General features: G+C 66.0%; 111 protein-coding genes and 1 riboswitch (2 of these 112 only partly in view). Of the genes, 43 read left to right on the top strand and 68 right to left on the bottom strand.

Annotated elements, in window-relative coordinates; all coding sequences use genetic code 11:
* The 3 genes from ACFPK0_RS11340 to ACFPK0_RS11330 form a co-directional block, all read left to right on the top strand.
* A protein-coding gene (locus ACFPK0_RS11340; RefSeq protein ID WP_056077471.1) for a thymidylate synthase crosses the window boundary here: on the top strand, nt 1-759 show its 3' portion. It extends 36 nt beyond the left edge of the window; only the last 759 of its 795 coding nucleotides appear in the window; the start codon falls outside the window, past its left edge; its stop codon occupies nt 757-759.
* A 122-nt stretch (nt 760-881) separates the two neighbouring features.
* A complete protein-coding gene (locus tag ACFPK0_RS11335) occupies nt 882-1,367 on the top strand; it encodes a dihydrofolate reductase (protein ID WP_056077476.1) in 486 nt (161 codons plus the stop codon).
* Between the two features lie 14 nt (nt 1,368-1,381).
* A complete protein-coding gene (locus tag ACFPK0_RS11330) occupies nt 1,382-2,320 on the top strand; it encodes a Nudix family hydrolase (protein WP_377340867.1) in 939 nt (312 codons plus the stop codon).
* A gap of 63 nt (nt 2,321-2,383) precedes the next feature.
* Here ACFPK0_RS11330 and yjgA read toward each other — a convergent pair whose 3' ends face one another.
* Together yjgA and ACFPK0_RS11320 are read right to left on the bottom strand one after the other, a co-directional pair.
* On the bottom strand, nt 2,384-2,950 hold the full coding sequence (gene yjgA, locus ACFPK0_RS11325; RefSeq protein WP_377340865.1) for a ribosome biogenesis factor YjgA: 567 nt from the start codon (nt 2,948-2,950) through the stop codon (nt 2,384-2,386).
* Nucleotides 2,951-2,969: 19 nt separating this feature from the next.
* Nucleotides 2,970-3,188, bottom strand: a complete 219-nt coding sequence (locus tag ACFPK0_RS11320; protein ID WP_377340862.1) for a DUF1653 domain-containing protein — start codon at nt 3,186-3,188, stop codon at nt 2,970-2,972.
* A gap of 116 nt (nt 3,189-3,304) precedes the next feature.
* On the opposite strand from ACFPK0_RS11320, the gene pmbA reads away from it, so the two are divergent.
* Together pmbA and ACFPK0_RS11310 are read left to right on the top strand one after the other, a co-directional pair.
* Complete coding sequence (gene pmbA / locus ACFPK0_RS11315; protein ID WP_377340860.1) at nt 3,305-4,684, top strand: metalloprotease PmbA; 1,380 nt, start codon at nt 3,305-3,307, stop codon at nt 4,682-4,684.
* A gap of 111 nt (nt 4,685-4,795) precedes the next feature.
* Nucleotides 4,796-5,218, top strand: a complete 423-nt coding sequence (locus tag ACFPK0_RS11310; protein WP_056077485.1) for a DUF4870 domain-containing protein — start codon at nt 4,796-4,798, stop codon at nt 5,216-5,218.
* A gap of 101 nt (nt 5,219-5,319) precedes the next feature.
* On the opposite strand, the gene ACFPK0_RS11305 is transcribed toward ACFPK0_RS11310, so the two are convergent.
* From ACFPK0_RS11305 to ACFPK0_RS11285, 5 genes are all read right to left on the bottom strand, one after another.
* Nucleotides 5,320-6,225: a polyprenyl synthetase family protein gene (locus ACFPK0_RS11305; protein WP_056077489.1), complete on the bottom strand. Its 906-nt coding sequence runs from the start codon at nt 6,223-6,225 to the stop codon at nt 5,320-5,322.
* Nucleotides 6,185-6,439 (bottom strand): exodeoxyribonuclease VII small subunit, encoded by a 255-nt coding sequence (locus ACFPK0_RS11300; protein ID WP_056077494.1) that lies wholly within the window; start codon nt 6,437-6,439, stop codon nt 6,185-6,187. The genes ACFPK0_RS11305 and ACFPK0_RS11300 overlap by 41 nt, the downstream gene beginning before the upstream one ends.
* Before the next feature lie 73 nt (nt 6,440-6,512).
* Nucleotides 6,513-7,814, bottom strand: a complete 1,302-nt coding sequence (gene tilS, locus ACFPK0_RS11295; RefSeq protein ID WP_056077497.1) for a tRNA lysidine(34) synthetase TilS — start codon at nt 7,812-7,814, stop codon at nt 6,513-6,515.
* Nucleotides 7,811-8,551, bottom strand: a complete 741-nt coding sequence (locus ACFPK0_RS11290; RefSeq protein WP_056077500.1) for an NYN domain-containing protein — start codon at nt 8,549-8,551, stop codon at nt 7,811-7,813. Before ACFPK0_RS11290 ends, tilS begins: the two co-directional genes overlap by 4 nt.
* Before the next feature lie 89 nt (nt 8,552-8,640).
* Complete coding sequence (locus ACFPK0_RS11285) at nt 8,641-9,597, bottom strand: acetyl-CoA carboxylase carboxyltransferase subunit alpha (protein WP_056077504.1); 957 nt, start codon at nt 9,595-9,597, stop codon at nt 8,641-8,643.
* Between the two features lie 163 nt (nt 9,598-9,760).
* Here ACFPK0_RS11285 and ACFPK0_RS11280 point away from each other — a divergent pair, with 163 nt between their 5' ends.
* On the top strand, nt 9,761-10,126 hold the full coding sequence (locus ACFPK0_RS11280) for a YajD family HNH nuclease (protein WP_056077507.1): 366 nt from the start codon (nt 9,761-9,763) through the stop codon (nt 10,124-10,126).
* Between the two features lie 142 nt (nt 10,127-10,268).
* On the opposite strand, the gene dnaE is transcribed toward ACFPK0_RS11280, so the two are convergent.
* The 15 genes from dnaE to rpsB all read right to left on the bottom strand — a co-directional run bounded on the left by dnaE (nt 10,269) and on the right by rpsB (nt 28,436).
* Complete coding sequence (gene dnaE / locus ACFPK0_RS11275) at nt 10,269-13,808, bottom strand: DNA polymerase III subunit alpha (RefSeq protein WP_377340855.1); 3,540 nt, start codon at nt 13,806-13,808, stop codon at nt 10,269-10,271.
* Between the two features lie 106 nt (nt 13,809-13,914).
* Nucleotides 13,915-14,574 carry a ribonuclease HII gene (gene rnhB / locus ACFPK0_RS11270; protein WP_156458301.1) on the bottom strand — a complete coding sequence of 220 codons (660 nt, stop codon included), beginning with the start codon at nt 14,572-14,574 and terminating at the stop codon, nt 13,915-13,917.
* Nucleotides 14,561-15,769: a lipid-A-disaccharide synthase gene (gene lpxB, locus ACFPK0_RS11265; RefSeq protein ID WP_377340853.1), complete on the bottom strand. Its 1,209-nt coding sequence runs from the start codon at nt 15,767-15,769 to the stop codon at nt 14,561-14,563. The genes rnhB and lpxB overlap by 14 nt, the downstream gene beginning before the upstream one ends.
* A 60-nt stretch (nt 15,770-15,829) precedes the next feature.
* Complete coding sequence (lpxA, locus tag ACFPK0_RS11260; protein WP_056077516.1) at nt 15,830-16,618, bottom strand: acyl-ACP--UDP-N-acetylglucosamine O-acyltransferase; 789 nt, start codon at nt 16,616-16,618, stop codon at nt 15,830-15,832.
* Nucleotides 16,615-17,088 carry a 3-hydroxyacyl-ACP dehydratase FabZ gene (gene fabZ / locus ACFPK0_RS11255; protein ID WP_056077519.1) on the bottom strand — a complete coding sequence of 158 codons (474 nt, stop codon included), beginning with the start codon at nt 17,086-17,088 and terminating at the stop codon, nt 16,615-16,617. The genes lpxA and fabZ overlap by 4 nt, the downstream gene beginning before the upstream one ends.
* On the bottom strand, nt 17,081-18,133 hold the full coding sequence (gene lpxD / locus ACFPK0_RS11250) for a UDP-3-O-(3-hydroxymyristoyl)glucosamine N-acyltransferase (protein WP_056602472.1): 1,053 nt from the start codon (nt 18,131-18,133) through the stop codon (nt 17,081-17,083). The genes fabZ and lpxD overlap by 8 nt, the downstream gene beginning before the upstream one ends.
* 79 nt (nt 18,134-18,212) lie before the next feature.
* Nucleotides 18,213-20,636, bottom strand: a complete 2,424-nt coding sequence (bamA, locus tag ACFPK0_RS11245; RefSeq protein ID WP_056602474.1) for an outer membrane protein assembly factor BamA — start codon at nt 20,634-20,636, stop codon at nt 18,213-18,215.
* 186 nt (nt 20,637-20,822) lie between these two features.
* Nucleotides 20,823-22,169, bottom strand: a complete 1,347-nt coding sequence (gene rseP / locus ACFPK0_RS11240) for an RIP metalloprotease RseP (protein WP_056077527.1) — start codon at nt 22,167-22,169, stop codon at nt 20,823-20,825.
* A gap of 39 nt (nt 22,170-22,208) precedes the next feature.
* Nucleotides 22,209-23,384, bottom strand: coding sequence for a 1-deoxy-D-xylulose-5-phosphate reductoisomerase (locus tag ACFPK0_RS11235; protein ID WP_377340849.1), 1,176 nt, complete (start codon nt 23,382-23,384; stop codon nt 22,209-22,211).
* A gap of 18 nt (nt 23,385-23,402) precedes the next feature.
* Entirely contained in the window at nt 23,403-24,218 is an 816-nt protein-coding gene (locus ACFPK0_RS11230) for a phosphatidate cytidylyltransferase (protein WP_377340847.1), read from the bottom strand.
* Nucleotides 24,218-24,970, bottom strand: a complete 753-nt coding sequence (gene uppS / locus ACFPK0_RS11225; RefSeq protein WP_377340845.1) for a polyprenyl diphosphate synthase — start codon at nt 24,968-24,970, stop codon at nt 24,218-24,220. Before uppS ends, ACFPK0_RS11230 begins: the two co-directional genes overlap by 1 nt.
* Before the next feature lie 52 nt (nt 24,971-25,022).
* Nucleotides 25,023-25,580, bottom strand: coding sequence for a ribosome recycling factor (gene frr, locus ACFPK0_RS11220; RefSeq protein WP_056077540.1), 558 nt, complete (start codon nt 25,578-25,580; stop codon nt 25,023-25,025).
* Between the two features lie 76 nt (nt 25,581-25,656).
* Nucleotides 25,657-26,379 (bottom strand): UMP kinase, encoded by a 723-nt coding sequence (pyrH, locus tag ACFPK0_RS11215; protein ID WP_377340843.1) that lies wholly within the window; start codon nt 26,377-26,379, stop codon nt 25,657-25,659.
* Nucleotides 26,380-26,605: 226 nt separating this feature from the next.
* Nucleotides 26,606-27,487, bottom strand: coding sequence for a translation elongation factor Ts (tsf, locus tag ACFPK0_RS11210; RefSeq protein WP_377340841.1), 882 nt, complete (start codon nt 27,485-27,487; stop codon nt 26,606-26,608).
* Nucleotides 27,488-27,587: 100 nt separating this feature from the next.
* The gene (gene rpsB / locus ACFPK0_RS11205) at nt 27,588-28,436 is read right to left on the bottom strand and encodes a 30S ribosomal protein S2 (protein WP_056077545.1); all 849 of its coding nucleotides are present in this window, start codon (nt 28,434-28,436) and stop codon (nt 27,588-27,590) included.
* Between the two features lie 316 nt (nt 28,437-28,752).
* Between rpsB and map the strand changes: the two genes are divergently transcribed.
* The 6 genes from map (at nt 28,753) to dapE (ending at nt 36,012) form a co-directional block, all read left to right on the top strand.
* Nucleotides 28,753-29,517, top strand: a complete 765-nt coding sequence (gene map, locus ACFPK0_RS11200) for a type I methionyl aminopeptidase (protein WP_056080717.1) — start codon at nt 28,753-28,755, stop codon at nt 29,515-29,517.
* A 76-nt stretch (nt 29,518-29,593) separates the two neighbouring features.
* Nucleotides 29,594-32,242, top strand: coding sequence for a [protein-PII] uridylyltransferase (glnD, locus tag ACFPK0_RS11195; RefSeq protein WP_377340837.1), 2,649 nt, complete (start codon nt 29,594-29,596; stop codon nt 32,240-32,242).
* 85 nt (nt 32,243-32,327) lie between these two features.
* Nucleotides 32,328-33,155, top strand: a complete 828-nt coding sequence (gene dapD / locus ACFPK0_RS11190; protein ID WP_056602487.1) for a 2,3,4,5-tetrahydropyridine-2,6-dicarboxylate N-succinyltransferase — start codon at nt 32,328-32,330, stop codon at nt 33,153-33,155.
* A 73-nt stretch (nt 33,156-33,228) separates the two neighbouring features.
* Nucleotides 33,229-33,588 carry an arsenate reductase gene (locus ACFPK0_RS11185; protein WP_377340834.1) on the top strand — a complete coding sequence of 120 codons (360 nt, stop codon included), beginning with the start codon at nt 33,229-33,231 and terminating at the stop codon, nt 33,586-33,588.
* 162 nt (nt 33,589-33,750) lie between these two features.
* Entirely contained in the window at nt 33,751-34,815 is a 1,065-nt protein-coding gene (locus ACFPK0_RS11180; protein ID WP_377340832.1) for a VIT1/CCC1 transporter family protein, read from the top strand.
* Between the two features lie 66 nt (nt 34,816-34,881).
* Nucleotides 34,882-36,012: a succinyl-diaminopimelate desuccinylase gene (gene dapE, locus ACFPK0_RS11175; protein WP_377340830.1), complete on the top strand. Its 1,131-nt coding sequence runs from the start codon at nt 34,882-34,884 to the stop codon at nt 36,010-36,012.
* Nucleotides 36,013-36,032: 20 nt separating this feature from the next.
* Here dapE and tatA read toward each other — a convergent pair whose 3' ends face one another.
* The 11 genes from tatA to ACFPK0_RS11120 form a co-directional block, all read right to left on the bottom strand.
* Nucleotides 36,033-36,224, bottom strand: coding sequence for a twin-arginine translocase TatA/TatE family subunit (tatA, locus tag ACFPK0_RS11170; RefSeq protein ID WP_377340828.1), 192 nt, complete (start codon nt 36,222-36,224; stop codon nt 36,033-36,035).
* 15 nt (nt 36,225-36,239) lie between these two features.
* Nucleotides 36,240-36,881, bottom strand: coding sequence for a nitrous oxide reductase accessory protein NosL (locus ACFPK0_RS11165; protein ID WP_377340826.1), 642 nt, complete (start codon nt 36,879-36,881; stop codon nt 36,240-36,242).
* Between the two features lie 12 nt (nt 36,882-36,893).
* Nucleotides 36,894-37,727, bottom strand: a complete 834-nt coding sequence (locus ACFPK0_RS11160; RefSeq protein WP_377340824.1) for an ABC transporter permease — start codon at nt 37,725-37,727, stop codon at nt 36,894-36,896.
* Entirely contained in the window at nt 37,724-38,653 is a 930-nt protein-coding gene (locus ACFPK0_RS11155) for an ABC transporter ATP-binding protein (RefSeq protein WP_377340822.1), read from the bottom strand. Before ACFPK0_RS11155 ends, ACFPK0_RS11160 begins: the two co-directional genes overlap by 4 nt.
* Complete coding sequence (locus ACFPK0_RS11150; RefSeq protein ID WP_377340819.1) at nt 38,650-39,915, bottom strand: nitrous oxide reductase family maturation protein NosD; 1,266 nt, start codon at nt 39,913-39,915, stop codon at nt 38,650-38,652. The genes ACFPK0_RS11155 and ACFPK0_RS11150 overlap by 4 nt, the downstream gene beginning before the upstream one ends.
* Nucleotides 39,916-39,969: 54 nt before the next feature.
* Nucleotides 39,970-41,913, bottom strand: coding sequence for a TAT-dependent nitrous-oxide reductase (gene nosZ, locus ACFPK0_RS11145; RefSeq protein WP_377340817.1), 1,944 nt, complete (start codon nt 41,911-41,913; stop codon nt 39,970-39,972).
* A 34-nt stretch (nt 41,914-41,947) separates the two neighbouring features.
* Nucleotides 41,948-44,137: a 4Fe-4S binding protein gene (locus tag ACFPK0_RS11140; RefSeq protein WP_377340815.1), complete on the bottom strand. Its 2,190-nt coding sequence runs from the start codon at nt 44,135-44,137 to the stop codon at nt 41,948-41,950.
* On the bottom strand, nt 44,137-45,204 hold the full coding sequence (locus tag ACFPK0_RS11135; protein ID WP_377340813.1) for an FAD:protein FMN transferase: 1,068 nt from the start codon (nt 45,202-45,204) through the stop codon (nt 44,137-44,139). Before ACFPK0_RS11135 ends, ACFPK0_RS11140 begins: the two co-directional genes overlap by 1 nt.
* A 46-nt stretch (nt 45,205-45,250) precedes the next feature.
* A complete protein-coding gene (locus ACFPK0_RS11130) occupies nt 45,251-46,327 on the bottom strand; it encodes an NAD(P)/FAD-dependent oxidoreductase (RefSeq protein WP_056080719.1) in 1,077 nt (358 codons plus the stop codon).
* A 151-nt stretch (nt 46,328-46,478) separates the two neighbouring features.
* Nucleotides 46,479-48,884 carry a penicillin acylase family protein gene (locus ACFPK0_RS11125; protein WP_377340810.1) on the bottom strand — a complete coding sequence of 802 codons (2,406 nt, stop codon included), beginning with the start codon at nt 48,882-48,884 and terminating at the stop codon, nt 46,479-46,481.
* A complete protein-coding gene (locus tag ACFPK0_RS11120; protein ID WP_056602511.1) occupies nt 48,884-49,672 on the bottom strand; it encodes a phosphodiester glycosidase family protein in 789 nt (262 codons plus the stop codon). The genes ACFPK0_RS11125 and ACFPK0_RS11120 overlap by 1 nt, the downstream gene beginning before the upstream one ends.
* A 155-nt stretch (nt 49,673-49,827) precedes the next feature.
* Here ACFPK0_RS11120 and ACFPK0_RS11115 point away from each other — a divergent pair, with 155 nt between their 5' ends.
* Together ACFPK0_RS11115 and ACFPK0_RS11110 are read left to right on the top strand one after the other, a co-directional pair.
* Nucleotides 49,828-50,328 carry an NUDIX hydrolase gene (locus ACFPK0_RS11115; RefSeq protein WP_056077590.1) on the top strand — a complete coding sequence of 167 codons (501 nt, stop codon included), beginning with the start codon at nt 49,828-49,830 and terminating at the stop codon, nt 50,326-50,328.
* Nucleotides 50,325-50,717 carry an NUDIX hydrolase gene (locus ACFPK0_RS11110; RefSeq protein WP_056077592.1) on the top strand — a complete coding sequence of 131 codons (393 nt, stop codon included), beginning with the start codon at nt 50,325-50,327 and terminating at the stop codon, nt 50,715-50,717. Before ACFPK0_RS11115 ends, ACFPK0_RS11110 begins: the two co-directional genes overlap by 4 nt.
* Nucleotides 50,718-50,800: 83 nt before the next feature.
* Here ACFPK0_RS11110 and ACFPK0_RS11105 read toward each other — a convergent pair whose 3' ends face one another.
* From ACFPK0_RS11105 to ACFPK0_RS11090, 4 genes are all read right to left on the bottom strand, one after another.
* Nucleotides 50,801-51,577 carry a lipoate--protein ligase family protein gene (locus tag ACFPK0_RS11105; protein ID WP_056077596.1) on the bottom strand — a complete coding sequence of 259 codons (777 nt, stop codon included), beginning with the start codon at nt 51,575-51,577 and terminating at the stop codon, nt 50,801-50,803.
* Nucleotides 51,574-51,846 (bottom strand): biotin--protein ligase, encoded by a 273-nt coding sequence (locus tag ACFPK0_RS11100; RefSeq protein WP_377340806.1) that lies wholly within the window; start codon nt 51,844-51,846, stop codon nt 51,574-51,576. The genes ACFPK0_RS11105 and ACFPK0_RS11100 overlap by 4 nt, the downstream gene beginning before the upstream one ends.
* Nucleotides 51,847-52,122: 276 nt before the next feature.
* Nucleotides 52,123-53,052: an NAD(P)/FAD-dependent oxidoreductase gene (locus ACFPK0_RS11095; protein WP_426698194.1), complete on the bottom strand. Its 930-nt coding sequence runs from the start codon at nt 53,050-53,052 to the stop codon at nt 52,123-52,125.
* The gene (locus ACFPK0_RS11090; RefSeq protein WP_377340803.1) at nt 53,015-53,467 is read right to left on the bottom strand and encodes an Rrf2 family transcriptional regulator; all 453 of its coding nucleotides are present in this window, start codon (nt 53,465-53,467) and stop codon (nt 53,015-53,017) included. The genes ACFPK0_RS11095 and ACFPK0_RS11090 overlap by 38 nt, the downstream gene beginning before the upstream one ends.
* 50 nt (nt 53,468-53,517) lie before the next feature.
* Here ACFPK0_RS11090 and ACFPK0_RS11085 point away from each other — a divergent pair, with 50 nt between their 5' ends.
* Complete coding sequence (locus ACFPK0_RS11085) at nt 53,518-54,195, top strand: class I SAM-dependent methyltransferase (RefSeq protein ID WP_377340801.1); 678 nt, start codon at nt 53,518-53,520, stop codon at nt 54,193-54,195.
* 18 nt (nt 54,196-54,213) lie between these two features.
* Here ACFPK0_RS11085 and ACFPK0_RS11080 read toward each other — a convergent pair whose 3' ends face one another.
* Together ACFPK0_RS11080 and ACFPK0_RS11075 are read right to left on the bottom strand one after the other, a co-directional pair.
* Complete coding sequence (locus ACFPK0_RS11080; protein ID WP_377340799.1) at nt 54,214-55,377, bottom strand: epoxide hydrolase family protein; 1,164 nt, start codon at nt 55,375-55,377, stop codon at nt 54,214-54,216.
* Nucleotides 55,378-55,768: 391 nt separating this feature from the next.
* Complete coding sequence (locus ACFPK0_RS11075; RefSeq protein WP_377340797.1) at nt 55,769-56,509, bottom strand: SDR family oxidoreductase; 741 nt, start codon at nt 56,507-56,509, stop codon at nt 55,769-55,771.
* Nucleotides 56,510-56,620: 111 nt separating this feature from the next.
* Here ACFPK0_RS11075 and ACFPK0_RS11070 point away from each other — a divergent pair, with 111 nt between their 5' ends.
* The gene (locus ACFPK0_RS11070) at nt 56,621-57,520 is read left to right on the top strand and encodes a LysR family transcriptional regulator (RefSeq protein ID WP_377340795.1); all 900 of its coding nucleotides are present in this window, start codon (nt 56,621-56,623) and stop codon (nt 57,518-57,520) included.
* 411 nt (nt 57,521-57,931) lie between these two features.
* Here the strand turns inward: ACFPK0_RS11070 and ACFPK0_RS11065 are convergent, their stop codons facing one another.
* Nucleotides 57,932-58,666, bottom strand: coding sequence for an SDR family NAD(P)-dependent oxidoreductase (locus ACFPK0_RS11065; RefSeq protein WP_377340792.1), 735 nt, complete (start codon nt 58,664-58,666; stop codon nt 57,932-57,934).
* 270 nt (nt 58,667-58,936) lie between these two features.
* On the opposite strand from ACFPK0_RS11065, the gene ACFPK0_RS11060 reads away from it, so the two are divergent.
* Complete coding sequence (locus ACFPK0_RS11060; protein ID WP_377340790.1) at nt 58,937-59,914, top strand: LysR family transcriptional regulator; 978 nt, start codon at nt 58,937-58,939, stop codon at nt 59,912-59,914.
* 246 nt (nt 59,915-60,160) lie between these two features.
* Here the strand turns inward: ACFPK0_RS11060 and ACFPK0_RS11055 are convergent, their stop codons facing one another.
* Nucleotides 60,161-60,877 carry an NADPH-dependent F420 reductase gene (locus tag ACFPK0_RS11055; protein ID WP_377340788.1) on the bottom strand — a complete coding sequence of 239 codons (717 nt, stop codon included), beginning with the start codon at nt 60,875-60,877 and terminating at the stop codon, nt 60,161-60,163.
* A gap of 18 nt (nt 60,878-60,895) precedes the next feature.
* On the opposite strand from ACFPK0_RS11055, the gene ACFPK0_RS11050 reads away from it, so the two are divergent.
* Nucleotides 60,896-61,786 (top strand): LysR family transcriptional regulator, encoded by an 891-nt coding sequence (locus tag ACFPK0_RS11050; protein ID WP_377340785.1) that lies wholly within the window; start codon nt 60,896-60,898, stop codon nt 61,784-61,786.
* Between the two features lie 127 nt (nt 61,787-61,913).
* Here the strand turns inward: ACFPK0_RS11050 and ACFPK0_RS11045 are convergent, their stop codons facing one another.
* From ACFPK0_RS11045 to ACFPK0_RS11025, 5 genes are read right to left on the bottom strand one after another with little or no spacing between them, the layout of a single operon-like run.
* Nucleotides 61,914-64,010 (bottom strand): ATP-binding protein, encoded by a 2,097-nt coding sequence (locus tag ACFPK0_RS11045; protein WP_377340783.1) that lies wholly within the window; start codon nt 64,008-64,010, stop codon nt 61,914-61,916.
* Complete coding sequence (locus tag ACFPK0_RS11040; protein WP_377340781.1) at nt 63,983-64,876, bottom strand: hypothetical protein; 894 nt, start codon at nt 64,874-64,876, stop codon at nt 63,983-63,985. Before ACFPK0_RS11040 ends, ACFPK0_RS11045 begins: the two co-directional genes overlap by 28 nt.
* 52 nt (nt 64,877-64,928) lie before the next feature.
* On the bottom strand, nt 64,929-65,285 hold the full coding sequence (locus ACFPK0_RS11035) for a hypothetical protein (protein ID WP_377340779.1): 357 nt from the start codon (nt 65,283-65,285) through the stop codon (nt 64,929-64,931).
* Entirely contained in the window at nt 65,282-65,725 is a 444-nt protein-coding gene (locus tag ACFPK0_RS11030) for a hypothetical protein (protein WP_377340777.1), read from the bottom strand. The genes ACFPK0_RS11035 and ACFPK0_RS11030 overlap by 4 nt, the downstream gene beginning before the upstream one ends.
* Nucleotides 65,726-65,749: 24 nt before the next feature.
* On the bottom strand, nt 65,750-66,019 hold the full coding sequence (locus ACFPK0_RS11025) for a hypothetical protein (RefSeq protein ID WP_377340775.1): 270 nt from the start codon (nt 66,017-66,019) through the stop codon (nt 65,750-65,752).
* Between the two features lie 242 nt (nt 66,020-66,261).
* Here ACFPK0_RS11025 and ACFPK0_RS11020 point away from each other — a divergent pair, with 242 nt between their 5' ends.
* Both ACFPK0_RS11020 and ACFPK0_RS11015 read left to right on the top strand, forming a co-directional pair.
* Nucleotides 66,262-66,531 (top strand): helix-turn-helix domain-containing transcriptional regulator, encoded by a 270-nt coding sequence (locus ACFPK0_RS11020; protein WP_377340773.1) that lies wholly within the window; start codon nt 66,262-66,264, stop codon nt 66,529-66,531.
* 200 nt (nt 66,532-66,731) lie between these two features.
* Entirely contained in the window at nt 66,732-67,709 is a 978-nt protein-coding gene (locus ACFPK0_RS11015; RefSeq protein ID WP_377340771.1) for an alpha/beta fold hydrolase, read from the top strand.
* 149 nt (nt 67,710-67,858) lie between these two features.
* Here ACFPK0_RS11015 and ACFPK0_RS11010 read toward each other — a convergent pair whose 3' ends face one another.
* Nucleotides 67,859-68,698 carry an AraC family transcriptional regulator gene (locus tag ACFPK0_RS11010; RefSeq protein WP_377340768.1) on the bottom strand — a complete coding sequence of 280 codons (840 nt, stop codon included), beginning with the start codon at nt 68,696-68,698 and terminating at the stop codon, nt 67,859-67,861.
* 119 nt (nt 68,699-68,817) lie between these two features.
* Between ACFPK0_RS11010 and ACFPK0_RS11005 the strand changes: the two genes are divergently transcribed.
* From ACFPK0_RS11005 to ACFPK0_RS10990, 4 genes are all read left to right on the top strand, one after another.
* Nucleotides 68,818-69,246 carry an organic hydroperoxide resistance protein gene (locus ACFPK0_RS11005; RefSeq protein ID WP_377340766.1) on the top strand — a complete coding sequence of 143 codons (429 nt, stop codon included), beginning with the start codon at nt 68,818-68,820 and terminating at the stop codon, nt 69,244-69,246.
* Between the two features lie 61 nt (nt 69,247-69,307).
* On the top strand, nt 69,308-70,120 hold the full coding sequence (locus ACFPK0_RS11000; protein WP_082520077.1) for an alpha/beta fold hydrolase: 813 nt from the start codon (nt 69,308-69,310) through the stop codon (nt 70,118-70,120).
* Nucleotides 70,121-70,388: 268 nt separating this feature from the next.
* Nucleotides 70,389-70,682: a DUF1330 domain-containing protein gene (locus ACFPK0_RS10995; protein WP_056077638.1), complete on the top strand. Its 294-nt coding sequence runs from the start codon at nt 70,389-70,391 to the stop codon at nt 70,680-70,682.
* Nucleotides 70,683-70,983: 301 nt separating this feature from the next.
* Nucleotides 70,984-72,924 (top strand): FTR1 family protein, encoded by a 1,941-nt coding sequence (locus ACFPK0_RS10990; protein ID WP_377340762.1) that lies wholly within the window; start codon nt 70,984-70,986, stop codon nt 72,922-72,924.
* A gap of 54 nt (nt 72,925-72,978) precedes the next feature.
* Here the strand turns inward: ACFPK0_RS10990 and ACFPK0_RS10985 are convergent, their stop codons facing one another.
* The 7 genes from ACFPK0_RS10985 to crcB all read right to left on the bottom strand — a co-directional run bounded on the left by ACFPK0_RS10985 (nt 72,979) and on the right by crcB (nt 79,873).
* Nucleotides 72,979-73,791, bottom strand: coding sequence for a hypothetical protein (locus tag ACFPK0_RS10985; protein ID WP_377340760.1), 813 nt, complete (start codon nt 73,789-73,791; stop codon nt 72,979-72,981).
* Between the two features lie 165 nt (nt 73,792-73,956).
* Entirely contained in the window at nt 73,957-74,406 is a 450-nt protein-coding gene (locus ACFPK0_RS10980) for a hypothetical protein (RefSeq protein ID WP_377340757.1), read from the bottom strand.
* Between the two features lie 201 nt (nt 74,407-74,607).
* On the bottom strand, nt 74,608-76,848 hold the full coding sequence (gene parC, locus ACFPK0_RS10975) for a DNA topoisomerase IV subunit A (protein ID WP_377340752.1): 2,241 nt from the start codon (nt 76,846-76,848) through the stop codon (nt 74,608-74,610).
* Between the two features lie 142 nt (nt 76,849-76,990).
* A complete protein-coding gene (locus ACFPK0_RS10970) occupies nt 76,991-77,863 on the bottom strand; it encodes a TraB/GumN family protein (RefSeq protein WP_377340749.1) in 873 nt (290 codons plus the stop codon).
* A 49-nt stretch (nt 77,864-77,912) separates the two neighbouring features.
* On the bottom strand, nt 77,913-79,031 hold the full coding sequence (gene cfa / locus ACFPK0_RS10965; protein WP_377340747.1) for a cyclopropane fatty acyl phospholipid synthase: 1,119 nt from the start codon (nt 79,029-79,031) through the stop codon (nt 77,913-77,915).
* Nucleotides 79,032-79,119: 88 nt separating this feature from the next.
* Nucleotides 79,120-79,473, bottom strand: a complete 354-nt coding sequence (locus ACFPK0_RS10960; RefSeq protein ID WP_056077659.1) for a DUF190 domain-containing protein — start codon at nt 79,471-79,473, stop codon at nt 79,120-79,122.
* Nucleotides 79,474-79,486: 13 nt separating this feature from the next.
* Nucleotides 79,487-79,873 (bottom strand): fluoride efflux transporter CrcB, encoded by a 387-nt coding sequence (crcB, locus tag ACFPK0_RS10955; protein ID WP_056077662.1) that lies wholly within the window; start codon nt 79,871-79,873, stop codon nt 79,487-79,489.
* 70 nt (nt 79,874-79,943) lie between these two features.
* A riboswitch (Fluoride riboswitch) is annotated at nt 79,944-80,042 on the bottom strand.
* 120 nt (nt 80,043-80,162) lie between these two features.
* Here crcB and ACFPK0_RS10950 point away from each other — a divergent pair.
* The 3 genes from ACFPK0_RS10950 to chaB all read left to right on the top strand — a co-directional run bounded on the left by ACFPK0_RS10950 (nt 80,163) and on the right by chaB (nt 82,286).
* The gene (locus tag ACFPK0_RS10950) at nt 80,163-81,422 is read left to right on the top strand and encodes a multidrug effflux MFS transporter (RefSeq protein WP_377340743.1); all 1,260 of its coding nucleotides are present in this window, start codon (nt 80,163-80,165) and stop codon (nt 81,420-81,422) included.
* Nucleotides 81,423-81,476: 54 nt separating this feature from the next.
* On the top strand, nt 81,477-81,938 hold the full coding sequence (locus tag ACFPK0_RS10945) for a carboxymuconolactone decarboxylase family protein (protein ID WP_377340740.1): 462 nt from the start codon (nt 81,477-81,479) through the stop codon (nt 81,936-81,938).
* A 120-nt stretch (nt 81,939-82,058) separates the two neighbouring features.
* Entirely contained in the window at nt 82,059-82,286 is a 228-nt protein-coding gene (gene chaB, locus ACFPK0_RS10940) for a putative cation transport regulator ChaB (RefSeq protein ID WP_007079892.1), read from the top strand.
* 34 nt (nt 82,287-82,320) lie between these two features.
* Here the strand turns inward: chaB and ACFPK0_RS10935 are convergent, their stop codons facing one another.
* From ACFPK0_RS10935 to ACFPK0_RS10915, 5 genes are all read right to left on the bottom strand, one after another.
* Nucleotides 82,321-82,809: a hypothetical protein gene (locus ACFPK0_RS10935; protein ID WP_377340737.1), complete on the bottom strand. Its 489-nt coding sequence runs from the start codon at nt 82,807-82,809 to the stop codon at nt 82,321-82,323.
* A 66-nt stretch (nt 82,810-82,875) separates the two neighbouring features.
* Nucleotides 82,876-83,166: a cell division topological specificity factor MinE gene (minE, locus tag ACFPK0_RS10930; RefSeq protein ID WP_377340735.1), complete on the bottom strand. Its 291-nt coding sequence runs from the start codon at nt 83,164-83,166 to the stop codon at nt 82,876-82,878.
* A gap of 5 nt (nt 83,167-83,171) precedes the next feature.
* The gene (minD, locus tag ACFPK0_RS10925) at nt 83,172-83,987 is read right to left on the bottom strand and encodes a septum site-determining protein MinD (protein WP_056077673.1); all 816 of its coding nucleotides are present in this window, start codon (nt 83,985-83,987) and stop codon (nt 83,172-83,174) included.
* A gap of 34 nt (nt 83,988-84,021) precedes the next feature.
* Complete coding sequence (gene minC, locus ACFPK0_RS10920) at nt 84,022-84,780, bottom strand: septum site-determining protein MinC (RefSeq protein ID WP_056077676.1); 759 nt, start codon at nt 84,778-84,780, stop codon at nt 84,022-84,024.
* Nucleotides 84,777-85,397, bottom strand: coding sequence for a GNAT family N-acetyltransferase (locus ACFPK0_RS10915; RefSeq protein ID WP_056077679.1), 621 nt, complete (start codon nt 85,395-85,397; stop codon nt 84,777-84,779). Before ACFPK0_RS10915 ends, minC begins: the two co-directional genes overlap by 4 nt.
* Before the next feature lie 189 nt (nt 85,398-85,586).
* On the opposite strand from ACFPK0_RS10915, the gene ACFPK0_RS10910 reads away from it, so the two are divergent.
* The 7 genes from ACFPK0_RS10910 to ACFPK0_RS10880 all read left to right on the top strand — a co-directional run bounded on the left by ACFPK0_RS10910 (nt 85,587) and on the right by ACFPK0_RS10880 (nt 93,928).
* The gene (locus ACFPK0_RS10910; RefSeq protein ID WP_056080736.1) at nt 85,587-86,813 is read left to right on the top strand and encodes a sensor histidine kinase; all 1,227 of its coding nucleotides are present in this window, start codon (nt 85,587-85,589) and stop codon (nt 86,811-86,813) included.
* Between the two features lie 140 nt (nt 86,814-86,953).
* Nucleotides 86,954-87,595 (top strand): response regulator, encoded by a 642-nt coding sequence (locus tag ACFPK0_RS10905; protein ID WP_007079885.1) that lies wholly within the window; start codon nt 86,954-86,956, stop codon nt 87,593-87,595.
* A gap of 247 nt (nt 87,596-87,842) precedes the next feature.
* Nucleotides 87,843-89,207 (top strand): SRPBCC family protein, encoded by a 1,365-nt coding sequence (locus ACFPK0_RS10900; RefSeq protein ID WP_056077680.1) that lies wholly within the window; start codon nt 87,843-87,845, stop codon nt 89,205-89,207.
* A gap of 162 nt (nt 89,208-89,369) precedes the next feature.
* The gene (locus ACFPK0_RS10895; RefSeq protein WP_377340729.1) at nt 89,370-90,302 is read left to right on the top strand and encodes an ATP-binding cassette domain-containing protein; all 933 of its coding nucleotides are present in this window, start codon (nt 89,370-89,372) and stop codon (nt 90,300-90,302) included.
* Nucleotides 90,299-91,033 (top strand): ABC transporter permease subunit, encoded by a 735-nt coding sequence (locus ACFPK0_RS10890; RefSeq protein WP_056077685.1) that lies wholly within the window; start codon nt 90,299-90,301, stop codon nt 91,031-91,033. Before ACFPK0_RS10895 ends, ACFPK0_RS10890 begins: the two co-directional genes overlap by 4 nt.
* A gap of 3 nt (nt 91,034-91,036) precedes the next feature.
* On the top strand, nt 91,037-92,953 hold the full coding sequence (locus ACFPK0_RS10885; RefSeq protein ID WP_056077687.1) for a GldG family protein: 1,917 nt from the start codon (nt 91,037-91,039) through the stop codon (nt 92,951-92,953).
* 114 nt (nt 92,954-93,067) lie between these two features.
* On the top strand, nt 93,068-93,928 hold the full coding sequence (locus ACFPK0_RS10880; RefSeq protein WP_377340725.1) for a cytochrome c oxidase assembly protein: 861 nt from the start codon (nt 93,068-93,070) through the stop codon (nt 93,926-93,928).
* 14 nt (nt 93,929-93,942) lie between these two features.
* Here the strand turns inward: ACFPK0_RS10880 and ACFPK0_RS10875 are convergent, their stop codons facing one another.
* Together ACFPK0_RS10875 and ACFPK0_RS10870 are read right to left on the bottom strand one after the other, a co-directional pair.
* Nucleotides 93,943-94,410 (bottom strand): copper chaperone PCu(A)C, encoded by a 468-nt coding sequence (locus ACFPK0_RS10875; protein WP_377340722.1) that lies wholly within the window; start codon nt 94,408-94,410, stop codon nt 93,943-93,945.
* Nucleotides 94,407-95,018: an SCO family protein gene (locus ACFPK0_RS10870; protein ID WP_377340719.1), complete on the bottom strand. Its 612-nt coding sequence runs from the start codon at nt 95,016-95,018 to the stop codon at nt 94,407-94,409. Before ACFPK0_RS10870 ends, ACFPK0_RS10875 begins: the two co-directional genes overlap by 4 nt.
* A gap of 79 nt (nt 95,019-95,097) precedes the next feature.
* Between ACFPK0_RS10870 and ACFPK0_RS10865 the strand changes: the two genes are divergently transcribed.
* From ACFPK0_RS10865 to ACFPK0_RS10850, 4 genes are all read left to right on the top strand, one after another.
* Nucleotides 95,098-95,478, top strand: a complete 381-nt coding sequence (locus ACFPK0_RS10865) for a DUF423 domain-containing protein (protein WP_377340716.1) — start codon at nt 95,098-95,100, stop codon at nt 95,476-95,478.
* A 148-nt stretch (nt 95,479-95,626) separates the two neighbouring features.
* Nucleotides 95,627-95,836: a hypothetical protein gene (locus tag ACFPK0_RS10860; RefSeq protein WP_377340713.1), complete on the top strand. Its 210-nt coding sequence runs from the start codon at nt 95,627-95,629 to the stop codon at nt 95,834-95,836.
* A 187-nt stretch (nt 95,837-96,023) separates the two neighbouring features.
* Nucleotides 96,024-97,205 carry a formate-dependent phosphoribosylglycinamide formyltransferase gene (gene purT / locus ACFPK0_RS10855; protein WP_056077702.1) on the top strand — a complete coding sequence of 394 codons (1,182 nt, stop codon included), beginning with the start codon at nt 96,024-96,026 and terminating at the stop codon, nt 97,203-97,205.
* A 36-nt stretch (nt 97,206-97,241) separates the two neighbouring features.
* Complete coding sequence (locus tag ACFPK0_RS10850; RefSeq protein ID WP_377340711.1) at nt 97,242-98,756, top strand: FMN-binding glutamate synthase family protein; 1,515 nt, start codon at nt 97,242-97,244, stop codon at nt 98,754-98,756.
* Nucleotides 98,757-98,834: 78 nt separating this feature from the next.
* Here ACFPK0_RS10850 and ACFPK0_RS10845 read toward each other — a convergent pair whose 3' ends face one another.
* From ACFPK0_RS10845 to ACFPK0_RS10830, 4 genes are all read right to left on the bottom strand, one after another.
* A complete protein-coding gene (locus ACFPK0_RS10845) occupies nt 98,835-99,539 on the bottom strand; it encodes an arginyltransferase (RefSeq protein WP_377340709.1) in 705 nt (234 codons plus the stop codon).
* A 99-nt stretch (nt 99,540-99,638) separates the two neighbouring features.
* The gene (locus tag ACFPK0_RS10840) at nt 99,639-100,031 is read right to left on the bottom strand and encodes a hypothetical protein (protein ID WP_377340707.1); all 393 of its coding nucleotides are present in this window, start codon (nt 100,029-100,031) and stop codon (nt 99,639-99,641) included.
* A gap of 56 nt (nt 100,032-100,087) precedes the next feature.
* Nucleotides 100,088-100,954, bottom strand: coding sequence for an acyl-CoA thioesterase (locus tag ACFPK0_RS10835; protein WP_056077716.1), 867 nt, complete (start codon nt 100,952-100,954; stop codon nt 100,088-100,090).
* Between the two features lie 84 nt (nt 100,955-101,038).
* Nucleotides 101,039-101,596, bottom strand: a complete 558-nt coding sequence (locus ACFPK0_RS10830) for an N-acetylmuramoyl-L-alanine amidase (RefSeq protein ID WP_377340705.1) — start codon at nt 101,594-101,596, stop codon at nt 101,039-101,041.
* An 81-nt stretch (nt 101,597-101,677) separates the two neighbouring features.
* Between ACFPK0_RS10830 and ACFPK0_RS10825 the strand changes: the two genes are divergently transcribed.
* The 5 genes from ACFPK0_RS10825 to egtD all read left to right on the top strand — a co-directional run bounded on the left by ACFPK0_RS10825 (nt 101,678) and on the right by egtD (nt 107,380).
* A complete protein-coding gene (locus tag ACFPK0_RS10825) occupies nt 101,678-102,205 on the top strand; it encodes an alpha/beta hydrolase (protein ID WP_056080739.1) in 528 nt (175 codons plus the stop codon).
* Entirely contained in the window at nt 102,202-104,388 is a 2,187-nt protein-coding gene (gene rlmKL, locus ACFPK0_RS10820; protein WP_377340702.1) for a bifunctional 23S rRNA (guanine(2069)-N(7))-methyltransferase RlmK/23S rRNA (guanine(2445)-N(2))-methyltransferase RlmL, read from the top strand. Before ACFPK0_RS10825 ends, rlmKL begins: the two co-directional genes overlap by 4 nt.
* 62 nt (nt 104,389-104,450) lie before the next feature.
* A complete protein-coding gene (locus ACFPK0_RS10815; protein ID WP_377340699.1) occupies nt 104,451-104,882 on the top strand; it encodes a hypothetical protein in 432 nt (143 codons plus the stop codon).
* A 297-nt stretch (nt 104,883-105,179) separates the two neighbouring features.
* Nucleotides 105,180-106,394: an ergothioneine biosynthesis protein EgtB gene (gene egtB / locus ACFPK0_RS10810; protein ID WP_377341207.1), complete on the top strand. Its 1,215-nt coding sequence runs from the start codon at nt 105,180-105,182 to the stop codon at nt 106,392-106,394.
* Nucleotides 106,391-107,380: an L-histidine N(alpha)-methyltransferase gene (gene egtD, locus ACFPK0_RS10805; protein ID WP_377340697.1), complete on the top strand. Its 990-nt coding sequence runs from the start codon at nt 106,391-106,393 to the stop codon at nt 107,378-107,380. The genes egtB and egtD overlap by 4 nt, the downstream gene beginning before the upstream one ends.
* A 34-nt stretch (nt 107,381-107,414) precedes the next feature.
* On the opposite strand, the gene ACFPK0_RS10800 is transcribed toward egtD, so the two are convergent.
* From ACFPK0_RS10800 to ACFPK0_RS10790, 3 genes are all read right to left on the bottom strand, one after another.
* Complete coding sequence (locus ACFPK0_RS10800; protein ID WP_377340695.1) at nt 107,415-107,747, bottom strand: YkgJ family cysteine cluster protein; 333 nt, start codon at nt 107,745-107,747, stop codon at nt 107,415-107,417.
* Between the two features lie 90 nt (nt 107,748-107,837).
* On the bottom strand, nt 107,838-108,599 hold the full coding sequence (locus tag ACFPK0_RS10795) for an SH3 domain-containing protein (protein WP_377340693.1): 762 nt from the start codon (nt 108,597-108,599) through the stop codon (nt 107,838-107,840).
* Between the two features lie 293 nt (nt 108,600-108,892).
* Nucleotides 108,893-109,236, bottom strand: partial view of an NADPH-dependent FMN reductase gene (locus ACFPK0_RS10790; RefSeq protein WP_377340690.1) — the 3' portion only. The gene runs 274 nt beyond the window's last position; the window shows 344 of its 618 coding nt (coding positions 275-618); its start codon lies off the right edge, out of view — the gene reads right to left on this strand; it ends in the stop codon at nt 108,893-108,895.

Below are 109,236 nucleotides of genomic sequence, written 5' to 3'. Positions count from 1 at the left end.
GACCATGGCACCGAAAAAAGTGATCGCACCGGCACCGGCACGCGCAGCGTGTTCGGCTGGCAGATGCGCTTCAACCTGGCGGAAGGTTTTCCGCTGGTCACCACCAAGAAACTGCACCTGAAATCGATCGTGCACGAGCTGATCTGGTTCCTGCGCGGCGACACCAATATCGGCTACCTGAAAGAACACGGCGTGCGCATCTGGGATGAGTGGGCCGATGCCGAGGGCAATCTGGGGCCGGTCTACGGCCGGCAGTGGCGGGCGTGGCCTACCGCTGACGGCGAGGCGGTGGACCAGATCCGCTGGGTGGTCGACGAGATCCGCCGCAATCCCTATTCTCGCCGCCTGATCGTCAGCGCCTGGAACGTGGGCGAACTGCCGAAAATGGCCTTGATGCCCTGCCACACGCTGTTCCAGTTCTATGTGGCCGACGGCAAACTCAGCTGCCAGCTGTACCAGCGCTCGGGCGACATCTTCCTGGGCGTGCCGTTCAACATCGCCAGCTACGCCTTGCTCACCCACATGGTGGCGCAGGTGTGCGGCCTGCAGGTGGGCGACTTCATCCATACGCTGGGCGACGCGCACCTGTACAACAACCACCTCGAACAGGCGCGCCTGCAGCTGACGCGCGAGCCGCTGGCGCTGCCGCGGCTGGCGTTGAACCCGGCCGTGCGCGAGCTGGGCGACTTCCGTTACGAGGACATCGTCATTGAGGATTACGTATCGCATCCGGCGATCAAGGCGCCGGTGGCGGTATAGCGATTCGAGCCGGCGCGCGGCGTCACCGGGGTCGTGTTCATCGCTAGAATGGTGATGCCACGCACCGTGCCCGCCGCAGGCTCCTGCCCGATCATCAAACTTTTGCATCCTGGAGTTTCTTCATGGCCATATCGCTGATTGCGGCACTCGACGAGAACTTTGCCATTGGCCGCAACGGCCAGTTGCCGTGGCACCTGCCGGACGACCTGCGCTGGTTCAAGCAGCTGACCGTGGGCAAGCATGTGTTGATGGGTTACAACACCGCCGTATCGATCGGCCGTGCGCTGCCGGACCGTACCAACCTGGTGTTGTCGCGCAAGCACGAGGCACCGTTTCCGGGCCAGATCACCGTGCGCTCGGTGGAAGAGGCGCAGGCGCTTTGCGGCACCGGGTTGATGGTGATCGGCGGCGGCCAGGTCTTTTCCGAGGCGATGCCCAAGGCCCGCCGCATGTACCTCACCTGGGTCGGCGCGGCGATCGATGGTGCCGACACGTTTTTCCCCGGCGTGCATTTCAGCGAGTGGACCGAGGTGTCGCGCGTGCACCACGCGGCGGATGCGGAGCACGCCTACGCCTTCGACATGGTCGAATACCTGCGCAACAGCTGAGCTGGGCCGCCGCCGTGCACGTGGTCGCGGCCGCGCTGATCGATGCCGATGGCCGGCTGCTGCTGGCCCAGCGCCCGCCGGGCAAGCACCTGGCCGGCGCTTGGGAATTCCCCGGTGGCAAGCTGGAAGCGGGCGAGACGCCGCTGGCGGCGCTGGCGCGCGAACTCGACGAGGAACTGGGCGTGGCCGTGGAACAGGCCACGCCGCTCATCCGCATTCCCTGGCGCTACAACCACCACGAGCTGTTGCTCGATGCCTGGTGTGTCACCCGCTGGCGCGGCGAGCCGCGATCACTGGAAGGCCAGGCGCTGCGCTGGCAATTGCCCATCGACGTCGACCAGGCGCTACTTGCACCGGCCGATCGCCCGCTGTTGCAGGCGTTGCGGTTGCCCAAGAGTTATCCCATCACGCCGGCCGATGCGCCGCTGGTGCAGCGCGACCATTGGCGCGAACAGCTGGCCGCCGCCATCGTGCACGGCGAACGCCTGCTGCAACTTCGCCTGCCGCTGTGGCCACGCGATGCGGTGCGGGAATTGGCAGCGGACTTGTTGCCGCTGGCCGAACGGTACGGCGCCCAACTGTTGTTGAACGAGGATATCGACGGCGCGCGTGCGCTGGGTGTCGGTGTGCACCTGAAAAAGGCGCAACTGGTTACCTTGGCGGAGCGCCCATTGCCGTGGCGGCAGCTGATCGCGGCCAGTTGTCATGATGCGGAAGAGTTGGCCCACGCCGTGGCACTGGGGGCGGATTTCGCCACCTTGTCCCCGGTCGCCACGACCGCCAGCCACCCGGGTGCCACACCGTTGGGTTGGCCCGCGTTTCACGCGCTGGCTGAAGCGGCGGCGTTGCCGGTTTATGCGCTGGGTGGCATGGGTCCGTCGATGTCGCGGGAAGCGTGCGCGGCGGGGGCGCAGGGCGTGGCGGGTATCGGCGGCTTCTGGCCTGATTCGTAGGAGCGCACCCTGTGCGCGATGGCTCTTCCCTCGCGCAAAAAGCATCGCGCACAGGGTGCGCTCCTACATGGCCTCGTCGGGCACAGAATCGCCATCGCTGTCCGCCGTCAATTCCTTCAGCAACTGGAAAATCTCGCGGTAGGCGCGTGGTGGCTTGTTGGTGTCGCGCTCGCTGCGGGCCTGACGGATCAGCGAACGCAGGTGCTGCCGGTCCAGCCCGGGATGCTCCGTGATCAGCGCCGACAGGGCGCCCTCATCCTCGCCCAGCAACTGCTCGCGCAGCGCTTCCAGCCGGTGCATGGCGGCTTTTTCCTGGCGTTGGCGATCACGGTTTTCGCCCAGTTCGGCGCGCACCGAATCGAATGCCTCATCGCCATGCCGACGCATGATCTTGGCCAGGTAGGCCAGTTGCCGCTTGTGCGCGATGTGGGCGGTGATGCGGCGCGTGGTGGCCACTTCGTCGCGCACGTCGTCGGGCAGCTGCAGCTTGGCCAGCCGGCTGGGCGGCAGCTCTACCAACTGCCTGGCCAGGGTCAGCGTGGCCAGCGCCTCGCGGCGTTGCTGGGTGCGGCTGGGGCCGTAGTCCTCGTCGGACAGTTCGGTCTGGTTGCGGCTGCGGCTGGGGCTCACGGTGTCATCCTGTAGTGGGTCAGGCGTCGGCCTGTTCGAGGGCGAAGCGCGCCACCGGCGCGCCGTTCACCTCGATGATTTCGCTGAACATCGCGGCCGGTCGTACCCACAGGCCGCGCTCGCCGTAGAGCGCCTGGTAGACGACCAGCGGCTCCATCGTCTCGCTGTGGCGGGCGGTGCCCAGCACGCGATACGGCTGGCCCTTGTAGTGGCGGTAGACGCCGGCGACTACAGTCATGGCGGTGTCCTGCTTTCGGCTGGCGCGCTTTTCATTTGACCGCGTCGACCCCATGTCGGGCTGTCGAGCGGTTGCGAACCGTGCATTCTACCCTCTTCAAATTGCAGGAAACCGATGTGAGCGAAGTTACCAGCCAGGATCGCAGCACCCGCGACAGCAGCCAGCAGGATCTGGACCGCCTGGCCGAACTGGCCGAGGACGTGATCCGCCGCGCCCGTGCCGCCGGCGCCAGCCAGGCCGAGGTGGCCGCCAGCATCGATTCCGGCCTGAGCGTGAACGTGCGCCTGGGCGAGGTGGAAACGGTGGAGCACACGCGCGACCGCGGCTTCGGGCTCACCGTGTATTTCGGCCAGCGCAAGGGCTCGGCCAGCACCGCCGACCTGCATCCCGATTCGCTGCAGGCCACGCTGGACCAGGCCTGCGCCATCGCCCGCTATACCGAGGAAGATCCCGCCGCCGGCCTGGCCGATCCCGCGCGCATGGCCGATGCCTTTCCCGACCTGGACACGTGGCATCCGTGGGACATCGACACCGCGCAGGCGATCGAGCTGGGCATCGCGATCGAGGAAGCCGGTCGCGCCCACGCCGGCATCACCAACTCCGACGGCGCCTGCGTGCAGGCCGGGCAGGGGCTTTCGGTGTACGCCAACTCGCATGGTTTCGTGGGACGCGAGCGCGGCACCCGGCATTCGCTGTCGCTGTCGCTGATTGCCGGCGACGACGATGGCATGCAGCGCGATTACTGGTACGACAGCGTGCGCGCGGCCGGCGATTTCATCAGCGCCAGGGCCCTTGGCGACAAGGCCGCCCAACGCACGTTGGCGCGGGTGGGTGCGCGCAGCCTGTCGACGCGGCAGTGCCCGGTGCTGTTCGCGCCGGAGCTGGCGCGCGGGCTGATCGGTCATCTGCTGAGCGCGGTGAGCGGCGGTGCGTTGTATCGCCAGGCCAGCTTCCTGCTCGATCACGTGGGCAAGCCGGTGATGCCGGCCTGGCTCGATATCAACGAGCGGCCGCGGCTGCCGCGTGGCCAGGGTTCGGCCAATTTCGATGCCGAGGGAGTGGCCACGTGCGACAGCGCGCTGGTCGAAGGCGGCGTGCTGGCGCGCTACGTGCTGGGCAGCTATTCGGCGCGCAAGCTGGGGCTGGCATCGACCGGCAATGCCGGTGGCATCCACAACCTGGTGGTGGAGCCGGGCAGTGTCGATCAGTCGCGCCACGATTTCGCGGGCATGCTTCAGCGCCTGGGCACCGGTCTGCTGGTGACCGAGGTGATGGGCCAGGGCGTGTCCACGATCACCGGTGATTATTCGCGCGGCGCGGCCGGCTTCTGGGTCGAGAACGGGGTGATCGCCTACCCGGTGGAGGAGATCACCATCGCCGCGAACCTGCGCGACATGTTCGCCGGCATCGTGGCGGTGGGCACGGATGTGGACCCGCGCTCGCACATCCTCACCGGCTCGATCCTGCTGGAGCGGATGACGGTGGCGGGGGAATAGGCCGAATGGTTTGCGTGGCGCGTCGCGACATGTCTGCACAGCCCCTCAAGGCTTGCTAGCATTCAAGGCACCGGCAATTGGCCGGCGCTGTCGACGCCAAGGAGATGCGCAATGAGCGTTCCACCCGAGTCCGTCATACCCCCGCCGCCCGACAACCCGCCGCCGTCCGGTGAGCCACCGCTGGGCGGTGCACCATCGGCCGAGCAGCGCCAATGGGCGATGTTCGGGCATCTTTCCGCGTTGCTGGGTTTGGTCACTGCGGGCTGGTTGTGTTTCCTTGGCCCGTTGGTGATCTGGCTGGTGAAGAAAGACACCATGCCGTTCGCTGCGGATCAGGCGAAGGAGGCGTTGAATTTCAACATCACCGTGATGATTGCCGCGGCTATATCGTGGATATTGATGTTCGTACTGATAGGTATTTTGCTGTTGGGGGTGCTGGCTGTCGCGTGGCTGGTGTTCACCATCATCGCCGCGATCAAGGCGAACGAAGGCGTGGCCTATCGTTACCCGTTCACGCTGCGCCTGATCAAGTGATCTGCCGGTGTTGATCGACTGGTACTGATCGACTTGCGGTGACCAAAAAAGGCAGCCATCCGGCTGCCTTTTTTCTTGCCGGAACGATGGCGTTGCGGTGGTCAGTTGGCGCGCTCGGCGGCGTAACGGGCCAGCTCTTCCAGCAACGCCCCGCGTTCGCCCAGCGGCGCGATGGCATGCAGTGCGACGTCGGTCAGCTCGGCCAGCCGTGCGCGCGAGGCGTCGAGGCCGATGATCGAGGGGAAGGTGGGTTTGCCGGCGGCCGCGTCCTTGCCGGCGGTCTTGCCGATCACGGTGGATTCGCCTTCAACGTCCAGGATGTCGTCGCGCACCTGGAACGCCAGGCCCACGGCGCTGGCGTATTCATCCAGTGCCAGCAGCTCGTCGGCATCGCCGCCCGCGGCCAGCGCACCCAGTTGCACTGAGGCGCGGATCAGCGCGCCGGTCTTGCAGGCATGCATGTGCTCCAGCTGGGCCAGCGTCAGCGGCTGGCCCACGGCGGCAAGGTCCAGCGCCTGGCCGCCGGCCATGCCTTCGGCACCGCAGGCGCGGCCCAGCGTGCGCAGCATGGCCATGCCGGTCTCGGGGCTGGTCTGGCGGGTGGTGTCCTCGGCCAGAATTTCGAACGCCAGCGCCTGCAGCGCATCGCCAGCCAGGATGGCCATCGCCTCGCCGAACACGATGTGGCAGGTGGGGCGGCCGCGGCGCAGCGCGTCGTCGTCCATCGCGGGAAGGTCGTCGTGCACCAGCGAATAGGCGTGGATCAGTTCGACCGCGCAGGCGGCCGCATCGAGTTGCGGGCCGTCTTCGCCCAGTGCCTGCGCGGCGGCGTACACCAGCAGCGGGCGCAGCCGTTTGCCGCCACCGAGCACGGCGTAGCGCATCGCGCGGTGCAGGTCGGCGGGGGATTGGTCGGCGGGTGGAAGGCGGTGATCCAGCGCCTGTTCGGCGCGCAGGATCAGCGCTTCAAGATTCGGGTTCAAACGGCTGGGCGTTGTCGGGGGCATCGGGATCAAGCAGCAGGCGCACGCGCAACTCGGCTTGCTCCAGCGACTGCTGGCAGTGGCGGTACAGGCCGATGCCGCGCTCGAAGGAGGTGAGTGATTCGTCCAGACTCAGTTCGCCACCTTCCATCCGTGCCACCAGTTGCTCCAGCTCGTCCAGCGAATGCTCGAAGTCGGCGGCGGGCGGTGTTTCGGGTGCGGGAGCGGTCTTGGCCATGGCCCGCAACGCTAACGCAGTGACTGCAGGGAATCAATCGGCGTGAGGTTGTGCCGCAGGCGCGTGTGGGCTTTCAGCGGCCGGGTCGCCACTGCGGCCGGCCACCGGCTTGCTGGAAAAGTGCCGCGCCGCGGGCGCTGGCCCAGCGGTCGGCGACGGCCACCAGTTCGTCGCCGGCATACAGCAGCGGACAGGCCGGGCGTCGCCAAGGCGGCATCATGTCCTGCTGGAACAGGTCGCGCAGCTCGCGTGTGTGCGCATCGCCCGCCGGTTTGATCCGTTCGCCACCGCGACGCAGGCGTACGGTGATCGGCGGGTCGAGCTGCGCACCTTGTAGCAGGAGCAGCTCACCGCCGTCGGGCAGGTGCAGGGGCTCGCCGCGCCACTCGGTTTGCCATTGCGGGTCGATGGCTGTGGCTGGCGGCACGCTCCAGAGACGTCCCCGCCAGATATGCAGCTCCGTGCCGGGCCAGCGGATGCAGGGCAGTTTTCCGGGGCGCGATTCGCGCAATTGCCGTTCGATCTGCTGGCGCTGGGCGGTGGTGGGCGCGGTCAGGCCGCGTGCATGCAGCCAGTGATCGAGCAGCGGATCGCGCAGCGCCGGTACGAGCGCCAGCCAGGCCTGGCCGTCGAGGCTGTCGGTGGCCGGATCGCGCAGGCGTTCCAGTGCCCCCAGCCATTGCGAGCGCAAGGCATCGGCGGCGGCGCGGCTCAGGGCGGCGCTGTGCAGGATCGAATCGGCTGCCTGCGGCCAATGACCTTGCAGTCGCGGCAGGATCTCGTGGCGCAGGTAGTTGCGCGCCAGCTGGATGTCGGCGTTGCTGGGGTCCTCGATGAACGCCAGCCTGTGCGCCTCGACGTAAGTGCGCAGCGACGCCCGCGGCACGTCCAGCATCGGCCGCCACAATTGGGCATGACCCAGCGGCCGCAACGTGCGCATCGCGCCCAGCCCGTCCGGGCCGGCGCCGCGCAGGAGTTTCAGCAATACGGTTTCCACCTGGTCGTCGCGATGGTGGGCCAGCACCAGCCGTTCACCCTCGCGCAGGTGCGCGTCGAACGCCTGGTGACGGGCGCGTCGGGCCGCCGCTTCCAACCCGTCACCACGTCCGTCCTCGACCTGCACGCGCACCACCTCGCAAGGCACGCCCCATGCCTCGCCGAACCGCTGGCAATGCGCGGCCCAGGCCTCGCTGTCGTGCTGCAAACCGTGGTTGACGTGCAAGGCCCGCAGGCCGTTCGCACGCGCCTGTGGCAGTTGTGCCAGCGCGTGCAGCAGGGCGGTGGAATCGGCACCGCCACTGAAGCCCACGCACAGCGGCACCGGTTCGGTCGCCGCCAGGCTGGCGGCGAGATGTTGCTGCAGGGGGTCGCTCATTTCCTGGCGTGCGACCGCACGTAGATGTGCTTGCCGTTGCCGACCTGCCGCTCCTCGGCGTCGAACAGGCCGATGGCGCCGATCAGCCCGCTCAGCTTGGCGTAGCCGTAGTTGCGCGAGTCGAACTCCGGCGATTGCTTGTTGATGTTCTGGCCGACACGCGAAAGTTGCGCCCAGCCCGTGTCGTCGTCGGAGGTGGCTTCGATGGCATTGCGCAGCAGGTTCACCAGGCGCGTATCGCCGCGCAATTCCTTGGACGAGCGCTGCTTCGGCGCTGCCTCGGTTTCGGTGGAAGCGCTGCTGGCCAGCACGTCGGTGTAGATGAACTTGTCGCAGGCGGCCACGAACGGCGTCGGCGTCTTGCGTTCGCCGAAGCCGTAGACGAACAGGCCCGATTCCCTGATGCGCCCGGCCAACCGGGTGAAATCGCTGTCGCTGGAGACGATGCAGAAGCCGTCGAAGCGGTTGGTGTAGAGCAGGTCCATCGCATCGATGATCATCGCCGAGTCGGTGGCGTTCTTGCCGCTGGTGTATCCGAATTGCTGAATCGGCTGGATCGACTGGGTCAGCAACTGGTCCTTCCAGCCACGCAATTGCGGGCTGGTCCAGTCGCCGTAGGCGCGCTTGACGTGGGCGGTGCCGTACTTGGCCACCTCCGCCAGCAGCCCTTCCGCCAGCGATGGCTGGGCGTTGTCGGCGTCGATCAGTACGGCAAGTTTGGCGGCGTCGTGGGCCATGACGTTCTCCGTCGAAGGATGCGCCGATGGTAACGCCGCCCAGTACTGCTCGTGGGAGTTAATCCGTGAGCAACGCTTTCCCGGAACGGCTATTCCTGATACGCGCCGTAACCGCGCAGGCGCTTGTAGCGCTGTTCCAACAGGTCGGTCGTCGGCATCGCCTGCAGCTGGTCGAGCTGGTTCAGCAGTACGGCCTTGAGCCGGATCGCCATCGAGCGAGGATTGCGATGGGCGCCGCCCAGCGGTTCACGCACCACCTTGTCGACCAGGCCCAGTTCCAGCAGGCGCGGGGCGGTCATGCCCAGTGCCTCGGCGGCATCCTTGATTTTATCGGGGCTCTTCCAAAGAATCGAAGCGCAACCCTCCGGGGTGATCACCGAATAGGTCGAGTACTGCAACATCAGCGTGCGGTCGCCGACGCCGATGGCCAGCGCGCCGCCGGAACCGCCTTCGCCAATCACCGTGCAGATGATCGGCACCTTCAGCTCGGCCATTTCCAGCAGATTGCGGGCAATCGCCTCGCTTTGCCCGCGCTCCTCGGCACCGATGCCGGGATAGGCGCCCATGGTGTCGATGAAGGTAAACAGCGGAAGCTGGAAGCGCTCGGCCATCTTCATCAGGCGTAGCGCCTTGCGATAGCCCTCTGGCCTCGGCATGCCGAAGTTGCGCTTGATCTTGCCCTTGGTGTCGCGGGCTTTCTGGTGGCCGATGATCATTACCGGCCGGCCGTCGATGCGGCCCAGGCCGCCCACGATGGCGCCGTCGTCGGCATACATGCGGTCGCCGGCCAGCTCGTGGAATTCCTCGCAGATCACGCCGATGTAGTCGAGCGTGTACGGCCGCGCCGGGTGGCGCGACAGCTGGGTGGTCTGCCAGGAGTTGAGGTTGCGGAAAATCTCCGCCGTCTTGATCTTCAGCTTCTCGCGCAGACGGCCGACTTCCTCGTCGATATTGAACGCCTGGCCATCGCTGGCGTGGCGCAGCTCCTCAATTTTCGCGTCCAGTTCGGCGATGGGTTGTTCGAAGTCGAGGAAGTTGGGATTCATCCGTTTTCATTCATGAACGATAGCCTCGCAGTATACCGCCATGGCCGCTTTTCACGGGAACGCGACCGTATGGCGTCGTTCATCGTCCAACCCCCGGCAACATGCTGGCACGGCCCGGTTTTGCGCTATCGTCGGAGCCCCCGATTTTCGCCCCGGAATCCTTATGGCCATCGACAACGCCAAGCTCGACCGCATCGTGGCCGAGGCCCGCCGCAACGCCGAACAGCGCGAACTGGGCTATCGCGAGCGGGCGCTGAAAATGTACCCCTGGGTGTGCGGCCGCTGCGCCCGCGAATTCACCCGTGCCAACCTGCAGGAACTGACCGTCCACCACCGCAACCACGACCACGATTTCAACCCGCCCGATGGCAGCAACTGGGAGTTGCTGTGCGTGTACTGCCACGACAACGAGCATTCGAGGCACATCGACCACGTGCGCGGCGGGGTGATGGCGGTCGATGAGGCGCCTGCGGCCACGGGGAATCCGTTTGCCGATCTGAAGGCGATGATGGAGCGCGGCAAGAAGTGATGTATCGGTTCCTCCCCTGCGAAGCAGGGGAGGTCAGGAGGGGTGCTCGGCTTTCAGATCAAGAGCGAACCCCTCCTCATCCCCTGCAAGCAGGGGAGGGAGTGAAGCGTCGCTGCAAAACACGGGATCGGGTGCTTGCCGCTCAGTCCTGCTGCTTGACGATGCGCAGGCGGACGGCTTCGATGCCGGGCATGGCGCGTACGGCGCGCAGCAGGTCGGGGACGGCGTCCACGCGCCACTCGTCGCCGAGTTCCAGGTCGGCCTGGGCAGCGCCGTTGCGGTAGTTGTGCAGGATCACGGTGGCACGGCCGCCGCGGTAGCCGGTGAGCACGCGCTGCAACTGGGCGGGGAAATCGGGGCTGATGCCGTCGAGCTTCAGGCGCAGCAGGCGGGCGTGTTTGTGGCAGGCCTCGGCCAGCGAAAGCGCGCTGCGGGCGCGCAACTGGAAGCCGCCGCCAGAGAAGTCGTCGATGCGCAAACCACCTTCCACGATCAGGATCTGGTCGCGGGTGAGCAGCGGTGCGATCTGCTGGTACAGCTCGCCGAAGAAACTCACCTCGATGCTGCCGCTGCCGTCCTCGATGCGCACGAACGCATCGCTGTCGCCGCGCTTGCGCACGGCGGCGACCATGCCGGCGATCGTCCATGGGGTGTCCGGGCCACGGCGGAAACGGTTGCCGTCGCCATCGTCGTTGCGGCGCGGCTTGGGCGGCTGGTAGCGGTCCACGATCTCGCCCAGCGGGCAGGTGGAGAGCTGCGCCAGCTCATCCTTCCAGGGGTCGGTGGGATGGCCCGAGAGATAATGCCCCAGGGTGTCGCGCTCGCCCTGCAGCTTCTGCTCCAGCGGCCACTCGGCCACGACGGGCAGCTCGACCTTGAGCACGGGCGTGGCATTGCCCATGGCCGCGCCGAACATGTCGTTCTGGCCCGACTGCTTGTCGCGCAGGTGCTGCTCGGCCGCCTTCATGGCATTGGGCAACTGCGCGATCAGGCTGGCGCGGGTGGGCGCCAGGGCATCCAGTGATCCGCAGAGGATCAGCGCTTCCAGCACGCGCCGGTTCAGCCGCGTGGGGTCGACGCGGCGGCAGAAGTCGGCCAGGTCGGTGTAAGCGCCATTGGCGCGTTCGGCCACGATCGCCTCGCAGGCGCCCTGGCCCACGCCCTTGATCGCGCCCAAGCCGTACTGGATCGTCTTTGGCTCGACCGCGACGAACATGTACTCGGACGCGTTCACGTCCGGCGGTTGCACGGCGATGCCGATGGCGCGCGATTCGTCCAGGAAGGTCACCACCTTGTCGGTGTTGTCCATGTCCGAGGAGATCGTGGCGGCCATGAATTCGGCCGGGTAGTGCGCCTTCAGCCAGGCCGTCTGGTACGACACCAGCGCATAGGCGGCGGCGTGGGATTTGTTGAAACCGTAGCCCGCGAATTTCTCCATCAGATCGAAGATGGCGTCGGCCTTTTCGCCGCTGAGCCCGTCCTTGGCCGCACCTTCGCGGAAGATCGCGCGGTGCTTGACCATCTCCTCGACTTTCTTCTTGCCCATCGCGCGGCGCAGCAGGTCGGCGCCGCCGAGCGTGTAGCCGCCCACGATCTGCGCCATCTGCATCACCTGCTCCTGGTAGACCATGATGCCGTAGGTCTCTTTCAGGATCGGCTCGACGCGCGGGTCGGGGTATTCCACGTCCTCGCGGCCGTGCTTGCGCGCCACGAAGCTGGGGATCAGGTCCATCGGGCCGGGGCGGTACAGCGCCACCAGCGCGATGATGTCCTCGAAGCGGTCGGGTTTCGCGTCCTTCAACATGCGCTGCATGCCGGAGGATTCGAGCTGGAACACGGCGACCGTCTGCGCCTTTTTCAGCAGCTCGTACGGCGCCGGGTCGTCCAGCGGCAGCGCGGCGATATCGAGCGGCTCTTCGCCGGTCCTGGCGCGGCGCGCGTTGATCGCCTTCACCGCCCAGTCGATGATGGTCAGCGTGCGCAGGCCCAGGAAGTCGAACTTCACCAGGCCCACGGCTTCGACGTCGTCCTTGTCGAATTGCGTCACCACGCCGCCGCCGCCCGGCTCGCAATACAGCGGGGCGAAATCGGTCAGCGGGGTCGGCGCGATCACCACGCCGCCGGCGTGCTTGCCGGCGTTGCGGGTGAGGTTTTCCAGCTTCAGCGCCAGGTCGATCAGGGCGCGTGCGTCTTCGTCCTGCTCGTAGATGTCGCAGAACTCGCGCACCACGCGCTCGGGTTCCTTCTTCGCCTTCTCCGAGCGGTTCAGCGCGTCGGACAGGGTGAGGTCGAGCGGGCGCGGCGGGATCAGCTTGGCCAGCTTGTCGACCTGGCCGTAGCCCATGCTGAGCACGCGGCCGGAATCGCGCAGCACCGCCTTGGCCGCCATCGAGCCGTAGGTGATGATCTGGCTGACGCGGTCGCGGCCGTATTTGCGCGAGACGTAGTCGATCACCTCGTCGCGGCGATCCATGCAGAAGTCGATGTCGAAGTCGGGCATCGACACGCGTTCGGGGTTCAGGAAGCGCTCGAACAGCAGGTCGAACTGCAGCGGGTCCAGGTCGGTGATCTTCAGCGCCCACGCCACCAGCGAGCCGGCACCGGAACCGCGGCCCGGGCCGACGGGAATGCCGTTGTCCTTGCCCCAGCGGATGAAGTCCGAAACGATCAGGAAGTAGCCGGGGAAGCCCATCTTCACGATCACGTCCAGCTCGCGCTCCAGCCGCTGGTCGTAATCCTCGCGCGTGTGATTGTTGGCCAGCGGCGCCAGCGCCAGGCGCTGCTGCAGGCCTTCGCGCGAGAGTTCGCGGATGTAGCTGTCCAGGTCGTGGTCGCCCGGCACCGGGAAATCGGGCAGGTAGTAGGTGCCGAATTTCAGTTCCAGGTTGCAGCGTTTCGCCAGCTCGACGGTGTTTTCCAGCGCCTCGGGCAGATCGGCGAACAACGCGGCCATTTCTTCCGGGGTTTTCAGGTATTGCTGGTCGCTGTAGTCGTGCGGGCGTTTGGGGTCGGCCAGCACGCGACCCTGGTTGATGCACACGCGCGCCTCGTGCGCCTCGAAGTCGTCCTGCTTCAGGAAGCGCACGTCGTTGCTGGCCAGCACCGGCAGGTTGAGTCCGGCGCCCAGCGCCAGCGCCTGCGTGTTCCAGTTTTCCTCGCCCTCGCGACCGCAGCGGGTCAGTTCCAGGTACAACCGGTCGGGAAACAGTTGCGCCAGCGGGCGCAGTTTCTCCAGGGCCGCGGACGTGCCCTGGTTCTGCGCGATGCGGCCGATTTCGCTGTCGCGGCCGAGCAGGGCGATCAGGCCGGAGGTGGTTTCCGCGGTAAGCCAGGCGGCGTCGACCAAGGCGCGGCCGCCGTGCTGGCCATCGCGCCAGGCCCGCGAGACCAGCCGCGACAGGTTCAGATAACCGGCGTGGTGCTGGCACAGCAGCGTGAGGCGCCAGGGGCGGGGATCGTCCGGCGAGCTGATCCACAAATCGCAGCCGCCGATCGGCTTGATGCCGGCCGCGTTGCATGCCTTGTAGAACTTCACCAGCGCGAACATGTTGCTGTCGTCGGTCAGCGCCACCGCGGGTATGCCGTCGCGCACGCAGGCGCCGACCAGCGCCTTGATGCGGATGGTCGAATCGACCAGCGAGTATTCGCTGTGCAGGTGCAGGTGGGTGTAGCGGACGGTCATGCAGTCTTACGCGCTGAATCCATGCAGGCTACCGGGCGCCCTGCGCATCGGCAAGATTGACATGTGCGCGGTTTGCGCCAAACGGCGCCCGTGCTGGCGCCAGCCCTCAGAGCAGTGGCTGTTGCAGCAATCGACCCACCGGGGCAAAGCTGCGCCGGTGTTGGCGGCACGGGCCCAGCTGTTGCAGCGAGGCCAGGTGCAACGGGGTGCCGTAGCCCTTGTGTGTGGCGAAGCCGTAGCCCGGATAGTCGTCTTCCATCGCCACCATCAGGCGGTCGCGGCTGACCTTGGCCAGGATCGATGCGGCGCTGATCGCCGGCACGCGCGCGTCGCCACCGATGATGGCGCGGCCGGGGCAGGGCAGATCCTTGGGCAGTTGGTTGCCGTCGATGAATGCTTCCTGCGCAACCACGCTCAGCCCGGCCACGGCGCGGCTCATGCCGGCCATGGTGGCGTGGAAGATGTTGAGGCGGTCGATCTCTTCCACCTCGATCATCACCACGCACCAGGCCAGCGCGCGTTCGATGATCTGCGGATACAGGGCCTCGCGCTTCACTTCGGTGAGTTTCTTTGAATCGTCCAGCGCCTTGATGGGTCGCGACGGATCGAGGATGACCGCCGCCACCGCCAGCGGACCGGCCAGCGGTCCGCGCCCGGCCTCGTCGACACCGGCCACCAGCAGGCCCGGGGTAGTTGCGATATAGCCCTTGCGGCGCGAGAACGGGGTGGCGGCACGCGTGCGCGCGGGGCGTTCAAGCACGGGCATGCGCGTGCTCCAGCAGCTCGGCCACGGCCGTGGCGGCGCGGTCGGCGGCGTGGTGGGCGTCGTCGCCGCGCAAGGCCTGGTGCAGGTGCTCGAAGGCGGCCACCACGGCGCCGCGGCGTTCACTGTCGCGGAACAGCGCCAGGGTGGCGTCGGCGAGCTTCTCCGCGGTGCAGTCGTCCTGCATCAATTCAGGCACGGGCAGGCCGGGCAAGCCTGCGGCGCGCGCCAGGATATTGGGCAGGGTGAAAATGTCGGTCTTCAACATGTTCAGCGCGCGGGCGATGCGGTAACTCATCGGCGCCACGCGATAACCCACCACCATCGGCCGCTTGGCCAGCATCGCCTCCAGCGTGGCGGTGCCGGAGGCGAGCAGGACCATGTCGGCGGCCATCATCGCCTCGTGGGCGTGGCCATCGAGCAGCAGCGGTGCGGTTTCATCGCGCGTGCCGTTGGCCAGCATGGTCTTCAGCATGGCGTGCACCTGCGGGTTGGCGGCGGGTATCACCACACGCAATCCCGGAATCGCGGCCGCCACGCGGTGCGCGGCGTCGATGAAAAGCTGGCCCAGTCGCGACAGCTCGGAAGGGCGGCTGCCGGGCAGCAACGCCAGCACGGGTGCTTCCTGCGGCAATTGCAGTGCCTCGCGTGCAGCCACCCGATCGGCCACCAGTGGAAAACGGTCGGCCAGCGGATGGCCCACGAAGCGGGCGTCGACACCGTGCTTGGCGTAGATCGCCGGCTCCATCGGAAACAGGCACAGCACGCGGTCGGCACTGCGGCCGATCCGGGCGGCGCGCTTTTCCCGCCACGCCCATACCGACGGACTGACGTAATGCACCGTGCGCAATCCGGCCTCCTTCAGGCGGCGCTCGACGGCGAGGTTGAAGTCCGGGGCGTCGATGCCGATCACCACATCGGGCCGCGTCTTCAACAAGCGGGCAACCAGCGTGCGGCGCAGGCGAAGCAGCCGCGGCAGATGCTTCAGCACCTCCACGAAACCCATCACCGACAACTCGCGGATATCGTGCCAGGACTCGAAACCCTGCGCCTGCATGCGCGCGCCGCCGATGCCCACGAAGCGTGCTTGCGGGTAGCGTCGGCGCAGGGCCTCGATCAGGTCGGCGCCGAGCTGGTCGCCGGAGTCTTCGCCGGCGATGATGGCGAAGGTTGGGGCAGAGGCGTCGATGTTTTGCATTTTCGCCCCTCCAAATCAGAGCAAGAGCGCGTGTTTGATTTCGCGATAAGCGCGATGCGCTTATCGCGCCAGCGCCCGCTCGCTGCGGTCGATGAAGTCGAGCATGGCGCGCACGTCGTCGCTTTCGCGGGCCTGCGTGGCCAGTTGCTCGCGCGCTTCGGGCAGCGACAGGCCGGCCATGTACAGCGTGCGGTAGGCGCGCTTGATCGCGGCGATCCGTGGCGCGTCGAAGCCGCGGCGTTTCAGGCCCTCGCTGTTGATGCCACGCGGGCGGCCCTGCTGCTCGTTGGCCATGGTGACGAACGGCGGCACGTCATGGCCGACCAGGCAGCCCATGCCGATGAACGCGTGGGCGCCCACCTTGCAGAACTGGTGCACGCCCGAATAGCCGGAAAGAATCGTCCAGTCGCCGATTTCCACGTGCCCGGCCAGTGCCGAGTAGTTGGAAAACACCACGTTGTTGCCGATCTGGCAATCATGCGCGATATGCACGTAGGCCAGCACCCAGTTGTCGTTGCCGAGGCGGGTGAAGCCGCCGCCGTCGCCGGTGCCGCGGTTGATGGTGACGAACTCGCGGATAAGGTTGCGGTCGCCGATCACCAGCTCGGTATGCTCGCCGCCGAACTTCTTGTCCTGCGGGTCGCCGCCCAGCGAGGCGAACTGGGCGATGCGATTGTCGCGGCCGATGCGGGTGGGGCCCTCGATCACCACGTGCGGCCCGATCACGGTGCCTTCGCCGACGTGCACGTCCGCGCCGATCACGCTGTACGCGCCGATGCCGACATTGGCGCCGATGACGGCGGCCGGATCGACCTGGGCGGTGGGATGGATCGAGGCGGGCTGGGTCATTTCTCCGCCCTCGCCGCACACATCAGTTCGCAGCAGGCTACCTCCTTGCCATCCACCACCGAGCGCGCAAGGAACAGGCCCATGCCGCGCATCACGCGCTTTTGCGTCACTTCGAAACGCAACTGGTCACCGGGCACCACCGGTGCGGTGAAGCGTGCGTTGTCGACCTTCACCAGGTAGAACAGCGGCGCCTCGATCAGGCCCTTGGAGCGGTTGCTGAGCTGGGTCAGCAGGCCGGCGGCCTGCGCCATCGCCTCGATGATGAGCACGCCGGGCATCACCGGGTGGTTCGGGAAATGGCCGTTGAAGAAGGGCTCGTTGATGGTGACGTTCTTCAACGCCACGATGCTGGTTTCCGGCACGATCTCGATGACCCGGTCGACCAGCAGGAACGGATAGCGGTGTGGCAACAGCTTCTGGATCTGTTCCACAGTCACCGGCAAGGTGATCGCCGGGGTGTTCTCACTCATGATTCTTGTCCTTTTCCAGCGCCGCCAGGCGGCGCGCGTACGCGTCCAGGTGTTTGAAGCGCGCGGCATTCTTCCGCCATGGGCGGCTTTCCTGCAACGGTACCCCAGATGAATATTCGCCCGGCTCGTGGATCGAATGGGTGACCAGGCTCTTGGCGGTAATGGTAACCCGATCAGCCAGTTCCAGATGGCCGAGCACGCCGGCGTTGCCGCCGATCATGCAATAGCGGCCGATTTTCGCGCTGCCGGCCACCGCCGCGCAGCCGGCCATCGCGGTGTGCGCGCCCACGTGCACGTTGTGCGCGATCTGGATCTGGTTATCCAGCCGCACGTCCTCTTCCAGCACGGTATCTTCCAGCGCGCCGCGGTCGATGGTGGTGTTGGCGCCGATCTCGCAGTCGTCGCCGATGCGCACGCCACCCAGTTGCGGCATTTTTACCCAATGGGCCGGACCAGGGCCGCCACGGTCGAACGCCAGGCCGAAACCGTCCGAGCCGATCACGGCGCCCGGATGGATCAGCACGCGCTGGCCCAGCGTTACGCGAACCACCAGCGTCACCCGCGCCACCAGGCGTGAATGCGCGCCCACGGTGCAGCCGTCGCCGATGATGCAATGCGGTCCCAGCACCGCGCCGTCACCGATCATGGCGTCGTCGCCGATCACGCAGCACGGTCCGATGCTGGCGCTCTGGCTGACCCGCGCCGTTGGCGCGACCACCGCGCTGGGATGGATGCCCACCGGCGCCGACGGCAAACGTTCGAACAGCGCCGCGATTTTCGCGTAGGCCAGGTACGGGTCGGCCGCGACCAGCGCGGCGCCCGGGCACTCGGCCAGGTTTTCCGCGCGGACGACCACGATGCCGGCGCCGCTGGCAGCCAGCTTGGCGGTGTACTTGCTGTTGGCAAGGAAGCTGAGCTGGCTCGGTCCCGCCGCCGCCAGGGTGCCGACGCCGTCGACACGCACGCTCGCGTCGCCATGCGGTACGAGGCCGAAGCGCTCGGCCAGTTCGGCCAGGGTGTAGCTGGGGGTCGTGCTCACGGTCATCTCCGAAGGCGCGAGGGACGCGAAACGGAAAAGCGCGGCATCGCCGCGCTCCTTTCCAGCGTTTGCGGGAGGTCCGGTATCAGAACTGGCTCCCGAAGGTGAACTGGACCCGCTCCTCGTAGTGGTGGTCCTCTTTCTGCGAGCGGATTGGTACGGCCAGGCTGATGATCAGCGGGCCGATCGGCGCCTGCCACTGCAGCGACAAACCGGTCGATGCGCGCAACTGCTTGGCGTCGAAGCTCTGGTAGTCCTTGTACGCATTGCCCACGTCCATGAACCAGGACACGCGGGCCGTGTTGATGTCCTTGAGGAACGGCAGCGGGATGAACACCTGCGCCGTGCCGAGCACCTTGAACGCGCCGCCGATCGGTTGTGCGTAGGAGTAGTAGCCGCCGGTGCAGGTGCCGTCGGGGTTCTGTGTGGCGCGGGGGCCCACGCAGGAGCGTGGACCCAGTGTGTTGTCCTGGAATCCACGCACGTCGCGCACGCCGCCGGAGTAGAAGTTCTGCCAGAACGGGAAGTCATTGCGCACGTCGGTCAGGACGTGGGTGGGATCTTCCTTCGCGCTGGCAGCTTTCAGTGCTTCGAACTGCGCGTCGCTGATGCCGTTCCTGCCGTAGCTCTGGCCGTAACCGACCTGGCCATCCAGGTACAGCACGAAGCCCAGGCCGACCGGCCAGTAGTGGTTGGCCTGCGCAAAGAACTTCCAGTACTTCGCGGTCGAACCGGGCAGGGCGACATCCACCGACGCCGCCAGCAGGCCACCACGGGTGGGTGCCCAGTAACCGTTGCGGGTGTCGTGGTTCCAGCCGACCGTGCCGGTCCAGGCGTGCTCGGTGCGATTTCCGAGCTGGTCCTGGTATGCCACGAACTGCGGCGGGCTGTAGAAGCTGGTGACGATGCGGTTGCTGCTGATGCCAAGACCCAGGCGCAAGCTGTCGGTTTCGCCGAGCGGCACGCCCAGGTAGGAGGAGAACGCCTTGGTGCTCGTCTCGTAGTTGGCCAGTTCGGTATTGCCGTAATCGGTCTTGGAATAGGTGGCGTTGTAGCCGATGCCAATACCGTTGTCGGTGAGGTACGGGTTGTAGTAGTTGAGGTTGAAGCGGGTGTAGTAGCTGCTGCGCTCACCGCTGATCGCAAAGCTGTCGCCGCTGCCGAACAGGTTGTTCTGCGACACCGAGGCCGACAGGATCATGCCCGAATACTGCGAATAGCCCACGCCGAACTGCATGCTGCCGGCCGACTGCTCCTCGACCTTGACCGTCACGTCGACCTTGTCCTGGGTGCCGGGGACCAGCTTCTTGTCGATGTCCACCTTCTTGAAATAGCCCAGCCGCTGCAGACGGATCTTGGAGCGGTCGACGGCGGCCTGCGAATAGAACGTCCCTTCAAGCTGGCGCATCTCGCGGCGCAGCACGCCGTCTTCGGTGCGGGTATTGCCCTGGAAGACCACGCGGCGCACGTACACGCGCTGGCCCGGTTCGACGTACAGCGTGAGGTCGACCGTGCGCTTTTCCTTGTCCAGCTTGGGGATCGAGGTGACCTTGGCGAACGCGTAGCCGAGGTTGGCCAGCAGTGCCTTGATGCCGTCGGTGCTGGCTTCCACCAAGGCCCGGTTGAAGGTGTCGCCCGGTTCCACGATGACCAGGTGGCGCAGCGTGGATTCCGGCAGGATCAGGTCGCCCAGCAGCTTCACGGCGGTGACCTTGTAAATCTCGCCTTCCTTCACGTCGGCGGCCACGTACATCGTGCGTTTGTCCGGCGCGATCGTCACCTGGGTGGAGTCGATGCCGAAGTCGGCGTAGCCGCGGTTCATGTAGTAGGACTGCAGCTTTTCCATGTCGCCGGAAAGTTTTTCGCGCGAGTACTGGTCATTCTTCGAATACCAGGACGTCCAGTTGGTGGTGCCCGATTCGAAGTCGCTGCGGATTTCCTTGTCGGTAAAGGCGTGGTTGCCGAGGATGTTGATTTCCTTGATCTTCGACACCTTGCCTTCGCGAATCTCGATTTCCACCGCCACCCGGTTGCGATCCAGGTGGGTGACATGCGGCTCCACCGACACGTTGTACTTGCCGCGGTTGTAGTACTGGTGGATCAGTTCCTGCCGGACCCGGTCCAGCGCCAGGCGATCGAAGGTCTCGCCTTCGGCCAGGCCGATTTCCTTCAGGCCTTTCTTCAGGTCTTCGGACTTGATGTCCTTGTTGCCGCGCAAGGTGAGCTTGCTGATCGACGGCCGTTCGACCACCTTGATCACCAAAATGTTGCCTTCGCGGCTGAGCTCCACGTCGGTGAAGAACTTGGTGTCGTACAACGCGCGGATGGCCCGCTGGGCCTGCGCATTGGTCATCTGGTCGCCCTTGTCCACCGGCAGGTAGTTGTAGACCGTGCCGGCCGCGATGCGGCTGAGCCCGTCGATGCGGATGTCCGACACCACGAAGGGGGCGAACGCAAACGCGTTGGCGGAGAGGGAGGCAAGCAGGAGCAGGGCGGCGACACGCTTCATCGTCGATTCCGATGGGTTATTTGGATGAGGCAGCCTGTGCGGCCACCTCGATCAACAGTGAAGCTAAGGACGAATCCCGCTTCGAGAAAGTACTGACACGTGGCCGTGGTGCATCGCGAGGTCCGCCGTCGCGATGCCACGCACAGTGGCGTGCCGCGGTCATGAGCTTGTCGTGAAGCGCTGGCGTCACGACAGCAGCATGCGGTGAATATCGTTGTAGAACGCCAGCCCCATCAGGGTGAACAGCAGCGCCAGGCCGATGTACTGACCGACGATCATGACCTGTTCGCTGACCGGACTGCCTTTGACCAACTCGACAAGGTAATACAGCAGGTGGCCGCCGTCCAAGACCGGGATCGGCAGCAGGTTGAGAATGGCCAGGCTCAGCGACACCAATGCCAGGAATTGCAGGAACCACGGCAGGCCCATGCTGGCTGATGCATTGGCCACCTCGGCGATGCCGATCACGCCGGAAAGGTTCTTCGTCGACGCCTCGCCGGTGAGCATCTTGCCCAGCATGCTGAACGTCTGCGTGGTGTTGCGCCAGGTGGTTTCCAGCGAAGCACCCAACGCGCGCAGCGGGCCGTAATGCAGGGTGGCCAGTTCGGTTACCGGCGAGCCCACGCCCATCACCCAGCGCGCCGGCTGGCCCTGCAGCGATTCGAAGCGGGTGGTGACATCCAGCTTCAGCGGTTGGCCGTTCCGGTTGACCACCAGCGCAAGCGTGGGCGATGTTGCCGCCTCCTTCTGCACCAGCTCACCGAACGCCAAAAAATCCGTTGCCGCCTTGCCGTTGACGCTGACGATGCGGTCACCCCCCTGCATGCCTGCCAGCGCGGCCGGCTGGCCCGCCATCACGGTGGCGGCGATGGCCGGCGGCGGCGCCAGTTTCAAGCCCAGCGTGTCGAGGTAATGGCCCACGTCCTGCCCGGCGGGCAATTGATTGAGCGGCAACACCAGCTGGCGTTGCGCACCATCGGCGTCGCGTACGGTCAGCGGCAGCGGTTGGCGGCCCAGCAGGGCGTTGGCCACCGCCGCCATGGAATCGCTCCAGGTCGACACCGGCTCGCCATCGACCGCCAGGATGCGATCGCCCGGCTGCACGCCAGCCACGGCGGCCATGCTGTTTGGCGTGGCGGTCACCACGGGCGCCACGTCGGGCTTGCCCAGCATGAACATCGCCCAGAACGCCACGATCGTGAAAATCAGGTTGAACCCGGGGCCGGCCGCCACGATGGCGATGCGTTTCCACACCGACTTGCCGGTGAATTCCTGCGCGCGCAGGGCGGGGTCGACCTCGCCCTCGCGGGCATCGAGCATCTTGACGTAGCCGCCCAGCGGGATCGCCGCGATCTGGTATTCGGTGCCGTCGCGGCCGACCCGTTTCCAGATCGCGCGGCCAAAACCCACCGAAAAACGCAGCACCTTGACGCCACAGCGGCGCGCGACCCAGTAATGGCCAAATTCGTGAAAGGTCACCAGCACGCCAAGCGTGACCAGCAACCAGAATACCGAGCCGAAGAAGGAAGTCATCAAGTGCCGAAGTTGAGGAAAATCGCGGGCTACAGAATATCAGCAAGCATGCTGCAGAACGCGACGGGCCGCGGCGCGGGCGATCCGGTCGCGTTCACATAGCGCCCCCACATCGACCACGGCTTGCCCCGGCAGTTCCGTCAATACGCTCTCGACGACGTCGGCGATCGACAGGAAGGGCAGCGCGCCGGCGAGAAACGCCTCCACGGCGACCTCGTTGGCGGCGTTGAGTATCGCCGGGCTGTCGCCACCGGCACGCAGGGCCTGATAGGCCAGCGCCAGGCAGCGGAAGGTCGACAGGTCCGGTGCTTCGAACGCCAGCGGCGCGCAGGCGGCCAGGTCCAGCGACGGCACGCCCGATTCCACCCGCTCGGGCCAGGCCAGCGCGTGGGCGATGGCGGTGCGCATGTCCGGGTTGCCGAGCTGGGCCAGCACCGAGCCGTCGACGTATTCCACCATCGAGTGCACCAGGCTCTGCGGATGCACCAGCACGTCGATGGCATCGGCGGGCGCGCCAAACAGGTGGTGCGCCTCGATCACTTCCAGCCCCTTGTTCATCAGGGTGGCCGAGTCGACGGAAATCTTGCGGCCCATCACCCAGTTCGGATGCTTGCAGGCCTGGTCGGGGGTGATGCCGGCCAGTTCGGCGCGCGTGCGACCGCGGAACGGGCCGCCGGAGGCGGTGAGAATCAGCCGTCGCACGCCGCTGCGGGTCAGCTCGGGGCGCCCGCCGGGCAGGCACTGGAATACCGCGTTGTGCTCGGAATCGACCGGTACCAGCGCGCCGCCGCCCACGCGCACCGCTTCCAGCAGCAGCGCGCCAGCCATCACGATCGATTCCTTGTTGGCCAGTAGCAGGTGCTTGCCCGCCTGCGCCGCGGCCAGCGTGGAATCGAGCCCGGCGGCCCCCACGATGGCGGCCACCACGGTGTCGCACAGGGTGCCGGCGGCCGCGTCGGTGATCGCCTGATGGCCGCTGGCAACGTCGCAGCGCACGCCGGCCGCGGCCAGGCGTCGGGACAGTTCCGCTTCCAGCGCGGGGTCGGCGATCACCGCCAGGTCCGGCCGGTGGCGCACACACAAGTCGGCCAGCACGGCGACTTGCCGGTTGGCGGTCAGTACGGTGGCGCGGAAGCGTTGCGGGTGGCGCGCGATGACATCCAGCGTATTGCCGCCGATGGAACCGGTGGCGCCAAGTACGGCGACCTTCTTCATGCCTGACGACCCATTACTTCAGAGGCCCAGCAGCCACAGGCCGGCGGCAAACACCGGCAAGGCGGCGAAGACGCTGTCCAGGCGGTCCAGCAGGCCGCCGTGGCCGGGGAAGATGGTGCCCGAATCCTTCACCTTGGCGTGCCGCTTCATCAGGCTTTCGATCAGGTCGCCCACGATGGATGCGGCGACGGTCAGGCACGCCAGTACGGCCAGGCCAACCAGCGAAGCGCCGCGCACATCCAGCAGCCAGCCACCGATCACCGCGACCAGGGTGCCGGCCACCAGTGCGCCGTAGGCACCCGCCCAGGTCTTGCCCGGGCTGACCTGTGGCGCCAGCTTGCGCTTGCCGAAGGTGCGGCCGCTGAAATACGCGCCGATGTCCGCGCTCCACACGATCAACAGGGCCAGCAGCGTCCACCAGTGGCCGTGCGGTTCGCGATCGTGGATCGCCACCAGCGCGATCCAGGCGGGAAAGATGATCAGCGCGCCGGCCATCAGCTTCAGCGCGCGGTTTTCGCTGGTGGGCGCGGCGGCAAACGCGAAATGGCGCAGCCACAGGCAGGCCACCGCCCACCACGCCACGCCCAGCAGCACCAGCGGTATCTCCACGGCGGCATGGCCCCACCACAGCAAGCCGAACACGGCGACCGCCGCCAGCAGCAGCACGATGGACGCCGCGCGGCTCTTCAGGCCGGACAGTTGCGCCCACTCCCACCACGCGGCGAGGAAGGCCACGGCGCAAAGCAGCGCGAAGATCGCCGTGGGCGGCCACAGGACGATCGCGATCGCCAACGGGGCGAGAATCAGGGCAGTGAGGACGCGCTGGAGCAGCATCAGGATACCTGGGCAGTGGTGGCGGCGACCTGCTCGCCGGTGCGGCCGTAGCGGCGTTCGCGGCGAGCGTAGTCTTCGATGGCCCCGCGCAGGCAAGCCTGGTCGAAATCGGGCCACAGGGTATCGGTGAAATAGAACTCGGCGTAGGCCGCCTGCCACAGCAGGAAGTTGCTGATGCGGGTTTCGCCACCGGTGCGGATGAACAGGTCCAGCGGCGGCGCATCGGCCAGGCTCATCCATTTGCCCAGGCGCGCTTCATCGATCTGGTCCGCTTGCAGCTCGCCACGCGCCACGGCGGCGGCGGCCTGGCGGCTGGCCTGGATGATGTCCCAGCGGCCGCCGTAGTTCACGGCCACGTTCAATTGCAGTTTGTCGTTATCGGCGGTGCGGGTCATCGCCGATTGCATGCGCCGGCGCAGCGGTTCGTCGAACGCGGTGAGGTCGCCGACGAAGCGCAGCCGCACGCCGTAGCCGTGCAATTCATCCACTTCCTTGTCCAACGCACGCACGAACAGGTTCATCAATGCGCCGACTTCATCCTGCGGCCGCTGCCAGTTCTCGCTGGAAAACGCGAACAGGGTCAGTGCCTGCACGCCTTCGCGCAGGCAGGATTCCACCGCCTCGCGCACCGCCTTGCGGCCGGCGTTGTGGCCGAAACTGCGCGGCTGGTGACGGGCCTTGGCCCAGCGGCCGTTGCCGTCCATCACGATCGCGATGTGGCGCGGGACCGCCGCCGCCGGCACGCTGGTCATGCGGCCGGCCGCGCGTGCCGGGTTACAGCGGCGGCAGCCGACGGGCTCATCATCAAATCGCCATCAGCTCGTCTTCCTTGGCTTTCACCACGGCGTCGACGTCCTTGACGGCCTTGTCGGTGAGCTTCTGGATTTCGTCGTCCACGCGGCGGTCGTCGTCTTCCGTGATCAGCTTTTCCTTGAGCAGGTCCTTGACCTGCTGCAAGGCGTCGCGGCGCACGTTGCGGATGGCGATCTTCGCGTTTTCGCCTTCATGGCCGACCATCTTGGCCAGCTCGCGGCGGCGCTCCTCGGTGAGCGCGGGCAGGTTGAGGCGGATCACGGTGCCGGCGGTGGTCGGCGTGATGCCCAGGTCGGAGGCCATCAAGGCCTTCTCGACCGGCGCCACCATCTGCTTTTCCCATGGCGTGATCACGATCGTGCGTGCGTCAGCCAGGCTGACCGACGCGACCTGGGTCAGCGGCATGTCGGAGCCGTAGTACGGCACCTTGATGCCGTCAACCAGCGCGGTGCTGGCGCGACCGGTGCGCAGGCGCAGCAGATCGTGCTTGAGGGAGTCGATGCTTTTGCCCATGCGGGTCTGGGCATCGTTCTTGATGTCATTGAGCATGTGGCGTTTCCCGAAGAGCTCTGGCAAGCAGACGATTATAGCAGCCGGGTCAAGCCGGCCGGCAGCGTTGCTGGCCTCAGTCGCCGCAAACCAGGGTACCGATCGCTTCGCCGCGCATGATCCGCATCAGGTTGCCCGGCACGGTCATGTCGTAGATGCGCAACGGCAACTGCTGGTCGCGGCACAGCGCGATGGCGGCGGTGTCCATCACTTCGAGCTTGTGCTCGATCACCTTGTCGTAGGCCAGTTGCTCGTAGCGCACGGCATCGCTGTGCTTGGCCGGGTCGGCGGTGTAGACGCCGTCGACCTTGGTGGCCTTGAGCAGCAGGTCGGCGCCGATTTCCACCGCGCGCAGTGCGGCGGCCGAATCGGTGGTGAAGAACGGGTTGCCGGTGCCGGCGGCGAACAGCACGATGCGGCCTTTCTCGATGTGGCGGATGGCGCGGCGGCGGATGTAATCCTCGGCCACGTCGTGGATCTGGATGGCGCTGGTGACGCGGGCGAAACCGCCGCGTTTCTCGATCGCATCCTGCATCGCCAGTGCGTTCATCACCGTGGCCAGCATGCCCATATGGTCGCCGGTGACGCGGTCCATGCCCGCCGCGGCAAGGCCCGCGCCGCGGAAGATGTTGCCGCCACCGATCACCACGCCGATCTGGATGCCGGCGCGCTGCACCTCGATGATCTCGTCGGCCAGGCGGCCGATCACCTTCGGATCGATGCCGTAATCGGCGTCGCCCATCAGTGCCTCACCGGAGAGTTTGAGCAGGATGCGGTGGTACTTGTGCGGGTTGCTCATGAGGACTCCGGATTGTGTGGGGTAAACCGGCATATTGTAGCGGAGCAGCGGAACGATGAGTGACTGTAGCGGGGAGCGGGTGGCGCGGGATCGGGCATGAATGGTGAGCCGTCAGGCGCGCCATCTTTCTCCCTCCTCCCCTGCGCGGCAGGGGAGGGGAAGGCCGCCCACGAAAAAGGCCGCGGTTTCCCGCGGCCTTTTCGCTTTCAGCAGTTTGTGCCGGCGATTACGCCAGGCCAGCCTGCTTCATCACTTCGGCGGCAAAGTCCTCGGTGGCCTTCTCGATGCCTTCGCCCACAGCCAGGCGGGCAACGGAGATCACGTCGGCGCCATCCTTCTTCAGCGCGTCGGCGACGGTCACGTTGGTGTCCAGCACGTACGGCTGGCCGAGCAGGGTGACCTCGGAGATGATCTTGTTGACCTTGCCGGCCACGATCTTTTCCAGGATTTCGGCCGGCTTGGCCTTGTCCTTGTCCGACATCTGGCTCAGCGCGATGTCCTTTTCCTTGGCCAGGAAGTCGGCCGGCACGTCGTCCGCGCGCACGTACGGCGGGTTCATTGCCGCCACATGCATGGCGATGCCCTTGGCCAGTTCCTCGGAACCGCCCTTGAGCGCCACCAGCACGCCGATGCGGCCGCCGTGGATGTAGGCGCCGATCACGCCGTCGTTCTCGACGCGCGCCAGGCGACGCACGTCGATCTTCTCGCCGATGGTGGCGATCAGGGCCTTGCCCGCTTCCTCGACGTTGGCGGCGCCGGGGTAGGCGGCAGCCTTCAGCGCGTCGATGTCGGCGGCGCCGGAGTTCAAGGCCACGTCAGCCACGGTGTCGCTGAACTTCAGGAAGCTGGCGTCCTTGGCGACAAAGTCGGTTTCGCAGTTCACTTCGACCAGCACGGCCTTGCCGGTGGCCTGGGCAGCCACGATGCGGCCTTCGGCGGCGATGCGGCTGGCCTTCTTGTCGGCCTTGGCCAGGCCGGACTTGCGCAGCCATTCCATCGCGGTCTCGATGTCGCCGTTGTTCTCGACCAGGGCCTTCTTGCATTCCATCATGCCGGCGCCGGACCGCTCGCGCAGCTCCTTGACCAGTTGTGCGGAAATATTGCTCATGGGTTGTCCTCTAATGCTTGAAAGCGCCGGGGCACGCATGCCCCGGCGCGGTTATCGCGTGCGGCGGATGCAACGGCGGCACAAGCCGCCGTTGTCGCGCTTACCTGGCGGCAGGGGCGCCATCGCGCGAACCACGGCCGCCGTCACGGCGCGGCGCGGACTTGCGCGGGGCAGCGTCGCGGCGCGGGCGATCGACCTTGGCCACCGGGTTGCCTTCCTCGTCCAGCTCGACGAAGTCGTTGCCGTCGCCCTGGGCGGCGGCCGGCGCGGCGGCCTTGCCTTCCAGGATGGAGTCGGCAGCGGCGCGGGCGTACAGCTGGATCGCGCGGATCGCGTCGTCATTGCCCGGGATGGCGTAGTCGACCAGGTCCGGGTTGTAGTTGGTGTCGACCACGGCGATCACCGGGATGCCCAGCTTCTTGGCTTCCTGCACGGCGATGTCTTCGTGGCCGATGTCGATCACGAACAGCGCGTCGGGCAGGCGGTTCATGTCCTTGATGCCGCCCAGCGAAGCCTGCAGCTTGTCGCGCTCGCGGCGACGGGCCAGCACTTCGTGCTTGACCAGCTTGTCGAAGCTGCCATCGGTCTCGGCCGCTTCCAGCTCCTTCAGGCGCGAAACGGACTGCTTCACGGTGCGGAAGTTGGTCAGCATGCCGCCGAGCCAGCGCGAGGTGACGAACGGCATGCCGGCGCGGGCAGCCTCTTCGGCCAACGGCTCGCGGGCGGAACGCTTGGTGCCGACGAAAAGGATGGTGCCGCGCTTCTGCGCCAGGCCCGACAGGAAGTTCATCGCGTCGGTGAACAGCGGCAGGGTCTTTTCGAGGTTGATGATGTGGATCTTGCCGCGGGCGCCGAAGATGTACGGGGCCATCTTGGGGTTCCAGTAACGGGTCTGGTGACCGAAATGGACGCCCGCTTCGAGCATCTGGCGCATGGTGACTTGTGCCATGGGGTATTACTCCGATTGTCGGCTCCCCTTGAAGGGAACCTGGGGTTGGGACCTCCACGCATCCCCGACTTCGACCGCGACTGCCCGGTTTGTGATGGGCGAGGCGCAGCACCCCGAAGACGGTGCCGATGCGTGTGTGGCGTTGGTTTGGGTGTTGTACCGCTGAGGGTTACAATCCCGGTTCGCTTTGCGCTGGGTAGCTGTCAAAACTGCTACGTCAGATCAGCAAAACTCCGAAATTGTAGCCGGTGCGCCGGCATAGCGGCAAGTCACCGGGTTCCCGAAGGCTTTGTCGCCACCGATTGAAGTGGAAACCATGGCCATCACCCTTAAATCCCCCGAAGACCTCGAAGGCATGCGTGTCGCCGGCAAGCTGGCCGCCGAGGTGCTGGCCATGCTGGTCGAACACGTCAAGCCGGGCGTCAGTACCGAGGAGCTGGACCGGCTCGCCTACGAGCACATCGTCAACGTGCAGAAGGCGATTCCCGCCAACGTGGGCTACCACGGCTTTCCCAAGACGCTGTGCACCTCGGTCAACCACGTGATCTGCCATGGCATTCCGAACGAGGGCAAGATCCTCAAGGACGGCGACATCATCAATCTCGACGTCACCGTGATCAAGGATGGCTGGCACGGCGACACCAGCCGCATGTACATCGCCGGCACGCCGTCGGTGCTGGCCAAGCGGCTGGTCGACACGGCATTCGAGTCAATGATGTGCGGCATCCGTGTGGTGCGCCCGGGCGCCACCCTGGGCGACGTGGGGCACGCCATCCAGCAGCATGCCGAGGGCGCCGGCTTCAGCGTGGTCAAGGAGTATTGCGGCCACGGCATCGGCAAGATCTACCACGACGAACCGCAGGTGCTGCATTACGGCAAGGCGGGCACGGGCGTGGAGCTGAAGAAGGGCATGACCTTCACCATCGAGCCGATGATCAACGCCGGCAAGGCGCAGACCCGCCAGCTGCCGGACGGCTGGACCGTGGTGACCAAGGACCATTCCCTGTCGGCGCAATGGGAACACACCATCGCGGTGACCGACGACGGCTTCGAGATCCTCACGCCCTGGCCCGATCAATGATCGCGACGTGCGGGAGTCGACCCACGACCTCCCGCACGTAATAAAGTGGCGTGACGTTTCCGGAACCATCCCGCTCATGCCGCCAACTTCCCCTTCCGTCGTCCTGCCCCCGTTGCCGCGCCTGCCCGTGGCGGTGCCGCGCTCGGGCGTTTCCAGCGATGCGCGCCGCGCCCTGCGGCAATTGCTGGGCGATGTGGATCGCGGCCTCACGGTGGCTTTCCGCGACGGAGCCGACGCCAGTGTGCTGGCGCGCCGGCGCAGCGAATCGGTGGATCGCATGCTCGCCCATGTATGGACGGCCTGCCTGGGCGAGGTCGACAACGCCGCGCTGTTCGCCGTGGGTGGCTACGGCCGCGGCTTGTTGTTTCCGTATTCGGATGTGGACCTGCTGGCGCTGGTCGACGCACCCTCGCCGGCGCGGTTGCGCGCGCTGGAGCAGTTCTTCGCCACGCTGTGGGATATCGGCCTGAAAGTGGGCCATGCCGTGCGCGAGCTGTCGCAATGCCGCGAGCTGGCGTCGAGCGATGCCACGGTGTTCACCAGCCTGCTGGATGCGCGCAGGCTGGTGGGTGACCCCGCCTTCGACGCCACATTGCGCACCATCATCGACGACCCGCAGCTGTGGCCCCCGGCGGATTACCTGGCCGCGCGCCTGGCCGAGCGTGACGCCCGCCACGCGCGCTACGACGACACCGCCTACAACCTGGAGCCCAATATCAAGGACGGCCCCGGCGGCCTGCGCACGCTCGACTCGCTGCGCTGGCTGGGCCGCCGGCTGGTGCATGCGGGCGGGTTCGAGGACATGCAGGTCGAGGGCCTGCTCGATCCGGCCGAACGCACCAGCCTGTGCGAGGCGGAGACCACGCTGCGTCGCTACCGCTACGCGTTGCACCTGGAGGCGGGGCGGCCCGAGGAACGGCTGCTGTTCGACTACCAGCGCGCGCTGGCGGCGCGGCTGGGGTTCGAGGACGAGCACGAGAAAAACCTGGGCGTGGAGCAATTCATGCAGGGCTACTACCGCGCCGCCAGCCAGGTGGAACGGCTGGGCGTGCAGGTGGCCGAACGTTTCGTGGAAATGCTTGAGCCGGCCGGTGACGAAGAGCCCGTCGGTGCGGACTTCGTGCGTTATGGCCGGCGGCTGGCGGCGCGCGATCCCGAACTCTTCATGCGTAGGCCGGCGGCGCTGATCGAGATTTTCATCGCGCGGCTGGATCTGCCCGGCGTGGTCGGTTTCAGTGCCGACAGCATGCGCCGCATCCACCGCGCCACCGCCGTGCACGAGGCGATGCTGGCCACCGACCCCGACGCGCTGGCCGCGTTCCTGCGTTTGCTGCGCCGGGGCGCGCCGGCGGTGGATGCGCTGTGGCGGATGAATCGGCACGGCTTGCTGGCGGCGATCCTGCCTGCGTTCGGCAAGGTCTTTGGTCGCATGCAGTACGACCTGTTCCACGTCTACACCGTCGACGAACACACGCTGCGCGTGCTGCGCAACATGGCGCGCTTCGCCGACCCCGCCGCGAAGCGCGATTTTGCGCTGGGCTGCGAGATCTGGGCCGACATGCCCAAGCCGGAGATCATGCTGCTGTCCGCGCTGTTGCACGACATCGCGAAGGGTCGCGGCGGTGATCATTCGGTGTTGGGCGAAGATGAAGCACGCGCGTTCTGCACCCGATTGGGGCTTTCGCGCGGCGACGTCGAGCGCGTGGCCTGGCTGGTGCGCTGGCATCTGCTGATGAGCACCACCGCCCAGCGGCAGGACATCACCGACCCCGACGTGGTGCAGCGTTTTGCCGAAAAGGTGGAGAACCGCGAACGGCTGGGCCAGCTCTACCTGCTCACCGTGGCCGACGTGATCGGCACCAGCCCGCGGCTGTGGAACGCCTGGAAGGATCGCCTGCTGGCCGACCTCTACCACGCCACGCGCTACGCCATGAGCCGCGACGTGGACCTGCCGCGCGATGCCGGCGAACGGGTGCAGGAATGTGCGGAGTATGCGCTGGCGCTGCTGATGGACCAAGGCGTGGCCGAGGCCGACGTGGAGCGCATCTGGGCGGATTTCCCGCAGCTCAGCTTCCTGCGCCACCGGCCGGAGCAGATCGCGTGGCAGACGGCGGCCATCCTGCGTGCCGGCGGCGGGGTGCCGCTGGTGGCCGTGCACCCGATGTCGGTGCGCGGCAGTACCGAGCTGTTCGTCTACACGCCCGACCGCGACGGCCTGTTCGCCTCCGTCACCGCGATGCTCGACCGGCTGCGTTTCTCGGTGATGGAAGCACGCATCCTCAGCTCGCCCAAGGGCATGGCGATGGATACCTTCCTGTTGCTGGAGGCGGACAGCCAGCAGCCGGCCAACGCCGTGCGTGCCGAGGAACTGCAGCAGCGCCTGCAACGCGCGCTGACCCTGTCGACCGGCGTGCAGCCCAGCAAGCGCAGCATGTCGCGCCATCAGCGGCACTTCCAGACCGCGCCCAAGATCAGCTTCGACGATGCGGGCGACCGCACCCAGCTGGCGCTGGTCGGCACCGACCGTCCCGGCCTGCTGGCGGCGGTGGCGCAGGTGATCCTGGATGCCGGCGCACGCGTGCACGACGCGCGCATCGCCACCTTCGGCGAGCGGGTCGAGGATTTCTTCCTGCTCAGCGACCGCCACAACGCGCCACTCGACCAGGCGCTGCGCGATCGCCTGCTGCATGCCTTGCTGGAACGCATCGGGCCGTCCAAAGACTGAGTTCCTGTAACCTTGGCAGTCCGATTGCGCGGCCGTGGACAGGCCGCGCATTTAGCCATCCAGATACGCGAGCGAACTTCAGCCCATGCAAGCCATCGAAACCCTGATCAACGACGCGTTCGAGCGTCGCAATGAACTGACCGCCACCGAGATCGAAAACCAGCTGCGTCCCGCCGTCGAACAGGTCATCGACCTGCTCGAGTCGGGCGAGCGCCGCGTCGCCGAACCGGATGGCCAGGGCGGCTGGACGGTGAACCAGTGGCTCAAGAAAGCCGTGCTGCTGTATTTCCGTATCAATGGCAACCACGTCGTCGACGGTGGCGCGGCGCAGGCTTTCGACAAGGTGCCGCTGCGTTTCGCCCACGGCAACGACGGCGAGCTGCAGAACCTGGGCGCCCGCGTGGTGCCCGGCGCGCTGGTGCGCCGCGGCGCGCACATCGCCAAAGACGCCGTGCTGATGCCCAGCTACGTCAACATCGGCGCCCATGTGGGTGCGGGCACGATGGTGGATACCTGGGCCACGGTGGGTTCCTGCGCGCAGATCGGCGCGGGCGTGCACCTGTCCGGCGGCGTCGGCATCGGCGGTGTGCTGGAACCGCTGCAGGCCGGCCCCACCATCATCGAGGACAACTGCTTCATCGGCGCGCGCTCGGAAGTGGTCGAGGGTGTGGTGGTGGAGAAGGGCAGCGTGATCGGCATGGGCGTGTTCCTGGGCCAGTCCACCCGCATCTACAACCGCGCCACCGGCGAAACCAGCTACGGCCGCGTACCCGCCGGCAGCGTGGTGGTGGCCGGCAGCCTGCCCGCGAAGGACGGCAGCCACAGCCTCTACGCCGCCATCATCGTGAAACAGGTGGACGAGAAAACCCGCAGCAAGACCGGCATCAACGAACTGCTGCGCGCTGCGGAGTAGAGCCCACTCTGTGGGCGACAGGACTGGCGGTGAAATCAATCGCGCACAGGGTGCGCTCCTACAGGAAACCGGCGTGACCGAACCGACGCTTTACGGCCTTCCCAACTGCGATACCTGCAAGAAGGCCCGCAATTGGCTGACCCGTTTCGAGGTGGCCCACGACTTCATCGACTACCGCGCCAACCCGGTGCCGGCGGCCACGTTGAAAGCGTGGGCGGCGCAACTCGGCGGTTGGGAAAAGCTGGTCAACAAGTCCTCCACCACCTGGCGCAACCTGCTGCCGCAGCGCAAGAACCCCGGCAGCGATCCGGAGTGGACCCTGCTGCTGAAGGAATACCCGGCGTTGATCCGTCGCCCCGTGGTCGTGCAACCCGATGGCACGGTGAGCGTGGGCTTCAGCGACAACGGCTTCAAGAAGCTGTTCGCCCGCTGAGAGGTTGTGATTTTTTCAACCTCGAAGCCCGGTCACGATGGCCGGGCGCGGATCGATCACGCAAGTGATTGGTCCGCGTGAGCGCTTCCGGGCCTGTGCCGGAAGCGCGATAGAGAAAAACCACAGGAAGTAGTTTTTCTCACAAACTCTGAGTTGACGGATATGAGCACCCACCGGGTCCGGCGCTATCGCAACAACCTGCGCATCGAGCGCGACAACGCCGCGCTGTATGGACGGCTGGCCGAGCTGGCCACCGACGCCAGGCTGGCGCGGGCCTATCGACGCATTGCCGAGGGCGAAACCGTCAACGCCGGCTTCTGGGAAGCGCGCCTGCGCGATCTTGGCGAAACGGTGCCCCCGGCACATGTCGGTTTGCGCGTTCGCGCCCTGAGCGCGTTTGCGCGTCGCTTCGGCACCGAGTTCGTGATGCCTACCGTGGTGCGGCTGGAACATGCCGACCACGAATCCACGCCGGTGGACCGCAACCGCCATCGCGATCATTTCATTCCCCGGGACGAACACGGCGTGCACGGTCGGCGCGACCGTCCGCAAAGTGGCAACACGTTGCGCGCGGCGGTGCTGGGCGCCAACGACGGGCTGGTTTCCAACGTCAGCCTGGTGATGGGCATGGCCGGTGCGGCGTCGGGTGATCGCGCCGTGCTGCTGGCGGGTCTTGCCGGTCTGGTTGCTGGTGCCTGTTCGATGGCGCTCGGCGAGTGGCTTTCAGTCAACAGCTCGCGTGAGTTCTACCAGGCGCAGATCACCGAGCGAGCCGAGCGGCTGGCGGTGTCGCCGGAAGACGGCTTGCGCCACATCACCGGCATCTATCAGGAGAAGGGGCTCGACCCCGCCGCCGCCGCGCATCTGGCCGGCCACGTCACCGAAACCCCGCGCGCGGCGCTGGACATGCTGGTGCGCGAGGATCTGGGCGTCGACCCCAGCGAACTGGGTGGCTCGGCCTGGGGCGCGGCCATTTCGTCGTTCTGCCTGTTCGCCTGCGGCGCGCTGTTTCCGGTGGCGCCGTACTTTTTCCTGGGCGGCCGGGCTGCGCTGCTTGCCAGCGCCTGCTCCACGGCCGCCGGGCTTGCCCTGATCGGTATTGGCACCTCGCTGTTCACTGGGCGCAGCATGCTGTTCTCGATCGCACGCCAGTTCGCGATCACCGCCGCCGCCGCCGCGGTCACCTATGCGGTGGGACACGTACTGGGCGTGGTGGTGGCCGGCTGAGGCAACGCCGCGTCGCACGCTTGATATGCTGCGACTTTCCTTTTTCCGCCGCCTTTGCGAGAGCGCATGTCCGCCGTCTTCGATCTCACCTGCGATTTGATCCGCCGCCGCTCGGTCACGCCCGATGACGCCGGTTGCCTGCCATTGATTGCCGAGCGCCTCGAGCGCGTGGGCTTTCGCATCGAACACCTGCGTTACGGCGACGTCGACAACCTGTGGGCCACCCACGGCAATGCCGGCCCCACGCTGGCCTTCCTGGGTCACACCGACGTGGTGCCCAGCGGTCCGGAAGCTTCCTGGCAAAGTCCGCCATTCGAACCCTCCGTTCGGGATGGCCGTCTATACGGCCGTGGTGCCGCCGACATGAAGGGCTCGGTGGCGGCGATGGTGGTGGCGCTGGAGCAGTTCGTGGCGGCCCATCCGCAACATCGCGGCCGGGTGGGCTTGTTGCTGACCAGTGACGAGGAAGGCGTGGCGATCGACGGTGTGCGCAAGGTGGTCGAGCATTTCCGTGCCGTGGGCGAAAAGATCGACTGGTGCGTGGTGGGTGAGCCATCCGCGAAGGAAAAGCTGGGTGACCTGATCAGGGTCGGCCGCCGCGGCTCGCTGTCGGCCACGCTCACCGTGCGCGGCGTACAAGGCCACGTGGCCTATCCGGAAAAGGCGCTGAACCCGATCCACGCGCTGGCGCCGGCCCTGGCCGAGTTGACCGCTGAGCGCTGGGACGAGGGCAACGTGGATTTCCCGCCCACCTCGATGCAGGTGTCCAACATCAACGCCGGCACCGGCGCCAACAATGTCATCCCCGGCACGCTCACGGCGCTGTTCAACTTCCGCTACAGCACGGCCAGCCGCGCGGATGACCTGCGCGCGCGCAGCGAGGCGATCCTGCGGCGGCACGGCGTGGATTTCCATATCGACTGGCATCTCTCCGGTGAGCCCTTCCTCACACCTGTTGGCGGACTGTTGCGTGAAACCGTGGCGGCGGTGTGCCGTGATCTTTGCGGCATCGAGCCGGAACAGAGCACCGGCGGTGGGACCTCCGACGGCCGCTTCATCGCACCGCTGGGTGCCGAAGTCGTCGAACTGGGCCCGGTCAACGCCACCATCCACAAGGTGGACGAGTGCGTGGATGTGGCGGAACTCGACCAACTGCCGGCGTTGTATCGCACGGTGTGCGAGCGGTTGCTGGGGTAATCACCGAAGGCGCGTCGTCGTCAGCGCGGATCTTTCGGTGACGCCGGTTGTTCGGCGGCATCGCCCGATGCGTCGCTCTTGAGTCCCCTGCGGAAACCGGCGATGGCGCCGCCGAGGTCGCGGCCCGCGTTGCGCAGCCTGCCGGTACCGAACAACAGCAGTACCAGTGCCAGCAGCACGATCCAGTGCGAAAAACTGTTCAGTCCGAGCATGTTCGGGGCTCCCCTTTAGGGATGGTCGTGTGATTGAGTCGGCGGAAACGCGGGTTGCTTGTGGACCAGCAGGCCCAGCGATCGCGTGGACGGCGCGAGGCATTGCAGGGTGCCGAGACTCGCGGCGACCTGGATTGGGCAGCGGTAGTCCAGCCTGGCCACCAGCGCAGGCGTGATCTCGCTGAAATCGAGCACGGCACCGCCGTGTTCGGCCTTGAACGCTTCCGCCGCCGCGCGGCTGGCGAACGGTGCCAGGGTGGGGCCCATCGAGCCGGGCAGCGGTTGCCAGGCCACGTAGGAGGCGGTGCGCGCGTCGATGAAACTGGCGGCGGCGTGAGCGGGTTGTTGCCAGTCGATGCGCGCGCTGTCCTGCACGAACAGTTCCTGCAGTGAAGCCTGATTCTCCGGTTGCAACACGTAGGCGAAAAAGTCGCGGGTGGAATCGAACACCAGCGGTTTGGCGCGGCCGCTGACCCAGGCTTCGGCGCGCGGGCCGGGCGAGCCGTCCAGGTACATGCCGCATACCGCGCAGGCATCGTCCGGGTGGGTGTCGACGGCATGATGGGCAGGTGTGGGGCTGCCGCCGCACCCGGCGAGCAGGGCCAGCGCCAGCACGAAGGCGGCGCGGCGCAGTGTGATGATCGGCGGGCAGGGCATGCGCGGACTCCTTCAGATTTCCTTGCGCCGGAACGCGAGCATCGCCCACGCGAACGGCGCCACCGCCCAGCCCAGCAACAGTGCGTAGAGCAGGGCGGGCGAGTAGCTGTGGTGGGCGGTCATGCCGGTCAGCAGGTCGTTGCCGGCGCCGTCGCCCAGCGCGGTGAGGTTGACCAGGCGGAACACATCGACCGGATTGAACAGCAGCAGGTACGGATACACCGCGCGCTCGAGCGGGTTGCCGCCGCTGACCACCAGCAACGCCAGCAGCGCCAAGTCGAACAGCACCACGCTGACCAGCCAGCCGACCAGCGCCAGTCCGGCGGCGCGCGATTTGTCGGTCGTCTGCACGCTGATCAGGCAGGCCAGCCCGACGAAGCAGGCGCCGAGCAGCGAGGCGCTGAGGATGAAACGGCCGATCTGCAGCCACGCCTGCATCGTCTGCGCCGGCGGCTGCATCCACTGCATGATCGCCACCGCGAACCCGAAGCCGGCCAGCGTGGCGGCGGCCAGCGCTCCGCAGTGGCCGAGAAACTTGCCGGCCACCAGTTGCCCGCGTGAGAGTGGATAGCTGAGCATCAGCAGCAAGGTGCCGTCGTCGCGCTCGCCGACGATGCTGCCGTAGGCGATCAGCAGGCCGATCAGCGGGATCACGAACGCGCCCAGCGTGGTCAGGCTGGCCAGCGTGGCGTCGAACGAGGTGAAGCCCACGCGCCCGGCCGCCGCGCTGCCGAACCAGGCGATGCCTAATGCCAGCAGGGCGAACAGGATGGTCAGCGCGATCGTCCAGCGGTTGCGGAAGTCGTCGCGGAATTCCTTGGCGGCGACGGTGAGGATCGGGTTCATGCGGCCACCTCCGCGGTGGATGGCGGGCCGGCGCCGAGCCAGTCGTAGAGTTGCGCCAGCGTCGGCTCGCGCACGTCGAGATCGACGATCGCCGGGTCGGCCAGCAGCTCGCGCAGCACACGCAGCTTGCCGGCGCGCGGCACCTGCAGTTCCAGCCGGCCGTCGGGGCGAGCCTGCGCCGACAGTCCGTTCGTTTCTAGGCGTGCGATCAGTTCAGGCATCGTCTGCTCGCGCGGCCGCAGCAGTACTTGCGCCGGCAGCGCGGCCTGCTCGCCCAGCGCGTGCAAACTGCCGGCAGCCAGCAGCTTGCCCTGGCGCAGGATCAGCGCACCGTCGATGTGCGGTTCAAGTTCGGCCAGCAGGTGCGAGGAGACCAGCACGCAACGGCCGTCCGCACGCAGCTCGCCGACGATGCGGTACAGCTCGCGCGTCGCCTGCGGGTCGAGGCCGGTGGTCGGCTCGTCCAGCAGCACCAGTTCGGGTGAACCGAGCAGCGCCTGCGCCAGGCCCAGGCGCTGGCGCATGCCCTTCGAATACGTGCCGACGCGTCGGTCGGCGGCGTGCGCCAGGCCGACGCGTTCGAGCAACGTGGCGACCTGCGTGCGTGGTGCCTGCTTCAAGCGCGCCAGGTAGTCGAGCAGTTCACGACCGCTGAGGTTGCCGTAGAAGGTGGCGCTCTCGGGCAGGTAGCCGATGCGCCGACGCAAGGCGTGCGCGCGCCATGGAGACTGGCCGAGCACTTCAAGCTGGCCGCCGCTGGGCGCGATCAGGCCGAGGATCAGCTTGATCAGCGTGGACTTGCCCGCGCCGTTGTGGCCGAGCAGGCCGATCACCTGGCCACGCGGCACGGCGGCGCTGACGCCGTCCAGTGCGGCGAGTTCGCCATAGCGCTTGGCCAGCGCGTGGCATTCGATCGGGTGGTTCATGGCGTGGCCGGGGAAGTTTTCATCAGCGGGTGGCTGTCCTGCACCGAGGGCGGCGTGAACACCGGGAAGGCGCGCTGCACATAGCGCAGCAGCAGCACCGAAGGGCTGGACATCAGGTTGCGCGCGGAAGGGTATTTCCACAGCAGCACGTCGACGCCGTCGTTGGGGCGGAACGGGATGTCGCCGATGCCGTCGGCGTCCAGGTCCCAGCCCAGGTAATCGCTCCAGAAATTGCCGCGGCCGCGCTCGGACCATTCCTGCGCCAGGTTCTGGACGTACTTCACCTGGATGCGGTTGTCCTCGAAGTGGTTGCCCCACAGGCGGTTGTTTTCCGAGCCGGCGGTCACGTGGATGCCGATCTGCGAATCGGCGACGAGGTTGTCGTGAAAGCTGTTGAACTGCGACAGGTAGACGAACAGCCCCTTGCCCTCGGTGCCCTCGATGGTGCCGCCGGCGTCGTCGCTCTGACCCTTGACGCGATACACGCGATTTCCGGCAATCTCGCTGTGCGCGATGTAGTTGAGCAGGAAGCCGTAGGAGGCATCGTCCGCGGAGCTGTTGCCGATCACCTTGAGGTGGTGCGAGGACATGAGCGCATAGCCGGCCAGGTTGCCCCGGCTGACGTTGCCCTGCAGCAGGTTGTCCTGCGAATACATGTAGTGGACGCCGTAGCGCACGTCGTGCACCACGTTGCGCGTGATGGTGTTGTGCGAGCTGACGTAGACGTAGATGCCGTCGCGCGAGCCGGCGATGTCGTTGCCATCGATGGTGCAGCCAGTGTCGTTCCACAGGTGGATGCCGTCGCCGCGATCGGCCACGCGCAGCGCGCGCATGCCGCGGATCACGTTGCGTTCCACCCGCACGTTGGCGGCGCCGTCGAGGTAGACGCCGAACAGGCTGTCCTCGATGCGGTTGCCGTCGATGACCACGTCGCGCGCCGTACGTTCGATGAAGATGCCTGCGTTCATTGCGGTGAGGTCGCTGCCGCTGTGGCGCAAGGTGAGGCCGCGCACGGTGACGTTGGCGGCGCTGATGCGCACGATGTCGCCGTAGCCGCCGCCGTCCAGGATGGCGCCAGGTTCGCCGGTCAGCGTGACGGGTTTGTCCAGCTTCAGATGCACCACGTGTACGCCGGCCGGCACGCTGAGCGTGGCACCGGGCGCCGCCGTGGCCACCAGCTGTTCCAGTGATTCGCGCGCGTGCACTGGCGCCGGCAGCACCAGCGCCAGCATCAGGATCGCGAGGCAACGAAGCGTAATCATGACCGCGGCCGATCCGGCCGTGCCGCCGCGGGGTGCGCGACGGCACGGCACGGCTCAGGCCTCCACCAGCATCCGCCCGCTCATCTCCATGTGCATCGCATGGCAGAAGAACGTGCAGTAGTACCAGAACACCCCTGCCTTGTCGGCGGTGAAGGTGGCCGAGGCGGTGGCGCCGGGGCTGATCTCCATGTTGATGCCGTAGTTGACGATGCAGAAGCCGTGGCTCACGTCCTCCACCGCGTCGATGTTGGTCACCACCACGGTCACCTCGTCGCCTTTCTTCACCTTGAAGCTGCCCAGGCTGAAGATCGGCGCGGCCGAGGTCATGTAGACGAACACCTTGCGGCCCTCGCGGATGACCTTGCTGTCGGACAGCACGTTGACGCCGTGCTTCTTCGCCATCGCCACCGTTTCGGCGAAGAACGGGTCCTCGCGGTCCCAGCTCTTCTTGACCTTGTCGATCAGCAGGCGGCGGTGCAGCAGGATCACGTCGTGCGGCTCGGCGTAGACCGGGCCGTCGGCGACCAGCTTCATGGTCTCGCCGGAGATGTCGAACAGCTGGTCGTTGTCCGGATGCATCGGGCCGGTGGGCAGGAAGCGGTCCTTGGAGAACTTGTTCAGCGACACCAGCCACTTGCCGTCGGCATCGCGCGACTCGCCCATCGAAGTGTGGCAGTGGCCGGGCTGATAGGCCACGTCGACCTTCTGGCGCAGGTAGTTGACCTTCTTGCCGCCGTGGGCGGCGATCGCGTCGGCGATGTTCCACTTGGCGATCTGGCTGTCGATGAACAGCGTGGTATAGGCGTTGCCGCGGCCGTCGTAGGCGGTGTGCAGCGGCCCCAGGCCCAGCTCGGGCTCGGCCACCACCGTATCGCGCGGGTCCTTCAGTTTGCCCGCGAAGCAGTCGTCGATGCGGCTCCACTCGATCACGCTGACGGTGGGCGAGAGCTTGCCGTTGGCCACCACGTACTTGCCGTCGGGGCTGGCGTTGATGCCGTGCGGGTTCTTCGGGATCGGGATGTAGAGGGTGAACGACGAACCATGGCGGCCATCCAGCACCGGCACCTTCGAGTCGCCGATGGTCTTGAACTTGCCGTTCTTCACCGCCTCCTCGATGCGCGCGATGTTGAACACCACCGCCCAGTCGCGCTCGGCCTGCATGGTGCCGGGCAGGTCCAGGCCACCTTCGCTGTTGTAGCAGGTGGAGATCGCGTACTTGCCGGCGTAGTCGGCCTCGGTGTTGTCCAGGTTGCCATCCACCAGCACCTGCCAGGCCACGTCCATGGTGTCGCCGTCGATGGCGCTGAACATGGTCTGGTATTTCTTCGGGTCCTCCAGGTCGTGGCCGTCGTTGGGCGCCGGGACCATGAACTCGCCGTTGGCGAACACGTAGCCGGTGCGCGGCGCGCGCTGCACGCGCAGGCCGTGGATCGACTGCACGTTCGGCACGTCGATGATGCGGTCGGTGCGCATCACGTCGCAGCGGATGCGCGCCACGCGGGTATGCGCCTTGTCGTTGATGAAGATGTAGCGGCCGTCGTAGTGGCCGTCGGTCTGGCTCATGTGCGGGTGGTGGCAGTCGCCGCCGGGCGGGAAGTTGGCGCCCAGCACGCGCTTGCTCTCGTTGGTGATGCCCCAGCCGATGGTGAAGTCGGGGTTGAACACCGGGATGCGCATCAGCTCGCGCATCGACGGCAGTCCCATCACGCGCACCTCGCCGGACTGGCCGCCGCTCCAGAAGCCGTAGTATTCGTCGAGCTGGCCGGGCGGCACGTGGTCGGAGGCGGCCTCGTGCTTGCCGTGCTCGCGCTGGCGTTCGCCATCGTGCCCGGCGGCACCTTCCGCGCCGCCGAGGTCACTCTTGCGGCCGCAGCCGGCCAGCGCCAGTCCCGCCGCACCGGCGAGGCCGGCCAGTGCGCTGTTCTTCATGAAGTGGCGACGGGCGGGGTCGGCGCCCTCCGCGTTCGCGTCGGGTTTGTTCTTCGATTCGTCGTGCATGGCTTCTCATCCGCAGAGGGCAGGTGACGTGGGATCAGTCGGCGATGGGCGCCGGCTCTCGGGTTTCCGGCGCGTTTGCCGGGTTAATCAGCACGATCGGCGTGGGCAGCGGTCGCGCAGCGCGTTCGCGCTTCTTGCGTTGCTGCACCACCGGCGGGCATTTGTGGTCGTTGATGCGGGTGACCTGGCAGTCCAGGCAGTAATGGCATTCGTTGAAGTTGATGCGGCCGTCGGGGCCGATCGCCTTGACCTCGCATTCGTTGGCGCAGACCTGGCAGGGGCTGCCGCACTCCGGTCGCCGGCGCAGCCACTCGAACAGCCGCCAGCGCCCGGATACCGCCAACCCGGCGCCCAGCGGGCACACGTAACGGCAATAGAACTTGTGGTTGAAGGCGGAGACGCCGACCAGCAGCACCGCGTAGAACACATAGCTCCACGAGCGCGCGAAGTGCAGGGTGATCGCGGTCTTGAACGGCTCGACCTCGGCGTAATGTTCGGCCGTGTTGAGCGACTGCAGCGACATGCCGAACAGCACCAGCAGGATCACGTACTTCAGCGCCCACAGCCGCTCGTGCACCACGCGGGGAAACTCGAACTGCGGCACACGCAGCCGCTTGGCGAGCTTGCCCACCAGCTCCTGCAGCGCGCCGAACGGGCACAGCCAGCCGCAGTACACGCCGCGCCCGAGCAGCAGCAAGGTAGCGGCCACGAACACCCACAAGATGAAGATCATCGGGTCCATCAGGAAGGTTTCCCAATGGAAGCCATGCAGCAGCGACTGCACGAAGGTGAAGATGTTCACCACCGACAACTGCGCCAGCTCGTACCAGCCGATGAACACCAAGGTGTAGATCAGGAAGCCCGTGCGCACGCGTTCGAGCCACACCGGGTACTTCACGATCCAGTCCTGGAACAGCAGGATCAACGTGAGCACGGTCAGTCCGGCCAGCAACACGGCGATGTCGATGCGCCGGCCGTACCAGATCTTCTGCCACAGCGCGGCGTTGGCCGGCAGCGCGCTGGACTGCGACTCGGCGCTGCTCTGCGGCCGGGTGGTGTAGACGGCCGGCATGCGGTAGTCGCGGGTGAAGGTGTGGTAGATGCTTTGCAGCGGGCCGACCTGGCGATTCACCATCAGCTGCAGCGTCCACGGCCGGGTCGCGTCGAAACCGCTGCCGCCGTTGCGCACGATGAAGATCGCCTGCTCGGCGAACTCGGGCTTGCCGCGCAGCGGGGTGTCGTTCAACGGCACCAGGTCGGTGTCCTTGAACAGCACCAGCTTGCCGTCCTGCAGCACGTGCACGCGGTCGAAGATGCCGCCGCGCACGTAGCCCACGCCCTTGAACGAATAGATGCCGTTGGCCATCACCGCGATCGCCGAATCGCCGGGCTTGAGCTGCTTCATCAGGTCGGCGTGGGTGTCCGCGCCGAGCAGGTTGCGGCCCACCGTGGGCGGGGTGACGTCGGCGAAGTACAGGTCGATGAAGACATCGTCCTCGTGGCCGGGCGCCGGCGCGGTGGCGTCGTCGACCATGCCGCTCTCCGGCTGGCCCTTGAACGCGTCGGTGATCGCCTGGCGCTTGAGCTGCAGGTGGCCGATCGCGCCGTTGCCGGTCAGCGTGTCCCAGTCGGCCGGCTGGTAGTAGTCGGTGCGCACGGCGGCGGCGTTGGCGTCGGTATCGGTCGCGTCGGCGATCAGCTTGCGCGAGGCGGCCACCTTCAGCGCCGAGTTCATGATGGTCTCGTTGACCACCATCGAAGTCACCGTGGCGCTGCTGATCGCGTCGATGCGCACGCTGCCGCTGGCACCGCCGCCGACCACGATCTGGTCGTCCACGCGATGGCCGATGTAGCGCGCCACGAAGTCGTACAGCTTCTGCACCGGGATGCCGACCAGCAGGATCGGCTCGTGCTGCTCCAGCACGCGCGCGTCGCGGATGCTGCCGTCGGTGCCGATCGACACCAGCAGGTTGATCGGCGCGCCCGAGTACGCGGGCACCGGCGCCACCATCACCGTCTCGAACACGTAGCCGATGATCTCGTCACCCTGGTAAACGGCGGCCGCCGGCGGTGTGCCTTCGATGTCGCCGTAGCGGGTGGCCTGCGGAAACACCTCGTGCAACTGCGGATGCTTCGCATCGATGCCGGCCAGCGTCGCGGGTGCCAGCAACAGCAGGCACAGCGCCAGCAGCACGCGGGTGATGAGCGGACGCGGCACGCGCATCACACGCGCTCTGCCGTGCCGGCGATCAGCGGCAGTTCGCGCGAGCGCCAGCGTTGCTCGCCCGTGCGCGAGAACGCCAGCCACTGCTGATCCTGCGCGTCCATCAGCGCGGACAAGCGCGGCAGCTCCAGCGAGAACGCCGCCGTGCTCATGCCGTCGGCCAGTACCGAACGCGGCGCCATCACGGTCACGCTGGAATAGCTTTGCGGCGACCAGCCGGTGCGCGGGTTGACGATATGGAACAGGCGCCGGTCGGCGGAGAAGAACACGCGGTAGTTGCCCGAGGTCGACAGCGCCGCGTTGCGCAATTGCAGCACCGCCGCCACGCGGCCGACGTCGCGTGGATCGACGATGCCGACGTTCCAGTGCCGTGCGGGATCGTTGCCGCTGATCGCGTGGATGTCACCACCGGCGTCGATCAGGGCGTACTCGATGCCGGCGCCGCGCAGCGCGGCGATGCCCTGGTCGACTACGTGGCCTTTGGCGATGCCGTCCAGTGTGACCGCCATGCCGGGGCGCAGCAGCCGCGCGCCGCGCGCATCCAGCGCGAGGTCGCGGTAGCCGACCAGCGCGTCGCGGCTTTCGGCCACGCGTTGTTCGTGCGCGTCGGTGGTTGCCGTGCCGCGCAGCGTTTCGAAGTAGCGCAGCACCGGCAGCACGGTGGGATCGAACGCGCCATCGGTCAGCCGCGATAGCGACAGCGCCTGGCGCAGCACTGCATCCAGCTGCGCCGGCACCTGTGCCAGTTGGCCGTCGCGATTGAGCCGCGCCAGGGGGCTGGCCGCATCGAAGCGGGTCAGCTGCGCGGCAGTCGCGGTCATGCGCGCAAACGCCGCCTCGATCGCCACGCCGGCGGCCTGCACGTCATCAGCCAGGCAGGTCACCGCCACCGAGGTCTGCATCAGCGTGCGTTCGCGGCGCACCTGCCACAGGTTCTGCTTGCGCTTGAGCACCGCCCAGCCGCCGCCAGCCAGCAGGCCGCCGGCGATGGCGAGCTGGCCGGCCTGCTTCAGCCAGCGCCGGCGGTCGGGCGAGCGCAGGTCGTCGGGGGCGGAGGGGCGGTACATGGGATGTCTCCCGGGGTGAGTGGTTGAGCGCGTGCGATGGGCGAGGTCAGGCCGTGGCAGCCACGCGTGGCTGCGGCTCGGCGACGACGGCATCGCGCTCGGCGTCGCGCACGCCCAGGCGCCGCTGCAGGGCGGGGCTGGTGGTCGTGTATTGCAGGTTCACCTTGTCGCCGGGATGCAGGTACGCGTGCACGGCGAACGCGCACAGCGCACTTTCGTGGAAGCCCGACAGGATCAGCTTCTTCTTGCCCGGGTAGGTGTTGATGTCGCCCACCGCGAAGATGCCGGCCACGGAGGTCTGGAAGGTCGCTGGGTCCACCACCAGTTGCTGGCGTTCCAGTGCCAGCCCCCACTCGGCGATCGGCCCCAGTGCCGGGTGCATGCCCCAGAACACCAGCAGGTGCGAAGCCTCGATGCGCTGGACCATGCCGCTGCGCGTGCGCACGCGTACCTGCGCCAGCGCGTCGCCGATCGTCTCCATGCCGATGATGTCCCCCTCGCAGAACTGCATGCAGCCTTCGTCGCACAGTGCCTGCATGCGCGCCACGCTGGCCGGCGCCGCGCGGAACGTCGAAGAGCGGTGCACCAGCACCACGCTGCGTGCGCGCTCGACCAGGGTCAGTGCCCAGTCCAGCGCGGCGTCGCCGCCGCCGGCGATCACGATGTCCTGGTCGTCGAACAGCGCAGGCCGGGTCACCTTGTAGTGCAACGTGTGGCCCACCAGCGGCGCGGCTTCCGGCAGGTTCAGTGTGCGCGGAGCGAACGCGCCCAGGCCACCGGCGATGATTACCGCGCCCGCGTCGAACACGAGCCCGCCGCTGGTCTGCAGCCGGAAGCGACCGTCCTGCATGCGCTCCAACGCGGTGACGGTGTGGCCCAGGTGGAACTGCGGCGCGAACGGCCGGATCTGCTGCTGCAACCGCTCGACCAACTCGCGCCCGCTGCATGCCGGCACGGCCGGGATGTCGTAGATCGGCTTGTCCGGATACAGCTCGATGCACTGGCCGCCGGCATGCGGCATGGAATCGACCACATGCGTATTCAGCCCGAGCAAACCCAGTTCGAAAACCTGGAACAGGCCGACCGGGCCCGCGCCGATGATGATGGTGTCGCAGCTGATCATGGAACGCATCCTGTGGACGGTGCGGATCATGCGCGCGCGCCAGAGGACAGCTTTTGACTTCAGTCAGATTCACCCGGGTGATCCGTGCGGTCGAATGACGCAGGAATGGGCCGCCGTGCCGCGGAACTCCGTCGGCGCGGCGTTCAGCGCATCAGTGGGCGAGCGGCTGCAGGGTCAGCGTGTGTTGCGTGGTGCCAGGCAGCAGCGGCGTCGGCCTGCCGTTGGCCCAGTCCGCATGGCCGGCGCCGTAGAACGGCGACAACGGATGGTCGCTCTGGCCGCCGGGCATTTGCAGGATGCCGTGGGCTTCGTGGCCGGGTGCCACGTCCAGCCGTTCGGAGGCGCCGGACGACGGTGCGGCCACGCGCGGCATGTTGCTGTCGCCGGCTTGCGGTTGCGACGGCATGTCGAGGTAACGGCCCAGCCATGCCGGCAGCGCGGCCGACAGCGGGTGGTTGATCCCGCTGCGGTTGTGTTCGCCCCAGGTGCGGGCGGCGAGGCCGCCGGGCTGCTTGCCCAGTTCGGTCGCCACGCGTTTGGCGCTGGCCACCAGCAAGGCGTGCCAGTCGGGGTAGGCAGGATCCAGCAGATATGGCGGTTGCACATGCACCAGCGCCCACACCGCGGCTTCCGCACTGTTTTCGCCGGGCCACGTGAAGTCGCCGTGTTGCTGCGCCACGCGACGGACGAACGGTGCCAGCACGGCCGCGGTCACCTCGTTGCGGAACGCGCGCACCAGCCGGTAGTCCACGCTGCCGACGGAGGCATGGCCATGCCAGTGCGCGGTGAGTTTGCGCAGCTGCTGCAGGTCGGGATCGTTGCTGCCGGCGAGCGCGTTCTGCAGCAGCCCCTGCCAGCGGCTGAGGAAGATCGCGCGGTCATCGAGCTGGATGTCGAGCAGGCTGCCGGGCGTGAAACCGGTGCGCGCGTGCAGGTCGTCGCGGATCTGCTGCGCACGGGCGCCGAGGTCGTGGCCGCCGTTGCCGAGCAGGGTCAGCGCATCGCCGTCGATGGTGCGGTTGTTGGCGGTCCACAGCCGGCCGCCGGCCGGGTCTTCGATACGCGGGTACTGCGGGGGTTTGGCCCAGCCCTGCCGGCCGCTGCCCGGCTGCGCGCCGTCGAACGGCATGCTGGGGTCGCCGTTGCCGCGCAGGGGCACGCCGATGCCGGCGATCGTCCAGCCGATATGCCCGGCGCTGTCGGCCACCAGCATGTTCTGCACCGGCATGCCGAACTGCGGTGCCAGCGCCAGCGCCGCGTGCGTGCTCGGTGCGCGCTCCATCTGCATCAGCGCCAGGTTGTAGTTGCGCGGCGCGGCGCCGCTCCATTGCAACGCCAGCGGCGTGCCGTCGGCATCGCGGCCCATGATCGGGCCCCAGCGCGTGTCCTCGACGGTGAGCAGCGTATCGGGCTGGCCTTTCACCTGGATGTGTTCGACGTGGCGCTCGATCGTGGCCCAGCCGCCGGGCACCTTGTAGCGGGTGGCGTCGTGCGGATCGCGCTGCACGCGCACCCAGTCCAGCCAGTCGCCATAGCTGTTGGTGAAACCCCAGGCGACCTGGCCGTTCGAGCCGACCACGATGGCCGGCGTGCCGGGCAGGCTCACGCCGTTGACGTCGCGCTGGCCGCCCGGCGCGGTGGGGTCGGGATAACGCAGGCGGGTGCGAAACCAGATGTTGGGCACGCGCAGGCCCAGGTGCATGTCGTTGGCGAGCAGCGCCGCGCCGTTGTTGGTGAGCGCACCGGCGACGGCAAAACTGTTGCTGCCGGGGCGCGGTGCATCGAGTGCGGGTGCCAATGCGGCCGTCAGGTCAGTCGGCTTGGCGGGCACCAGCTGGCGCAAGTCGAATATGCCCGAACCGGGAACCACCGGCGAACGCGACAGCCGCCCGCGCAGCGGCGCCTCCCAATCCGGATCGGGCGACAGCAGAAAATCCACCAGGGCGCCGGGCAGCACCGCACGCATCTGCGCGATGTGCAGTTCGCGCGCGTTGAGGCCATCGCCGTTGAGGTCGAGATACATGGCGGCAACCAGCAGCAGGCTGTCCGGCGACTGCCATGGTTGCGGCTTCGTGCCCAGCAGCAGGTATTCCCACGGCTTCACGCGCAGGTCGGCCAGGCCCGCGTTGACGCCGTCGCGGTAGTGGTCGAGTTGCTGCTTCTGCTCTTGCGGCAATTGCGCGTAAGCCGCATCGGCCACCGCGCGCAGGCGATGGCGCCGGTGGTTGAGATCAGTCGGCAATGCGGCCGGCCCGACCAGCGCCGACAATTCGCCGACAGGCATGCGGCGCATCAGGTCCATCTCGAAGAAGCGCTCCTGCGCATGCACGTAGCCCAGTGCGTAGTCGAGATCGGCGCGGCGCTTGCCGGTGAGCGTCACCGTGCCCAGCGCGTCGCGCTGCACGCTTACCGCTGACTGCAAACCGCCCAGATGCAACGTGCCGTCGAGCCGCGCGCGGCTGCCGGCAAGCGCCCACCACAGCGCGATGCCGGCTATCAGCAACAGCGCCGGAACCGCCAGCGCGAGCCCGCGCCAGACATTGGGTCGCCGCGCCATCACGGCGTGGCGAACACGGCAAAGATGCCTGCGTATGGCTTGACCATGAAGGCCGGTGCGCCGGCGTAACCCTCGTCGTCGACATACATCTGCGAGATGCTGCCGTCGAGGTAGAGCGCGTCGCGGCAGCCGAGCTTGTCGCGAAACAGACGTCCAAACGTGTGGAAGTTGACCGGCGCCTCGCTGACGGCGAACACCACCTCGTACGGGCCGCGGGCGCAGACGCCGCTGCGCCACTTCAGGCTGGCCGAGTCGCCCACGAATTGCGGGTTGAGCTTGCCGTCGATCAACAGCATCGGGCCGGACTGGCTAGCCCACTGCACGGGTTTGCCATCCGCCTTGAAATCGGTGCTGGTGCGCACGGCGGCGTGGCCATCCGGATACACGGCGAACACGCCGTTGGGCAGCAGCGAGAAATTGCCCGACGCCGGGTTGCCATGGGCCAGGTTCAGCGGCACCAGCGCCTTGCCGTTCTCCACGTACAGGCCCAGTGGCGCGAACTGCTTGTCGTAGATGCCCGCGTTGGCGGCAAACAACAGGCGCTGGCCGCGTGTCTCGCCCCAACGGCGCAGTGTCTCGATGCTGCCGAACGGTTGGCCGCTGGCCGGTTCGCGCCAGTGCAGGGTCAGCGCATGGCGGTGCAGGTCCAGCCGCACCACGCGATAGTTCTGGCCCTCGAACGCCAGCTCGTCACTGGCCACCGCCCGCGCCCGCGCGGTGCAGCCGGCCAGCACGGTCAGGAGGAGAAGCAGGATGAACACGACGGGCGCGCGGTGCGGGCCGGACATGCGTGAATGGGGTAGCAAACGGAAAGACGACATCCCCCGATGGTCGCCGCCCCGGCTGTCTCCATGCAAGCCCGTCCTTGCACCGTCCGAAGCCGCGGCGGGCAGGCGAGCCATGCAGCGGCTAGACTTGTGGGCTTTCCGCCAGCGATTCACGCATGTCCGCCTTGCCTCCGTACGCACCCATTGTCGCCACGCTCGGTTACGTGTTGTCGCCGGACCAGCGCGAGGTGTTGATGATCCATCGCAATACGCGCCCGGACGACCACCACCTGGGCAAGTACAACGGCCTGGGCGGCAAGATGGAGCCGGGCGAGGACATCGCGACCTGCATGCGGCGCGAGATCATGGAGGAGGCGGGCATCAGCTGCGAATCGATGCAGTTGCGCGGCACGCTGAACTGGCCCGGCTTCGGCAAGCACGGCGAGGACTGGCTGGGTTTCATCTTCGTGATCGACCGCTACAGCGGCACGCCGCTCACCGCCAATCACGAAGGCACGCTGCGCTGGGTGGCCCGCGACAAGCTGATGGAACTGCCGATGTGGGAAGGCGACCGCCACTTCCTGCCGCTGGTGTTCGACGGCGACCCGCGACCGTTCCACGGCGTGATGCCATACAAGGACGGGCGCATGCAGTCGTGGTCGTACAGCCGGTTGTGAGCGACAGGCGCATCCACATCGTCGCGGCGGTGATCGGCGATCACGCCGGCCGCAGCCTGCTGGTGCGCAAGCACGGTGCACAGGTGTTCCAGCAGCCGGGCGGCAAGCGCGAACCCGGTGATGCCGACGACCTCGCCACGCTGGCGCGCGAGCTGCGCGAAGAGCTGGGTTGCGAACTCGTCGCCGGCTCGGCTTCGCTGCTGTGCCGTTGCAGCGCGCCAGCGGCGAACGAGCCGGGCTACGTGGTCGAGGCGGTGGTCTACGTGGTGCAAGTCACCGGCACGATCACCGCGCAGGCCGAGATTGCCGAACTGCACTGGATCGACCCCGCCGCACCGGACGTGCCGGTGGCGCAACTGAGCCGGGAAAACATCCTGCCGTTGCTGTGATCGTCGTCGCGCCGGGGTGAAAACCACGATGGCCACGTCGGACTTCTGCGGATCGCGATGCGCACCGGCGTGCTGCGGCGCTGTCAGGGGACGTCGGCAAGCCAGGTCGCGTTGCCGAAGCGGGTTTGTGCGAGCGTTTCGGCCTGGGTCAGTTCGTCAGCGCGCAGCGTATCGTCGGTGAGGCCATGCAGGCGGCGGAAGGTGGCGATCATCCGTTCGATCACCATCTCGCGTGGCAGGCCGGTCTGGCTGCGTAGCGGGTCGACGCGCTTGGCGGCGCTGGTGGTGCCCTTGTCGGACAGTTTCTCGCGGCCGATGCGCAATACGTCCAGCATCTTCGCTGCGTCGATGTCATAGGCCATGGTCACGTGGTGCAGCACCGCACCGCCGCGGTGTGCCTGCGCCGCGCCGGCGATCTTGCCGCCTTCGGAAGTGATGTCGTTCAGCGGCTGGTACCAGGCCTTGATGCCCAGCTCGCCCAGCGCCTCGATTACCCACGCATCCATGAACGCGTACGCCTGCTGGAACGACATGTCCTTGATCAGCGAGAGCGGCGCGTAGATCGAATAGGTGATGGTATTGCCCGGCTCGATGAACATCGCGCCGCCGCCCGAGATGCGCCGCACCACCTCGATGCCGTGGCGTTGCGCGGCCTCGGCGTCGACCTCGTTGCGCAGTGACTGGAAGCGGCCGATCACCACCGCGGGTGATGCCCACTCCCAGATGCGCACGGTGGGTTTGCGGCGACCGGCGCCGACCTCGTGGGTAAGTACGTCGTCCAGCGCCATGTGCAGGCTTGGCGATTGCGGCGCGGTGTGGATCAGCTGCCAGTCGTGGTCGTGCCATTCGGTGCGCATCATGCGAGGTGCTCCCCTTGCAGCGCGCGGCGCACAGCCACGGCAATGGCCTCGGGCGAAATGCCGTACATCATGACGTCGGGCGCGAGCGCGTTGCGGATGCTGCGGGCGAGGCCGGCTTCGTCCATGTCGGCGGGCTGGCCTTCGAGCGCCGCGTCGATGGTGCGCAGTGCGCTGTCCGGTTCCAGGAAAAAATCACCGCTCAGTTGCACCTGGGCCAGTCGCCCATCGTGGACATCGAGATCGACCACCACCAGCTTGCCGCCGGGCATCTTGTATTCGCCATGCATCGACGGTTTTCCTCGCGAAGGAACAGACCGGGATTATCGCGCGTGCGAATGGGTGGCGGAATCGATGCATCGCCATCGTGTGGTCATGGGACGTTGATCTTCCCCTTTTGAGGGGGAGACATCCGATCGAGTCGGCCGCCGTCGCGAAATTTTTTCGCGCAATGAACCTGAGGGACGGATGAGCGGTCAGGCAGGCCCTCGAGCAGCCCGGAATCGGTCCTCATGCCCGCAAGCCTGGTGGTCCCGGGCGCCCACCATCTACGACGCTGGCCACACCAGTGATCGGTGAAGCTGCGCGCCGGCCCACGCACCATCACCCACCGCGAGCGACACCGAGTGCGGCATCCTTGCGGCGTCGCCGCAGGCGAATACGCCGGGGACGGTGGTTTCCCTGGCTTCGCCGGTGCCTATCTGCGTGCCCATCACGGTTTCGACAATTTCGCAGCCGAGCTGCGCGGCGATCGGCGTGGAAGGTTCGTTATGCGGCGCGGTGAACAGGCCGGCGAAGCTCATTCGCCTTCCGTCGGAGAGCACCACATCGGCGCTCCCGTCAATCTGGCGAATGCGAGTGGTCTCGATCGTCACGCCGCGCCGAATCAACTCGTCCTCGGCGGCCTGGTCGAGTTCGAACGTGCCGTTGAGGAAGAACGTGGTGTCTCCCCACTCCGGCAGCAGCTGCGCCTGATGGATCGACATCGGTCCGGTGGCGATGACGCCAACGCGGCCCCGGTGCAGTTCATAGCCGTGGCAGTACGGGCAGTGGAAGATGCTCTTGCCCCAGCGTTCGGCCACGCCAGGGATCGCGGGCAGCCGGTCCGATACGCCGATCGCCAGCAGCAGGCGCCTGGCGGTATAGATCGTGTCGCCGCAGGTCACCTGGAAGTCGTCCATCGTGCCGCTGGCCCGCCCGACATCGTCGTCCTGCCAGGTCAGCGTGGGATACGCCTCGAGTTGCGCACGGGCGACGCGGGCCAGCTCGGCAGGATCGACGCCGTCGCTGCCCAGGAATCCGTGTGAGTGGCTGGCGCTGCGGTTGCGCCGTTTGCCACCGTCGATGATGAGCACGCTGCGGCGTGCCCGCAGCAATTGCAGGGCAGCGGCCATGCCCGAATAGCTGCCACCGACGATGATCACGTCGTACTTCATCGCGTCATGCTTCATGCCGGTGCCTCGATCGATGGGCGCCATGACGGCGCGTGAAATCCGCGGCCAGTGCGGCCAGGGTGACCGATTCGAAGCGCTGCAGCAGCAGCGCTTCGGCGTCGGCAAACGCTGTGTCGAGCGCGGCATTGATCACCTGCTCGACGAGGCATGATGGATGCTCGCTCCGGTTGCCCACGGCGAACAGCGCAGGCTCGCCCAGCGCTTCATGCAGCTGGCGCAAGGTGACCTTGGTGAGGTCTGCCGAGATGCGCCAGCCGCCGGCGTGGCCCCGATCCGCGGTGACCAGGCCGGCCTCCCGCAGCAGGCCCATGGTGCGGCGGACCACCACCGGATGCGTGCCCAGGCACTGCGCCAGCGCATCGGATGTCATCGGCGTATGGCGCTCGGCCATGTGCAGCAAGGCGTGGAGTACGGCGGAAAGTCGGCTGTCTCGTTTCATGTAACAAACGATGTTACGTTTGTGCCTGAGTGTCAAGCAGCGAGAGCAACATGTCTTCTTTCAATGATCCACAAGCGGTGGCGCGGTACACGGATGGGCCACTGCGGCAGGTGCCCGGGCTGCATGCGCTGCACCAGATGGCCGGCCTGCTCCTGCACGAGCGCGTGCCGCCCGACGGGCGTGTGCTGGTACTCGGCGCCGGCGGAGGCATGGAACTCAAGGCCTTTGCCGAGACCTACCCGCAGTGGCGTCTGCTAGGTGTGGATCCGTCTGCGCCGATGCTGGAATTGGCCGTCCAGACGCTGGGGCCGCTGGCGCCGAAAGTGGAGTTGCTGGAGGGATACATTGATGCGGCTCCGCTCATCGAATTCGATGGCGCGGCTTGCCTGCTCACCATGCACTTCCTGTCCATCGAGCAGCGCCTGCACACGCTGCGCCAGCTGCGGTGCCGATTGAAACCCGGCGCGCCGTTGGTCATGGCGCACCACAGCGTTCCCGATGCGCCCGATGAAAAGAGGCGCTGGTTGCAGCGGCACGTAGCCTTCATGACCTCAAACGGCATGCCGGTGGCAAACCCGATCGCCACGGTCGAAGCGATGACCAGCCGTCTCCCGACGCTTTCTCCCGGAGCCGAGGTCGACCTGCTGGAGCAGGCGGGCTTCGAGCGACCGGAGCTCTTCTATGCGGCTTTCACGTTCAAGGGTTGGGTGGCGTATGCGGGGTTATAGGTTCGCCGATCTGCGTTTTCAGGGGCGCAGGCTCCGCAGGCTGGTGCGAATTTCGCTGACCAGGATCCCGGGCTGTTCGAAGGCGGCGTAGTGTCCGCCCTTGTCGGCTTCGCCGTAGTGGATCAGGTTGGCGTAGGTGTCTTCGATCCAGCTTCGGGGCAGGCGCGGGATGTCGCGGGGAAACACGGTCACCGCGACCGGCAGCGTCAGTTTGGGCCCGGCCATGCTGCCCGCCTTGTTTTCCCAGTAGATGCGCGCGGACGATGCGGCGGTGTTGGTGAACCAGTAGAGCGATATCGCGTCCAGGATCTCATCGGTGCCGAGGGCGTCCTCGGCGAGTCCGTGGTTGTCCGTCTTGGCTTGGAACTTGTCGTAGATCCAGGCCACCTGGCCCGCCGGCGAGTCCGCCAGGGCGAAGCCGATGGTCGCCGGCTTCGTGGCCTGAAGGTGATTGGCGCCACCCATGTCGCCGTTGTACAGGGCGAGGGAATCCACGGCGTATTGCTCTTCGGGCGACAGCGTGTCGGGTATCTGCGCGGGAAACGCGTATTGGCTGTTCAAGTGAATGCCGAGCAGTCCCTCGGGCTGCATGACCCCGAGCACGGAGGTGATGACGGCACCCCAATCACCGCCCTGGGCGGCCCACTTCGTATAGCCAAGGCGCTTCATGAGTTCCACCCACGCGGCGGCGATACGCGAGACCGACCAGCCCGTTTCTGCAGGCTTCTGGGAAAACCCGAAGCCGGGCAGCGACGGGATCACGACATCAAATGCATCGTCGGCGTTTCCGCCGAACGCCACCGGATCAGTCAGCGGGCCAATCACTTTCAGGAACTCGACGATCGAACCGGGCCATCCATGCGTCAGGATGAGCGGCATCGCGTTCGGATGCTTTGATCTGACATGGATGAAGTGGATATCCAGCCCATCGATCGCGGTCAGAAATTGCGGGAAACGATTGAGCTCGGACTCGAATCGGCGCCAGTCGTACTTGCGCGCCCAGTAGTCGATGAGTGATTTCGCATGGTCCAGGCGAACACCTTGCGACCAGTCGGCGACGGTTTCCTGAGCCGGCCAGCGCGTTCTGGCCAGCCGCCGCTTCAGGTCCTCGATCTCGGCATCCGGGATCGAGACGGTGAAGGGGCGGACGAGCGGTGGGGGTATGGGCGCCGATTCGGCCATTGCCTCGTTCTCCTGAACGTTTGCTTCGCCGTGCACACGACGATGCGCACGGACACTCGTGTGCAAACTACTCCATTCCTGCAGGAAGGCCGTACTAGCGGCACCTCAGGGGGCACGCAGGCATGGGTCAGATCGATGAGGATCTGTTCCCTTCCGGGCGGGCAACGCCTTGGCGACATCCTGGTGTGATTCGAAACGGACGGCTAAAAGACGCTGCCCGCCTTGAAGGCTTCAGCCTGTTTTCTTCGGGAGCTGTCCCGGTCCGATCGCGGCTGCAGCAGCAGACCCTGAGCTTTCCGGGGCGCGCGTGGTTGCAACGGATATTCCTGGACATGACAGTATTCCCTTCAATTGATCGCGATCCTGGGCGCGTGATTGAGGGGCTGAAGGATCAGACAATGCCGCCATTGGCGCGCAGCACCTGGCCGTTGATCCATGCGCCATCGGGCCCGACCAGAAAGGCGACGGCCGCCGCAATGTCCTCCGGCGTGCCGAGCCGTTCAAGCGGATTCATCTTCGACGTGCGCTCGATCAATTCCGGCGACTTGCCGTCGAGGAAGAGCGCTGTCGCGGTCGGCCCGGGCGCAATGGCATTGACGGTGATATTGCGGCCGCGCAGTTCCTTGGCGAGGATGCCGGTCAATCCTTCGACGGCCGCCTTCGTGGCGACATAGACGCCATAAGTCTCCAGCTTGAGCCCGACGACGCTGGTCGAGAAATTGACGATCCGGCCGCCATCGCGCAGACGCCGTGCGGCTTCGCGCAGGGTGTAGATGCTGCCCTTGAGATTGGTGGCAATCAGGCTGTCGATGAGGGCGTCATCGCCATCGGCAATCGTCGCCAGCCGCATGATGCCGGCGTTGTTGATCAGAACGTCGATACCGCCGAAAGCGGCTTCCGTGCTGTCGAACAGACGCGCCACCGCGGCCGCATCGCTGACATCGGCTTGCGCGGTGAGCGCCTTGCCGCCGGCAGCCTCGATCTTGCCTGCCAGCTGCTCGGCCTCGCCGGCATTGCTGGCGTAGTTCACCACGACCGTGAAGCCGTCTTTGGCGAGGCGTTGGGCAATCGCTGCACCGATGCCACGCGAGGCGCCGGTGACGATGGCGACCTTGTGGGTGGTCGTTGTCATTCGAGTTCTCCTTTGGGATGCGTTGCTGACAAAGGAGAGTCTGTTCTTTTCGATGCTTCGGATAATCAACTATGATCTGGCATCACTATTCGAAAATAGCGAACAAGTGACATGGATCGCTTCGATGCCATGCGCATCTTCACTCGTGTTGCCGAGCGGCGCAGCTTCACCTTGGCGGCCGACGACCTGGGCTTGCCGCGTTCGACCGCCACCGATGCCGTCAAGCAACTGGAGCAGCGGTTGGGAGTGCGCCTGCTCGAAAGAACGACGCGCGTTGTACGGCCCACGGTGGACGGCGAAGCCTATTACCAGCGGTGCGTTCGCCTGATCGCCGATCTTGAGGATACGGAGGCCGGGTTCAGCGGTGCCAAGCCTTCGGGTCTGCTGCGCGTCGATGTGCATGGTGCGCAGGCACGTTATTTCCTGCTGCCCGGGCTGCCGGACTTTCTTGCGCGCTATCCCGACATCAGCTTGCACATAAGCGAACTTCACCAGTCGCTCGACATGGTGCGAGAAGGCTTCGATTGCATCGTGCGGGCCGGCACGCTGACAGATTCTTCGCTCTATTACCGCAAGCTGGCCGAGTTGAAGCGCGGCACCTTCGCCAGCCCGGGCTATCTCGCTCGCTTCGGCACGCCGCGCACGCTCTCTGATCTCGCCAACGGCCATACGATGATGGGTCTGCTGGCCCCTGACTCACCGTCCATCAGGCCGCTCGCCTTTACCGTCGCGGGCAACGTTCAGGAATTGATGCTGCCCACCGTGGTTACGGTCACCGGACCGGACACGAACATTGGGTCGGCCTGTGCCGGTCTCGGCATCATCCAGGTGCCGCGCTACGGTGTGGTTTCCCAGCTTGCCAACGGTACGCTTGTCGAATTGCTGGCGGATTACCCGCCGCCGCGCCTGCCGGTGCATGCGCTCTATTCCCATACACGTCAGCTTTCGCCGCGCCTGCGCGTCTTCATCGACTGGCTGGCGCAGCAATATCGAACACGCGACGCCCCTTGAGAAGGGCAATGGGCTGCCGCCTGGCGGTGTTGATCCAGGCAGGTTGCCGTGGCCGCCATCAACGTCGCCACATGGTTGTAGGAGCCCGCTCGCGGGCGATGCTTTTCCGGTTTTCTGGATGCCACGCCAAGAGCATTGCCTGCGAGCGGGCTCCTACGAATATCGGTCGCGAATATGCGCCGAGGTTACGGTTTCCGACCGTCCCGCCTTGCATATTCTCCTTCGATTGGAAATGCCGGCATCCCCCAGGGGATGAACGGAGTGGCGCCCGCCCTGCGGGCGACTCGCGCCGCACACGACGGCAATTCCGCTGTTTTGTCGCCCGCTATGTCGGGGGCGAAAGCGGGTTTCCTTCCGATCGGCGTGACCTCTGAAGAAAACGCGCGGCGGTGCCCGGCCGCGCGCAGCAAGTCAGAGTTGCGCCAGACCACCGTCGACGGCGACCTCGCTGGCGGTCATGAAGCTGCTGTCCGACGACGCGAGGAAGGCGGCGACCGCACCGATCTCCGAGGGATCGGCCATGCGCTGCAGCGGCGTCATCGCGGCGAAGACCTTCTGGCCTTCCACGCCCAGCGCTTCCTTCGCCAGCTCGGTCGCCGTCGCCCCGGGCGACAGCACGTTGACGCGGATGCCGGTGCCTTTCAGGTCTTCCGCCCAGGTCTTGGCGAGGTTGCGCACGGCCGCCTTGCTCGCGCTGTAGGCGGTCATGCCCGGGGCGCCGGTGGTGCCGGCGCTTGATCCGGTCAGGATGATCGAACCGCCCTGACCCATCAGCGGCAGCGCTTTCTGCACCGTGAAGATCGTGCCCTTCACATTGGTGTCGAAGGTTTCGTCAATGTGCTCGGCGGTGATCTTGCCGAGTGCAAGCTGGCTGCCCGCGCCGGCGTTGGCGAAGACGATGTCGAGGGTTCCGCGCTCGGCCTTCACCGCCGCATAAAGCCGGTCGAGGTCGGCCAGATCGGAGACCGATCCCTTCACCCCACGGGCATTCGGGCCGAGGTCGGCCACCGCTGCGTCGAGCGCGTCCTGCCGGCGGCCGAAGATGAAGACGAACGCGCCTTCCTCGATGAAGCGCTTTGCCGCCGCGAGGCCGATACCCGTAGCGCCGTCGGTGATCACAGCGGTTTTTCCAGTTAGCTTGGTCATGTCTTGGATCCTTGGTGTGTGTATGTGTTTGGGGGCGCATCGCCGGCACATTCAGTCCCGCGTTCGGAATGTCCCGGGATTCGACTTAATCGGGGGCTCCAAGTCGCTGCGGAACCATGTCGCGGTGCGGTGGAAAAGTTGACGGACATCGCGGTACATGGGGCAGCTTCGTGATGCCTGGTTCCCAATCTAATCGGGCCAACGGCGTTTGATTAGTCGCCAATTGGGACTAAGATTGTCCCGCCAACGGGACAATCGCCGGGAGGCACCATGAGCCGCGATCTCAATGACACCTTGGTGTTCGTCAAGGTGGTCGAGCTGGGCAGCTTCACCGCCGCCGCCCGGGCGCTGCACCTGCCCAAGACCGCGGTCAGCCGCAAAGTGCAGGAGCTGGAAGCGCGACTGGGCGCCCAGCTACTGCATCGCACCACCCGCAAGCTCGGACTGACCGAGGCGGGCAGCATCTATTTCGCGCATTGCCAACGCATTGCGCGCGACCTCGACGAGGCGGAAAGTGCGGTAAGCGAGTTGCAGAGCGGACCGCGAGGCTGGTTGCGCGTTACCGCAACGCACACGGTGGGCAACTTCTGGGTCGCGCCTTTGCTAAGCGAATTCCACGCACGCCATCCGGAAGTGCACGTGGAACTGCTGCTGAGCAACGACAATCTCGACATCGTCGCCGACGAGATCGACGTGGCGATGCGCGTGGGCACGCTGGCGGATTCAAACCTGGCGGCGCGCAGGCTTAGCGTGTTCCACCCCGCAGTCTACGCGGCGCCGCGCTACATCGAGCGTTTCGGCGAGCCGCTGCATCCTGACGATTTGATCCACCATCGCGCATTGGCGCAGACCAACCACCGCCACGCCAACGCCTTCACCTGGACGCTGGGCGATGGCAACGGCAAGCCGCGCGACTTCCCGGTCGACCCGGTGATGGTCTCGAACGACCCAAGCGCGCTGCGCGCGGTGTTGCTGGGCGGCGATGGCATCATGCTGACCAGCGACGTGATGGTGCGGGCCCACGTCGAGCAGGGCCTGGTGCAGCGGGTACTGGCCGACTGGCGCGGTCCGGACGTCGACCTCCATGCGCTCTTTCCGCGCGGACAGGTGCAATCACCGAAAGTACGCGCCTTCGTCGACTTCCTGGTCGAACGCTTGAGAGTCTACGAAAATTACATGCGCGCGCTCGGCGACGACACCCCGCGCCCCGAACAGTTGGCGGCCGAATCGGCGGCGGCGAAAGCCTGACGGAGCCAGGTTCACTTCCCCGCAAGCAGCAAGTGAACGTGGTCCCGTTCTTGCCGAAAGTTGGCGTCTGTCACTTGGCTCCGGCATCTTCCCATGGCCTGCAACTGTTCACCTGCTGCGCCTGTGAGCCTGGTCCAGATCGGCGTGACGGTAGGCCCGGGACTGATCGTTTTATCCGGATACCGCGACTGGCAAGTTCGCCTGCAAATGTCTTCCCCATTTTGAGGTTGAAGAATCCACAGCCTCTCATTGCTCCTTCTTGAACAGGTCCTGGAAAATCAGCGGGCCCCAGACGCGGCCGCGTGCCTGTACCAGGTTGCCGCCCTCGTTGAACTTGCCGAGGTAGACGGGAGCGAAGCCGAGTTGCTTGGCCACATCCGAGACTTGCGCCGCGGCCGCTTCGTCGTCGCTGGACAGGAACACGACGCGGTGGCCGCCCTCGGCCTTCGGGTCGGTGGCCAGGGTGCGCGACAGCAGGTGATTGAAACCCTTCACGAATTTGGCGCCGGGGAACGACTTGGCGGCGAAGGCAGAAGAGGGAAGGTTGTCGAGCGTTTCGACAGGGTCGTTCGAGTTCATCGCATCGATGATCGTCTTGCCCTTCCAATCCGGAAGCAGCTTGCCGATGTCCCGATGCCCCTCGAACAGCACCGCGAGAATGATGACGTCCGCCTTGGCGGCTTCCTGCAATGTCCCGGGAATGACCTTGGGCCCGATCGCCTGCGCCTGCGGCAACAGCGCTTCGGGCGGCCGCCGGCTGGCGACCGTGACTTCGATATTGTTGCGGGCGAACGCGCGGGCGAGGGCTTGGCCGATGGAGCCGAAACCGATGATGGCGTAAGTCATGGGATTGTCCTTTTCACTAGGTGTTTGAAGTGGTTGCGGCCCCTGCGGGCCGGTTGCCCAACCAATCTGGGTCGCTTGACGCATCAACACAATTGACGAAACATCGTTCAATACCATCTAGTTTTTGGATAACTGATGCTCGACAACGTCACCATCAACCAGTTGCGCGCGTTCGTGGCGGTGTGCGACCAGGGCAGTTTCTCGGGCGCGGCGCGCAAGCTCGCGCGGGCGCAGTCGGCCATCAGCCATGCGATCAAGGCGCTGGAAAGCGCGTTCGACGTCGAGTTGTTCGAGCGCAACACGCGCAAGGCCCAGCTCACCGCCGCGGGCCGCAGCCTCCTGCCCGACGCGCGCGCGGTGATCTCGCGCACGGAGGAAATGAAGAACCGTGCCGGTTCCATCGCCAGGGCCGGCGTGCCGCAAGTGTCGGTGGCGGTCGACGCCTACTTCCCGCGCGCCCACCTGATCGACTGCCTGCGCACGCTGCAGCAGGAGTTCCCCACCGCCGCGATCAACCTGCGCATCACCACCATGCAGGGCGGCGAAAAGCTGGTGCTTGAAAAAGTGTGCGCCCTGGCCGTCACCATCAACGACGTGCCGGAAGTGAACCCGCAAGCCATCGAACGCCACTGGCTGCGCGAGGAGGAGATGGTGACCGTATGCGCGCCATCCTTCCCCCTCGCGGCAACCCCCAAACCCATCCCTGTGGATGAGTTCGGCCGCTACACCCAGATCATAGTCACCGACAACCAGCCCGGCGCGGACCAGACCCAGGAGGGCGTGGCCGGCAAGCGCCAGTGGCTGGTCAACGATCTCGGGGCGAAACGGGATTTGCTGAAAGCCGGGCTGGGTTGGGGGCACTTGCCTCGGCATCTCGTCGCCGAGGATCTGGCCGGTGGGCAGCTCGTCGAACTTGAGCGGCGCGCGTGGCACATCCGCTCGCTGACGTTCGTGGTTTCACAGCGGCGGGGACATGATTTGTCGGCGTGTGAGGCGCGGTTGGTGGGGCTGCTTGGGGAGGCTTAGGTTCGTGCGAAGCGCGGCTGTCTACGTGGGTTGTCGGTCATGGACGGACGTCCGCAGGGGAACGCTTACATGCGCTCCGTGGGCTGAGTACCGAGGGTCAGTGCATATTGGTCACGTCCCCTTTAGTTCAGTTCAGCATTTCGCCTAAGCGGCGGAGCCAGCCGCGAACCTCGCCGTCCGGATCGCGCTCAGCCAGCATTGCCGCTGTCATGCAAGGGAAGGCTTGCTGAGCAAGCTTCCTTTTCGCATTGGAGTCTTTGAGAGGCTTGCCATGGCCGGTGTGGGCTACGAACGCTTCACCAAAGATCTTGGGTGTTGCTTTGCCCTCCACTGGGTGGTCGGTGACCTCAATATCGAAGCCAAATGCCATCGAGATCGCGTCCTTGTGCAGGTAGCTCTCAATCTCATGTTTGGCGGTGATAACCGCCCAAGAGCCATCTTGCCGCTCATTGACCCGCCTTGCAGACTCCGCATAGCCAGGTACGTCACGGTCATAAATGTGCACCTCACGTTTGTTGAGGCCGCGCAAGTAGTGTTGATTGACCCAATGCTCTAGCGTTCCACCGCCGAGGACAATGAAAGCCACGCGCTCGTCAGCTGCGATGTTCGGCAGCGTTGCGTCAGCTTGGCGCAGTGCACTGGCCAGGGCCTTCAACGCCAAGACGTCGGTAGGTCCCTCGACGCAGACCAAGACTTGAACGCGGCTGTCCGGAGTCACACCGAGCGCCTCTGCAACTTGGCCAAACACATCGACCCCAGATTGGATGTGGGGTTTTTTGGTTTCGGCATGGCGCGAAACGTAGCGGATGCTGTCCTGGGGAAGCGAGGAGGCGAAGCCAGGGCTATGGGTGGTCAGGATCACTTGGCATCCTGGGTCATCTGACAGCGCCTTGAATGAGTCGATGAGGACGCGTTGGTTGTTCGGATGCTGCGCAGTTTCCGGCTCCTCGATGGCATAGATGATGCTGCGCTTGGCGCTGGTCTTGAGGCGACGCTCCGCCTCGGCTTTGAAGAAACTCACCAAGACCAGTCGCCGCACGCCACTGCCCCGCTTATTCAGGGGAATACCGTCGTCGGTGTTCAATCCAAGGGAGAACAGGCCCTGCCATTTGGCCGCGGTGGGCGGGCTGAACTCGGGCGTCAGTTCACTGGCAAGGTTCGGGTCGATCGTAGCCAGCGCGGCGTGTGTATTCTGCGCAATCTCCTCCGCCTTCTCACGCACCTTGGCTTGGATGCGTGCAATGTCCTCCTGAACTTCCGCGATCGCCGCAGCCACGGCGGCCTTCATGGGGCTCTGCACCTCGTCATCGGAATCCCGGCTACTCCGATCACTTTGGAACAGCGCGAACATGGGTAGGTGCGGCTCGATCTGCTCCCATATCCGCTTCACATCTTCCTTGGGCTTGCCCACGGGAATAGCGACCTCTCGGAGCCGCAGGTCGCCGGCGCCCGCCCAAATCGCCCGTCGCATCCTCGGGTTGCCCTTCAGGGCGACGTCCAGCCCGAGATCTTTCACGCGCTTCTGGAGGTCTTTCTCCTTGAGCTCCAACAGGTTGGCGCAGTCGTCCGCAGTGGGATGATTGGCGATGACCAAGACTTCCGCGGACGGCTTCTTGCTCGTGCAATCGAAGGTCTTCCGGATTTTTAGCCGTCCGTCTTGGGCCAACAAATATTCGTCGGCTAGCGTAGTTTCGGCTCCCGCATCCAGTGTCAGCTTGGACGGGAGCTCTGAGAATTCGCAGGTGATTGAGACGGTTTTGTCGGCGTTGTGGACGTTGGCGTCTCCTTGCTCCATAGAGACCAAGTCCCCGTTGAAGAAGATTTCCAAGGTTTCTAGGATGGCCGATTTGCCGATGTCGTTGCGACCGACAAAGGTGGTCAGGTCGCCCAGTTCGACCCGAACTTCTTCACCGTAGCATCGGAAGTTAGTGATGCTGACTGCTTCCAAGCGCATGTGGTCGCTCCCCCTGAGCGTCTGTCCCAGCCAAGCCGACTGCTGTTCGATGATGCCTTGGAGCAACTGGCGTAGCAACGGGAATACTTCATTCGACGAATATGGTCCAAGCTCATGCATTCCGGTTAGCGGGTCAGGCTGAGCTGGCTTTGGTTTGACGGACACCTTTTGCCGCATTACTCCCCAAAGCACGTATGCCGCCGCCAGTTGCGCCAAGACCGAGTTCTGCAGCGCAAGCCCAGTCAGCGCATACCGCAGCATGCGTTGCATGGAAGGAATCCAAACGCCTCGAGAAGCTCGTCCGACAATAACCCTTCCGGCATTTCAAGCTCGATCCGGTGGAAGTTGAAGACCAGCATCTTGATCGCCTTCTTGAGCTTCAGCAGTTCCAGAAATGCCTGCCTTCTGGCCTCGTCAAGCCTCTCATCCTTTGTTAGCGAGTAGAGCCTCTTGGGGTGCGCGTAAATGTACCCGTTGAGTCCAGTAGATCTAGCATGGTTCCGTACGTTTTCAACACCCTTGTGAATCTTCTCCAACAGCTCGGACTCGGTTTGATCCCGAACGCTCTCTGGACGTTCCTGTGAAGCATATGAGACCTCCTTCGGATTGATCGGTACGCCGAAGCGGCTTCCGACATGGGCCCAGAAGATGTCAACTGGCCGGTCTTTGTACTGGGGCCACTCTTTGTCGCAGAAGTTCTGAAAGTCGCGGACTTTTTCTGGACCAAGCTTCGCGATCTCTGGCGGCGTCTCGAAGTTCTCGAAGTTCGCCCGCAGGTACTCACACTCCGGTTTCGCATGGTACCGAGGTGTATTCACCTTCATGACGTATTGAGGAACGAAATACCGCTCCCTGCGACGTAGATCCTCCCGAATTACATTTGCATCTACCTTTACGCCACTGTTGGCCCATTGCTTGATGACACCGAGCGTCGTCTTGTGCTGGTACATAGTCACGATCTCGTCGTTATTGAGGACATCGCGGAGGGAGAAACGACTAAGGCCTGCAATTGCCTCATTCAGATCCGTCTTGTTGTCACTTGACCGCGCCAGACGGTCTAGCGATTTGAAGTAGTTGTACTGGGAGACATAGTGCATGTGCATCGATCTGTCGAATTCCTTGATTAGCAGTGCCATGGCGCCCAACAACTGAGCGCCGGTGCGCTCGGCTGACGAACGAGCGGGGGGCTTACTTTTCCGCTTTCTGGAAGGGACCGCGAACGCTCCGAAGCATTTCATTGTCGTTCTTGATCGCTCCAGCACCTACCAGAAAATCGAGTGCAGAGCCTGCTTGAACCCCATTACTGGCTTCCTCGGAGATGAGCGATTCGTTATCTGCGCTGCTGAGCAGGCTTTCCGCCAGCTGCTGAGATAACCCCTTCGTGAACAACGTGAGTACGGGTCGCTGAGAGGCGACACTGAGGGCTTGGACCATAGCGGCGGTCCTATGAGAGATCCGTAGACTCAGCGTCTCGAAGTCTTTGCTGTTCGACTCGACGGTTGATGCGCTGAGCGACGCGTATAGCTCGGAAGAATGTTTGTTCATACGTTGGCCCTCGAAAATCGTTCCACAAGAGTTAGGTACTCTTCGCGGAGACCTCCCAGGCGCTTCTTCTCGTCCAGTTCTTGACTGTAGTAGTTGTTCAGGTCGCCCCCTAAAGAATAGAAAAGCATGTCGGACCAGCTGCCTCTGCTCATGTAGTCGGTGCCCGCGATCGCATCCGCATGTTTGGCCACCAAAGCAGCACAGTCCTTGTCCTCTTTCGCAAGGTCCTGAAGCATCGTCCCGATCACGGATTCGATCATCGAGTTCAGAATCTGCGAGCGCGGGGTGCCCGACTGGCGCGAGACGGTGTCCAGGATCCGTAAGTCCGACTTACGGATCTTGACGTTCACCTTTGGCATCGGAGTCTCCTTCGCGGACTGAAAGACCTCCACCAAGGACGGACCGTCTGCAAACTTCTCGTGATTGATTTCGTAAGACATGGCTTGGTGTTCCGTATTGAGCAGTCAGTCCCGCTTGAACTTCTTGTGGCGATGGAACGCAGTGATGAGGGTCTCACCGCGATGGGCGACGCCCGCCCCACCACTGGCGCGCATTTTTTCCAGTTCGCGTATCTCCTGCTTGCGCTTCTGGATCTCCTGATCGATTTCCTTCCTTCCGAGCAGAGTCATGTCGCCACGGCCATTGGATGCTCCATGGTCAAGGATGAGGTCGACCATAGTGGGACTAATCCCCCGCTGCTGGGTTCGTGCCTGAAAGTGATGGGTCGCGTTCATTTCCCACTTCTGCGTTTGCGTGGGATTAAATGTACAGGTACGTATTGGATTAGTCAACAGGTTCGTTTCGGGTACGTTGCCTCCTTCAAGCCCGCGAAGCCGGGGTGGAGCCCCGTGGAAACCGCCGTGGAAACCGGGACGGGGGAAGTCAAAGGTGAAACCGAGGCAGAGTTGACCTTCTAACCCTGCCACAGAGAAAGACCACGCCGAAACCCGGGTCCGAGCCGGCGTTTGCGCGGGCCTTGCTGGACGAAGCCGGGTCGTTGTTTCTCAATGGCGATCCGGCGATGGCCCGCGTGGTCCTGCGCGACCTGGTCAATGCCACCGTGGGCTTCGAAGGGCTGGCCTCGGCCATCGATCGCCCCAGCGAGAGCCTCCATCGCATGCTGTCCGCCACGGGCAACCCGGGCATGGACAATCCGGCCGCCACCTTCGATGTGCTGTGCTGGAACTTGCAGGTGCACGACCAGTGCGATGCACCCGCAGGGCTGCTCGAAGGTTTCCTCGAATAGCAGCGCCAACTCCGGCGCGCCGCCGGCGATGTTTTCCGGTCACCGGGATATGCGCCACCAGCGTCGCAAGTCGGTTGGCGAAGCCGTACTCCTGATCAAATTTGCAGGACTTCATGTCACCGAAAGTCCTGATGGGACGCGCAAGATATCTCCACCGAGCAACACCGCCCGGCATTCTCCGCTCAACAGGAACTACCGCCATGTCCATCCAGAAAGTCCCCAATGCCGCCACCGCCACCGCCACCGCCACGGGTGGGCGCGACGATCGTGCCACCTCGTCTGACAACGAGCTCGACGTGCGGCGGTCCACCCCGTCCGAACCGGGCACCACCGATGCCACCGTGGACGGCAACTACATCGTCACCGCTGATGGCGTGCGCCTGTACTACAAGGATTGGGGCCCCAAGGATGGCCCGGTGGTCACACTCAGTCACGGATGGCCGTTGAGCTCGGACAGCTGGGAGTCGCAGATGCTGTTCCTGGCCGACAAGGGCTACAGGGTGATCGCCCACGACCGCCGCGGCCATGGCCGTTCCAGCCAGCCATGGGACGGCAACGACATGGACCATTACGCCGATGATCTCGCGGCCGTGATCGAAGCCCTCGACCTCAAGGACATCACCGCGGTCGGCTTCTCCACCGGCGGCGGTGAGGTGGCCCGCTACATCGGCCGCTACGGTACCGATCGCATCCGCAAGGCCGTACTGGTCAGCGCCGTGACGCCGATGATGCTGCAGACCGAAAGCAATCCGGCAGGCCTGCCGGTTGAGCCCTTCGATGCGCTGCGCAACGGCTCGCTGGCCAACCGGTCGCAGTTGTACCTGGATATCGCGTCCGGCCCGTTCTACGGTTTCAACCGTCCGGGTGCCAAGGCCTCGCAGGGCTTGATCGACAGCTGGTGGGCGCAGGGCATGCAGGCCGGCCACAAGAATACCTATGACTCCATCGCGGCGTTCTCGGCGACCGATTTCCGCGAGGACCTGAAGAAGTTCGACGTACCGACGCTGGTGGTCCACGGCGACGACGACCAGATCGTGCCGTTCGATATCTCCGGAAAAGCTGCCGCCGCGCAGATCAAGGACGCCAGGCTGATCGTCTATCCCGGTGCGCCGCATGGCCTGACCGAAACGCACAAGGACCGCTTCAACCAGGACCTGCTGACCTTTCTCGAGGAATGAGCGAACCGCTTCGGCACGCCGACCGTGGACTTTCCACGGTCGGCTTTTTCGTTTCAGAAGCAAGGGAAAACCGGCAGCCCGGTTCGGGGCGGGCCAAAACGGAGTCGGGTTATTTCCAGTTTGTCCGAGCAGGTTCGCCGCTTGCGTACCTACGCCTTCGCCGCCTCGCTCTCCCCAAGCGCCTTCCATTCCCGCGGTGATTGCCCGGAGTGCGCCTTGAACGCACGGGAGAGGGCGGCCTCGCTGCCGTAGCCCACGTCGGAAGCGATCACCTTCAGGGGGCGTCCGCGGCGCAGCGCCTTTTGTGCCAGCCGCACGCGCCAGCCTTGCAGGTAGCGCCCCGGCGTCGTGCCGACGGTCTCGCGGAACGTGGTGGCGAACACGCTGCGCGACATGCCGGCGGCGCGCGCCAGTTCGTCCAGCGTCCACTCCTGCGCCGGCGTTTCGTGCATGGCGACCAGCGCGTTGCGCAGGCGCGGGTGCGACAGGCCGGACAGCAGGCCGCCGTGCACGGCGCCGCTTTCCATCAGCTGGCGCAGGACCTGGATCATTACCACTTCGAACAAACGCTCGATCAGCGCGACGCGCCCGCATCGCTGTTCGAAGGCTTCCTCGAACAGCAGCGCCAGCACCGGTGCGGCGCCGGCGATGTCTTCCAGCGGCAGGCAGACAACGTCCGGCAGCGCCGAGGCGATCGGGTTGTCGGCGCCGCCTTCGAACGACAGGTTCGCGCAGACCATGTCCGCGCCGCGTTCCGGGTCGGTGACGAAGTGGTGCGTCAGCGGCCGCGGAAACAGCAGCAGGCTCGGCCGCTCGACGTGCAGTGTTCCTTTGCCGTAGCGCACCTCGACGGCGCCGCTGCGCACCAGGTGCAACTGCCCGTGCGTGCCATCGCCTTCCACCGTGTTGATGCCGCACAGCGCACCGGTATTGAACACCTGCGCGTTCACCGGGAAATGCGCCATCAGCGCCGCCAGTCGGTCAGCCATGTTCGTACTCTCGATCAAGTTTTCAGGATTTTATATCACCGGTAGTGCCGGGTGGGTGGGCAAGATACCTCCACCGAGCAACACCGCCCGGATCTCCCCACTCAACAGGAACTACCGCCATGTCCATCCAGAAGATCCTCTACATCGCTGCCGCCACCGCCACCGGTGGTCGTGAAGGCCACGCCACCTCGTCCGACAACGTGCTGGACGTGCAGCTGTCCACTCCGCGCGAGCTGGGCGGCGCCGGCGGCCCCGGCACCAATCCGGAGCAATTGTTTGCCGCCGGCTACTCCGCCTGCTTCCTCGGCGCGCTGAAGTTCGTCGCCGGCAAACAGAAGGTCGCGCTGCCGGCGGACACCAGCGTCACCGGCAAGGTTGGCATCGGCCAGATCCCGACCGGCTTCGGCATCGAGGCCGAACTGACCATCGCCGCCCCCGGCATCGATCGCGACACCTTGCAGTCGCTGGTCGACCAGGCCCACGTGGTCTGCCCGTATTCCAACGCGACGCAGGGAAACATCGACGTGACGCTGCGCATCGCCGACTGATGGCACAACTCCAGCGCCAGGCGTGCCTGGCGCTCCTCCCATTTCCATCGAAAGGAAGATCATGAAAACCTCGAACAAACGTCTTGCCACCACGCTTGCCGGATGGTTGGCACTGGGTGCCTTCGCGCTGTCCATGCCGCTGGTGGCGTCGGCGCAAAAGTCGCCGGCGCCCAGGCCGACCGTGGTACTCGTGCACGGTGCCTTTGCCGATTCATCCAGCTGGAACGGCGTGATCGGGCAGTTGCACGACAAGGGCTACACCGTGATCGCTGCGGCCAATGAATTGCGCAGCGTGAAGAGCGATGCCGCGTCCGTCACCAGCGTCGTCAAATCCATTCATGGCCCGGTGGTGCTGGTGGGCCATTCCTACGGCGGCTCGGTGATCAGCGAGGCGGCGACGGGGCAGGACAACGTCAAGGCGCTGGTCTACGTGGCGGCGTTTGCACCGGACGTGGGCGAGAACGCGGCCGAGCTTTCCGGGCGTTTCCCGGGTGGTTCGCTGGGCCCCGCGCTGGCTCCGCCGGTGGAACTGGCTGACGGCGGCAAGGATCTGTATATCGACCAGGACAAGTTCCACGCCCAATTCGCCGCGGACGTCCCTGCCGCGCAGGCCGCGTTGATGGCCGCCGGGCAGCGCCCCGTCACCGATGCCGCGCTGCACGAGGCGAGCACGTCAGCCGCGTGGAAAACCATCCCGTCCTGGTTCGTCTACGGCAGCGCGGACCTCAACATTCCACCCGCGGCGCAAGCCTTCATGGCCACGCGTGCCCACTCGCGCAAGACCGTGGTCATCAAGGGCGCTTCGCATGTCGTGATGGTGTCCCATCCGGCTGAAGTGGCCGCGCTGATCGAGCAGGCGGCGTTGGCGAAGTAACGGGCCAGGCTCATTGCCAGCTTGAAGCAGGAAGCAAGGGCTCGGGTTCATTTGCCGACACGGAAATAGAACCTGAGCCGCTTTTTTTGCCTCCGTTCAATTGGCCACGTTCCCTTGGGTTCCTCGAAATCGGGGTGCCATGGAGCCCATTGTTTTCATGAAAAGTCAGTAGGTGTTTCCGATATTTGACGGTTTTTCGGGAAAGTCGGGATCAACACAATGTGCGCCTCAGATCGCGCATCCGGCGCGTCAACAAAAGGAACTCAGCATGGCTTCCGCGTACATCGTGTTTATCCGCGAGCGCAGTGTCGATGGTGACGCTCTCGCCCGTTACTCGGCTTTGGTGCCACCGACTTTCGCTGGACGAAACGTCAATTTCCACGTCGCCTACGGGAGGCAGGAAGTCCTGGAAGGTCCGGAGGCGGATGGTGTGGTGGTGTTGGAGTTCGAGAGCTGGGACGAGGCAAGACGTTGGTACGACAGTCCGGAGTATCAGGCTGCGATCCCCGTGCGGCAGGGCGGCGCCACGTTTCGGGCCATCCTTGTTGAAGGCACGGCGTGAAAGACTCGCGCCCCGTAAGGCAGGGCGGCCGGTAACGGCGACAGGTTCGCTTCCAGCCTGACCCGGTGAATCCGATTGAAGGTGGCGAGGCCACTGGCAAGTTTGGCCTCGAAGGTCGCTGTCCGCCATTTCAACCCTTCAACCGGCCTCTGTTTCCCTGAGCTCGTTTCCGAGTGGACGAGAGCGATACTCGCTACGTGCTGCCATAAAGACCGGGCGTCGGATCAACACCGACCGTGCCGGCTCCTGCACGCAGGATGGCGTGCGGTAGACTATTGAGATTCGTTCTCATTTGCCTGCCATGACTCCAAGACATCTGTTCGCAGCGCTGCTGCTGGCCACGCTTCTGTTCTGCCCACGTCTTCATGCGGCGGTGGACTCGGTTCCCACCACCTGGCGACTGCTGGACTACATCGCGGTGGACTACCGCGAGGCGGTGCGGGACGGCGCGGTCGTCAATCAGGTCGAGTACCAGGAGATGCAGGAGTTTTCGGCGACGGCGGCGGCGGCGATCAAAGCCTTGCCGCCCACGCCTGACTCGGCTCCGTTGAACCAGGGCGCCGTGGCACTGCAGCAGGCCATCCGGGCCAAGAGCGCGCCGGAGGAGATCGCCACCCGGGCCCGCGCCGTGGCGGCCTTGCTGATCAAGGCTTACCCCATTCCGTTGATGCCGACCAGCGCGCCGCAGTACGCACGCGGCCAGACGTTGTACGCACAGCAATGCGCGAGTTGCCACGGCGCCACGGGTGCCGGCAATGGTCCGGCGGCCGCGGGTCTGGACCCGCCGCCGATCGACTTCACCGACCGCGCCCGCGCCGACGAGCGCAGCATCTTCGCGCTCTACCAGGTGATCGACCAGGGCCTGCAGGGTACGTCGATGCCCAGCTTTGCCAGCTTGCCGGCCGAGGATCGCTGGGCATTGGCGACCTATGTGGGCGCCTTGGCCTACCCGGAATCCGAGGCCGAAGCAGGGCGCGAGTTGCTGGAGAAAAATGACGCGTTGCGGGCAAGGCTCGATTTCAAGAGCTACGTCGACACGACACCCGCCACGCTGGCCACGGAGCTGCAGTCCGCGCAGAAGGCGGCGGCGATCGTGGCCTACGTGCGCCGGCATCCGGAGGCGACGCGAACGCGGGATGCGGAATCCGCCCTGGCGGTGTCGCATGAATTGCTTCGGCAGGCCATGGTGGCTTACCGCGGCGGCCAGCTGAAGCAGGCCAAGGACCTGGCGTTGTCCGCGTATCTGGATGGGTTCGAACCCGTCGAACCGCTGCTCGCCGCCCGCGATGCGCCGTTGATGGCGAAGATCGAGGAAGCGATGGCAGGCGTGCGTGCGGGCATCGGCGCCAACGTCGATGCCGATACCCTGCAGACCCAGGTCGATCGTCTGGACGATCTGTACGCTGAAGCGGGGCAGGTGCTCGCGCAGGGCGAAACATCCGCCGTGGCCAGCTTTGCTGCCGCCTTCACCATCCTGCTGCGCGAAGGGTTGGAGGCATTGCTCATCGTCGTGGCGATCATTGCCCTGCTGCGCAAGGCGGGCCGCAGGGAAATGCTTCCATGGGTGCATGGCGGCTGGCTGTCCGCGCTGGGCGCCGGCGCCGTGACGTGGGGACTGGCCACATGGGTGGTTTCCATCAGCGGTGCAAGCCGTGAGCTCACCGAAGGTTTTGGCTCGCTGCTGGCGGCGATCGTGCTGATCTGGGTCGGCATCTGGATGCATGGAAAGAGCCACGCCGAGAACTGGCAGCGCTATGTGCGCGACAAACTTGGCCACGCGTTGAGCAAGACCTCCGGGGTTTTTCTGCTGGGCCTGATCTTCGTCGTCGTGTATCGCGAAGTCTTCGAGACCATCCTGTTCTATGTCGCCATCTGGAATCAGGGCAGCAAGAGCAGCGTGATCGCCGGAGGCGTGGCCGGGTCCCTGGTGCTGATGGTGATCGGCTGGTTGATGATGCGTTACAGCCGCCGCCTGCCCATCAGCCAGTTCTTCCGCTACAGCTCCGTGCTGATGGCGGTGCTGGCCGTCGTGCTGATGGGCAAGGCGGTCTCCGCGCTGCAGGAGGCCGGCTACCTGCCTATCACCTGGATCAATGGCGGGCCGCGGGTGGAGCTGCTGGGCATCTATCCCACCATGGAAGGCATTGCCGCCCAGGTCGGCATCGCGCTGGTCCTGGTTGTCGGGTTTGTCTGGTCCAACCGCTCGGCAGGTGCGTTGAAGGCGTCTGATGGAACTCGGTGACACCGAGCGCCTTCGGGCCTGGCTTCCTTCTGCCCATCGCTTCGCACATGCCGCTCAATGCAAATAAATGGTCGGCCCAAGCGCAACGGCAAACGCCGCTGTCACCAGGACGCCAAGCACCACCAGCACCGGGTGGCGGCCCATGTGGAAATCCTGTGCGGGCAGGTCGGGGCGGTGGGAATAGGCGACGTTGAACAGGCCTGCCGTGCCGCCGAATGATGCCGCCACCGCTGACGTCAGCGTGATCACCATGCCATGCGGGTTGAAAAGGCCAACCAGCAGCGCGCTCACGCCGCCGACCACGTACACCGTCATCGCGATCCGGCGTTTCGTGCGAGCGGCCTGTTCACCACCGCCGAGCATCACCCCGAGCATGCGAATGGCGACGCGTACGATCAGGATGTAAACCACGAGTCCAACGACGAACAACCCCACCCGCCACAGCCACGGCCATGGCAACGGCGCCAGCCCGCCACCCACGTCCGGTCCCCAGTCACCCAAGTTGGTGACGCCGGAGAACATCCAGTAGCCGGCGGCCACCATGCCTTTCACCGTGAACACGATCCACGCCACCAGGCGCGGCAACGGCCCGCGCAAGCGGCGCCATGCCAGATACGCCAGCGCTGCCAGCACCACATCCACGCAGGTACCGGCCATCGCCACGAGGCGGTGATCCCATCCCTGCGTGCCGGGGCATTCGATGTAGTAGGCGCCCAGTTCGCTGGGCTGGTGCCCGGTGGCGACGCAGGTAACGGCGTGGCCGAGCAGCTCATGCGCCATCGTGAGCAGGGGCAACAGCAACAATGCCAGGCCCACCAGCGTCCATGCGTCCACCGATGGACGTGCGTGCGCGTCGTTCGTTGTCATCGCGTAACTCCCCTTGGATCAGATCCAGAGGATCACGCGTATTCCCGCCGCTAGCCAGTGTCGCTTACAGGTGTCTGCCGTGACAGATGTCACGAACGCAAGCCGTGGGGCGGAAGCGGGCCGGGTCGGCTTTCACCGCAGTCCCTACCCGGATTCAGGCTTGCCTCAGCGCCCCCGGCGGTTGTAGTCGGGGAAATGGCCGCGGCTGCCGCCGACCGAAATGCTGATGCCGCCGGAAGGTTCGTCGCAGCTGCCGAACGCCTGGCTGACGTTCACCTGGCCCGCATTCCAGTTGCCGGTGCCCATGTGGCTGCCGGTGACGATGCCGGTGCCGACGCTGCCGTGGACTTGCGGCTTGTTGTAGGTGGAGTCGTCGCAATCGGGTGCTTCGGCGACGGGCTCGGTATTGCCCATGCGGCCGCTGGTATCGCCGTAATACACGCCCGGTGCATCGCCTGCCGTTTTCGGGGTAGCCGGTTTCGGGGCGGTGGTGCTGGCGGCGGGCAGGTCGCTGGGCGGCAGCTTCAGGTTCAGCGGCTTGCCGGTGGTCTGCGCCCACGCCGTGGTGGCCAGCAGGCTGGCGGCGGCGGCGACGAGAAGCCGTTTGATGTTCATGCGTACTCCGGGTTGATACCAGCACCAACGCGCGAGGTGCGGTTGGCGTGTACATCCGGGTTGGAAAGGCGCAGGGGCGACAAGTTCCTGCGGGGCCGTCGGTGTCGACTTTGTAGGAGCGACTTCAGTCGCGACGTTTTTGCATTGAATCGCAAAAGCAAAAGCGTCGCGACTGAAGTCGCTCCTACAGTTGGAGTTGCCTTAGCCGGTGGTTTCGATGCGCTCCACGCGGCGCAGGCCGCGCGGCAGCAAGCCGCCGCGGCTGGCGCGGGTGCCGCCGTATTCCACCAGGTCGGCCCAGCGCAGGGTGAGTTTGCGCTGGCCGGCGTACAGGGTGACTTCGCCCTTGCTTTCGCCGACCACGGCGATGCCGGCCACGCGTTCGTCGCCGGCGACCAGTTTCGCCTTGGGGATCTCGATCAGCTTGTTGCCCTTGCCCTTGTCCAGCTCGGGCAACTCGGCCACCGAGAACATCAGCAGATGGCCTTCGGTGGTGACCACCACGATGCGGTCGCGGGCGGGGTCGGCGCTGATCTGCGGCGCCAGCACTTTCGCCTTGTCGCTGAGGCTGATGATCTGCTTGCCGGCTTTGTTGCGGCTGGTGAGGGTCTCGAAGCGGGTGACGAAGCCGTAGCCGAAATCGGTGGCCAGGATCAGCCGGGTGGCGTTGTCGCCGGCGATCATGGCGTCGAAGCTGGCGCCGGCCGCGGGGCTGAAACGGCCGGTGAGCGGCTCGCCGTTGCCGCGCGCCGAGGGCAAGGTATGTGCAGGCGTGGAATAGGCGCGGCCGGTGGAGTCGATGAACGCCACCTGCTGCGTGGTGCGGGCTTTCACCGCGGCCAGCAGGCCGTCGCCTTCGCGGTAGTTCAGGCCTTCGGCGTCGACATCGTGACCTTTCGCGGCGCGTGCCCAGCCCTTCTGGCTCAGTACCACGGTGACCGGTTCGCTGGCCACCAGCGCGCTTTCATCCAGCGCATGCGCCACGTCGCGCTCGACCAGCGGCGAGCGGCGGTCGTCGCCGAACTTGGCAGCGTCGGCGCGCAGCTCGTCCTTGATCAAACCCTTCAGCTTGGCCGGCGATTTCAGCAGCACGTTGATGCGCGCACGCTCCTCTTCCAGTTGGTCGGCCTCGGCGGAGATCTTCATCTCCTCCAATCGCGCCAACTGGCGCAGCCGCGTTTCGAGGATGTAGTCGGCCTGCTCGTCGCTGAGCTTGAAGCGGGCGATCAGCACGGGCCGCGGCTCGTCCTCGGTGCGCACGATGCGGATCACTTCGTCCAGGTTGAGGTAGGCGATGCGCAGCGCTTCGAGCAGGTGCAGCCGGCGCTCCACCTTGGCCAGCCGGTTCTGCAACCGGCGGGTGACGGTGTTGGTGCGGAAGCTCAGCCATTCGGTGAGGATGCGCTTGAGGTTCTTCACCTGCGGGCGCCCGTCCAGGCCGATCATGTTGAGGTTGATGCGGAAGCTTTTTTCCAGATCGGTGGTGGCGAACAGGTGCTGCATCATCTCGTCGGCATCGACGCGGTTGGAGCGCGGCACGATCACCAGGCGGATGGGATTCTCGTGGTCGGACTCGTCGCGCAGGTCCTCGATCATCGGCAGTTTCTTGGCGCGCATCTGCGACGCGATCTGCTCCAGGATCTTCGACGGGCTGACCTGGTGCGGCAGCGCGGTGATCACGATGTTGCCTTCCTCGCGCTGATACACCGCGCGGGCGCGCACCGAGCCGGTGCCGTTCTCGTACATCGCCAGCAGGTCGCCGCGCGGGGTGATGATCTCCGCCTCGGTGGGGTAATCGGGCCCGCGCACGTGTTCGAACAGGTCGGCCACGGTGGCGTCCGGGTCGTCCAGCAGGCGGATGCAGGCGCTGACCACTTCGCGCAGGTTATGCGGCGGGATGTCGGTGGCCATGCCCACGGCGATGCCCATCGAGCCGTTGAGCAGCACATGCGGCACGCGTGCGGGCAGCCAGCTCGGCTCCTCCAGCGTGCCGTCGAAATTCGGCACCCAGTCCACCGTGCCGTGCGCCAGCTCACCCAGCAGCGCTTCGGCGATCGGGCTGAGCTTGCTCTCGGTGTAGCGCATCGCCGCGAAGCTTTTCGGGTCGTCCGGCGAGCCGAAGTTGCCCTGGCCGTCGACCAGCGGGTAGCGGTACGAGAACGGCTGCGCCATCAGCACCATCGCTTCGTAGCAGGAGCTGTCGCCGTGCGGATGGAACTTGCCGATCACGTCGCCGATGGTGCGGGCGGATTTCTTCGGCTTGGCGGTGGCCGCCAGGCCCAGCTCGCTCATCGCGTAGATGATGCGCCGCTGCACCGGCTTCAGGCCGTCGCCCACGAAGGGCAGGGCGCGATCGAGCACCACGTACATGGAATAGTCGAGATAAGCCCGCTCGGCGTACTCCTTCAGCGGGATCTGTTCGTAATTGGCTTGCAGGATCATGCAGTTACATCATTCGGTCGGCGCGCAGGCTGCGCGGTTAACCGGTCGATGGTGCCAGAAAGCGCCCGATTCTTGTAGGAGCGCACCCTGTGCGCGATGCTTTCCGTTGCGTGACGAAGAGCATCGCGCACAGGGTGCGCCCCTACAGGCGCTGCGCTTCGACACCCAGCTTCTGCAACTGCACCTGCACGCTGTCCGGCTCGGCCAGATGCGCGGCGCCGACAGCGATGAAGACGGTGCCGGGCTGTTGCAGCAGGGCGGCGATCTTGGCTGCCCAGGCTTCATTGCGTTGCACCAGCAGCCGTTGGTAAAGCTCGGGCGCGGTCTGGCGCATGTCCTCGTCTTCGAGTCGGGCGATGGTGGCGACGTCACCGCTCTTCCAGGCGTCGATCAGCCGGGTCAGCTGGGTGGGTCCCTTGTCGGCATCGCGCATGGCCGAGCGCAGGAAGTCCAACTGCACTTCCTGCGGCATGTCGGCCAGGAAGTGCATCTGCTGTTCGGCGGTTTCCAGGCCAAACACGGGCTTGCCGGCGGCGGACATCTGCGCCTTGAGCTGCTTGTCCACGCCGTGCTCCGGGTCGAGCCCGGCTTTCAGCAGCGGCGCGGTCGTGAGGGTCAGTGCGGCCAGCCAGGGGCGCATCACGTTCAGCGCCTGCATGCCGCCGGGCACGCCGGCCTCGGTCGCCGCCGTACGCAGGCGCTGTTGTTCGTCGGCGTCGAGCTGGCTGGACAGCGGGTGTGCCGCATCCAGCCCGTAGCGCAGCACCAGCGCCATCATGTTGCCTGGGTCGTCGTCGGTCAGCTCGATGTAGAGCGCCTGGCTGTCTGCCACCGCGCGGTCCAGCGTCGCGTCATGCCAGTCGGCGTCGTTGGGCAGCAGGTGCACGGTGCCGAACAGGTAGATCGTGGTGTCGGCATCCTTCGTTACCCACAGCGCCGGTTTGGCGATGGCGGCCGCCGGAAGCAGCAGGACAAGGGCGATCAGCAGGCGCGCGGGCAGGCGTGGTTTGTTCATGCCCGCGAGTGTGACGGGTGCGGGCGGGTGGCTCAATGACGCGACGGACTCAGCGCGGCACGCGGTAGCCGCCGGGCACGCCGCGCGCACTGAGCGTCAGTTGCCACAGCTGATCGCGGCGGCTGCGGAACACGGCGGCGGAGGTGGCCAGGTAGAAACGCCACATGCGGCGAAAGCGTTCGTCGTAGTGCGCCGGCAGATGGTCCCACGCCGCTTCGGCATTGGCGTACCAGGCCATCAGGGTGCGGTCGTAGTCGGGGCCGAAGTTGTGCCAGTCCTCGACCACGAACAGGCCTTGCAGGGCCGCGGTCACCTGGGTGGCGGCGGGGATCATCGAGTTGGGGAAGATGTATTTCTCGATCCACGGATCGGGCTGCGCGGGCGCGCTGTTGGTGCCGATGCAATGCAGCAGCGACAGCCCGCCGCTCTTGAGGCAGCGCTCCACGGTTTCGAAATACGCGCGGTAGTTCTTGCCGCCCACGTGCTCGAACATGCCGATGGAATACACCGCATCGAAAGGCTCGTCGATGTCGTGGTAATCCTGCAGGCGGATCTCGATGGGCAGGCCGGCGCACAGTTCGCGGGCGAACTCGGCCTGCTCCTGCGACACGGTGATGCCCACGCCGCTGACGCCGTAGTTTTCCGCCGCGTATTTCAGCGCCTCGCCCCAGCCGCAGCCGATGTCCAGCACGCGTTGCCCCGGTTGCAGTTGCAGCTTGCGGCAGACCAGGTCGAGCTTGGCTGCCTGCGCATCGTCGAGGTTGTCGGCGGCGGCCCAGTAACCGCAGGAATACACCAGCCGCTTGCCCAGCATGGCCTGGAACAGGTCGTTGCCGAGGTCGTAGTGCGCCTTGCCGATCTCGAACGCGTGCTCACCGCGCTGCAGGTTGATGAAGCGCGCCTTGAGGTGGGCAACCACCGCCTCGAAGGTGTGCAGTTTCTGGTCGAGCCCGGACAGCAGCATGCGGGTGAACATGCCAGGCAGGTCGCCGGCGTCCCACCAGCCGTCCATGTAGGCTTCGCCCAGGCCCAGTGAGCCGTGGGCGAACACGCGCGAATACAGTCGCTCGTCGTGTACCTGGAGATCAGTGGGTGCGGCGCCGTTGATGGTGATGCCGGCGCCCTGCAGCAGTTCGCTGGCGCGATCCTTCAAGGTGTCCTGGCTCATGCCTTTCCTCGCGGAGTGGAACGAACAAACAGCCGTCAGCGCCGGATGGTGGACTCCCGGCGTTCGGCAACGTCGATGCGCGCGGCAGTCATCCGGCTTTCGCCGCCCCGTTGCCGAGCACGCCATAGTTTGCCGGCGTCCGTGCATACACCGTGTCGATGCCGGCGGCGCGTACGCGCTCCAGCAGCAGGTCGGCCTGGTCCTCGCGCAGCAGGAATTCCACCTTCACCGGCAGGTCGTCGGCCAGCTCGAAGAACTGCTCCTCGCGCAGCACGCCGTGGCGGCCGAAGCCGGCGGTGGCGCGAAACACCGAGCCGCCACCGAGGCCGTCGCGGCGTGCCTGCTCCAGCAGCCATTGCGATACCAGCATGCCCTCGTGGCGGGCGCGCACGTGGCAGTAGAACGTCAGATGCAGGCCTTGTTGCAGGTTGTCCTGGTTCATGCCGGTTCCCCGATCAATGGCGCAGCAGGCTGCGGGTGAGGGCGATGCCGATGACGGTCATGCTGATCGAACCGACCACGTGCACCGCCACGTGGCCGCTGAACCACAGGTATTGCTGGCGCAGCAGCAAGGTGGCCGATTCCGCCGAGAAGGTGGAGAACGTGGTCAGCCCGCCGAGGAAGCCGGTAAACACGAACAGCCGCAGCTCCGGCGACAACGTCTGGAAATGGTCGAACACGCCCATCACGCAGCCCATCAGCAAGCCGCCGGTGAGGTTGGCCGCCAGCGTGCCCAGCGGCAGGGTGGGAAACAGCGGGTTGAGCGCGATGCCCAACAACCAGCGCGACCAGCAGCCGATGGCGCCGCCGAGGCCAATTGCAACGAATCCGGTTACACCCACGAGCGCGTCTCCTGACGAATGGAAGTGTCCGGCTACCGCGGCGGCAGGCACGCCTGCGCCGCCGGAAGCCGGTGGTGCAGGCATCATCAGCCCCTGCAGTGATGCGGGGCGGTTGGTTCCCTTGATCTTGCGTCGCGGGAACGGGAGGCATGCCATCTCCCGGAGCGGCCATGCTAGGAGCCGGGGCGATAGAAACGCAAGCGCGGCGGGGGCGCACCGTCGCATGGCGCAGGCCGGGCACGCGCTCGCTACAATGCACTTCCTGTTGCCGCCCGACGTTGTCGCTCCGATGAACCCACCCCCGCGCGCGGCACGCCGTAGCCTTCCCTGGTTGCTGGCGGCGTTGTCGATGATCGGCCCGTTTTCGATCGACGCGATCTTCCCCGCTTTCCCCCTGATCGGCGCCCATTTCCAGGTGGACAGCGCGGCCTTGCAGCAGCTGATCAGCGTCTACCTGCTGACCTATGCGGCCATGAGCCTGTTCCACGGCGCGATCTCCGACGCGATCGGGCGCAAGCCGGTGATGGTGGCCGGCATGCTGGTGTATGCGTTGGCGTCGGTGCTGGCGGCGGTATCCACCTCGTTCGCGATGCTGCTGGCCTGCCGCGCGCTGCAGGGTGCCTGCGCCGGCGCGGGGCTGGTGGTGGGGCGCGCGGTGATCCGCGATACGTTCGAAGGGCCGGCCGCGCAGCGGTTGATGTCGCAGGTGATGATGATTTTCGGCGTGTCGCCGGTGATCGCGCCGATGGTGGGCGCGTGGCTGCTGCCGCTGGGCGGCTGGCATGGCATCTTCTGGTTTCTGCTGCTGTTCACGCTGCTGTTGTCGGCGGCCGTCGCGATCTGGCTGGAGGAGAGTCACCCGCCTGCGCGGCGCACCACGTTCGCGGTGCGTCCGCTGCTGGCCGGCTATCTGTCGTTCGGTCGTGACCGGCCGTTCTGGCCGTTGCTGATTTCCAGCTCGGTGAACTTCGCGGGGTTGTTCCTGTTCATCGCCTCGGCACCGCGCATCGTGCTGGAACTGCTGCATCTGTCGGCGCAGGATTTCCCCTGGTTGTTCGTGCCGGTGGTGGTCGGGCTGATCAGCGGCGCCTGGCTTTCCGGGCGACTGGCCGATCGGCGCAGCGTGTGTTTCACGGTCAACCTGGGTTATGCGGTGATGCTGTTGGCGTGTGTGCTGCATGTATCGCTGGCGCTGGCGTTGCCGCAACCACGGCTGCCGTGGTCGATGTTGCCGCTGGTGCTGCACGGCGTGGGCGTGCAGTTGGCGTTCCCCACGCTCACCTTGCTGCTGCTGGATCGCTTCCCCCACCTGCGTGGCGGCATTTCCTCCGTGCAGGCGTTTGCCAGCCTGCTGCTCAGCAGCCTGGTCGCGGGCGTGCTGTCGCCGCTGCTGTCGTCGACCATGTTGTCGCTGTCGCTGGGCTCATCGACCCTGACCCTGATCGGTGTGTTGTCGTGGTACTGGTACGGGCGGATCAGCCGCGTGCCGAAGGCGCCGGGTCTGGCGCGGGATGTCGAACTGCAGGCGCAGATCACCGAGCCGCGCTGACGTCGCGGTCCAGCCGTATTCCTTTCCATTCCATTCGTTGCCGCGAGGAGCCGCATGAAAGCACGCATTGATTTCCGCACCGCCGTCCCCGACGCATTCAAGGCGATGCGTGGCCTGGAAGCCGTTGTGCATCGCAGTGAACTGGAGCGTTCGCTGCTGGAGCTGGTGAAGGTGCGGGTGTCACAGATCAACGGCTGCGGCTATTGCCTGGACATGCACATCAAGGAGGCGCGCGCCGCCGGCGAAACCGAGCAGCGGCTGTACCTGCTGTCGGCCTGGCGCGAGGCGCCGTTCTATTCGCCGCGCGAGCGTGCCGCGTTGAGCTGGGCCGAGGCGGTGACCCAGGTTTCCACCAGCGACCTGCCCGATGAGCTGTATGCCGAGGTGCGCGAGCACTTCGATGAAAAGGCGACGGTCGAATTGACGTTGGCGATCATCGCCATCAACGGCTGGAACCGGTTGGTGAAGGCCTGCCGTACCGAGGTGGGCAGTTATATGCCGACAACGGTTGCGTGAGCTTCGGTCGGTTGGGGCGGGCCTTTTGACGGCTGTTTGACCGCGACCGGTCCAGACTTTGCGGACGCCATCGGTCCGGTGTTTCCGGACTGCCGCGACTGCATTGCTGGAGGTTCGGTCATGCCTTACAAATCCATTAGCGACCTGCCTGATTCCGTACGCGACAACGTGCCGAAGCATGCGCAGGAGATCTACAAGGAGGCGTTCAACAGCGCCTGGGACGAGTACGCCGACAAGGACGATCGCCGCGGCGATGCGTCGCGCGAGGAGACGGCGCACAAGGTGGCGTGGTCGGCCGTGAAGAAGGATTACAGGAAAGGCGACGACGACAAGTGGCACGCCAAGTAAGTCGCGTGGCGCCTGGGCGGCGGGCGGACGATTGTCAGACCAATCCGCGCGCGACGAGAAACGCCCGCGCTTCGGCCGCGTCGTTCTCGAACCAGGCCCGGGTGGAACCCAGCCGGAACGTATAGCCCCACGCATCCATGTCGGCCATCAGGCGTTCGCGGCCCACGCCGGGGAAGGCATCGGCCAGCACGATCTGCAGGTAGCAGGTGGCGTCCTCTTCCTCGATGGAATCGGTGGCGTTGGTATGGACGTCCAGACGTCTGTCTGGCGGCATCACGATCAGGTGGCAGGCCTCGTGCAGTAGCGAATGCAGGGGTGTGTCCGGCCGGGCGTAGACGGTCGAGCCGATGATGCCGGCCTCCTCGTCGCCCCAGAAACTGCCGGGAATGGGCGCGCCGTATTCAACGCGCTGCAGTGTCAGGCCGTAGCGGGCAAGCAGTGCGGCGGGTGCGTCGAAGCCGAGTTGGGCCAGCCGCAATACGGAGTCGGGAGATGGGGCCGGAAGCGGGTGTTCAGATGACATGCGGGTGCGGTGACGGAAGGGCGGAAGAGGGCCGGCCGATGCGCCGGCCCTCGGTTGCCGGAACGCTCAGTTGGCCGCGGTGGCGTCGCCGGCGTCCGGTTTTTTCTTGCCGTCCGGCAGCGTCACCGACAGCTCGAGGATCTCATGGCCGCTGTCACGCTCCAGGTTGATGTTGATCGCCTCGATGTCGACGTGCACGTATTTCTTGATCACTTCGAGCAATTCGTTGCGCATCATCGGCAGGTAGTCGGGCGCGCCGCGGGAGGAGCGCTCCTGCGCCACGATGATGCGCAGCCGCTCGCGGGCCACGGTGGCGGTCGGCTCGGGCCGGCGCTTCAGGAAATCAAGAATACCCATCGTGATCAACCTCCGAACACGCGCTGGAGAAAGCCCTTCTTGGGCACATCGATGAAGCGGAGCGGACGCTCTTCGCCGAGGATGCGGGCCACCGTGTCGCTGTAGGCCTGGCCAGCCGGGGAGGCCGTGTCGACGATCACCGGGATGCCGTTGTTGGACGCGGTGAGCACGTTCTCCGATTCCGGGATCACGCCGACCACCTTGATGCCCAGGATGTCCTCCACGTCGGTGACGCTGAGCATTTCGCCGATCGCCACGCGCGCGGGGTTGTAGCGCGTCAGCAGCAGGTGCTGGGTGACCTGGCCTTCGCCGCGCTCGGCGCGCCTCGTCTTGCTGGCCAGCAGGCCCAGGATGCGGTCGGAATCGCGCACCGACGACACTTCCGGGTTCACCACCACGACGGCCTTGTCGGCGAAGTACATGGCCAGGTGGGCGCCTTTCTCGATGCCCGCGGGCGAGTCGCAGATGACGTAGTCGAAGCCGTCCTCGGACAGGCTGTCGAGCACTTTCTCGACGCCTTCCTGGGTCAGCGCATCCTTGTCACGCGTCTGGCTGGCGGCCAGCACGTACAGGTTCTCGTAGCGCTTGTCCTTGATCAGCGACTGTTTCAGGGTGGCTTCGCCGTGCACCACGTTGACGAAGTCATACACGACGCGTCGCTCGCAGCCCATGATCAGGTCGAGGTTGCGCAGGCCGACGTCGAAGTCGATCACGGCGACTTTCTTGCCGGCCATGGCCAGGCCGGTGGCGAGCGAGGCGCTGGTGGTCGTCTTGCCGACGCCGCCCTTGCCGGAAGTGACAACGATAATCTCAGCAGTCAAGAGCCCATCTCCGCAAGGTTGTTGTTGCAGCTGATCACAGTTTTGCGATCAACAGTTTTTCGCCCTCGAGCCAGCATTGCACGGACCGGCCCTCGAGGTCGTCGGGAATTTGTTCGAACACGCGGTACTGGCCCGCGATGGCCACCAGTTCCGCCCGGAAATCGGAGACGTAGATGCGCGCTTTCTCGTCGCCCTGCGCACCGGCCATGGCGCGTCCGCGCAGGCCACCGTAGATGTGGATATTGCCATCGGCGATCACTTCGGCACCGTTGGCGATCGCACCGGTGACGATCAGATCGCGGTCGCGGGCGTAGATCTGCTGGCCGGAGCGCACCGAGCCGTCGTGGTGTTGCGCGCCCAGCGGGTGGCCCGCTTCGGGCGGCGCCAAGATCGGCTCCGGCCGCGCCACGGGTTCCGGCGCACGGGTCTCGGCCGCCGGCGTGGCCGCGGCCGGCTCATAGGCGGCGCGGAACTTGGCGATCAGCGGCAGGCCCATGCGGCTGGCCAAAGCCTCGGTTTCGCTGGTGCCGTAGGCCAGCCCCACCGGCAGCATGCCGGCGCTGCGCACCGCTTCGAGCAGCGCGTCGACCGTGCCGTCATCCGGCAGGTGCAGCAGGTGGCTGAGGTCCAGCACCACGGCGGCGCGGGAGAACATCTGCGGCGCGGCGCGCACGCGGCGCTCAAGCTCCTCGCACAGTGCGGCCGCATCGACCCGGCGCACGCGCACGCAGGCGATGCCTACCTGGCCGAAGCGCAGGTCGCAGGCGTCGGTTGATTCGGTTTTTGCGTTCATGAATGTTGTTTTCCCGCCGATGTGCGCGCAGGGGTGGCTGCCAATGCCGGCACGGTGCGCTCGCTCAACCAGGGCACGTCGGGCAGGCCGCCCTTGTCGAGCCAGGTTTCGCGCACGTAGGCGTAACTGGGCAGGTCGAGCGCGAGCAGGCTGACCTGCGGGCCATCCTTGCCCATGCGTTGCTGGCCGACTTCCTGGAAGCCATAGGTGCCGTGGAAAAGCACGACCACGTCGTCGCGTGGTTCAAGCAGCACTTCGCAGGTGAGCAGCGGCACGCGCACTTCGGCGTAGCTGTGCACGTCGCAATACAGCACGCGGCCCAGGCCGTGGCGATGGTAGGCGTTGGCGATCACGATGCGATCGATATACATGAACTGCGGGTAATGCTCGCCGAACCAGCGGTAGTTGGGGCTGTCGTACTCGCCGCCATCGCGAAGGGCGATCAGGAAGCCGGCCAGGTGACCGTCGACCTCGGCCACGCGGAAGTATTCCGCGTGCTCGTAGAAATAGCGCAACCGCGCGGAGTCGAGTGCCAGGATGGAGCGGCCGGCGGCGTTGTTGAGCGCCAGCACCGCATCCAGGTCGTGCTCGCGCACGTCGCGGATGGCAAGAACCATTCGTTGCTCCGCTTGATGGAATCGGGGAAAGGCCAACGCACGGCCTCGCAAAGTCGCCATTATGCCATGCGGCCATGCCCCGTACACCGGCGAAAGCCCATGTAAAACCTTTGTAAAGTCGATGGCCGGCACGCTTCTACCGACTATCGTGGATTGCGCTGGGCGCCCGCACGGCCAATGATGCGCGCCATGCGATGGCCATTCTTCAACCATATCCGCCTGCTGCTCCGTTACGCGGGGTTCTTTACCTATTTGTCGGCCGGGACGCCGCTGGTCACCACCTGGGCGGCCGAGCGCCTGAACCAGTTGCAGCGGCCGAGTTTCTCGCTGTTGCTGTGGACGCTGTGCTACCTGGTGTTCGGGCTGATGTACTGGTTGCTGACCAGCAACCTGGGCTCGCGCCGCTACCCCGCGCTGAAGTTGCTGGGGCTGGCGCTGATGACGGCGGCGGCGGTGGCGGTGGGCTGGTACAGCCACAGCGGCCTGTCGGCCATGTTGATGGTGGTGGCGTCGGTGGTCCTGCCCTGGCTGCTGCCATTCTGGATGGGCGGCTTGTGGCTGGTGCTGCAGCATCTGAGCCTGGTGGCGGTGTTCGCCACGTTCCCGGAGTACGACCACAGCATCACGATCGGTTTCGTGCAGGCTAGTGTCTACCTGGGTATTTCCGTGCTGGTATTCACCACCTCCGCGATCGCCAGCCAGCAGGCGGAGGAACGCGAGGTGCAGCGCCGCCTCAACTCGGAACTGCGCGCCACGCGGGCCTTGCTGGCCGAGTCCAGCCGCATCGCCGAGCGCATGCGCATTGCGCGCGATCTGCACGACGTGATCGGCCACCACCTCACCGCGCTGAGCCTCAACCTCGAAGTGGCCAGCCACCTCACCAACGAGGCGGCGGGCGCCCACGTGCGCAAGGCGCAGAGCACGGCGCGGCATCTCCTTTCCGACGTGCGCGAGGCGGTGAGCGAGCTGCGCCAGGACGATGCGATCGACCTCACCCGCGCGCTGCGCACGCTGACCGACGGTGTGCCGGGGCTGAAGATCCACGTGGAGATGCCGCCACGCTTCACGGTGGAAGATCCGCGGCGGGCACACGTTCTGTTGCGTTGCGCGCAGGAGATCATCACCAACACCGCCCGGCATGCCGGTGCGCGCAACCTGTGGCTGGATTTCGCCTACGCCGAAGCCAGCGAGGTCGGCCTGGAGGCGCGCGACGACGGCCGTGGCGCGGCCCAGGTCAAGCCAGGCAACGGGCTGTCGGGCATGCGCGAGCGGCTGGCCGAATTTGGCGGTACCGTCACGCTGCATGCCGACGTCAGCCGGGGTTTTGCGCTGTCGGTGCGATTGCCGCTGGGGGAGCACCCGGCGCTGGCGCATGCGCCCACGCGATTCGACCCGCCGGCGCTGCGAATGCCCTGAGCGCCGATGCCGGCGATGGGGATTGTGGCCAGCGCCGCGGGTTTTCCGTGGCCCGCGCAGACATGCAAGAATGCACTGCTGACGGGGGCGATGCGTCGTGCCGATACCGCCCCATGGGCCTTACTGCTTGAGGATGCGCGATGATTTCCGTTTGTCTCGTCGACGACCAGAATCTGGTGCGCCAGGGCGTACGTTCGCTGCTGGATCTCGCTGCTGACATCCGCGTCGTGGCCGAATGCGCCGACGGCGCCCAGGCGATACGCGAAATTCCGCGCATCAAGCCCGACGTGGTGCTGCTGGACCTGCGCATGCCCAACATGAGCGGGCTGGAAGTGCTGCAGACGCTGGCGTCCCGCGATGAACTACCGCCCACCATCATCCTTACCACCTTCGACGACGACCAGCTGGTGCTGCAGGGGCTGAAGGCCGGTGCGCGCGGCTATCTGCTGAAGGATGTGTCGCTGGAGCAACTGGTCGAGGCGGTGCGGGTGGTGGCCGGCGGCGGCTCGCTGGTGGCGCCGATGGTCACCCAGCGCCTGATGGCCGGGGTGGCGCGCATGCAGAACCAGTTCACCAGCCTGGAGCAGCCCGACCCGCTGACCGAGCGCGAAACCGAGATCCTGCGGCTGCTTTCCGGCGGCTACAGCAACAAGGAAATCGCCAATTCACTGAAAGTGGCCGAGGGCACGGTGAAGAACCACGTATCCAACATCCTCTCCAAGCTGGGCGTCCGCGACCGCACCCGTGCCGTATTGAAGGCGCTGGAGCTGGGCATCGTCTGAGCCGGAACGCGGCTCGCCACGGCTGCCGGAATGGCGCCGCGCGGCCGTTTCACGTAGCCATCCATACGGATGTTCCCGGCAATAGCGTTCCAGCTCGCGAGCAAGTAACATCCGTAGCTTCGGCAATTGCCGACCCCCCTTTTGCATCCCTGCAGCAACCCATGGGAGGCACCGCGCCACGCGGTTGGGGAGACCATCCTGGTACTGCCATCCTGGTACTGCGTAGAGACGTTCGGAGACCCTTGGAATGATGCGTGTCCTTGAATTTTTTGTTGCCCTGATCATCGTCGCCGTGGTCGGCGTGGTGGCGGGTGTGGTCATGCCGGGCCACGGTCACGTGGAGCGGTCGCTGGTAATCGGCAAGGACATGCGGCAGGTCTATGACGTGCTCGACAATCTTCGCCGCGTGCCCGAGTACTCGGTGCTGCGCTCGTACGATCGCAACACGAAGTTCAGCTTCTCGGGCAATGCCTACGGCCCTGGTGCCGAGTTGAGCTGGAGCAGCGACAACGAGAAGGTCGGCAACGGCAAGCTGACCATCGCCAGCGCCACCCCGTCGTTCGACCAGATCACCAGCACCACCAAGACCGCCAGCATCGTCTGGAACCTGGACAACAGCTGGCGCGGGCAGGACAAGCACTTCACGCTGGACCTGGAGCGCCAGGGCAGCCGCGGTCAGCTGACCGAAGTGACCTGGTCCTATGACGTTGCCTACGGCTGGAACCTGGTCAACCGCTTCGCCAATCTGTACATCCACGGCGATCCGGACTCCTTCGTGGACGTGACGCTGAACAACCTGCAGAACGTGATGGCGACGGTGCCGAACATCGACTACGCCGACCTGATCCCGTACATCGTGCAGACGCAGCAGACCCCGGTGCTGCTGGTGCCCACCTCGATCGCCCGCAAGGACGGCCTGGAAGGCTTCGAGGCGGCGACCAGCAAGGCGGTTGCACAGATCCAGGCCACCGCCAAGAAGCTGGGCGTGAACGTCACCGGCCCGCGGGTCGTGTTCACCACCAACTACGGCGACCAGACCTACACCTTCGACGTGGCGATGCCGATCGACAACGGCAGCCTCACCGTCAACGGTCAGGTCGAGCAGCTGACGCCGCCCACGCCGCCGGCACTGAATGCCCCTGGTGCACCCGCCGAGTCCAGCAGCGCCGCCGCCGATGCGGACAGCGTCCCGCTGGCCGTGGACAGCCGTGACCGCTTCGGTCGCCTGGTTGTCGACGGGAATGTGCGCGCCACGCTGGCCTTTGGTGGCCCGGCCCTGAAGGGCGTGTGGAACGGTACCTTCGCCGGCGTGCCGCAGACCCGCGACATGCTGAAGGCCTATGCGCAGACGCATGGCTACGCGTTCGATGACGTGGTCAACCGCCCGTACAACATCCAGACCAAGATCGGCGACAACGTCGAGACCTACTCGCAGTTCGAGATCTACCTGCCGCTGAGCAACGCGCCGGACCAGACTCCGGAGCAGGCTGCCGGCATCAAGCCGCCGTCGCTTGAGGAAGAGGCTCCGGCCAGCGCCGGCTCGGCGGCAGCCCCGGCCAGCGCAAGCAGCGTCGCGCCGGCCAGCAGCAGCGAAGCGCCCGCTGGCGAGTAAGCAGCAACCGCAACACGCAAAGAAGGGCTCTTCCTGACGGAGGAGCCCTTCTTTTTTGGCGGCTGGCCCCGCCATCGCCGGACACTTCGCCGCTTGCGGTACATTGTTCCGATGTACGGTAGCGCTTCGTGCGCAGCCACTGTTCCCGATCGTCGACCGGACATGATAGAAACCGACCAGCTCACCCGTTGCTATGGCCACCTCACCGCGGTGGATGCGTTGAGCATCCGCGCCGAACCGGGCCAGGTGCTGGGGCTGCTGGGCCCGAACGGGGCGGGCAAATCCACCGCCATGCGGATGATCGCCGGTTTCCTGGCGCCGACCTCCGGCACCGCGCGGGTGTGTGGCTACGATATCCGGCGCGAACCGTTGAAGGCGAAGCGGGCCTTGGGCTATCTGCCCGAAGGCGCACCCAGCTACGGTGAATTGACGGTACGCGAATTCCTGCAGTTCATCGTGCGCATGCGCCAACTGAAACCGGAAGTCGGTTATCGGCGCGTCGACGAGGTCGTGCACCTGCTGCAACTGGACGACGTGATGGAGCAGTGCATCGACACGTTGTCCAAGGGCTTGCGGCGGCGGGTCGGCCTGGCCCAGGCCATCCTGCACGACCCGCCGGTGCTGATGCTGGACGAACCCACCGACGGCCTGGACCCGAACCAGAAGCACGCCGTGCGCCAGTTGATCGACACCATGGCGCGCGAGCGCACCATCCTCATTTCCACGCACCTGCTGGAAGAAGTGCACGCATTGTGCAACCGCGTGGTGATCATCGCCCAGGGCACCTTGCTGGCCGATGCCACGCCGGCGGAACTGGAGGCGCGGTCGCGCTACCACGGCGCGGTATCGTTCAGCGCGCCGGGCAGCGGCGTGTCGCAGGAGATGCTGGGGCGGTTGCCGCAGGTCGCCGCGATCGAGGTCGACCCGCTGGACGGCCGCATCACCGTGTTCCCCAAGCCCGGCATACGCATCCTGGAGCCGGTGCAGACGCTGTTGCGCGAGCAGGGGCTGGAAGTGTCGGAGATCCAGCTCGAACGTGGGCGGCTGGACGAGGTTTTCCGGCAGATCACCACCGGCACGGCGGACGTCGCATGAGCCCGATCAATGCGGTGATGCGCCGCGAGTTGCGCAGCTATTTCGTGACGCCGGTGGCGTATGTGTTCCTGGTCATCTTCCTGGTGCTTGCCGGCATCCTCACGTTCTATGCCGGCGATTTCTATGCACGCGGGCAGGCCGACCTGCAGCCGTTTTTCGTGATGCATCCGTGGCTGTACCTGATCCTGGTGCCCGCGATCACCATGCGCATGTGGGCCGAGGAAGCCAAGGGCGGCACGCTGGAACTGCTGCTGACGCTGCCGGTGACGTTGTGGCAGGCGCTGCTGGGCAAGTTCCTCGCCGCGTGGCTGTTCATCGGGCTGGCGCTGGGGCTGACGTTTCCGATCTGGATCACGGTCAACTACCTCGGCTCGCCCGACAACGGCGTGATCCTGGCCGGTTATCTCGGCAGCTGGTTCATGGCCGGCACGTTCGTGGCGATCGGCGCCTGCCTGTCCGCGTTGACGCGCAGCCAGGTGATCGCATTCATCCTCACGGCGCTCGTTTGCGTGCTGTTGATCCTGGTCGGCCAGCCGCAGGTGCTGGAGTTTTTCCAGGGCACCTTGCCGCGTCGTTTGATCAACGCGGTGGCGCACCTGAGCATGCTGCGCCACTTCGGTTCGATCGCCCGCGGCGTGCTCGACCTGCGCGACCTGCTGTATTTCCTGCTCAGCATCGTGGGCTGGCTCGCCGCCGGCGTGTTGCTGCTCGACCTGAAAAGGACGCGCTGAACGATGCCGCGCCTGCACCTTCCCGCCTTCCTGACCCGGCCGCGCCAGTTGACGCGCAGCTCGTTGTTGTACGCCGCGCTGGTTTTGCTGGTGCTGGTGTTCGTGCCGTTGATCGTCACCACCAGCCGCTGGATGCATGCGGTGCGCATCGATCTCACATCCGACCATCTCTACACGCTTTCGCCCGGCACGTTGCACATCGTCGATGGACTGCGGCAGCCGTTGAAACTCACCCTGTATTTTTCCGAGCACGCCACGCGCGACCTGCCGCAACTGCGCAGCTACGAGCAGCGCGTGCGCGAGATGCTGCAGGAAATGGTGGCGCGTGCGCATGGCCGCATCCGCTTGCAGATCATCGACCCCGTGCCGTATTCCGATGACGAGGCCAATGCCGAAGGCAGCGGGTTGACGGCGGCCAGCGGCGGCAGCAACGGCGAGCGGGTGTTCTTCGGGTTGGCCGGCAACCGGCTGGCCGGCGACGGTGACAACGAGGTGGTCAACCAGGTGCCGGAGAAGGCGCTGAGCATCGCGTTCTTCGACCCGGCGCGCGAAGCGTTCCTGGAATACGACATCGCCAAGCTGCTGTACGAGCTGGATCAGACGCGCAAGCCGCCGATCGGCGTGATCAGCTCGTTGCCGGTGGAGGGCAAACCCGTCCTGGGCCAGCAACCCTGGGCGGCGGTGCAGCAGCTGAGCCAGTTGTTCGACCTGCGCATGCTGGACCCCGCGCAATTGAAGCGGGTGGACCCGAACCTGAAGATGCTTTGGTTGATCCAGCCGACGCATTTGTCGAGCGATGCCTTGTACGCCATCGACCAGTACCTGCTCGGCGGCGGCCACCTGGCGGTGTTTGTGGACCCCGATGCCGAGCAGCTGCAGAGCTCGCCGTACGACGTCGGCGCGGCGTTGCCGGAACACAGCTCCGACCTGCCGCGGATGTTCGCGGCGTGGGGGGTGGTGTATGACCCGCGCCAGGTTGTGCTCGACCGTTCGCGTGCGTTGCAGATCGAGCTGGCAGGAAGCAGCCTCAACCATCCGGCGATGCTGGGCTTGGGCGCGCAGGAGCTCAATCGCAACGACGTGATCACCGCCAGCCTGCAGCGGGTGAACCTGTCCACCGCTGGTTACTTCGACCTTGCGCCCGATGCCGGCACGCGGCTGATTCCGTTGTTGCAGAGCACCGGCGACGCCGAGGCGGTTTCCACCCAGCGCACCATACAGGCCACCGCCGACCCGGCCTCGCTGCTGCAGGATTACCGACCCGACAACATCCACTACGTGCTAGCGGCGCGGCTGCAGGGGCCGTTCCAGAGTGCCTTTCCCGAACGCGCCGGCGAGCCCGGCCATCTGGCCAGTTCACGCAGCAACGCCGAAGTGGTGCTGGTGGCCGATACGGACCTGCTCAGCGACCGGCTGTGGGTGGAGACACAGACCATTCTCGGCCAGCCGATGCTGAGCGCGTTCGCCAACAACGGTGATTTCATCGCGAACATGGTGGACAACCTCAGCGGTTCGTCGGCGCTGCTTTCGATCCGCGGCCGCGCCACGTCGCAACGCCCCTTCACCCGCGTCGAGGCGTTGCGCAACGCGGCCAACCAGAAATTCCTGCAGAAGAAGCAGGAGCTGGAGCGCGAGTTGGCCGATACCCGCCGCCGGCTGGAGGAGCTGCAGCCGGCCAAGGGCGGCAGCGGCGATACGGTGACCGTCGAGCAGCGGCGCGAGATCGAACAATTCCGCCAGCGCCAGATGGCGATCCACACCGAACTGCGCAACGTCCAGCATCAGCTCAATGCCGAAATCGATGCCTTGGGCCTGCGCCTGAAGTTCATCAATATCGTGCTGGTGCCGGCGCTGGTGATCCTGATCGGCCTGCTGTACGGCTGGCGGCGCGCACGGCACAGTCGGCGCCGGCGCTCGTGAGGGCGGCAATCTGCCGCAACGTGGCGGGCGCCGCGGGGAGGATTCCGGCGCCGCGCCCGACTATGCTGGCGGGATCGCGCTCGCCGGTGCGCGGATTCGTCGTGGTGGCCTGAGTTGATTGCAACGTTGTTGAAATGGATCGTGCCGTGGGAGTTCTCCTGGATCTTCCTGGCGACTTTCGTGCTGACCTGCGTGCTGTACTGGCGTGGCAGCCGCCGGATGTCGGTGAGTTTCAGCCGCAAGCTGGCGTTCTGGACCGGCATGGCGATCATCTACCTGTCGCTGCACACCTATCTTGATTACTTCGCCGAGCACGAGTTTTTCGTGCATCGCATCCAGCAATTGCTGCTGCATCATCTGGCGCCGCTGCTGATCGTCACCGCGTTCCCCGGTACGGCGCTGCGCGCCGGCATGCCGTTTTCCTGGCGCATTCGCCTGTGGCTACCGTTGCGCCGTTCGTGGCCGTGGCGCGTGGTGACCGGCGTGCTGCTGAACCCCACGGTGGCGACGGTGTTGTTCATCGCCTTCATCCTGGTGTGGCTGATCCCCTCGATGCAGACGCTGGCGATGCTGGACTGGCGCATCTACCGCTTCATGAACTGGAGCATGTTGATCAGCGGTTTCGCCTACTGGTCGCTGGTGCTCGATCACCGGCCGCACCCGCCGGGGCGGATGACCGCAGGGCTGCGGGTGCTGTCGCCGGGGATCACCATGACGCCGCAGATCATCGCCGGCGCCATCATCACGTTCTCGCACACCGACCTGTACCCGATCTTCGAGATCTGCGGCCGCGCCTTCACCTTCAACGTGCTCACCGGCCAGCTGATCGGCGGCGTGATCATCTGGGTGCCGTCGGCCCTGCTGGAATCGATCGGCGCGATGATGGCGCTGCGTCAGTGGCTGCGGCTGTCACGCAATGGCCGGCTGCCGCGAAGGCCGCAACCGCGCCGGGCCGAGGTGAGTCGTTCGACGTAACGGTCGTACGGTGGTCAGTGCGCCGCGTGGGGCTCGCCTGCATCGATGGCATTGGCCGGGCGCGCCGTGAAATCGGTGGCCAGGGTGCTGCCGTCGCTGAACTTCAGCGTGAGCTGGACGGTATCGCCGGGTTTCACCGGCGTTTTCGCGTTCATCAGCATCAGGTGATAGCCGGCCGGGGCCAGCACCGCTTCACCGTGCGCCGGCACGGTCAGCGTGTCGACCATGCTCATGCGGCTCATCCCGCCCGCGGTCGAGCTGTGATGCAGCATCACCTCGGCGTACGCCGTGCTGGTGGCACCGGTCAGCGCCACGGGTTCTGCACTGTCATTGTGCAGGGTCACGTAGGCGCCGGCAGGGAGCGCGCCGGGCAGCACGCGGATCCACGCATCGCTGGCGTGGACGTGTTCGACCGCCGTGGCCTGCACGCCGCCGGCCAGCAACAGGCCAGCAAGAAGGAAAGGCAGTCGGGATGGCTTCATGGCGTGGCTCCGGTGTCGAGCAACAGGTGCAGGTCGTGGACGAGGTCGTCCCGCGAGGCGGATGGTGTGGCCAGCAGGCGCGCCTTGCCCTCGCGATCGAAGATGTAGATGGCCGAGCTGTGGCTCACCTCGTAGTTGCCATCGGCATCGCCGGGCTCGCGGGTGAAGGCGGAGCGGTAGCGCTTGCTCAAGGCCTCGACGGCGCGCGCACTGCCCACCAGCCCCACCGCGCGTTTGTCGAACGCGTTGACGTAGGCGTGCATGATGGCGGGCGTGTCCCGCGCCGGGTCCACGCTGACGAACAGGATGCGCGCATCGTCCGCCAACGGTCCCAGCCGCTGCATCACCACGTGGAGCTGGGCCAGGGTCAGCGGGCAGACGTCCGGGCAATGGGTGTAGCCGAAGTACAGCAGCACCACCTTGCCGCGATAATCCGCGCCGGTCACCGCCTTGCCGTTGTCGTCGGTGAGCTTGAAGTCCAGGTCCGGCATGTGGCCGCTGATATTGGTCAGGCGGAACGGCAGCGGTTCGCTGCGGCAGCCGCCGAGCAAGGCGCCCATGGCAAGCAGCAACAGCAGGGGAAGGCACAGCAGGTAGCGGGGCTTCATGCGAAAATCCGGGGTTCTGATCCCTTCCAGCATACGACACCGGCCCCTGCGCCGGCTCCGCGAACCCGGAAATTTCCCCATGCCGCGACAACCTGTCCGTACCTTGCTCGCATTGTTGGTTGGCCTGGCCGGCGCCAGCGCGGTGATGTTGGGTGCGTTTGGTGCGCATGCCTTGCGCCAGGTGCTCGACCCGCCGCATCGCGAGCTGTGGCGCACCGCGGTCGATTACCACGTCTGGCACGCGCTGGCGCTGGTGCTGGCGGTGGGGCTCGGTGGCGATCGCAACGGTCGTTTCGCGGTGGGCGCGTTCGCGCTGGGCATCGTTTTGTTCAGCGGCAGCCTTTACGCGCTGGCGCTGGGTGCGCCGCGCTGGGTCGGTATCGTGACGCCGCTGGGCGGGCTGGCGTTCATCGCGGGCTGGATCGCGTTGGGGCTCTCGCTGCGCCGCGGTAATCCATAGTTCTCGCGGGTGACACCGTGCTGTCATCCGGCGATGCGACGCTGCCGGCATGGACATGCAGACCGCCCTTCGGCACGCGCACACGATCAGCCCGTCACGATTCGGGCGGCGCTTACGGTGGCTCGGTTTTGCGTTGCTGGCGACAGGGGTGTGGCAACTTCTGTGGTCGGCTGTCCCCGGCAGTGACAACACGTCGGCAACGCCGATAGCGCCGCTGGTGCATTGGCGCGATGCGGATCACGACTGGTTGCTGGTCGTTGAGCAGGCTTCCGGCGAACTGGTGGTCTACGACGCCAACGACGGCCGCCCGCTGCGCCGCCTGGGTGCCGCCAATGGCGCCGCCGGGAATGGGGAATAGGGAATAGGGAATCGGAAGAGCGCTCTTTCGCCGGTTCGAAAGCTGCCGCGGCGACGAGGCTTTTGCCTTTGTCTTTTGCTTTTCCCATTCCCCATTCCCCATTCCCCATTCCCCATTCCCCATTCCCGGCCGCTGTCCACACGCACGTGGCCGCATACAATGCCGGTTTGCCACCCTGGAACACCCCATGAAACCATTCGGTACGCCGCACTCCAGCCACGCCTTGCGTGTCCTTCTGCTGGGCGCGGGTGAGCTGGGCAAGGAAGTGGCGATCGAGCTGCAGCGCTATGCGGTGGAGGTGATCGCGGTGGATCGCTACGCCGACGCGCCGGCCATGCAGGTGGCCCATCGCAGCCACGTGATCGACATGCTCGATGGCGCGGCGCTGCGGGCCGTGATCGAGCTGGAAAAACCCGACCTGGTGGTGCCCGAGATCGAGGCGATCCACACCCCGACCCTGATCGAGCTGGAGAAGGAAGGCCAGCGGGTGATCCCCACTGCCCGCGCCGCGTGGCTCACGATGGATCGCGAAGGCATTCGCAGGCTGGCCGCCGAGGAACTGAAGCTGCCCACCTCGCCGTACCGCTTCTGCAATGACGAGGCCGAGTACCGCGAGGCGGCTGCCACCATCGGCTACCCGTTCGTGATCAAACCGGTGATGAGCTCGTCGGGCAAGGGCCAGAGCGTGGTGCGCGACGCCAGCGAATTGCCGCAAGCCTGGGCGTACGCGCAATCGGGCGGCCGCGCGGGCAAGGGCCGGGTGATCGTGGAGGGTTTCGTCGATTTCGACTACGAGATCACCATGTTGACGGTGCGGCATGTAAACGGCGTGAGCTTCTGCGCGCCGATCGGCCATCGGCAGGAGCAGGGCGATTACCGCGAATCGTGGCAGCCGCAACCCATGAGCCCGGCCGCCCATGCCGAGGCGCAGCGGCAGGCGGCGGCGATCACCGGCGCGCTGGGTGGCTGGGGTGTGTTCGGCGTGGAGTTTTTCGTCAAGGGCGACACGGTGATCTTCTCGGAGGTGAGCCCGCGGCCGCACGATACCGGCCTGGTCACGATGATCTCGCAGGAGTTCTCCGAGTTCGCGCTGCATGCGCGGGCGATCCTGGGCCTGCCGATCCCGGTGATCCACCAGTTCGGCCCGTCAGCGTCGTGCGCGGTGCTGGTGGAGGGCGATGGTGCCGGGCCGCGTTACCACGGCGTGGCCGAGGCGCTGGCCGAACCGGATACGCAACTGCGCCTGTTCGGCAAGCCAGCCGTCAGCGGGCGCCGCCGCATGGCGGTCACCCTGGCCCGAGCCGATACACTGGAGGCGGCGGTCGCCAAGGCCGTGCGCGCCGCGGCGTGTTTGCGCGTCGAGCTGTAGGCCGCCACATCCGATTCACCTGCACGGGAGCAAGACATGCCATCCACCGGTTTCGCGCATTGGCTGATCGTTCTGGTCGAGACCTTTGCCGCACTGTTCCTGTTGCTGCTGGCGTTGTTCGTGGTGGTGCTGCTGGTGACCTGGTTGGTGGATCGCAACCAGACCGGCAATGCGGTGCTGCGCAATTTCCCGGTGATCGGCCACTTCCGTTACTGGTTCCTGCACCTGGGCGAGTTCTTTCGCCAATACCTTTATTCCAGCGACCGCGAGGAGATGCCGTTCAACCGCGCGCAACGCACCTGGGTGTACCGCGCGGCCAAGAACGTGGACAACACCGGCGCGTTCGGCTCCAGCCGCGACTTGCGCGGCGAAGGCGTACCGTTTTTCGTCAACGCGCCGTTCCCGAATCTGGGCGAGGACCACGTCGAACCGGTGCCGGTCACCATCGGCCCGTATGCGCGCCAGCCCTACAGCCACGCGGCCTTCTTCAACATCTCGGCGATGAGCTTCGGCGCGCTGTCCGCGCCGGCCGTGCGCGCGCTGTCACGCGGCGCGGCCAAGGCGGGCATCTGGATGGATACGGGCGAGGGCGGGCTGGCGCCGTACCACCTGGAAGGTGGCTGCGACATCATCTTCGAGATCGGTACCGCCAAGTACGGTGTGCGCACGCCCGAGGGCAAGCTGGACGACGACAAGCTGCTGGCGGTCTGCGCCCATGAACAGGTGAAGATGGTCAGCATCAAGCTGGGGCAGGGCGCGAAGCCGGGCATGGGCGGCCTGTTGCCGGGGGCGAAGGTCACCGCCGAGATCGCGGCCATCCGCGGCATTCCGATGGGCGAGGATTCGCAAAGCCCGAACCGTCATCTGGATATCGGCAACGTGCATGAGCTGCTCGATGCGATCGTCCATATCCGCGAACTCACCGGTAAGCCAGTGGGCTTCAAGGCCGTGTTGGGTGGCGCCGACTGGATCGGCGAGATGTGCGACGAAATCGCCCGCCGCGGTATCCGCAGCGCGCCGGACTTCATCATCGTCGACGGCTCCGAAGGCGGTACCGGCGCGGCACCGCAGACGCTGATGGAAGGCGTGGGGTTGCCGTTGCACGAGGCACTGCCGGCGTTGCTGGACATGCTGATCGTCAAAGGGCTGCGCCAGCGCATCAAGGTGGTCTGCTCGGGCAAATGCGTCACCGCTTACGACGTGGCGTGGGCGCTGTCGGTAGGTGCGGATTTCGTCAATTCCGCCCGCGGCTTCATGCTGGCGCTGGGCTGCATCCAGTCGCTGCAGTGCAACCGCAATACCTGCCCCACGGGCATCACCACGCAAAACCCGAAGCTGCAGCGCGGCCTGGTGGTGGCGGACAAGAGCGAGCGCGTCTTCCACTACGCCCGCAACGTGATGCACGAAGTGGGCATCATCGCGCACAGCTGCGGCGTGGCCGAACCGCGCCAGCTCAACCGCGGCCATTGCCGCGTGGTGGGTGACGACGGCTTGTCGATCCCGCTGGAAAAGCTGTTCCCGTATCCGAAGGCAAACGAAACCGCCGTGTAGGAGCGCACCGAAGTGCGCGACGCTTTTCGTGGGATTCGGGATTCGCTAAAGCAAGAGCTCGCGTACTTCGGTGCGTTCCTACGGCAGTGTCGACCAGCCATCGGCGTGGCGCACCTGCAGCGGACGGAAGCGGCGCTTGTAGTCCATCTTCGGATGACCTTCGATCCAGAAGCCCAGGTACAGCCAGGGCACGGCGCGACGCCGGGCCAGTTCCACCTGCTGCAGGATGGCGAAGGTGCCCAGGCTGCGCGCCTGCTCGGCTGGGTCGAAGAACGTGTAGACCGCAGACAGTCCGCCCAAGCACACGTCGGTGACGGCCACGCCCAGCAGGCGCGGGCCGAGGCGCAGCTCCAGGAACAGGGTGGGGCTCCACGGTGCGGTCAGGAAGCGGCTGAAATCGGTGGGGTCGGCATCGTCCATGCCGCCATCGGGGTGACGGCTTTTCAGGTAGGTTGCGTACAGCGCGTGGCGCTCGTCGGTGTAGCCGGCCATCGCCTCGATCACGGTGAGGTCGGCATTACGCTTCAGGCAACGCCGCTGCGAGCGGTCCGGGCGGAAGTTTTCCGCATCGACGCGACACGGCGTGCAGGCGTTGCATTGCGGGCAGTGGGGAAAATACAGATGCCCGCCGGCGCGGCGAAAACCGCGTTCCAGTGCCGGGCCGTACAAGGCATCGAGCTGCGGCGCGGCCGGGTCGATCACCAGGTTCTGCGCGCTGCGCTCCGCGAAATACCCGCAGGGGTGCGGCAGGGTCTGGAACAGGCGGACTTGTTCGGAGCGCATCGGCTGATTCTATGCCTCTCTCCGCGCGGCATGTGCAGGAGCAGCCGCGACAAGCCAAAAGCATCGCGGCTGAAGCCGCTCCCGCACAAGAGGCGGAACTCAGATCACGTGCATGTAGCGCAGCATTACCATCGCGAACGCCGCCAGCAGCACGGCCAGTGCGATCCGGCGCGCCCGCGCCACGGCGTTCTTGCGCTTCGTGGTGGGCGAGGGGTTGCGTGCCTGGGCCAGCTCCTCGCCGTGGCGGATCACCGGCTCGATGCCCAGGTCGCGCAGCAGCACGCGGGCGCGGGTGTAGTCGTCGGCGCGGGTAACCCACACTTGCGGCCAGCGGTCACGGTCGTCGAACTGCTGCGAATAGCTGAAGCGATCGTAGCTGGGCCGGTTGTACCTGGAGCGGTTGGTAACCGAGCTTTCGATGTCGTTCTCGGCCAGCAAGGCGACCACGCGATCGATGTTTTCGGCACGGGGAGAGGTATAGATCAGGCGCATCCGGGCAGTCTAGCAGGCCGCTGAAAACAACCCGCGCGACAACATGCCGGGGGCGTTTACTCCGCCCGGAGCCGGATCAGGCCTTCCTGCGCGGTCGACGCCACCAGGGTGCCATCGCGGCTGAAGATCTGCCCGCGCGCCAGCCCGCGCCCGCCCTGGGCGGTGGGGCTGTCGAACGAGTAGAGCAGCCATTCGTCGACGCGGAACGGGCGATGGAACCACAGCGCATGGTCGAGGCTGGCCATCTGCACGTTGTGGGTGAGGTAGGAAATGCCGTGCGGCAGCGTGGCGGTGCCGATCAGATGGAAATCCGAGGCGTACGCCAGCAGCGCACGATGCAGGATGGCCGCGTCGTCGATCGGCGAGGTGAGCTTGAACCAGATGTGCTGGATCGGCGGCCGCTTGGCCGGGTGGCGCTCGTCGCGCGGCCACACCTGGCGAAACTCGAACGGGCCATCGATGCCCAGCCAGCGCTGCAGCTTTACCGGCAGGCGTTCCAGCTCATCGGGCGGCAGCGGATGCAGCGGCTCCACGTCCTCGGGCGCGGGCACTTCGGGCATCGTGGTTTGGTGCTCCACGCCGCGTTCGGGCAACTGGAACGAGATCGACCCGTTCAGGATCGGCTGGCCGTGCTGGATCGCGACCACCCGCCGCGACGAGAACGTGCCGCCGTCGCGGGTGCGCTCCACGTTGTAGACGATGGGCGCCTCGATGTCGCCGGCGCGCAGGAAATACGCATGCAGCGAGTGCGCCTCGCGCGCCACGTCCACCGTCTGCTGCGCCGCCGCCAGCGCCTGGCCCAGCACCTGCCCGCCGAAAACGAAGCGGGTGCCGATGTCGCGACTCTGGCCGCGGAACAGGTTGTCCTCCAACCGCTCCAGTTGCAGCAATTCAACCAGTTCGGTGACGTGGTTCGGGGCCATCGGGGGAGACCTGTTGCGCGGCGAAACCGCCGATTATACGGAAAGGGGTTTCGGCGGCGGCGCGGAGAGGCCTGGGACGGCGGATCAACCGTGCCACCGCTCCAGCGCGCCATCCCGCAGCACCACGTCCCACGGGAACATCGGCCCCGGATCGAGCTTGCGGTGGATTTCCAGCGCGGGATCGTCGGTCGCGGGCATCATCGCCGTATCCAGATCCTCGTGGCCGGCGATCCGCTTGATGTTGGGGAACGCCGCACGCAACTGCGCCAGCAGTGCGCGCAAGGCGTCGAGCTGAACGGTGGGGTAGGGCTCGGTCATGGCCTGCCGCCGCGAATCCCACCAGTCGGGATAGCGCCCCCGGTTGACCAGCTCGATGCCGATCGAATGCTCGTTGTGGCCGCGCACATGGTGGGCCACGCGATCACCCGGCACATAGCGGTAGATCGCGCCGTCGCGGTCGATGTAGTAATGGCCGCTGTTGCCCGTGCCGCTGGCGTGCAGCACGCGCTCGCCGTACTCGCGGGCCATCGCAAGGTCGGGCAGTTCGGTGCAGTGGATCACCACCAGATCGATCGCGTCGGCGGCCCGCGCGGGCAGCAGGTCGATGTAAGGCAGCGGCTGCTCGTGGATACTCAGGTTCATGGCGGCAGTTTCGCATGCGGTCGGCCGCAAACGCCGCCTGTTACCATGCGCGCCTTGCATTCCGCGTTTCAGGAGCCCGCCATGCGCGGCCACGTCATACTTTCGCATGGTTCCGATTCCAGCCCGGATGCCACCAAGGTCAGCGCGCTTGCCGCGCTGGCCGAATCGTTGGGCTGGCATACCCAGCGACCCGATTACGGCGCCGATGACGCGCACGGCCACGCCGGTTCGGTCGCACCACGCATCTCCCGTCTGCGGGCGGCGATCGAGGCATTGGACGCGCCCCCCGTATTGGTCGGTTCCAGCATGGGCGCGTTCGCTTCCGCGCTGGTATCGCTGGCGGTGCCGGTGGCCGGTTTGTTGCTGCTGGCCACGCCGCCGGCGATCCCCGGTTACGCGCACGCGCTGGATATGCGCCGCGACGTGCCCACGATGCTGATTCATGGCTGGCGCGATGAAGTCTGCCCCGCAGGCGATGTGCAGGCGTTTGCCGCCACCAGCCGGCTGCCGTTGCTGATGCTGGACGACGACCACCGCCTGGGCGCCAGCATGCCGGCCATCGCGGCGCAATTCCGCCTGTTGCTCGACACCGTGGCGGCCACCGCATGAGCGCTTATTTCGCTACCTGCCCCAAGGGGCTGGAATACCTGCTGCGCGATGAGCTGATCGCGCTGGGCGCCAGCGACGTGCGCGAGACGCTGGCCGGTTCGCATTTTTCCGGCACGCTGGAAACCGCCTACCGTGCGTGCCTGTGGTCGCGCCTGGCCAGCCGCATCCTGCTGCCGCTGGCCGAGTTCGATGCGGCCGACGAGGATGCGCTTTATCGCGGTGCGCAGCAGATCGACTGGAGCCAGCACCTGGCCGCGCACGGCACCTTCGCCGTGGATGCGGGTACCGCGCTGAGCAAGCTCACCCACAGCCAGTTCGTGGGTTTGCGGGTGAAGGATGCGGTGGTCGACCAGTTCCGCCAGCGCGACGGCAACCGTCCCGGCATCGACACCGACGAGCCGGACATCCGCATCAACGTGCGGCTGCGCCGCGATCGCGCCACGTTGTCGCTGGATCTGGCCGGCTCGCCGCTGCATCGTCGCGGTTGGCGCGAACTGCAGGGCGAGGCGCCGCTGAAGGAAAACCTGGCCGCCGCGATGCTGTTGCGCGCGCGCTGGCCGGAAATCTATGCCGCCGGCGGCGCACTGCTCGACCCCATGTGCGGTTCGGGCACCTTGCTGATCGAAGGCGCCTTGATGGCGGCCGACGTGGCGCCTGGCCTGCGTCGCGAGTATTTCGGTTTCCTGGGCTGGCAACAACACGACATTGCGCTGTGGCGCGGCCTGCTGGACGAAGCGCGCCAGCGCGCTGAAACGGGCCTGCGCGCCTTGCGCAGCGAGTTCTTCGGCAGCGACGCCGACCCGCGCATGATCCAGACGGCCAAACGCAATGCGCAGGAAGCGGGCGTCGCCGGGTTCTTCACCCTGGACCGGCTTGACGTGACCCACGCCAGGCCGCCCGCGGGCCTCACGTCGGGCCTGGTGATCACCAACCCGCCGTATGGCGAACGGCTTGGCGATCGCATCGAGATGCCGAAGCTGTACCGCGCCCTGGGCGAAACGCTGCGTGCCCATTTCAACGGCTGGCGCGGCGCCGTGCTGGCCGGCGACGTGGAGCTTGGCCGGGCGATGCAGCTGCATGCAGACAAGCGCTATGTGCTTTACAACGGCGCGCTGGAAACGGTGTTGCTGACGTTCGACCTCAAGCCCCGTGATGCCGCGCCGCGCGATCCCAAGCCGTTGTCGGCCGGCGCGCAGATGCTGAAGAACCGGCTGGAGAAAAACGTCAAGCACCTGCGCAAGCGGCTGAATCGCGAAGGCATCCATTGCTGGCGCGCCTACGACCAGGACCTGCCCGAATACGCCGCCGCGATCGACGTCTACGGCGACACCAGCGGCGACGATCACCTGCACATCCAGGAGTACCGCGCGCCTGCCGACGTGCCGCCCGATGTGGCGCGCCTGCGTTTGCGCGAGATCGCCCGCGTGGCCGGCGAGGTGCTGGGCGTGCCGCGCGAACGCATCGCGATCAAGACCCGCGAGCGTGGCAAGGGCGGCTCCAAATACGGCCAGCTCGACCAGCGCAACGAGTTCATCGAGGTGAAGGAGGATGGGCTGAAGTTCCTGGTCAACCTTACCGATTACCTCGATACCGGCCTGTTCCTCGACCATCGACTGGTGCGGGCGAAGGTGCGCGAACTGGCCGACGGCAAGTGCTTCCTCAACCTGTTTGCCTATACCGCTACCGCCAGCGTGCACGCGGCGGCGGGCGGTGCGCTGGAAACCACCAGCGTGGACTTGTCGGCGACCTACCTGGAGTGGGCGTCGCGCAATCTGGCGCTGAACGGTTTCAGCGGTGCCAGCCACCGGCTGATGCAGTTCGACGCGCTGGATTTCCTGCAGCGCGACCGCGGCCATTACGGGCTGATCTTCGTTGACCCGCCCACCTTCTCCAACTCCAAGCGCGCCGAGGATTTCGACGTGCAGCGCGACCATGTGAAGCTGCTCGAAGCCTGCAACGAGCGGTTGACCCGCGACGGCCTGATCGTGTTCTCCAACAATTTCCGTCGCTTCAAGCTGGACCGGGAGGCGCTGGAGGCGCACTTCGAGATCGAGGACTGGACCGCTCCCAGCATCCCGTTCGACTTCGCCCGCCGGGCCGATATCCATGGTTGCTGGCTGCTGCGGCGGCGCAAGCCCGATCCCGGTATCAACCCCTGGGACACGGCGCGCATCAAAAAGTGAACCTTTCAGTCCATATTAAGCGTGCGCGGATGAGCATGGCGGCGTACTACGGAGAAAACCTCATGACCAAGCGTTTCGTTACAGGCAAATTCGCGGCCCTCAGCCTGGCAGTGATGGCTGCCGTGGCGATGCCGCTGGGTGCTTCGGCGCGCGGACATGGAGGTCACTACGGTGGCTACCATGGCTACCACGGCGGCCATTACAGCGGGCACTATTACCGTGGCGGACACGGCTACGGGCATGGCTACCACGGCGGTCATTGGAGCGGTGGTCGCTGGATTGCCGGTGCCATCGTCACCGGCGCGGTGGCTGGTCTGATCAGCGACGCCATGCGGCCGACGTATTACGGCCCGACCGTGGTGTACACACAGCCACGTACCGTGGTCTACGAAAGCGCGCCAGTGCTCACCCGTCGCGTGGTCGAGACCCGTACGGTCTACACCGATTCGACCAATACGCGCTACATCCGCGACGACGGCTACGACGGCGACTGAACCGCATCGTCGACTGAGCCTTGATCGCGAGGAACGAGCCCGGCCAGTCCGGGCTTTTTCTTTTTTCGGGTTTCTTCGTGCGCGCTGTGCCGCGACGGCGCAAGGGCGCCATGCGTAAAGCCGGAGCGCCGCTGGTGGTCCCATGTCACAAAAAGTGAACGCGTGGGACGGCATTCTTCACCGCATGGATCGACCACCCTTCTTTGCCGTGCCGTCAGGCTTTCGTCCTGCGGCAATGGCCATTTCCCAGGACGGACAGCGGTGACGGTGGCGGTATTGCCGGTTGAACCGGTCAGCATGGCCGCGCGCTTCAGCGGCGTGCGTCGGCGCACCCTCGATCTATGCGCCGGACTTTCCGCCGAAGACCTGCAGATACAGTCGATGCCCGATGCCAGTCCCGGCAAATGGCACCTGGCGCACACCAGCTGGTTCTTCGAGCAATTCGTGCTGGCCCGCGATCCGGCTTGGCGACCACGCGACGAAGCATGGCTCTATCTGTTCAACTCCTACTACCAATCGATTGGCCCCATGCACGCGCGGCCGCAGCGCGGGTTGTTGTCGCGCCCGTCGCTGGACGAGGTGCTCGCCTATCGGCGCTACGTCGACGATGCGGTGTGCCAACTGCTCGCAAACGAGCCGGATGCCGAGCTGACCACGCTGGTGGAGCTGGGCCTGCAGCACGAACAACAACACCAGGAGTTGCTGCTGACCGACATCAAGCACGCGTTCTGGTGCAATCCCCTGCGGCCCGCTTATCACGCCGTCCCCGCGACCGAGGCCCATGCCCCGGTGCCCCTGCGTTTCATCCCCGGTCGCGAGGGCATCGTCGAGATCGGCAACGACGGGAAAGGTTTCGCGTTCGACAACGAAACGCCGCGCCATCGCGAATTGTTGCACCCACACGCGCTGGCCAACCGGCTGGTAACCAATACCGAGTACCTGGCGTTCGTGCGCGAGGGCGGGTACCGCGAACCGGGGCTGTGGCTTTCCGACGGCTGGGCCACCGTGCAGCGCGAGGGCTGGGGCCACCCGCTGTATTGGGATGACGATCTGGCGAACGAGTTCACCCTGGCCGGCATGCAGGCGCTGGTGCCGCACGCGCCGGTGTGTCACTTGAGCTATTACGAAGCGGACGCGTTCGCGCGCTGGGCCGGCGCCCGCTTGCCGACCGAGGCCGAGTGGGAATCGGCCGCCGCGCAGGTTGCCGTTGCCGGCAACCTGCAGGACACCGGGCGTCTGCAGCCGGCGTCGGCGGCGGGCGGCGACGACATGCTTCAGCTGTATGGCGACGTGTGGGAATGGACCGCGTCGCCGTACATCAGCTATCCGGGCTTTCGCCCCTTGCCCGGTTCGCTGGGCGAGTACAACGGCAAATTCATGTGCGGTCAGTGGGTGTTGCGCGGCGGGTCCTGCGCGACCCCGCGCGATCACCTGCGCGCCAGCTACCGCAACTTTTTTCCGCCTCATGCCCGCTGGCAGTTTTCCGGGCTACGACTGGGACAGGATCGATGAACACCATGCAACCTTGCGGCATCGAGGACGACGATCGCCAGCCACCGATGAATGGTCTGCTGGAGATTGCACAACGTGGCCTGGGCCTGAAACCCAAGCGCCTTCCGTCGTGGCTGTTTTACGACGAGCGTGGCTCCGCCTTGTTCGAACAGATTTGCGAGCAGCCCGAGTATTACCTCACCCGGCGCGAGATCGCGCTGATGGACGAGCACGCGGCCAGTATCGCCGACTGCCTCGGCAGCGACGTGCGACTGGTGGAATACGGCAGCGGCAACGCACGCAAGACCAGCCAGCTGCTGCGCCACATGCATGACCCGGTGGCTTACGTGCCGGTGGAGATTTCGCCGGAGCCGCTGCGCCAGAGCGTGGAGCGTATGGCCGGGGAGTTTCCGTCGTTGCCGGTGCAGCCGTTGTGTGCGGATTTCAGCAAGGCGCTGCGCCTGCCGATTCCGCCGCGGGCACCGCGCCGCACGGTGGTCTATTTCCCCGGCTCCACCATCGGCAATTTCGAGAACCGCGACGCGGTGGCGTTGCTGCGCAAGATCCGCAACGAGATGGGTGACGCCGGCGGCATCTTGATCGGCGTGGATCTGAAAAAGGACCCGGCGGTGATCGAGGCGGCCTACAACGACCGCGCCGGGGTCACTGCCGCTTTCACCCTGAACATGCTGGCGCGGCTCAACCGCGAGATCGGCAGTGATTTCGTGCTTTCGCAGTTTGCCCATCGCGCGCACTACAACCCGATGGCCGGGCGCATCGAGACGCATATCGTGAGCCGCTGCGCGCAGCAGGTGAAGGTGGGGCGGGCCAACGTGGCGTTTCGCGAGGACGAGGCGATCCAGGTCGAATACAGCTGCAAGTATTCGGTCGAGGATTTCGCGGCCATGGCTGCTCGCGCCGGGCTGGCCGTCGAACAGGTGTGGATGGACGCGAGGAAGATGTTCAGCGTGCAGTATCTGGTGCGCGCCAGCACGGTCGCGCGCTGACACCGGATCGTCGATTTCGCGATGGGCGCCCGCGCTAACTCAGCACGACCGGTGTGGGCAGCGCGTTTCCATACCACTTGCGCCTTTCCTCGCGGCAGCTGGGACTGCCCATGGCGTATTTGCGGCAGATCCCGGGACGATCGGCATAGATGGTGCAGCGCATGGTCAGCGGATCGAGGGCGGCACACCAGCCCTCCTCGCCCTTGGCAAGTATCTCCATGCCGTGGTCGTCGTGCTCGATCAGCCAGTCGGGGACATGGTCGTCGGGCATCAGCACGACGGTCAGCCGGCAACACACGGCTTCGCACGACGTGCAATGCACGGTGGGATCCACACTTTCTGCGTAGCTGTCGGGGGATTTGCTCACGCCACAGTATGACCGGGTCACGCGGCTTGAACGTGAACCGGACGTCTGCGCGCGCCGTCCCGGCTGCCGCATGCGTGGCCGGTCATCGCCTCAGTCGCGATTGCGACGTTCCCGCTTGCCATGCGCCGACGACGTGTCGCCACGGGTGTGGCCGGTGTGGGTGGACGGGATGCGGCGTGGCTGGCGGTCAGCCCGTACCGGCGTGGACGCGCGATTGATGTTCTGCGCTGGACGTACCGTCGTGGACAGTCGGAAGCTCGACGAGCGTTGCGGCGGCGTCGATGTGAAGGAGTGGCCACGGTCATGGCGCTCACGATGTTGCCTGGGCCCGTCCGATCGCCGCGGTGGCGAGTGGCGATGCGCCGGCGGCGACTGCCAGTGTCGCGGCCGGTTGTAGTGCGGCGGACGCGGCCTGGCCGGTAGGTGGTGGATGCGACGCGGCGGCGGCCGGTGCCGGATTGGCCGTTGGTACCAGTAGCTGCGATGCCGGTAGAACGGCCGCTCGCGGTAGTAATTGCCCCAATAATTGCCGATCACGAACGTGACGATGGGAATGCCGACGCGGGCGCCGTACTCGGGCAGCAGCACGCGTCGGTTGCCGTAGTCGTAGCGCAGGTAATCGCCGAGCATCCAGCCGCGATTGCCGAACGCAATGACGTCGCACCAGCCCCAGCCCGCCGTGCATCCCTGGATGGTTACGCGGCTACCCGCGGGGATCGTGGCGATCCACGGGTAGTCGACATCCGGCCCCGCACGCAGGTTGACGTTGGCGGTGACAAACCCGTCCGACGCCTGCGCCCATAACGGTGCAACCAGCAGCAGGGCGAGGCCGATCCAGCGCAGACGTTTCATGAGCGGTCTCCGTGTTGTACGCGGCGCCGGACAACTGCCGGCATCCCGTGGTGAGCAACGCAAAACTCCGGTGTGCCACATCGTGCCGACTCTCGTCCAAATCGCGCGCAGCGCGCGTTGATGGCGGGTTATTTCATGACGTGAGTGGTGTCATGTTGCCATCAACGCGCTGATGCCCGGTACACAGATGGTTGAACGTGCCAGCGGACGTGCGGTGTACCGCGTGTCGACCCGTCGGGAAGGGAATCAGTCAGGTTGCGGGCGGCCGGGCAGTATGTGCACAAGCCGGTCGCTCACGGCATTGCCCCGGCAGATTGTGCCTCGCTGGCGGACGGGACCACACGGAGCAGCCAGTGTTCGAATGCCAGCAGGAATCGTTGCAGCGACTGGGCGGTGGTCGGGTCAGTCAGGATGCCCCTGTCGTCGAAACGGGTGGTGGCGTTCGCCACGAATACCGTGGGTGTGGGCATCACCAGGGCGCCGCAGGCGTGCAGTACCTGTCGCAACGAGGCCTGGGCCAGGCGTGTGCCCCACGGGCCGCCGCTGGCGCCCAATATGCCGACGGGTTTTTCCAGCAGCACGTCGCCCTCCGGGCCTTCGCGGGAGAGCCAATCCAGCGCGTTCTTCAGCACGCCAG

The organism is Rhodanobacter ginsenosidimutans (genome assembly GCF_042655685.1).
GTDB lineage: Bacteria > Pseudomonadota > Gammaproteobacteria > Xanthomonadales > Rhodanobacteraceae > Rhodanobacter > Rhodanobacter ginsenosidimutans.
The sequence above is the reverse complement of the archived record's forward strand: the minus strand, read 5'-3'. Positions and strand labels throughout refer to the sequence as shown.

What these genes read in the sequence shown, in the direction of transcription:
- ACFPK0_RS11335 (WP_056077476.1), top strand. Translation starts at nt 882, where the DNA reads ATGGCCATATCGCTGATTGCGGCACTCGACGAGAACTTTGCCATTGGC.
- ACFPK0_RS11320 (WP_377340862.1), bottom strand. Translation starts at nt 3,188, where the DNA reads ATGACTGTAGTCGCCGGCGTCTACCGCCACTACAAGGGCCAGCCGTAT.
- ACFPK0_RS11310 (WP_056077485.1), top strand. Translation starts at nt 4,796, where the DNA reads ATGAGCGTTCCACCCGAGTCCGTCATACCCCCGCCGCCCGACAACCCG.
- ACFPK0_RS11305 (WP_056077489.1), bottom strand. Translation starts at nt 6,225, where the DNA reads ATGCCCCCGACAACGCCCAGCCGTTTGAACCCGAATCTTGAAGCGCTG.
- ACFPK0_RS11300 (WP_056077494.1), bottom strand. Translation starts at nt 6,439, where the DNA reads ATGGCCAAGACCGCTCCCGCACCCGAAACACCGCCCGCCGCCGACTTC.
- tilS (WP_056077497.1), bottom strand. Translation starts at nt 7,814, where the DNA reads ATGAGCGACCCCCTGCAGCAACATCTCGCCGCCAGCCTGGCGGCGACC.
- ACFPK0_RS11290 (WP_056077500.1), bottom strand. Translation starts at nt 8,551, where the DNA reads ATGGCCCACGACGCCGCCAAACTTGCCGTACTGATCGACGCCGACAAC.
- ACFPK0_RS11285 (WP_056077504.1), bottom strand. Translation starts at nt 9,597, where the DNA reads ATGAATCCCAACTTCCTCGACTTCGAACAACCCATCGCCGAACTGGAC.
- ACFPK0_RS11280 (WP_056077507.1), top strand. Translation starts at nt 9,761, where the DNA reads ATGGCCATCGACAACGCCAAGCTCGACCGCATCGTGGCCGAGGCCCGC.
- dnaE (WP_377340855.1), bottom strand. Translation starts at nt 13,808, where the DNA reads ATGACCGTCCGCTACACCCACCTGCACCTGCACAGCGAATACTCGCTG.
- rnhB (WP_156458301.1), bottom strand. Translation starts at nt 14,574, where the DNA reads ATGCCCGTGCTTGAACGCCCCGCGCGCACGCGTGCCGCCACCCCGTTC.
- lpxB (WP_377340853.1), bottom strand. Translation starts at nt 15,769, where the DNA reads ATGCAAAACATCGACGCCTCTGCCCCAACCTTCGCCATCATCGCCGGC.
- lpxA (WP_056077516.1), bottom strand. Translation starts at nt 16,618, where the DNA reads ATGACCCAGCCCGCCTCGATCCATCCCACCGCCCAGGTCGATCCGGCC.
- fabZ (WP_056077519.1), bottom strand. Translation starts at nt 17,088, where the DNA reads ATGAGTGAGAACACCCCGGCGATCACCTTGCCGGTGACTGTGGAACAG.
- lpxD (WP_056602472.1), bottom strand. Translation starts at nt 18,133, where the DNA reads ATGACCGTGAGCACGACCCCCAGCTACACCCTGGCCGAACTGGCCGAG.
- bamA (WP_056602474.1), bottom strand. Translation starts at nt 20,636, where the DNA reads ATGAAGCGTGTCGCCGCCCTGCTCCTGCTTGCCTCCCTCTCCGCCAAC.
- rseP (WP_056077527.1), bottom strand. Translation starts at nt 22,169, where the DNA reads ATGACTTCCTTCTTCGGCTCGGTATTCTGGTTGCTGGTCACGCTTGGC.
- ACFPK0_RS11235 (WP_377340849.1), bottom strand. Translation starts at nt 23,384, where the DNA reads ATGAAGAAGGTCGCCGTACTTGGCGCCACCGGTTCCATCGGCGGCAAT.
- ACFPK0_RS11230 (WP_377340847.1), bottom strand. Translation starts at nt 24,218, where the DNA reads ATGCTGCTCCAGCGCGTCCTCACTGCCCTGATTCTCGCCCCGTTGGCG.
- uppS (WP_377340845.1), bottom strand. Translation starts at nt 24,970, where the DNA reads ATGACCAGCGTGCCGGCGGCGGCGGTCCCGCGCCACATCGCGATCGTG.
- frr (WP_056077540.1), bottom strand. Translation starts at nt 25,580, where the DNA reads ATGCTCAATGACATCAAGAACGATGCCCAGACCCGCATGGGCAAAAGC.
- pyrH (WP_377340843.1), bottom strand. Translation starts at nt 26,379, where the DNA reads ATGAGCAACCCGCACAAGTACCACCGCATCCTGCTCAAACTCTCCGGT.
- tsf (WP_377340841.1), bottom strand. Translation starts at nt 27,487, where the DNA reads ATGAGCAATATTTCCGCACAACTGGTCAAGGAGCTGCGCGAGCGGTCC.
- rpsB (WP_056077545.1), bottom strand. Translation starts at nt 28,436, where the DNA reads ATGGCACAAGTCACCATGCGCCAGATGCTCGAAGCGGGCGTCCATTTC.
- map (WP_056080717.1), top strand. Translation starts at nt 28,753, where the DNA reads ATGGCCATCACCCTTAAATCCCCCGAAGACCTCGAAGGCATGCGTGTC.
- glnD (WP_377340837.1), top strand. Translation starts at nt 29,594, where the DNA reads ATGCCGCCAACTTCCCCTTCCGTCGTCCTGCCCCCGTTGCCGCGCCTG.
- dapD (WP_056602487.1), top strand. Translation starts at nt 32,328, where the DNA reads ATGCAAGCCATCGAAACCCTGATCAACGACGCGTTCGAGCGTCGCAAT.
- ACFPK0_RS11180 (WP_377340832.1), top strand. Translation starts at nt 33,751, where the DNA reads ATGAGCACCCACCGGGTCCGGCGCTATCGCAACAACCTGCGCATCGAG.
- dapE (WP_377340830.1), top strand. Translation starts at nt 34,882, where the DNA reads ATGTCCGCCGTCTTCGATCTCACCTGCGATTTGATCCGCCGCCGCTCG.
- tatA (WP_377340828.1), bottom strand. Translation starts at nt 36,224, where the DNA reads ATGCTCGGACTGAACAGTTTTTCGCACTGGATCGTGCTGCTGGCACTG.
- ACFPK0_RS11165 (WP_377340826.1), bottom strand. Translation starts at nt 36,881, where the DNA reads ATGCCCTGCCCGCCGATCATCACACTGCGCCGCGCCGCCTTCGTGCTG.
- ACFPK0_RS11160 (WP_377340824.1), bottom strand. Translation starts at nt 37,727, where the DNA reads ATGAACCCGATCCTCACCGTCGCCGCCAAGGAATTCCGCGACGACTTC.
- ACFPK0_RS11155 (WP_377340822.1), bottom strand. Translation starts at nt 38,653, where the DNA reads ATGAACCACCCGATCGAATGCCACGCGCTGGCCAAGCGCTATGGCGAA.
- ACFPK0_RS11150 (WP_377340819.1), bottom strand. Translation starts at nt 39,915, where the DNA reads ATGATTACGCTTCGTTGCCTCGCGATCCTGATGCTGGCGCTGGTGCTG.
- nosZ (WP_377340817.1), bottom strand. Translation starts at nt 41,913, where the DNA reads ATGCACGACGAATCGAAGAACAAACCCGACGCGAACGCGGAGGGCGCC.
- ACFPK0_RS11140 (WP_377340815.1), bottom strand. Translation starts at nt 44,137, where the DNA reads ATGCGCGTGCCGCGTCCGCTCATCACCCGCGTGCTGCTGGCGCTGTGC.
- ACFPK0_RS11135 (WP_377340813.1), bottom strand. Translation starts at nt 45,204, where the DNA reads ATGTACCGCCCCTCCGCCCCCGACGACCTGCGCTCGCCCGACCGCCGG.
- ACFPK0_RS11130 (WP_056080719.1), bottom strand. Translation starts at nt 46,327, where the DNA reads ATGATCAGCTGCGACACCATCATCATCGGCGCGGGCCCGGTCGGCCTG.
- ACFPK0_RS11125 (WP_377340810.1), bottom strand. Translation starts at nt 48,884, where the DNA reads ATGGCGCGGCGACCCAATGTCTGGCGCGGGCTCGCGCTGGCGGTTCCG.
- ACFPK0_RS11120 (WP_056602511.1), bottom strand. Translation starts at nt 49,672, where the DNA reads ATGTCCGGCCCGCACCGCGCGCCCGTCGTGTTCATCCTGCTTCTCCTC.
- ACFPK0_RS11115 (WP_056077590.1), top strand. Translation starts at nt 49,828, where the DNA reads ATGTCCGCCTTGCCTCCGTACGCACCCATTGTCGCCACGCTCGGTTAC.
- ACFPK0_RS11105 (WP_056077596.1), bottom strand. Translation starts at nt 51,577, where the DNA reads ATGATGCGCACCGAATGGCACGACCACGACTGGCAGCTGATCCACACC.
- ACFPK0_RS11100 (WP_377340806.1), bottom strand. Translation starts at nt 51,846, where the DNA reads ATGCCCGGCGGCAAGCTGGTGGTGGTCGATCTCGATGTCCACGATGGG.
- ACFPK0_RS11095 (WP_426698194.1), bottom strand. Translation starts at nt 53,052, where the DNA reads ATGGCGCCCATCGATCGAGGCACCGGCATGAAGCATGACGCGATGAAG.
- ACFPK0_RS11090 (WP_377340803.1), bottom strand. Translation starts at nt 53,467, where the DNA reads ATGAAACGAGACAGCCGACTTTCCGCCGTACTCCACGCCTTGCTGCAC.
- ACFPK0_RS11085 (WP_377340801.1), top strand. Translation starts at nt 53,518, where the DNA reads ATGTCTTCTTTCAATGATCCACAAGCGGTGGCGCGGTACACGGATGGG.
- ACFPK0_RS11080 (WP_377340799.1), bottom strand. Translation starts at nt 55,377, where the DNA reads ATGGCCGAATCGGCGCCCATACCCCCACCGCTCGTCCGCCCCTTCACC.
- ACFPK0_RS11075 (WP_377340797.1), bottom strand. Translation starts at nt 56,509, where the DNA reads ATGACAACGACCACCCACAAGGTCGCCATCGTCACCGGCGCCTCGCGT.
- ACFPK0_RS11070 (WP_377340795.1), top strand. Translation starts at nt 56,621, where the DNA reads ATGGATCGCTTCGATGCCATGCGCATCTTCACTCGTGTTGCCGAGCGG.
- ACFPK0_RS11065 (WP_377340792.1), bottom strand. Translation starts at nt 58,666, where the DNA reads ATGACCAAGCTAACTGGAAAAACCGCTGTGATCACCGACGGCGCTACG.
- ACFPK0_RS11060 (WP_377340790.1), top strand. Translation starts at nt 58,937, where the DNA reads ATGAGCCGCGATCTCAATGACACCTTGGTGTTCGTCAAGGTGGTCGAG.
- ACFPK0_RS11055 (WP_377340788.1), bottom strand. Translation starts at nt 60,877, where the DNA reads ATGGTATTGAACGATGTTTCGTCAATTGTGTTGATGCGTCAAGCGACC.
- ACFPK0_RS11050 (WP_377340785.1), top strand. Translation starts at nt 60,896, where the DNA reads ATGCTCGACAACGTCACCATCAACCAGTTGCGCGCGTTCGTGGCGGTG.
- ACFPK0_RS11045 (WP_377340783.1), bottom strand. Translation starts at nt 64,010, where the DNA reads ATGCAACGCATGCTGCGGTATGCGCTGACTGGGCTTGCGCTGCAGAAC.
- ACFPK0_RS11040 (WP_377340781.1), bottom strand. Translation starts at nt 64,876, where the DNA reads ATGGCACTGCTAATCAAGGAATTCGACAGATCGATGCACATGCACTAT.
- ACFPK0_RS11035 (WP_377340779.1), bottom strand. Translation starts at nt 65,285, where the DNA reads ATGAACAAACATTCTTCCGAGCTATACGCGTCGCTCAGCGCATCAACC.
- ACFPK0_RS11030 (WP_377340777.1), bottom strand. Translation starts at nt 65,725, where the DNA reads ATGTCTTACGAAATCAATCACGAGAAGTTTGCAGACGGTCCGTCCTTG.
- ACFPK0_RS11025 (WP_377340775.1), bottom strand. Translation starts at nt 66,019, where the DNA reads ATGAACGCGACCCATCACTTTCAGGCACGAACCCAGCAGCGGGGGATT.
- ACFPK0_RS11015 (WP_377340771.1), top strand. Translation starts at nt 66,732, where the DNA reads ATGTCCATCCAGAAAGTCCCCAATGCCGCCACCGCCACCGCCACCGCC.
- ACFPK0_RS11010 (WP_377340768.1), bottom strand. Translation starts at nt 68,698, where the DNA reads ATGGCTGACCGACTGGCGGCGCTGATGGCGCATTTCCCGGTGAACGCG.
- ACFPK0_RS11005 (WP_377340766.1), top strand. Translation starts at nt 68,818, where the DNA reads ATGTCCATCCAGAAGATCCTCTACATCGCTGCCGCCACCGCCACCGGT.
- ACFPK0_RS11000 (WP_082520077.1), top strand. Translation starts at nt 69,308, where the DNA reads ATGAAAACCTCGAACAAACGTCTTGCCACCACGCTTGCCGGATGGTTG.
- ACFPK0_RS10995 (WP_056077638.1), top strand. Translation starts at nt 70,389, where the DNA reads ATGGCTTCCGCGTACATCGTGTTTATCCGCGAGCGCAGTGTCGATGGT.
- ACFPK0_RS10990 (WP_377340762.1), top strand. Translation starts at nt 70,984, where the DNA reads ATGACTCCAAGACATCTGTTCGCAGCGCTGCTGCTGGCCACGCTTCTG.
- ACFPK0_RS10985 (WP_377340760.1), bottom strand. Translation starts at nt 73,791, where the DNA reads ATGACAACGAACGACGCGCACGCACGTCCATCGGTGGACGCATGGACG.
- ACFPK0_RS10980 (WP_377340757.1), bottom strand. Translation starts at nt 74,406, where the DNA reads ATGAACATCAAACGGCTTCTCGTCGCCGCCGCCGCCAGCCTGCTGGCC.
- parC (WP_377340752.1), bottom strand. Translation starts at nt 76,848, where the DNA reads ATGATCCTGCAAGCCAATTACGAACAGATCCCGCTGAAGGAGTACGCC.
- ACFPK0_RS10970 (WP_377340749.1), bottom strand. Translation starts at nt 77,863, where the DNA reads ATGAACAAACCACGCCTGCCCGCGCGCCTGCTGATCGCCCTTGTCCTG.
- cfa (WP_377340747.1), bottom strand. Translation starts at nt 79,031, where the DNA reads ATGAGCCAGGACACCTTGAAGGATCGCGCCAGCGAACTGCTGCAGGGC.
- ACFPK0_RS10960 (WP_056077659.1), bottom strand. Translation starts at nt 79,473, where the DNA reads ATGAACCAGGACAACCTGCAACAAGGCCTGCATCTGACGTTCTACTGC.
- ACFPK0_RS10950 (WP_377340743.1), top strand. Translation starts at nt 80,163, where the DNA reads ATGAACCCACCCCCGCGCGCGGCACGCCGTAGCCTTCCCTGGTTGCTG.
- ACFPK0_RS10945 (WP_377340740.1), top strand. Translation starts at nt 81,477, where the DNA reads ATGAAAGCACGCATTGATTTCCGCACCGCCGTCCCCGACGCATTCAAG.
- chaB (WP_007079892.1), top strand. Translation starts at nt 82,059, where the DNA reads ATGCCTTACAAATCCATTAGCGACCTGCCTGATTCCGTACGCGACAAC.
- ACFPK0_RS10935 (WP_377340737.1), bottom strand. Translation starts at nt 82,809, where the DNA reads ATGTCATCTGAACACCCGCTTCCGGCCCCATCTCCCGACTCCGTATTG.
- minE (WP_377340735.1), bottom strand. Translation starts at nt 83,166, where the DNA reads ATGGGTATTCTTGATTTCCTGAAGCGCCGGCCCGAGCCGACCGCCACC.
- minC (WP_056077676.1), bottom strand. Translation starts at nt 84,780, where the DNA reads ATGAACGCAAAAACCGAATCAACCGACGCCTGCGACCTGCGCTTCGGC.
- ACFPK0_RS10915 (WP_056077679.1), bottom strand. Translation starts at nt 85,397, where the DNA reads ATGGTTCTTGCCATCCGCGACGTGCGCGAGCACGACCTGGATGCGGTG.
- ACFPK0_RS10910 (WP_056080736.1), top strand. Translation starts at nt 85,587, where the DNA reads ATGCGATGGCCATTCTTCAACCATATCCGCCTGCTGCTCCGTTACGCG.
- ACFPK0_RS10905 (WP_007079885.1), top strand. Translation starts at nt 86,954, where the DNA reads ATGATTTCCGTTTGTCTCGTCGACGACCAGAATCTGGTGCGCCAGGGC.
- ACFPK0_RS10900 (WP_056077680.1), top strand. Translation starts at nt 87,843, where the DNA reads ATGATGCGTGTCCTTGAATTTTTTGTTGCCCTGATCATCGTCGCCGTG.
- ACFPK0_RS10895 (WP_377340729.1), top strand. Translation starts at nt 89,370, where the DNA reads ATGATAGAAACCGACCAGCTCACCCGTTGCTATGGCCACCTCACCGCG.
- ACFPK0_RS10890 (WP_056077685.1), top strand. Translation starts at nt 90,299, where the DNA reads ATGAGCCCGATCAATGCGGTGATGCGCCGCGAGTTGCGCAGCTATTTC.
- ACFPK0_RS10885 (WP_056077687.1), top strand. Translation starts at nt 91,037, where the DNA reads ATGCCGCGCCTGCACCTTCCCGCCTTCCTGACCCGGCCGCGCCAGTTG.
- ACFPK0_RS10875 (WP_377340722.1), bottom strand. Translation starts at nt 94,410, where the DNA reads ATGAAGCCATCCCGACTGCCTTTCCTTCTTGCTGGCCTGTTGCTGGCC.
- ACFPK0_RS10870 (WP_377340719.1), bottom strand. Translation starts at nt 95,018, where the DNA reads ATGAAGCCCCGCTACCTGCTGTGCCTTCCCCTGCTGTTGCTGCTTGCC.
- ACFPK0_RS10865 (WP_377340716.1), top strand. Translation starts at nt 95,098, where the DNA reads ATGCCGCGACAACCTGTCCGTACCTTGCTCGCATTGTTGGTTGGCCTG.
- purT (WP_056077702.1), top strand. Translation starts at nt 96,024, where the DNA reads ATGAAACCATTCGGTACGCCGCACTCCAGCCACGCCTTGCGTGTCCTT.
- ACFPK0_RS10850 (WP_377340711.1), top strand. Translation starts at nt 97,242, where the DNA reads ATGCCATCCACCGGTTTCGCGCATTGGCTGATCGTTCTGGTCGAGACC.
- ACFPK0_RS10845 (WP_377340709.1), bottom strand. Translation starts at nt 99,539, where the DNA reads ATGCGCTCCGAACAAGTCCGCCTGTTCCAGACCCTGCCGCACCCCTGC.
- ACFPK0_RS10840 (WP_377340707.1), bottom strand. Translation starts at nt 100,031, where the DNA reads ATGCGCCTGATCTATACCTCTCCCCGTGCCGAAAACATCGATCGCGTG.
- ACFPK0_RS10835 (WP_056077716.1), bottom strand. Translation starts at nt 100,954, where the DNA reads ATGGCCCCGAACCACGTCACCGAACTGGTTGAATTGCTGCAACTGGAG.
- ACFPK0_RS10830 (WP_377340705.1), bottom strand. Translation starts at nt 101,596, where the DNA reads ATGAACCTGAGTATCCACGAGCAGCCGCTGCCTTACATCGACCTGCTG.
- ACFPK0_RS10825 (WP_056080739.1), top strand. Translation starts at nt 101,678, where the DNA reads ATGCGCGGCCACGTCATACTTTCGCATGGTTCCGATTCCAGCCCGGAT.
- rlmKL (WP_377340702.1), top strand. Translation starts at nt 102,202, where the DNA reads ATGAGCGCTTATTTCGCTACCTGCCCCAAGGGGCTGGAATACCTGCTG.
- ACFPK0_RS10815 (WP_377340699.1), top strand. Translation starts at nt 104,451, where the DNA reads ATGACCAAGCGTTTCGTTACAGGCAAATTCGCGGCCCTCAGCCTGGCA.
- egtB (WP_377341207.1), top strand. Translation starts at nt 105,180, where the DNA reads ATGGCCGCGCGCTTCAGCGGCGTGCGTCGGCGCACCCTCGATCTATGC.
- egtD (WP_377340697.1), top strand. Translation starts at nt 106,391, where the DNA reads ATGAACACCATGCAACCTTGCGGCATCGAGGACGACGATCGCCAGCCA.
- ACFPK0_RS10795 (WP_377340693.1), bottom strand. Translation starts at nt 108,599, where the DNA reads ATGAAACGTCTGCGCTGGATCGGCCTCGCCCTGCTGCTGGTTGCACCG.